This window comes from Polaribacter sp. IC066, assembly GCF_007997085.1.
In the GTDB taxonomy this organism is placed as follows: domain Bacteria; phylum Bacteroidota; class Bacteroidia; order Flavobacteriales; family Flavobacteriaceae; genus Polaribacter.
The window spans coordinates 1-115,343 of the sequence record NZ_VORR01000004.1 but is presented as its reverse complement, the minus strand read 5'-3'; the positions used below and the strand labels follow the sequence as shown (position 1 = coordinate 115,343).

Annotated in this window: 88 protein-coding genes and 2 tRNA genes (1 of these 90 running past the window's edge); 63 read left to right on the top strand and 27 right to left on the bottom strand. The window is 31.9% G+C overall.

What is annotated here, in order from left to right; all coding sequences use genetic code 11:
* The 16 genes from ES044_RS02280 to nqrF form a co-directional block, all read left to right on the top strand.
* On the top strand, positions 1-828 hold the 3' portion of the coding sequence (locus ES044_RS02280) for a sensor histidine kinase (RefSeq protein ID WP_147119940.1). 2,157 nt of this gene lie to the left of the window's left edge; the window shows 828 of its 2,985 coding nt (coding positions 2,158-2,985); the start codon falls outside the window, past its left edge; the stop codon is at positions 826-828.
* Entirely contained in the window at positions 828-1,472 is a 645-nt protein-coding gene (locus tag ES044_RS02275; protein WP_147119939.1) for a response regulator, read from the top strand. The genes ES044_RS02280 and ES044_RS02275 overlap by 1 nt, the downstream gene beginning before the upstream one ends.
* 168 nt (positions 1,473-1,640) lie before the next feature.
* Positions 1,641-2,528, top strand: a complete 888-nt coding sequence (locus tag ES044_RS02270; protein WP_147119938.1) for a phage tail protein — start codon at positions 1,641-1,643, stop codon at positions 2,526-2,528.
* Between the two features lie 21 nt (positions 2,529-2,549).
* On the top strand, positions 2,550-10,967 hold the full coding sequence (locus tag ES044_RS02265; RefSeq protein WP_147186873.1) for a LamG-like jellyroll fold domain-containing protein: 8,418 nt from the start codon (positions 2,550-2,552) through the stop codon (positions 10,965-10,967).
* Positions 10,968-10,975: 8 nt separating this feature from the next.
* Positions 10,976-12,265: a hypothetical protein gene (locus ES044_RS02260; protein WP_147119936.1), complete on the top strand. Its 1,290-nt coding sequence runs from the start codon at positions 10,976-10,978 to the stop codon at positions 12,263-12,265.
* A 3-nt stretch (positions 12,266-12,268) separates the two neighbouring features.
* On the top strand, positions 12,269-14,269 hold the full coding sequence (locus tag ES044_RS02255; RefSeq protein ID WP_147119935.1) for an Ig-like domain-containing protein: 2,001 nt from the start codon (positions 12,269-12,271) through the stop codon (positions 14,267-14,269).
* Between the two features lie 71 nt (positions 14,270-14,340).
* The gene (locus ES044_RS02250) at positions 14,341-15,192 is read left to right on the top strand and encodes a T9SS type A sorting domain-containing protein (RefSeq protein WP_189663301.1); all 852 of its coding nucleotides are present in this window, start codon (positions 14,341-14,343) and stop codon (positions 15,190-15,192) included.
* An 813-nt stretch (positions 15,193-16,005) separates the two neighbouring features.
* Entirely contained in the window at positions 16,006-16,323 is a 318-nt protein-coding gene (locus tag ES044_RS02245) for a T9SS type A sorting domain-containing protein (protein ID WP_147119933.1), read from the top strand.
* 746 nt (positions 16,324-17,069) lie between these two features.
* Positions 17,070-18,842, top strand: coding sequence for a sensor histidine kinase (locus tag ES044_RS02240; protein ID WP_147119932.1), 1,773 nt, complete (start codon positions 17,070-17,072; stop codon positions 18,840-18,842).
* A 346-nt stretch (positions 18,843-19,188) separates the two neighbouring features.
* Entirely contained in the window at positions 19,189-19,395 is a 207-nt protein-coding gene (locus ES044_RS18410; protein WP_147119931.1) for a hypothetical protein, read from the top strand.
* Between the two features lie 386 nt (positions 19,396-19,781).
* On the top strand, positions 19,782-21,131 hold the full coding sequence (locus tag ES044_RS02235) for a Na(+)-translocating NADH-quinone reductase subunit A (protein ID WP_147119930.1): 1,350 nt from the start codon (positions 19,782-19,784) through the stop codon (positions 21,129-21,131).
* Between the two features lie 4 nt (positions 21,132-21,135).
* Complete coding sequence (locus ES044_RS02230) at positions 21,136-22,350, top strand: NADH:ubiquinone reductase (Na(+)-transporting) subunit B (RefSeq protein WP_147119929.1); 1,215 nt, start codon at positions 21,136-21,138, stop codon at positions 22,348-22,350.
* A 4-nt stretch (positions 22,351-22,354) separates the two neighbouring features.
* Complete coding sequence (locus tag ES044_RS02225) at positions 22,355-23,164, top strand: Na(+)-translocating NADH-quinone reductase subunit C (protein WP_147119928.1); 810 nt, start codon at positions 22,355-22,357, stop codon at positions 23,162-23,164.
* Between the two features lies 1 nt (position 23,165).
* Complete coding sequence (locus ES044_RS02220) at positions 23,166-23,810, top strand: NADH:ubiquinone reductase (Na(+)-transporting) subunit D (RefSeq protein ID WP_147119927.1); 645 nt, start codon at positions 23,166-23,168, stop codon at positions 23,808-23,810.
* A gap of 82 nt (positions 23,811-23,892) precedes the next feature.
* A complete protein-coding gene (nqrE, locus tag ES044_RS02215) occupies positions 23,893-24,618 on the top strand; it encodes an NADH:ubiquinone reductase (Na(+)-transporting) subunit E (protein ID WP_147119926.1) in 726 nt (241 codons plus the stop codon).
* Between the two features lies 1 nt (position 24,619).
* Positions 24,620-25,930 (top strand): NADH:ubiquinone reductase (Na(+)-transporting) subunit F, encoded by a 1,311-nt coding sequence (gene nqrF, locus ES044_RS02210; protein WP_147119925.1) that lies wholly within the window; start codon positions 24,620-24,622, stop codon positions 25,928-25,930.
* A 93-nt stretch (positions 25,931-26,023) separates the two neighbouring features.
* On the opposite strand, the gene ES044_RS02205 is transcribed toward nqrF, so the two are convergent.
* Positions 26,024-26,485 carry a Na(+)-translocating NADH-quinone reductase subunit F gene (locus ES044_RS02205; RefSeq protein WP_147186871.1) on the bottom strand — a complete coding sequence of 154 codons (462 nt, stop codon included), beginning with the start codon at positions 26,483-26,485 and terminating at the stop codon, positions 26,024-26,026.
* A gap of 156 nt (positions 26,486-26,641) precedes the next feature.
* On the opposite strand from ES044_RS02205, the gene ES044_RS02200 reads away from it, so the two are divergent.
* The 4 genes from ES044_RS02200 to ES044_RS02185 all read left to right on the top strand — a co-directional run bounded on the left by ES044_RS02200 (position 26,642) and on the right by ES044_RS02185 (position 28,530).
* Positions 26,642-27,091, top strand: a complete 450-nt coding sequence (locus ES044_RS02200) for a retropepsin-like aspartic protease (RefSeq protein WP_147119923.1) — start codon at positions 26,642-26,644, stop codon at positions 27,089-27,091.
* A 19-nt stretch (positions 27,092-27,110) separates the two neighbouring features.
* On the top strand, positions 27,111-27,560 hold the full coding sequence (locus tag ES044_RS02195) for a GatB/YqeY domain-containing protein (protein ID WP_147119922.1): 450 nt from the start codon (positions 27,111-27,113) through the stop codon (positions 27,558-27,560).
* A gap of 346 nt (positions 27,561-27,906) precedes the next feature.
* Positions 27,907-27,980 (top strand) — tRNA-Arg (locus ES044_RS02190).
* A 133-nt stretch (positions 27,981-28,113) separates the two neighbouring features.
* Positions 28,114-28,530, top strand: a complete 417-nt coding sequence (locus ES044_RS02185; protein ID WP_147119921.1) for a CBS domain-containing protein — start codon at positions 28,114-28,116, stop codon at positions 28,528-28,530.
* Positions 28,531-28,590: 60 nt separating this feature from the next.
* Here ES044_RS02185 and ES044_RS02180 read toward each other — a convergent pair whose 3' ends face one another.
* The 4 genes from ES044_RS02180 to ES044_RS02165 form a co-directional block, all read right to left on the bottom strand.
* Positions 28,591-29,871: an FAD-dependent oxidoreductase gene (locus tag ES044_RS02180; protein ID WP_147119920.1), complete on the bottom strand. Its 1,281-nt coding sequence runs from the start codon at positions 29,869-29,871 to the stop codon at positions 28,591-28,593.
* Complete coding sequence (locus ES044_RS02175) at positions 29,852-31,240, bottom strand: exonuclease domain-containing protein (protein WP_147119919.1); 1,389 nt, start codon at positions 31,238-31,240, stop codon at positions 29,852-29,854. The genes ES044_RS02180 and ES044_RS02175 overlap by 20 nt, the downstream gene beginning before the upstream one ends.
* Positions 31,241-31,897 carry a ribulose-phosphate 3-epimerase gene (rpe, locus tag ES044_RS02170; protein ID WP_147119918.1) on the bottom strand — a complete coding sequence of 219 codons (657 nt, stop codon included), beginning with the start codon at positions 31,895-31,897 and terminating at the stop codon, positions 31,241-31,243.
* A 462-nt stretch (positions 31,898-32,359) separates the two neighbouring features.
* On the bottom strand, positions 32,360-33,223 hold the full coding sequence (locus tag ES044_RS02165; RefSeq protein WP_018942691.1) for an RNA polymerase sigma factor RpoD/SigA: 864 nt from the start codon (positions 33,221-33,223) through the stop codon (positions 32,360-32,362).
* A gap of 196 nt (positions 33,224-33,419) precedes the next feature.
* On the opposite strand from ES044_RS02165, the gene ES044_RS02160 reads away from it, so the two are divergent.
* Positions 33,420-33,923: an RNA polymerase sigma factor gene (locus ES044_RS02160; RefSeq protein WP_223269212.1), complete on the top strand. Its 504-nt coding sequence runs from the start codon at positions 33,420-33,422 to the stop codon at positions 33,921-33,923.
* Between the two features lie 1,120 nt (positions 33,924-35,043).
* Here the strand turns inward: ES044_RS02160 and ES044_RS02155 are convergent.
* The 3 genes from ES044_RS02155 to ES044_RS02145 all read right to left on the bottom strand — a co-directional run bounded on the left by ES044_RS02155 (position 35,044) and on the right by ES044_RS02145 (position 37,957).
* Positions 35,044-35,658, bottom strand: coding sequence for a deoxynucleoside kinase (locus ES044_RS02155; protein ID WP_147120681.1), 615 nt, complete (start codon positions 35,656-35,658; stop codon positions 35,044-35,046).
* Positions 35,659-35,721: 63 nt separating this feature from the next.
* Positions 35,722-36,399 carry a response regulator transcription factor gene (locus ES044_RS02150; RefSeq protein WP_147186869.1) on the bottom strand — a complete coding sequence of 226 codons (678 nt, stop codon included), beginning with the start codon at positions 36,397-36,399 and terminating at the stop codon, positions 35,722-35,724.
* Complete coding sequence (locus ES044_RS02145; RefSeq protein ID WP_147120679.1) at positions 36,392-37,957, bottom strand: sensor histidine kinase; 1,566 nt, start codon at positions 37,955-37,957, stop codon at positions 36,392-36,394. Before ES044_RS02145 ends, ES044_RS02150 begins: the two co-directional genes overlap by 8 nt.
* 120 nt (positions 37,958-38,077) lie before the next feature.
* Here ES044_RS02145 and ES044_RS02140 point away from each other — a divergent pair, with 120 nt between their 5' ends.
* The 6 genes from ES044_RS02140 (at position 38,078) to gldA (ending at position 44,847) form a co-directional block, all read left to right on the top strand.
* Complete coding sequence (locus ES044_RS02140) at positions 38,078-38,440, top strand: hypothetical protein (RefSeq protein ID WP_147120678.1); 363 nt, start codon at positions 38,078-38,080, stop codon at positions 38,438-38,440.
* A gap of 6 nt (positions 38,441-38,446) precedes the next feature.
* On the top strand, positions 38,447-39,295 hold the full coding sequence (locus ES044_RS02135; protein WP_147186867.1) for a GLPGLI family protein: 849 nt from the start codon (positions 38,447-38,449) through the stop codon (positions 39,293-39,295).
* A 108-nt stretch (positions 39,296-39,403) separates the two neighbouring features.
* Positions 39,404-40,216, top strand: a complete 813-nt coding sequence (locus ES044_RS02130; protein WP_147119629.1) for a GLPGLI family protein — start codon at positions 39,404-39,406, stop codon at positions 40,214-40,216.
* Between the two features lie 36 nt (positions 40,217-40,252).
* The gene (locus ES044_RS02125; protein ID WP_147186866.1) at positions 40,253-43,003 is read left to right on the top strand and encodes a TonB-dependent receptor; all 2,751 of its coding nucleotides are present in this window, start codon (positions 40,253-40,255) and stop codon (positions 43,001-43,003) included.
* A gap of 79 nt (positions 43,004-43,082) precedes the next feature.
* Positions 43,083-43,847, top strand: a complete 765-nt coding sequence (locus tag ES044_RS02120) for a hypothetical protein (RefSeq protein WP_147119631.1) — start codon at positions 43,083-43,085, stop codon at positions 43,845-43,847.
* A gap of 106 nt (positions 43,848-43,953) precedes the next feature.
* Positions 43,954-44,847 (top strand): gliding motility-associated ABC transporter ATP-binding subunit GldA, encoded by an 894-nt coding sequence (gene gldA, locus ES044_RS02115; protein WP_147119632.1) that lies wholly within the window; start codon positions 43,954-43,956, stop codon positions 44,845-44,847.
* Between the two features lie 190 nt (positions 44,848-45,037).
* Here the strand turns inward: gldA and ES044_RS02110 are convergent, their stop codons facing one another.
* From ES044_RS02110 to dnaE, 3 genes are all read right to left on the bottom strand, one after another.
* Complete coding sequence (locus tag ES044_RS02110; protein WP_189663279.1) at positions 45,038-45,703, bottom strand: HAD family hydrolase; 666 nt, start codon at positions 45,701-45,703, stop codon at positions 45,038-45,040.
* The gene (locus ES044_RS02105; RefSeq protein WP_147119633.1) at positions 45,696-46,997 is read right to left on the bottom strand and encodes a D-arabinono-1,4-lactone oxidase; all 1,302 of its coding nucleotides are present in this window, start codon (positions 46,995-46,997) and stop codon (positions 45,696-45,698) included. The genes ES044_RS02110 and ES044_RS02105 overlap by 8 nt, the downstream gene beginning before the upstream one ends.
* 188 nt (positions 46,998-47,185) lie before the next feature.
* Positions 47,186-51,523 (bottom strand): DNA polymerase III subunit alpha, encoded by a 4,338-nt coding sequence (dnaE, locus tag ES044_RS02100; RefSeq protein WP_147119634.1) that lies wholly within the window; start codon positions 51,521-51,523, stop codon positions 47,186-47,188.
* A 314-nt stretch (positions 51,524-51,837) separates the two neighbouring features.
* On the opposite strand from dnaE, the gene ES044_RS02095 reads away from it, so the two are divergent.
* Complete coding sequence (locus tag ES044_RS02095) at positions 51,838-55,011, top strand: TonB-dependent receptor (RefSeq protein WP_147119635.1); 3,174 nt, start codon at positions 51,838-51,840, stop codon at positions 55,009-55,011.
* 362 nt (positions 55,012-55,373) lie between these two features.
* Positions 55,374-56,723, top strand: a complete 1,350-nt coding sequence (locus tag ES044_RS02090) for an alkaline phosphatase family protein (protein WP_147119636.1) — start codon at positions 55,374-55,376, stop codon at positions 56,721-56,723.
* Here the strand turns inward: ES044_RS02090 and ES044_RS02085 are convergent.
* The 5 genes from ES044_RS02085 to ES044_RS02065 form a co-directional block, all read right to left on the bottom strand.
* Positions 56,720-57,340 carry a Crp/Fnr family transcriptional regulator gene (locus tag ES044_RS02085; RefSeq protein ID WP_147119637.1) on the bottom strand — a complete coding sequence of 207 codons (621 nt, stop codon included), beginning with the start codon at positions 57,338-57,340 and terminating at the stop codon, positions 56,720-56,722. The two genes, ES044_RS02090 and ES044_RS02085, sit on opposite strands and share 4 nt — an antisense overlap.
* A gap of 1,114 nt (positions 57,341-58,454) precedes the next feature.
* On the bottom strand, positions 58,455-59,765 hold the full coding sequence (locus tag ES044_RS02080; RefSeq protein WP_147119638.1) for a DUF418 domain-containing protein: 1,311 nt from the start codon (positions 59,763-59,765) through the stop codon (positions 58,455-58,457).
* Between the two features lie 357 nt (positions 59,766-60,122).
* Positions 60,123-62,195, bottom strand: a complete 2,073-nt coding sequence (locus ES044_RS02075; protein WP_147119639.1) for a prolyl oligopeptidase family serine peptidase — start codon at positions 62,193-62,195, stop codon at positions 60,123-60,125.
* A gap of 1,042 nt (positions 62,196-63,237) precedes the next feature.
* Complete coding sequence (locus ES044_RS02070; RefSeq protein ID WP_147119640.1) at positions 63,238-63,963, bottom strand: hypothetical protein; 726 nt, start codon at positions 63,961-63,963, stop codon at positions 63,238-63,240.
* A gap of 636 nt (positions 63,964-64,599) precedes the next feature.
* Positions 64,600-65,538, bottom strand: coding sequence for an NAD-dependent epimerase/dehydratase family protein (locus ES044_RS02065; protein WP_147119641.1), 939 nt, complete (start codon positions 65,536-65,538; stop codon positions 64,600-64,602).
* Between the two features lie 1,023 nt (positions 65,539-66,561).
* On the opposite strand from ES044_RS02065, the gene ES044_RS02060 reads away from it, so the two are divergent.
* The 6 genes from ES044_RS02060 (at position 66,562) to ES044_RS02035 (ending at position 73,227) form a co-directional block, all read left to right on the top strand.
* Entirely contained in the window at positions 66,562-69,600 is a 3,039-nt protein-coding gene (locus ES044_RS02060) for a two-component regulator propeller domain-containing protein (protein WP_223269201.1), read from the top strand.
* Between the two features lie 83 nt (positions 69,601-69,683).
* Positions 69,684-70,316, top strand: coding sequence for a response regulator (locus ES044_RS02055; RefSeq protein WP_147119642.1), 633 nt, complete (start codon positions 69,684-69,686; stop codon positions 70,314-70,316).
* Between the two features lie 887 nt (positions 70,317-71,203).
* Positions 71,204-71,419: a hypothetical protein gene (locus ES044_RS02050; RefSeq protein WP_147119643.1), complete on the top strand. Its 216-nt coding sequence runs from the start codon at positions 71,204-71,206 to the stop codon at positions 71,417-71,419.
* Between the two features lie 540 nt (positions 71,420-71,959).
* On the top strand, positions 71,960-72,502 hold the full coding sequence (locus ES044_RS02045) for a 30S ribosomal protein S16 (protein ID WP_147186864.1): 543 nt from the start codon (positions 71,960-71,962) through the stop codon (positions 72,500-72,502).
* A 19-nt stretch (positions 72,503-72,521) separates the two neighbouring features.
* Positions 72,522-73,049, top strand: coding sequence for a ribosome maturation factor RimM (gene rimM / locus ES044_RS02040; RefSeq protein WP_147119645.1), 528 nt, complete (start codon positions 72,522-72,524; stop codon positions 73,047-73,049).
* Positions 73,050-73,142: 93 nt separating this feature from the next.
* Positions 73,143-73,227: transfer RNA gene (locus tag ES044_RS02035), tRNA-Ser, on the top strand.
* 265 nt (positions 73,228-73,492) lie between these two features.
* On the opposite strand, the gene ES044_RS02030 is transcribed toward ES044_RS02035, so the two are convergent.
* Entirely contained in the window at positions 73,493-74,797 is a 1,305-nt protein-coding gene (locus tag ES044_RS02030; protein ID WP_147119646.1) for a hypothetical protein, read from the bottom strand.
* 143 nt (positions 74,798-74,940) lie between these two features.
* On the opposite strand from ES044_RS02030, the gene ES044_RS02025 reads away from it, so the two are divergent.
* The 7 genes from ES044_RS02025 to ES044_RS01995 all read left to right on the top strand — a co-directional run bounded on the left by ES044_RS02025 (position 74,941) and on the right by ES044_RS01995 (position 85,478).
* Positions 74,941-77,340, top strand: a complete 2,400-nt coding sequence (locus ES044_RS02025) for a TonB-dependent receptor (protein ID WP_147119647.1) — start codon at positions 74,941-74,943, stop codon at positions 77,338-77,340.
* Positions 77,341-77,458: 118 nt separating this feature from the next.
* Entirely contained in the window at positions 77,459-78,460 is a 1,002-nt protein-coding gene (locus tag ES044_RS02020) for a zinc-dependent alcohol dehydrogenase family protein (protein WP_147119648.1), read from the top strand.
* Between the two features lie 224 nt (positions 78,461-78,684).
* A complete protein-coding gene (locus tag ES044_RS02015) occupies positions 78,685-80,745 on the top strand; it encodes a hydantoinase/oxoprolinase family protein (protein WP_147119649.1) in 2,061 nt (686 codons plus the stop codon).
* A 2-nt stretch (positions 80,746-80,747) separates the two neighbouring features.
* Positions 80,748-82,427: a hydantoinase B/oxoprolinase family protein gene (locus ES044_RS02010; RefSeq protein ID WP_147119650.1), complete on the top strand. Its 1,680-nt coding sequence runs from the start codon at positions 80,748-80,750 to the stop codon at positions 82,425-82,427.
* 15 nt (positions 82,428-82,442) lie between these two features.
* Positions 82,443-82,754 (top strand): cupin domain-containing protein, encoded by a 312-nt coding sequence (locus ES044_RS02005; RefSeq protein ID WP_147119651.1) that lies wholly within the window; start codon positions 82,443-82,445, stop codon positions 82,752-82,754.
* 268 nt (positions 82,755-83,022) lie between these two features.
* Positions 83,023-84,309, top strand: coding sequence for a cytosine permease (locus ES044_RS02000; RefSeq protein WP_147120000.1), 1,287 nt, complete (start codon positions 83,023-83,025; stop codon positions 84,307-84,309).
* On the top strand, positions 84,306-85,478 hold the full coding sequence (locus tag ES044_RS01995) for a proline dehydrogenase family protein (RefSeq protein WP_147120001.1): 1,173 nt from the start codon (positions 84,306-84,308) through the stop codon (positions 85,476-85,478). The genes ES044_RS02000 and ES044_RS01995 overlap by 4 nt, the downstream gene beginning before the upstream one ends.
* 176 nt (positions 85,479-85,654) lie before the next feature.
* Here the strand turns inward: ES044_RS01995 and ES044_RS01990 are convergent, their stop codons facing one another.
* Together ES044_RS01990 and ES044_RS01985 are read right to left on the bottom strand one after the other, a co-directional pair.
* The gene (locus tag ES044_RS01990) at positions 85,655-86,062 is read right to left on the bottom strand and encodes a hypothetical protein (RefSeq protein ID WP_147120002.1); all 408 of its coding nucleotides are present in this window, start codon (positions 86,060-86,062) and stop codon (positions 85,655-85,657) included.
* Positions 86,063-86,173: 111 nt separating this feature from the next.
* A complete protein-coding gene (locus tag ES044_RS01985; protein WP_147120003.1) occupies positions 86,174-86,599 on the bottom strand; it encodes a hypothetical protein in 426 nt (141 codons plus the stop codon).
* A 94-nt stretch (positions 86,600-86,693) separates the two neighbouring features.
* On the opposite strand from ES044_RS01985, the gene ES044_RS01980 reads away from it, so the two are divergent.
* Positions 86,694-87,413: a tRNA1(Val) (adenine(37)-N6)-methyltransferase gene (locus ES044_RS01980; RefSeq protein WP_147120004.1), complete on the top strand. Its 720-nt coding sequence runs from the start codon at positions 86,694-86,696 to the stop codon at positions 87,411-87,413.
* Positions 87,414-87,494: 81 nt separating this feature from the next.
* Here the strand turns inward: ES044_RS01980 and ES044_RS01975 are convergent, their stop codons facing one another.
* Entirely contained in the window at positions 87,495-88,865 is a 1,371-nt protein-coding gene (locus ES044_RS01975) for a saccharopine dehydrogenase family protein (RefSeq protein WP_147186862.1), read from the bottom strand.
* 77 nt (positions 88,866-88,942) lie between these two features.
* On the opposite strand from ES044_RS01975, the gene ES044_RS01970 reads away from it, so the two are divergent.
* The 9 genes from ES044_RS01970 to ES044_RS01930 all read left to right on the top strand — a co-directional run bounded on the left by ES044_RS01970 (position 88,943) and on the right by ES044_RS01930 (position 95,685).
* Positions 88,943-89,335 (top strand): DUF423 domain-containing protein, encoded by a 393-nt coding sequence (locus ES044_RS01970; RefSeq protein ID WP_147120006.1) that lies wholly within the window; start codon positions 88,943-88,945, stop codon positions 89,333-89,335.
* Between the two features lie 74 nt (positions 89,336-89,409).
* Entirely contained in the window at positions 89,410-91,020 is a 1,611-nt protein-coding gene (pckA, locus tag ES044_RS01965) for a phosphoenolpyruvate carboxykinase (ATP) (protein WP_147186860.1), read from the top strand.
* 121 nt (positions 91,021-91,141) lie between these two features.
* A complete protein-coding gene (locus tag ES044_RS01960) occupies positions 91,142-92,368 on the top strand; it encodes an Nramp family divalent metal transporter (protein WP_147120008.1) in 1,227 nt (408 codons plus the stop codon).
* Positions 92,369-93,100 carry a 5-oxoprolinase subunit PxpA gene (gene pxpA / locus ES044_RS01955; protein ID WP_147120009.1) on the top strand — a complete coding sequence of 244 codons (732 nt, stop codon included), beginning with the start codon at positions 92,369-92,371 and terminating at the stop codon, positions 93,098-93,100. It abuts the gene before it with no gap.
* Positions 93,093-93,824, top strand: coding sequence for a 5-oxoprolinase subunit PxpB (gene pxpB / locus ES044_RS01950; protein ID WP_147120010.1), 732 nt, complete (start codon positions 93,093-93,095; stop codon positions 93,822-93,824). The genes pxpA and pxpB overlap by 8 nt, the downstream gene beginning before the upstream one ends.
* On the top strand, positions 93,817-94,659 hold the full coding sequence (locus ES044_RS01945; protein WP_147120011.1) for a biotin-dependent carboxyltransferase family protein: 843 nt from the start codon (positions 93,817-93,819) through the stop codon (positions 94,657-94,659). The genes pxpB and ES044_RS01945 overlap by 8 nt, the downstream gene beginning before the upstream one ends.
* Positions 94,660-94,776: 117 nt before the next feature.
* Complete coding sequence (locus ES044_RS01940) at positions 94,777-95,109, top strand: YtxH domain-containing protein (protein WP_147120012.1); 333 nt, start codon at positions 94,777-94,779, stop codon at positions 95,107-95,109.
* A gap of 3 nt (positions 95,110-95,112) precedes the next feature.
* Positions 95,113-95,460 (top strand): hypothetical protein, encoded by a 348-nt coding sequence (locus ES044_RS01935; protein ID WP_147120013.1) that lies wholly within the window; start codon positions 95,113-95,115, stop codon positions 95,458-95,460.
* Between the two features lie 21 nt (positions 95,461-95,481).
* Positions 95,482-95,685: a hypothetical protein gene (locus ES044_RS01930; RefSeq protein ID WP_147120014.1), complete on the top strand. Its 204-nt coding sequence runs from the start codon at positions 95,482-95,484 to the stop codon at positions 95,683-95,685.
* A gap of 621 nt (positions 95,686-96,306) precedes the next feature.
* Here ES044_RS01930 and ES044_RS01925 read toward each other — a convergent pair.
* From ES044_RS01925 to ES044_RS01910, 4 genes are all read right to left on the bottom strand, one after another.
* The gene (locus ES044_RS01925; protein WP_147120015.1) at positions 96,307-97,332 is read right to left on the bottom strand and encodes a helix-turn-helix transcriptional regulator; all 1,026 of its coding nucleotides are present in this window, start codon (positions 97,330-97,332) and stop codon (positions 96,307-96,309) included.
* A 348-nt stretch (positions 97,333-97,680) separates the two neighbouring features.
* Positions 97,681-100,104: a sodium-translocating pyrophosphatase gene (locus ES044_RS01920; RefSeq protein WP_147120016.1), complete on the bottom strand. Its 2,424-nt coding sequence runs from the start codon at positions 100,102-100,104 to the stop codon at positions 97,681-97,683.
* Between the two features lie 118 nt (positions 100,105-100,222).
* The gene (locus ES044_RS01915) at positions 100,223-100,750 is read right to left on the bottom strand and encodes an inorganic diphosphatase (RefSeq protein ID WP_147120017.1); all 528 of its coding nucleotides are present in this window, start codon (positions 100,748-100,750) and stop codon (positions 100,223-100,225) included.
* 169 nt (positions 100,751-100,919) lie between these two features.
* Positions 100,920-101,900, bottom strand: a complete 981-nt coding sequence (locus ES044_RS01910) for a pyruvate dehydrogenase complex E1 component subunit beta (RefSeq protein WP_147120018.1) — start codon at positions 101,898-101,900, stop codon at positions 100,920-100,922.
* Positions 101,901-102,113: 213 nt separating this feature from the next.
* Here ES044_RS01910 and ES044_RS01905 point away from each other — a divergent pair, with 213 nt between their 5' ends.
* The 5 genes from ES044_RS01905 to ES044_RS01885 all read left to right on the top strand — a co-directional run bounded on the left by ES044_RS01905 (position 102,114) and on the right by ES044_RS01885 (position 107,292).
* Positions 102,114-102,860: an electron transfer flavoprotein subunit beta/FixA family protein gene (locus tag ES044_RS01905; protein WP_147120019.1), complete on the top strand. Its 747-nt coding sequence runs from the start codon at positions 102,114-102,116 to the stop codon at positions 102,858-102,860.
* Positions 102,861-103,006: 146 nt separating this feature from the next.
* Positions 103,007-103,963 carry an electron transfer flavoprotein subunit alpha/FixB family protein gene (locus ES044_RS01900; protein WP_147120020.1) on the top strand — a complete coding sequence of 319 codons (957 nt, stop codon included), beginning with the start codon at positions 103,007-103,009 and terminating at the stop codon, positions 103,961-103,963.
* 280 nt (positions 103,964-104,243) lie between these two features.
* Positions 104,244-104,855, top strand: a complete 612-nt coding sequence (locus ES044_RS01895; RefSeq protein ID WP_147120021.1) for a bifunctional nuclease family protein — start codon at positions 104,244-104,246, stop codon at positions 104,853-104,855.
* A gap of 14 nt (positions 104,856-104,869) precedes the next feature.
* The gene (locus ES044_RS01890) at positions 104,870-106,273 is read left to right on the top strand and encodes a NupC/NupG family nucleoside CNT transporter (protein WP_147120022.1); all 1,404 of its coding nucleotides are present in this window, start codon (positions 104,870-104,872) and stop codon (positions 106,271-106,273) included.
* A 194-nt stretch (positions 106,274-106,467) separates the two neighbouring features.
* On the top strand, positions 106,468-107,292 hold the full coding sequence (locus ES044_RS01885; protein WP_147120023.1) for a thymidylate synthase: 825 nt from the start codon (positions 106,468-106,470) through the stop codon (positions 107,290-107,292).
* 74 nt (positions 107,293-107,366) lie between these two features.
* Here ES044_RS01885 and ES044_RS01880 read toward each other — a convergent pair whose 3' ends face one another.
* The gene (locus ES044_RS01880) at positions 107,367-107,663 is read right to left on the bottom strand and encodes an isoamylase early set domain-containing protein (protein ID WP_147120024.1); all 297 of its coding nucleotides are present in this window, start codon (positions 107,661-107,663) and stop codon (positions 107,367-107,369) included.
* A gap of 299 nt (positions 107,664-107,962) precedes the next feature.
* Here ES044_RS01880 and ES044_RS01875 point away from each other — a divergent pair, with 299 nt between their 5' ends.
* Complete coding sequence (locus tag ES044_RS01875) at positions 107,963-108,457, top strand: dihydrofolate reductase (protein WP_147120025.1); 495 nt, start codon at positions 107,963-107,965, stop codon at positions 108,455-108,457.
* Here the strand turns inward: ES044_RS01875 and ES044_RS01870 are convergent.
* Complete coding sequence (locus ES044_RS01870) at positions 108,450-108,884, bottom strand: DUF6146 family protein (protein ID WP_147120026.1); 435 nt, start codon at positions 108,882-108,884, stop codon at positions 108,450-108,452. The genes ES044_RS01875 and ES044_RS01870 overlap by 8 nt on opposite strands.
* Positions 108,885-109,111: 227 nt before the next feature.
* Between ES044_RS01870 and ES044_RS01865 the strand changes: the two genes are divergently transcribed.
* From ES044_RS01865 to ES044_RS01845, 5 genes are all read left to right on the top strand, one after another.
* Positions 109,112-110,458: a M24 family metallopeptidase gene (locus tag ES044_RS01865; RefSeq protein ID WP_147120027.1), complete on the top strand. Its 1,347-nt coding sequence runs from the start codon at positions 109,112-109,114 to the stop codon at positions 110,456-110,458.
* Positions 110,459-111,016, top strand: coding sequence for a DNA-3-methyladenine glycosylase I (locus ES044_RS01860; RefSeq protein ID WP_147120028.1), 558 nt, complete (start codon positions 110,459-110,461; stop codon positions 111,014-111,016). It begins immediately after the preceding gene.
* Positions 111,016-111,777 carry a hypothetical protein gene (locus tag ES044_RS01855; protein WP_147120029.1) on the top strand — a complete coding sequence of 254 codons (762 nt, stop codon included), beginning with the start codon at positions 111,016-111,018 and terminating at the stop codon, positions 111,775-111,777. Before ES044_RS01860 ends, ES044_RS01855 begins: the two co-directional genes overlap by 1 nt.
* Positions 111,778-111,821: 44 nt before the next feature.
* Positions 111,822-113,852, top strand: coding sequence for a dipeptidyl-peptidase 3 family protein (locus ES044_RS01850; RefSeq protein ID WP_147120030.1), 2,031 nt, complete (start codon positions 111,822-111,824; stop codon positions 113,850-113,852).
* 63 nt (positions 113,853-113,915) lie between these two features.
* Entirely contained in the window at positions 113,916-114,839 is a 924-nt protein-coding gene (locus tag ES044_RS01845; RefSeq protein ID WP_147120031.1) for an ion channel, read from the top strand.
* A 142-nt stretch (positions 114,840-114,981) separates the two neighbouring features.
* Here the strand turns inward: ES044_RS01845 and ES044_RS01840 are convergent, their stop codons facing one another.
* Positions 114,982-115,251 (bottom strand): hypothetical protein, encoded by a 270-nt coding sequence (locus ES044_RS01840; RefSeq protein ID WP_147120032.1) that lies wholly within the window; start codon positions 115,249-115,251, stop codon positions 114,982-114,984.
* Between the last annotated feature and the right edge of the window lie 92 nt (positions 115,252-115,343).

Sequence of the window (115,343 nt, the reverse complement as noted above, 5' to 3'; positions counted from 1 at the left end):
AGCGATCAACAAACAGTTAGATTTGCTAATTTATCTGCGGGTAAATATAGTTTAGAGATAGAGGCTTTAGATTTTTCAAATAAAAAAATAGCCCAATCTTTATTTTTAGAAATTAATTCTAAAAATTTTTTTTACAAAACATGGTGGTTTTATTTAATAATTTCTTTTTTTACTATTTCTTTTTTAATTTGGATTTTAAAACAAACAAGAGAGAAAAATAAAATGCAAGGAAAATTCTCGCAAGATTTACTACAATCTCAAGAAGAAGAAAGAACAAGAATTGCCAGAGAATTGCATGATAGTGTTGGGCAGCAATTAACCTTGATTAAAAAAAGAGCCCAAAATATAGCAGATGATCCTATTGCAAAAATGACGAATAATGCCTTGGAAGAAGTACGAAGTATTTCTCGAGACTTATATCCAGCATTGCTAAAACAGCTAGGTTTAAGAGATAGCATAGAACAGTTAATAAATGAGTATGATGAGCAAACTAATTTGTTCTTTTCTATGGATATTGATGAAATAGATGTTTATTTTACAGAAAATACAAGTCTAAATTTTTATAGAATAATACAAGAATGTTTAACAAATATTATAAAGCACTCCAAAGCAAAGACGGTTGCTATATCTATAAAAAAAGAAAACAAAAATGTGATCGTGTTAATTTCTGATAATGGAAAAGGGTTTAATGTAAATGATAGTAAAAAGAAAAATAGTCTTGGTTTAAAGACTATTTTTGAAAGAATTAAAATTATGAAAGGAAAGCTCTCTATCGATAGCAAATTAGATTTAGGAACTGACTTTGTCTTTTCAATACCCATAAAATAATGAATAGTGATATAACAATTCTAGTTGCAGACGATCATCCAATGTTGTTAAAAGGTCTAAGAGACGAATTATTAGGTTTAAAATACAACGTTTTAGAAGGTGCAACAAATGGTGCGCAAGCTTTAGAAATGATTGTTTCTAAAAAGCCAACAATTGCTATTTTAGATATTAATATGCCTTTTTTAACGGGTTTTGAAGTGATTAAAAAATGTAAAGAAGTATCCGTAAAAACCAAGTTTATACTACTTACTTCTTATAAAGAAAAAGGCTTTGTTTTAAAAGCGAAACAAATGAATATTTCTGGCTATTTATTAAAAGACGAGCCTTTTTCTGAAATTAATAAATGCATTAAAAGTGCTTTAAAAGATAAATTCTATACAAGTGCAATTTTTAATGAAGTATTTACCAAAGAATTTTCGAATCAAATAGAAAAAATAAAATTCTTATCACCTTCAGAAAGAACTATTGTTCGTTTAATTGCGAATGGAAATTCAACAAAGGCAATTGCAGAAATTTTATCAATATCTACAAGAACTGTAGACAAACATAGATCTAATATTATTTCTAAATTAGATTTACCTTCAGATGCAGATGCACTTACAGTTTGGGTAAAAGAAAATAAAGAATTGTTAGACAACGTTTAAAAATCCTTCTTTTTTTAGTTTACAGTAACTTCTTAAAAAACAACTTCTTTTCTTTACTTTAAGTACGTATGCATACGTAGTAATAGTCATGAGTACGTATTTCGTAAACACTTCTTTACATATAACTTTGTTAGCAATAAACACTACCAACCATTAAAAGCTAACATTATGAAAAAAGTTTACTCAATATTTTTATTTTTATTTATTTCTGCAACAACATTTGCACAAGGTATAGCCGTGCAAGGTATTGCTAGAGATAATACAAGTTCTGCAATAATAAATACAACGTTAACGTATACGTTTAGTATAACAAAAAATGATAATACTATTTTGTATAAAGAAACACAATCTATTAAAACAGATAATTTTGGTGTGTTTTCTCATATCGTAAGTACAGGTAATCCAGTTACCAACACATTTACGAGTGTAGATTTTTCTTTAGAAAATTTAAAAATAAAAGTTTCTGTAAATTATAACGGTAGTGCTATAGATGTTTATGACCAACCATTTCAATACGTGCCTTATGCTAAGTATGCAGAAAACGGAGTGCCAACAGGCACTGTAGTTTCGTTTTTAGGTGCTACAGCTCCAAGAGGTTGGTTGTTGTGTGATGGGAGCGCAATACCAACAATAAATACAGCTTTAAGAACTTTATTGGGTACTACAACAACTCCAAATTTAAAAGGGATGTTTTTAAGAGGTATTGGGCAAAGTGCTTATGGTACTAATTCAACAGGACCTTCGTTAAGAAATTATCAGAGTGATTCTAATGAAGCACATACTCATAATTCAGGTTCATATGTAACGGATACAGAAGGAAATCATAATCATAATAATGGTATTTATAATGTAATGCTAAGTAAGAATGTAGCTCCTTATTATAGCTCAACACCTACCGGTTTTGATAATACGGCGGACGAGTTAGATATATTTAATTTAAGTACTATAAAAGCTGCAGGAAGTCATAATCATGATGTACAAGGCAATAGTGGTTCTTCTGGAGGAACAGAAACGAGACCTGTAAACTACGGTGTAAATTATATTATAAAATTATAGTATTGAACTAAATCTAAAAAGATGAAAAAAATACTACATATTTTATGTGTGTGTTTGGTAACCTATTTTGCCCAAGCACAAGAACAGAGTCAGAATCAACTTTTTGTTGGTAATGCTGCAGTAGATTATAATAATGCAGATAATAATTTACAAATGCAAATGCAAATAGGTACCCCTATGTTATCTTCTTTAAATACAGGGGGTTTGCAAGCAAGAGTTGGTTTTCCTTATGGTGTTTTGTACATTTCGCCAACATTTGTAATAGATGGTTTTGAGGTTTCTAAAGGCTATTTTACAGATAAAGTAAATATTAAATGGACGCTTGGTAATAACCAAGACAAAATAGAGAAAATTAATATTTTTAGAAAACAATTAGGAAGTAACAATGCGTTACAACTAATAGGAAGTGTAGGTAAAGATATTTTTGAATATAATGATACACAGGTAGAAGGTGGTATTTTATATGAATATAGAGTAGAAGCAGTTGGTGTTTCTAACTTAAATGAATTGTATGTAAATTATATAGAGGGTGTTGGTTTTAGAAACCCTTCAGCTACCGTTTCTGGTAGTGTTACTTTTGAAGGTGGAAGCCCAGTAAAAGATGTTGTGTTATTTGCAGAAGCAAATGGTGTAGAAAATACTACTGCAGGCAGTAGTTTAAAAATTGATGATGGTTTTATTTCTATAGATAATATTGAATATGACATACCAGCAAAAGAGACAACATTACAATCTTGGGTAACAGGTTTTGGAGATGTTTTTAAATTTAATACAAGTGGTGGTTATAATGCCACACTAAAAGTTGGTAAGTTTGGTGAGAATTCTATTGTTTTTGAAATATATATATTTAATTTTTTAATTAGAAAAATAACGTTAAGTAATTCATATCCTACAGGTGAATTAGATGGTTTAGGTAATGATATTTTTAAGAATATTTCTGAATTAACTGACACTTCTTTTTTTCATATTACTGCTGTTTTAGAAAATCTAATAACGCCAAAATTTTATGTAAATGGTAGAGAAATTAATCAAACTTATATAGATGAAGCCACTATAGAAGATAGTGTTGTAGCTCCAAGTTTTGCTTTTGAAAATGGACAATATTCATATGGGTTTGCTTCTGCAGATACCCAAAAAATAAGCAAAATAGTTTTAGGAGATGATTATACAGGTTATATAGATGAAGTTAGAGTTTGGAGCAGATTACTTACAAACGAAGAAATAAGAAGAGATTATAGAAGGTACTTAAGCGGTGCAGAAACAGCTTTAAGTATGTATTTAAGGTTAGATGAAAATGCAGGAAACAACGTATATGATTTATCTAGAAAAGGCTTTCGTCAAAATAAAAACGATGGTATATTTAGTCAAAATACAGAAAACGCATTTTCATTTAGCAGTACAAAACCAACCAGAAAACAATTAGGTGTTTTTGGGGTTACAGATGCAAATGGTGCTTATACAATTGCAAGTATCCCATATTCTGGTACTGGAGAATCTTTTGTAATTACCCCTTCTTTAGGGTTACATGCCTTTGAGCCTGCAAGTCAAACCGTATTTTTAGGTTCGGCATCTAGTGTAGTAAACCAATTAAATTTTACAGATATTTCTTCTTTTCAATTTAATGGTAGAGCGGTGTATAATGTACAAGATGTTTTTAATACCATAGACTTAGAAACAGACGAATTAGCGTATACAGATATAGAAGATTTTAGTTATAATAAATATAGAGTTACGAGTAATGGTTCTAAAATCACCATAAATAAAGGAGAATATTATTATGAAGGTGGTGCTATAAATGAAGGTAATGGCTTTTATGAAGGCGGTGAATTAAAAAGATACCCAGTTATTGGTTTAGTAGACGCATTTATTTATATAGATGGCGATATTGTGATTGGTACTAACAACCAACCTGTAAAAACAGATGCGGATGGTAAATTTACTGTGACTGTACCTATTGGACAACATAATGTAGAAGTTAGAAAAGAGGGGCATGCATTTGCTCATAATGGTTTCTTTCCGGCTTTAGATACGTTTGAGTTTTTTGAAGATCAAATAGATCCAACTTGGTTTATAGATACTACAAGAATCTCTTTAGTGGGTAAAGTTGTGGGTGGTAAAATAGAATCAGATAAGCCAGTGGGTTTTGGTGTAGAGGGTGCGTTTTCTTATACAAATAATGCAGGAACCGAAAATGAAGAAAAACAAGTTATTTCTTCTAAAAATAATATTGGTGTCGCTACAATTATTTTAAAAGGAGATATAGAGACTACTACATTAGATGTTGTAGTAGCTACAAATGCAGTTACTGGAGAATATAAAGCATCTTTAATACCCTATATTTATAACATAAAAAAAGCAGATTTAAAAATTCCATCAAATGAAGATTTGAATAATGTTATTTTAACAAGTGTTGAAACACTTAATTTATTAGCAGCACCTGTTTTAGACTCTGTTAGTTACACAACAAAAGATGGTACAGAATTATTTTCAGAAGCATTCCATCATAAAAAAAGTTTTAGATATAATTCTGCAGTAACTTTAAAGTTATTAGAACAAGAATATGAAACAGCATTTAAAATTGGCGATAATACTTATGACATTAGTGGTTTAGCCGTGCCAATTTATATTCAGAAAAAGAAATATGATATTACTTTTGAAGTCTCTCAAGAGTATGTAAATAAAGATGAGGCACAAGAAGTGCTTACAAAAGAATTTTTTACAGAAGGTACTTTTAATATTACTAATAATTTAGAGATAGAAAATAAAAGCACTACAGTACTAAGTAGAAACCGCGCTTATTATACGTATTCATTTTATGCAGGAGAACCAAATATTGCTTTTGATGATGATTTTAAAAGTAGTATTACAGTTCAATATAGCATAACAGGTAGTAATGCACTGGCAATTTCTAATGATTCAGATTTTAAAAAGGACGGAATTATTAAAGGGGGTAAAAGTACAGGAGGCGTAGCTTTTGCTACGATTGCGCCAGAAGTACCAGATATTATTTTAAGAGATCCGCCAGGTTCTAACAGTTTTGCATCTATAGAAAAAGGAACAACGATAACGTATACCAAAGAAAGTGTAAATGGCTCAACAGATGAAGACGGTGTAGGCTTTTATGCTTCTATAGGACCAGATATTACTATTTCTACAGGCGGATTTGTATTATTTACAGATGTAGAAACAAGTATTGTAGCAGATGCAGAGGGTTTATTGTCTAAATCGATAACAAATACGAGTCAGAATTTAACTACAAATAGTTATACGTTTAATCAAACAATTTCTACAAGTGATGATATTGATTTTGTGGGTTCTGATGGAGATTTATACATTGGTAATGCTAAAAACATGTATTATGGTCTTTTTGATAATATGTTTATCACAGAAGTTCCTTTAAAGTTAACAAATGGAACAACAGTGCCAAATATAGAAGTTACCGTAAAAGATGAAGATGATAAAGATAAAACATTATATGTAAGTACAAGAAAAGATCGTTTTATTGGCGAACAACCTACAAAAACATTTTTCTCTTATTCTCAAAAATACATTGTAGAAACTTTAATACCAGAGTTAATTGCTTTTGCAGATAACTTTAATCCAGCGAATGAGCCAGCAGGTTCATTACGCACAGAGAGAACCTATAGAAATCAGGCAAACTTATGGAAACGAATTATTCAAGATAATGAAAAAACGAAGTTCGATGCAAAGAATAACAGAGAAACGTATAAGCAATCTGTTATAGCAAAAGTTAGAGATTTTGGAGAATATCAAAGTCAAATAACTAGTTTGGTAAATGAAAACTTCTTTTCTAATCAATCCTTTGATGCTGGTGTAGGTGAGTTTACAAGTTCTGTTAGTACAACCGTTATCGCTGGGCAATCAACAGAAGTAGAAATAGAAACATCAACAGAGTTCAAAGAACAACTTGGTGGTTTTGTAAATAATGTAGGTTATAATTCGGTATTCACACAAATAGATTCAGACTTCGATACAAAAGTATTTTCATCTGAAGAAGATGTTACAACTACAATTTCTTATACCTTAAAAGACAATGACCAATACAATGTTTTAAGTGTAGATGTTATAAATATGTTTGATGGTAATGGTCCCGTATTTATAACAAAAGCAGGTGCTACTTCTTGTCCTCACGAAGGTGAAACTACGTCTCTTTTTTATAAACAAGCAGGTTATAGATCAAATATAATTGGTCTTGGTGGTGAAGTTTTAGGTGATGCAACAAATGAAGTGTATAAACCAGATGTAAAATCAGATAAAACTATTTTAACGAATATTCCAGAAAGTGAAGGTGCTTTGTTCATCTTAAAATTGAAGAATAATAGTGAAACACGGTCCGATTTAGAATATATTATAGAAGTAGATGCGTTAACTTTAAATGGAGCTACCACAAATGTAAGTTCAAGTGGTGTAAATGTGTACATCCCTTTTAATGAAACCATAGATTTTCCTTTTGAAGTGTATAAATCTTCTGCCTCAAGTACTTTTAAATATGACAATATTAGAGTCTATTTAAAAAGCCCTTGTGATGATATTAATGATTCTGATGGTTTTATTGATGTTTCAGTTGAGTTTAAAAAATCGTGTTCTAAAGTAACTGTTTCTGTGCCAGAAAATAATTTCATTTTTAATAGAGCAGAAGGGTATTCTAAAGATGTAGATGGCAATACAACAACAAATACGTTGCCAATTACATTTACAGATTTTAATACAGATTTTGCCGGTTTTAGAAAAATAGAATTGCAATATAGAAACGCAAGTTCTGCAAATTGGGTAAAGTTTAATACCTATTATGGTTCGCAAACTTTATTAGATGAAGCAAGTGATACAGAAGGTTTGGTAATAGACCCATCAAACTCTGAATATACTTTTAATTGGGATATAATTGGAGATCAAATTGCAGATGGAAACTATGAATTTAGAGCAATTTCTTATTGTACAGATAATGTTACTAATATTTCTCCAGTTGTTTCAGGATCTATTAATTTAAACGCTCCGGTTTTATTTGGTACACCACAACCATCAGATGGTATTTTAGATGTTGGTGAAGATATTTCTATTCGATTTAATGAAGCAATTCAAGAACGAATTGCAACCAGTATTAAAGTATCTGGTTTAAGTAATCAGCAAGACATAGATCATAGTGTTTCTGTGTTTTTAGATGGTGGAGCAAATCAAATAGAGTTGCCAAACCAAATTTTACCAAAGGGTTCATTAACCATGCAATTTTGGTATAAAAATGCAACTACAGCATCTGGTAAGTTAATTTCGCAAGAAAACGGAATTAATGCAACTTTAATTGGTAATGAGCTTACGTTTAGTTTAGGTGGAGAATCTGTAAAAGCAGTAATTAATCCTGCGCAATATAATTTTTATTCTTTGGTGTATCAAAGTGGAAATGATGCGAAATTAGCAATTTTAGAAAATGGAACAGAATTAGCATTTGAAGTTTTAACAGATAATTTAGATCTAAATTCTAACAACTCCATTTTTATTGGAGGTAACAATGTTAGTGGTAATATACACGATGTTCGTTTTTGGTCTAAAACTTTTACACGAGCGCAAGCAACGGTGGCAAAAGACAAAACATTAACAGGTAGAGAATTAAATTTGTTAGGATATTGGTCTCTAGACGAAGGAAACGGAAACGTTGGTGTTGATAAAGCAAAAAGCAGAAATGCGATTGTAAATTTAGATTGGGATATTAAACCAAAAGGAACAGCATATTCTTTCGCTAACAATTCATTTTTATCATTAGAAAACGTTGGTTTTGTGCAACCAAGTACCGCAGAAGATATTACATTATCATTTTGGATTAAAACAGCAAACGGATCGGCAGCAACTATTGTATCCAATGGAAAAGGAAATAATGACGATTTAGTACAAACCAATGGTTTAAGAAATAAATGGTCTGTAAATATGAAATCTGATGGAAATCTAGAATTGCTATCAGAAAACATTCCTTACAATTTAACTACACAATCCTTGGCAGATGGCACTTGGCATCACATTGCATTGGTTGTAAAAAGAGGTGGTTCTATAAATGCGTATGTAGACGCTTTAGAAACAACATCTGTTTCTTCTGTTAATATTGGCGGAATTTCTGGAAATAAAATTTTAATAGGTGCAAGACTTTTTGAAGATGTTTCTTCAAATGAAACCATAGACAATCACTTTACAGGGAGTTTAGATGAAATTCGTTTGTGGAATACCGCAAGAAGTTTTGATCAAATTAAAAGAGATCGTTATTTTGAGATTGATGCAAATTCAGCAGGCTTAATGCTGTATGCAGATTTTAATAAAGAAGATGGTAATACAGTAAACGGACCTAATTACAATCATGTAGTTGCAAACAATTTGGTAAGTAGCACATTTTCAAAATTAAAAGGAACCACAACACAGCGTTATACGCAAGATTCGCCAGCTTTAAAACCTAAACTACAGTTTACAAACATTCCTTTTTCAACAGTAATTAATGGAGATCAAATGATTGTTCAACCAGAATTAACAACGGAAGAATGGTCGCTTTTTGAAGGTCAAATTTTAAACTTCTCTGTTTCTAGGCTGTATGACAAACATTTTAACGAACAATTATCGCCAATAAGTTGGTCTGCTTTTGTAAACAAACAAGAAATTGAATGGTTTACAGCAGCCCGAACCAAAGAGATTATTAAAGAAAAAAATGTAGACGAAGCGTATACGTTTACGATGGATATTGTAAATAAAGGAGGTAGCACCCAACCATATACCATTAGTGGTTTACCAACATGGATTGAAGTTGCTAATACATCAGGAACTATATCACCAAACTCAACAAAACAAGTTCTTTTTACAGTAGATAAAGAGTTGGCAATGGGAACCTACAATGCCAATATATTTTTAGAAACAACATCAGAATTTAATGACAGACTTACACTAGAATTAAGAGTGCTAACAGCAGCGCCAGATTGGTCTGTAAATGCACCAGATTATTCGAATAGTATGAATATTATTGGAAAAATTAAAATTAACGATGTTTTCTCTAGAGATCAATATACTAAAGTAGGTGCTTTTGTAGATGACAACCCGAGAGGTGAAGGGTATTTACAATATCATAAAGCTTTTGATAGCTATTTTCTTTACCTAACTGCTTATAGTAATGTTACAAGTGGAGAGGATGTAACCTTTAAAATTTGGGATGCTTTAAACGGAAAAGTTATAATTGCATCTATAAATGGAGCAACAGAGGTCTCTTTTTTACAAAATGAAGTGATCGGTTCTAAATCTTCACCAGCAATTTTCTCTGGAGATCAGTTTTCTGAACAATCAACTGCCTTAAACAAAGGTTGGACTTGGACTTCTTTCTTTGTGCAAGATGCTCGTTTTAATAATATAAAAGCAACTTTTGAAGGAATGCTGTTGCAGAATGATGATCAAATTAAATCTCAAAATACATTTACGCGTTTCGAAAACAATAATTGGTTTGGTTCTTTGACAACGATAGAGAACACCAAAATGTATAAGGTAAAGTTAGCAGATGCCAATTTATTGCGATTAAAAGGGAATGATGTAAATGAAACAAATATCAACCTAACGCTTAATCAAGGTTGGAACTGGTTGCCCTTTCCTATTCATAGAAACATAAGTTTAGCAGAAGCACTTACTTTTTACAATCCTTCGGATGGCGATGTCATTAAAGATCAATACAACTTTGCTATTTATGATGCTAGTTCTGGTTGGAGTGGAACTCTTAATTACATGCAATCTAATAGAGGGTATATGATGAAGTCTGGAGAGGCACAAACTCTTAATTATCCAAACTTTCAAAGGGCAGCAAAATCGGCTATTGTTCAAGGACAAGAACATACTGAAAACACCATTGCTTTGTTTGCGAATTACAACGCAAATATGAGCATTGTTGCAGAGATAGTTTCAGATGAAATATATGAATCCGTTTTGGTGTATAATTCCGAAGGAATTTTAAGAGGCCAGTCTCCGATAGTTTCTGTTGGTGATAAAAAAATGAGTTTTATTGCAGCTTTTAGTAATACGAACGAAATTCTTAAGTTTTATCTATCTAACGGAAAGAAAGAATTGGATGCAAATTTAAATTTCCTTTTTGAGAATAATAAGGTATTTGGTAATATGAAAGCACCAGTGGTCATTAATCTAAAAAGTTTATCAACCGACCACTTGTTTTTAAATAAGGTGGTTTTATACCCGAATCCTTTTTCAGAAAGTATTACAATAAACGCATCACAACAAGTTGATAAAGTCACTAAAATTCAACTTTTTAATACGATTGGTGCGCTTATCAATACAGTTTCTACGAGTAAAGATATTACAACAATAGATACCTCAAATTTAGCAAATGGTGTGTACTTAATTAAGTTAAGTGCGTCTAATGGGAAGTTTACAATTAAGAAACTGGTTAAAAAATAAAATAAACTATGAAAAAATATTTTATTTTTTTAATCCTATTTTTAATAGGGTTAATTGCAAAAGCACAAGACCCTAATTGGTCTGTGAATACTTCAGGCTATCAGTATAGTATGACGTTTACTACGTTTTTAAGTGTAAATGGCACAACTTTATCTTCTACAGAAGATAAAGTTGGCGCCTTTGTAAACGGAGAAACTAGAGGTGTTGCAAATGTGGTTTATGTGGCAAGTGCAGCTAAATATGTAGCGTATTTATCTGTCTTTTCAAATACAAGTGGAGAAACTATTTCTTTTAAAATATTTGATAGTACAAACGATACTGTAGTCGATGTTGCAGAAAATCAAGACTTTGCTATTGATGGAAATGTTGGTGGAATTCTAAAGTCTTATAGTATTGCAAGTCCGGTTTTAAGTAATGAAGTAATTTTAAATTCGTTTACTTTTTCTGGAATAACCAATGTTTCGCAAAGTATAGCAAACAGTAAAATTGACATTGTTTTGCCTTCAAGTGCAAACCTTACGAATTTAATTGCAGAGTTTTCCATAAGTAATAATGCTAGTTTTTTTGTTGAAAATACAAAGCAGGTTTCAGGAACTACAGCGCAAAACTTTACAAGCTCAATAAAGTACCATTTATTATCGGAAAATGAAGCTGTTTTTTTAGAATATGACGTAACTGTTACCTTAGAAAAAGCAAATGTTGCTCCGCCAGAAATTGTTTTAAAAACTGAAGCAAATATTAATATAAAACAAGCACCGCTTTTAATACAACTAGAAACAAATGTTCCAGTTCTAAATTTTACAGATAAAGCTATTTTATTAGTAAATGCGGTAGTTTCATCGATAAAAAAAGGAAATGATTTACTTTATACGCTAGAAATTGTACCAATTCAACAAGGAGGTTTTTCTGTTGAAATTCCAGAAAACGCACTTTTAAATGCAGATAATGAAGGGAATTCTATCTCTAATAAATTAACTTTTAAGTACGATTTAATTCAACCTTACTTGTTGTCTATTAAAAAAGGAAATCCATCTGAAGAAATTACACAGAGCGACACTTTAGAATTTACAGTAGTTTTTAGTGAAGCTGTAGATAATGTATTTTCAACTAGTTTTGAAAGTGTTTCTAATGCAACGTTTGTTGTTGTAAAAGAAAGTGATGCAACCTATTTAGTAACGGTTCGTAATATTGAAAACTATATTGGTGCTGCAGCTCTAAATTTAAAAGCAACCAATACAATACAAGATAAAGCAGGTAATTTATTACTGAACTCGGTAATTAATGTGCATCAAAATTAACTTATGAAAACAGTTTTAAACAAATTATTTTTTATTGTTTTTGTAGGGTTATTTATACAAACAATAAAGGCGCAAGATCCTAATTGGTCCGTAAATTCAGCCAGTTATCAATATAGTATGACGTTTACTGCGTTTTTAAATGTAAACGGTACAACATTAAATGGGGTTAATGATAAAGTTGCAGCTTTTGTAAATGGTGAAATTAGAGGGGTTTCGGCTGTTGTGTTCGAGGCAAGTGCTAATAAATATGTTACCTATTTATCCGTATTTGCAAATACTGATAAAGAAACAATCAATTTTAAAATATACAATAGTGCTACAGATTTGGTTGTAAATATTAACAAGTCAACCGATTTTAGGATTGATGGCAATGTTGGAGGAATCTTTCAGTCTTTTAGTATTGCAAGTCCTCAATTAAATGAGAATGCTGTTTTTAATTCCTTTAATTTCGCAGGAATAAGTTCAGTTAATGAAGAAATAACTTCAGATAAAATAAATATAGTGTTACCTGAAAACACAAGCGTTACGAGTTTAACGGCTGTTTTTGAGACTAGTGTAAAATCAAAAGTTTTTATTGATGGAGTTCTACAAACTTCAGGAAATACTGCGCAGAATTTTACAAACGCTCTTATTTATAAAGTTTTGTCAGAAAATGAAGCAACTTTAACCATCTATGAAGTTTCTGTATCAGTAGCCTTAAATAACAACCCTACAACTGTAATTATTTCTAGTTTGGTAAATTTGAATACAAATTCAAGTCCTGTCTCTTTAGATATTGCTTTTTCTAAAGTGGTTTCAGGTTTCGAAAAATCTGATTTTATAGTAGAGAATGGAGTACTATCAACTTTTACTACTTCAGATTTTCAAAATTACAAAGTAGCTATTATACCGTTTTCACAAGGAAATTTCTCGGTGCAAGTTCCTGCAAATATTTCTTTAGATGAAAACGGTAATCCGAATGAATTTTCAAACAAAGTTAATTTCATTTATGATATTTCAAAACCATTAATTAGTGCTATTTCGATTGAAGAAGATACAGATTCTTGGTGGTTTTTAGTCACTTTTAATGAAGCTGTTTTGAATGTAGATGTAACAGATTTTCAGTTAAAGGGAGCAGCTTCTAACGCATTGACAATTTCTGAGGTGTTATTAATTTCTAGTAATGTATATAAAGTAAGCATCGCTTCTTCTAATTTGGAAATTGGTATTATTTCTTTGCAATTAAATGGAAATAGTGACATTAAAGATCTTGCCGGAAACACTAATGTTTTGTCAGAATTTGAGGCGTATTTTATGAGTAATACAAGTTCGGTATCAAATTCAGTAGTGGCAAAAATGTTTTTAGAAGGAGCTTATAATGTTAGCTCCGGAATGATGAATGATGATTTAAGAGTTAAAGGTTTTATTCCTTTAGATACGCCTTATTCAGACGCTCTTACTGTTAGTCAAGACGTTTTAAATGTTTCGGGAGAAGATGCTATAGTTGATTGGGTTTGGTTAGAAATTAGAGACAGTTCTAATGAAACAACTATAGAAGAGGCCGTTTCGGCACTCATTCAAAGAGATGGCGATATTGTTGATGTTGATGGTATATCTCCTGTAAAAATAGTGCTTCCAGTAGGAAGTTATTATATAGTAATAAGTCATCGCAATCATTTAGGTGTTCGAACCAATGAAGCAGTTCCTTTTTCTGGTGCTTCTATAGCGCTAGATTTATCAACGAACAGTGCTTTGGTATTAGGTAACGTAAATGCTATTAAAGTAATGACTGATGGTAAATTCACCTTGTTTTCTGGTGATTTTAATGGGGATGGACAAATACAAAATACAGATAAAAATGCGGTTGAACCTTTGCGAGGTATAAGTGGTTATAGAAACGCGGATATGGATTTAAATGGTGAAGTGCAAAACAGCGATTTAAATAGTGTGTTAAACCCAAATATAGGGAAAGGAAAGCAATACGCAGGGAAAAATTTTAGTGCAAAACGAAAAAAAATAAATTAAAAATAAACAACTAAATCCAAAAAAAAATGCAAAACAATTACTCAAGAAAATTTAAAAGTATACTCTTATTTATGTCTTTATTAGTAGGGCTAACTTCTTACGCACAAGACATTCACTTTACATTTGCAAATGCACAAAACACCAATAGTGATGGTAACGCCTATTATGAAGTAGATGTCATGATGCAAACCATTAATACAACAGGAAGCTTTAAATTAGGTTCTGGTCAACTATACTTTACTTACAATACAGCTGCCTTTGGTACCAATGTAAATGCAAGTTCTAGTTTTGAAGTAACACAGGAAGATGGTTATACATGTGGTCAAGGAATTGATTTAGCGGCATCTATAAATATTTATGGCGGTTTTACAACGAATGATAATACCACATCAAGAGTATCGTGGGCCTTTTCACAAACCTTTAGCTCTTCCACCTTTGCAGCAGATAATATTAATGAAGATGCTACAAAATTATGTCGAATAAAAATAAAATATACAGACGCAAGTGAAGATGCTACGTTTATGTTCGAATCTGGAGCAAACTATACAGATCAGTTTTTTACAGCTTGTGGTCTTGCAGACGGAGGGTCAACGGCAACGGCTAACTGTACCACAGAACCAGGGATACAATTAGTAAACGATTCTTTTGATAGTGTGGGGGCGACTTTGTCAAATACAGATTTTGAATTCGTAACAAGTTTGTCTCTATTTCCAAATCCAGCAACAACTTTTTTTAAAGTTCGTTCAGAAAATGAAGTATTAGAGCAAATTTCATTATATGATGTAAATGGGAAAAAAGTATTTGAAAAAAGTAGTAATCAAAAAGAGATAACGATAGATATTCAGAAACTAAAAGCAGGTATTTATTTCGCTAAAATTATTTCTAATAAAGGAAGTCAAGTAAAAAAAATCATTAAAAAGTAAAAAATTGAAATAGAAAATAGTTGATATGTTTAAAATATTGGTCGCCACGTATTTTTTCACATATTTATCTATTTTTTAATTAGTTGCATTTATTATGATACTTATAATAAAACTTAAAAAATATTAGAAGAGAATATTGCAAAGGTAGAAAGTGATTAAAAAGAAATAAAATTTAGTTGGTAATCCTTTTCTATCCTACTTTTTAGGAAATGATGTACCCTCATTAAATATCCTTAATTCAACAGAAAGGCACAAAGTAATATATGTTTGGTCCAATTTTAAGAACGGTTTAGACACCGGTTGTAAACCATTTTCTATTGAAGATTAAATTCATTTGGGTCAAGGGTTTTTTGTGAATGAAAGTAATTCAGACATCGATAATTTTATGATTTCAAAAAGGCTACCGTGTCATCAAACTACGAGAGTATTTTACAAATCTAACCTTGATTCAGCCATTAAATTACATATTTCTGATGGTTAAAATAATAAAACTACAAAAATAAAGTACGCAGTAGGCAAAACAACAAAGCTAGACCCCACTTTTGATGTTGGTACTTTTACAGGAGCGCCATCCTCATTAAGTATTTACACCCATTTAGTTAGTTATAGTGATGGAGTAGATTATATAAGGCAAGTTTCACCAAAAGATTTTGAAAACTTAATTGTTTCAGTTGGTACCAATGCAGAAGCTGTCAAAGAAATCTCATTTTCTGCACAAAGATTGAATTTGCAATCAGATATAAAAGTGTATGTCCAGGATAGAGAGGCAAATATATTTTCTGATTTAGGGAAAATAATAAGGTGTATAAAGTAATGTTGTCAGAAAAGTTATTTGGTATTGGCAGATGCTATCAACATACTTCTAGAAGTTGTTTAAGTATTAAGGATGTAGTTTTACAAAATATAAGCTTTTATAAAACAAATAATGTTACGATAAGGATTGCTGGTTTGCCAGAAGAATGTACCAGTGTAAAATTATATAGACTTTTAGGAAAACAAATCATACAGTCTTCTTCTTCTAATTCAAAAAGAGTTCTAGATATTTCTTTGCTAAAATTAGTGCAAGGTATTTACATTGTTGAAGTTGAAACTACGAAAGGAAAAATTAGTAAGAAGATTGTTTTGGAGTAAAAGATGTTGAAATGAAAAATAATAAACAAAAAATAACGAGAACAGAAGCTTTAAAATTTTAACGAAGGTTTTACAACTCGAGTTCAGAATGTCACAACTTCTATCAACATTTAAAACTTTTAGAATAAGTTTTTATTTTTTTACCCAATAATCCTAAGTGTTAGCTTACTTCGGTTTTTTTTATGCTTTAGATTTCACCCATTTTATCCAAATAATGATGTAAGAAATCATTTCTTTTTTACTTACTTTCATCAAAAAAAAATAAAGTAAAGAAGGCTATACTAATTTTTTAAATTTTAGTGAATCAAAAAATAATTAAATTTATCTACAAGACATCGTAGAGTTAAATTAGTGAAACAAGTTTTTCGATGCTATACAAATGTCAGCGTTTTAGGGCCATTGCAGGTAATAAATAGTTTCCACTTTTAGTGATCATGGTATTTATATTGGATATTTTCACATTGCATATAAATAGGGTGTCTTTGTAAAATAATAAATTTAATGGTTAAACAATGAACCAAATACGGTTCCTTTTCTGTTTTTTTGTTAAAATTCAGTACACTTTTAAGTTTTATAGTGTATGTTTAGACTCCTCAATAATTAATTGTAATTTCTTCTTAAACGCTATGATGAGAAAATATATGTTGTATGTATTGTGTTTGTTTTTCTTAAATTTATCTTAATCACAAGAAGAAAATCAACCTCCTAAAATAGTAAAAAACGATGTAATAAGTGCCTATTACAAATTGGGTGCAGAGTTCCGTGCAGAAGGAATTTTTGAAAACGCCTTTAAAAATATTTCTTTCGGATTAGAAGCTTCAAAAAAAGCTGGAAACAAAAATTTAATTGCGGTTGGACAAGTCTATTTTAGCGATTATTACAATCAAAAAAAAGAATATTACAAGTCGATAGAGTACATAAACATGGCGCTGTTTTATTTTTTAGAAGCAAATGATGTGGCACAAATTTATAGTTGCAATTTTAAATTAGGTCAGTTATACTATACTATTTTCGAGTTTGATAAATCTTTAGAATGTTATTTTACATCATTAAAAATTGCTGATAAAAACAAGAATGAACTACAAATAGCTGCTCACCTAGAAAAAATTGGAGAAGTTTATCTACTAACTCCAGATTTAAAAAAAGCACGCATAAATTTTTACAAAGCAATTGATATTTATAAAAGGTTAAACAACGAAAAAGGCATTATCGGGAATTTAACAAATTTAGGAGCTAGCTATCAAAAAGAGGGCTCAAGAACCAATAATAGAGCTTTGGTTATAAAAGCAATAAGCCTTTTTGAAAAGGGGTTAGAAAAAACTAAAAAAGGAGGATTTGAAATTAATAGGTCTATTTTTTTGGGCAATATAGGTTCCTCTTTTCGGTTTTTAGAAAAATATGAAGAATCACTAGCATACCTTTTTAGGGCGTTAGCATTAAAAGTTACATTAGAAAGATTTTCTAGTGCCGCGCATACTTGTAATGATATTTCAGAAACTTATTTAGAGATGAATAATCTTTCTAAAGCGAGAGAATATGCCTTAAAAGCGATTGACTTTTCGAAAGACTTAAACATACATAAAGAGAGGTTTGCTTGTTATTTGTTATCAAAAATTGAATATAAATCTGGCAATTTTAAAAAATCTCATAACTATCTAAAAAATTACCATCAAATTCAAGATAGTTTATTCTCGATTCAGAAAATCACGAAAATTAATGACCTTCAGATTCAGTATGAAACAGAAAAAAAGAACTTAAAAATTGCAGCACAAGAGAGTAACATTGCTTTGTTAGCCTCTGAAAATGCTCTAAAAAATCAGTTGCTTTTGTTTGGGGGTCTAGGGCTTATAGCTGTTTTTATTTTTATTCTTTTATTTAAAGCTAAAAACACCGTTAAAAAAGAAAAATTGCAGCAAGAAAAATTCTCACAAGGTTTGTTGCAATCGCAAGAAGAAGAAAGAGTTAGAATTGCGAGAGAATTACATGATAGTGTTGGGCAACAACTTACTTTGATAAAAATAAAAGCACAAAATTCACAACAAAAAGAAATTACACTTTTAACCAAGAATGCGTTAGAAGAGGTAAGAAGTATTTCTAGAAACTTGTATCCTGCATTGCTAAAAGAATATGGTTTAACTAAAAGTATAGCACAGTTAATTACTGAATACGAACAACAAACACATTTAATTTTTTCTAGAGATATTGATCCTATAGATCTTTATTTTAAGGAAAATGAAAGACTTAACTTTTACAGACTAATTCAAGAATGTTTAACGAACATTGTAAAACACGCTAAAGCAAAGTCGGTAACGGTAAACATTAAAAAAGAAGAAGATAAAGTAGTTACTTTAATCTCGGATAATGGAAAAGGGTTTGTTGTAGATGACAATAAAAAGAAAAATAGTTTGGGTTTAAAAACTATTTTAGAAAGAATTAAAATTATGGACGGTAAGCTTTCTATTGATAGCAAAATAAATAACGGCACAACTTTTTTGTTTTCAATACCCATAAAAAAATGAATTGGTTAAAAAGTGCAACTTATTTATTTTTTATTTTATTTGCTATTTAGGTGTTGCTCAAAATGAATCTGCAGTTCATAACGTTTTTGGGTAAAATGATGTTTTTTCTAAAGATATTGCCTCTGAAATCAATTTTGATACAGATGGTTTTTGTAGATTGAAGGTAAGAATATTGTACATAGTTAGATTATTTTTAGTAATTAAAACATTGTAATTTAGTGCTTTAATGGAAATACGTTTTATAATATTCAATTACTAAAATAGGTTAAAAGGATTAGTGAAATTAACCAAGTGTATAAGTGTATAAACGACAAGATGGTTTATTTTATTAAGACTAGATGTGGGTATGTATAATCAACGATTAATTCTTTTTGATCGGGTATCAATGGAGTTTCAAAAAATGACTTCTCTTGAATTAATTGTGAATGCAATTTCGAAAGTTTTTAAGATAAAGGATGTAGATTATATTTTAGTTCAACAAGAAAAAGAAATACTACTCTATAAATTGCATAAGAACTTAAGAATCTATTTGAATCTAAAAAGTTTTTGGTAATGTCTAAATTTTAGAGCTATAATTCTATGGTTGTTTAAAAACTCAATTAAAAGTAGTGCTTAATTTTTGTGCTTGGTCACTATTTTTTATTGCCTATTGCATCCTTTGTGGCTAAATTTAACCAATCTCAAAGATGTAATGACTAAACTTTTTGTGCAACTATTTTCAATTATCGCAATTATTATGCTATTTATTGGTTATTTTTTTGTTAAAAAGGTTCCTTAATTTCTGATATCATGAACTTTAATTTTTCTTAAATAGTCATTATTTAGAATAGATATAAATAATATATTTTAACAAATATATGCCTAAATTTATATCTAAAATAATACTCAAAATCCGTAAATTTGCTTGATTTTTCTAGATAACTAAAATTACTAATTACTATGTCAAAAGACATTCGTATTAAAAAAGGCTTGGATATAAAGCTGGTTGGTGAAGCCGAAAAAAACACTACAAACAGTCCTTTAAGTAGTGTTTATGCCGTGAAGCCAGAAGATTTTCATGGAATTACACCCAAACTTGTTGCCAAAGAAGGAGCAGAAGTAAAAGCAGGAGATACACTTTTTTATTCTAAAAGTGATGAGCGCATTTTATTTTTGAGTCCTGTTTCTGGCAAAGTAATGGAGGTAGTTCGTGGAGCAAGAAGAAAGGTGTTAGCCGTTAAAATTGCCGCAGATACAAAACAGGTTCATAAAGATTTCGGAACTAAAGATGCAGATGTAATGTCTGCAGAAGAGGTGAAGAATTACTTATTTACTTCGGGTTGTTGGCCTTTTATAAAACAACGTCCTTATGATGTTGTCGCAAATCCTAATCAAGCACCAAAAGCAATCTTTATTTCTGGGCACGTAAGTGCACCTCTCGCTGCTGATTTAGAGTACACTTTAGCAGGTAAAGAAGCAGAATTACAAGCTGGTGTTACTGCAGTTTCGAAATTAACAGAAGGTAAAGTACATCTTTCTGTGGGGCAAGAAGCATCTTCTTTATTTACAAATTTAAAGAACGTTGAACACCACAAGGTTTCTGGACCTCATCCTTCCGGAAATGTGGGGACTCAAATTTCGAAAATAAATCCTATTAACAAAGGAGAAGTTGTGTGGGTAATTACACCACAAGATTTAATAATTATTGGGGAGTTGTTTTTAACAGGGAAGTTAAATATGACAAGAACAATTGCATTAACGGGTTCTCAGTTTAGCACGCCACAGTATGTAACTGCAATTGTAGGTGCAAATATTGCGGATGTTACCGCAAATAACTTGCAAAATAATAACACAAGAATTATTAGCGGAAACGTACTTTCTGGAAAAGAAGTAAAAGAAGATGGTTTTTTGGGGTATTATGATAATCAAATTACAGCAATTCCAGAAGGAGATGATTATGAGTTTTTTGGATGGAATAAGCCAGTTTTCAATAAAATATCAACTTCAAGAGCACTTACTTTTTCGTGGTTAACACCAAAGAAAAAATACGATTTAAATACCAATACAAACGGCGAACACAGAGCTTTTGTAGTAACAGGCTCTTACGAGGAGGTTTTTCCTCTAGATATTTATCCAATGCAATTGTTAAAAGCATTTATGTATAAAGATTTAGATGAAATGGAAGCTTTAGGTGGTTACGAAGTAGCACCTGAAGATTTTGCACTAACAGAATTTATTTGTGTATCTAAACAGCCTCACCAAAAGATAATTCGTGAAGGTTTAGATTTAATGAGAGAAGAATTAGGATAAGATTATGAGCTTTAAAGGAAACTTACACAATTTAAAAGAAAAATATAGAGGTACTAAAATGGCGCCTGCATTTAACGCAATCCATACCTTTTTATATTTACCGAATGAAGTTACTCACGCAGGAGGAACTCACATCAAGGCAGCAGACGACTTAAAGCGTACAATGAATATTGTCATTGTGGCTTTGCTTCCTTGTTTGTTGTTTGGGATGTTTAATGCTGGTTATCAGTATTATGCCGCTATAGATGCAGCGAATGGAATCACATCAGAATTTACTATTTTAGGCTCTTTTCTAACATTAGATAATTTGTGGATTGGAATTATTAAAGTTTTACCATTAGTAATTGTTTCTTACGGTGTTGGTCTTTTAGTCGAATTTATATTCGCAGTTATAAAAGGCCATGAAGTAGAAGAAGGGTATTTGGTAACAGGAATGTTAGTACCATTAATTGTACCTGTAGATACACCTCTTTGGATGCTTTCAGTAGCTGTTGTTTTTGGTGTTGTAATTGGTAAAGAAGTATTTGGTGGTACAGGAATGAATATCTTAAATCCTGCATTAACCATTAGAGCTTTTTTGTTTTTTGCATATCCAACATGGATGTCTGGGGATAAAGTTTGGGTCTACGATGCCGTAGAAAGAACAGGAACTGCAGATGCAATTTCTGGAGAAACTATTTTAGGTAGTTACGCTCAAAATCAAGAAGTAGCGTATTCTACATTTGATAAGTTTATGGGTTTTATACCGGGTTCTGTAGGAGAAACATCTACCTTTTTAATTTTAATTGGAGCATCAATTTTAATCTTCACAAAAATAGGAAGTTGGAGAATTATTCTTTCAGTATTTGTGGGAGCTGCCGCAATGGGGTTAATTTTTAATCAAATTGTTGCCTTCGACATTATCACAGAAACTAGTAAGTTTTACGGTTTAATGAACACCGTTTGGTGGGAACATTTAACAATAGGTGGTTTGGCATTTGGTGCAGTCTTTATGGCTACAGATCCCGTAACAGGATCGCAAACGAATAAAGGAAAATGGATTTATGGTTTCTTAATTGGTTTCCTTTCCATAATGATTCGGGTATTTAACCCGGCATATCCTGAAGGCGTGTTTTTAGCAATTTTATTGATGAATGTATTTGCGCCAACAATAGATCACTACGTTGTGAAAGGAAATGTAACCAAAAGAATGAAACGTTTAAAAGTAAAAACAGCATAATATTATGGCAGTTAACACAGACAAAAATTCATACACAATACTATTCGCCATTATCATGGTGGTTGTAGTAGGTTCGCTTTTAGCGTTCACAGCTTCTTCTTTGAAGCCTCAAATCAAAGAGAATATGCGGATGGAAAAGCAACAGAATATTCTATATGCTTTGGGTGTAAATGATAATGAAGGTTCTGGGGATATTACATTTGTTTCAACAGATAAAGTTGCGAACAAGTTTAAAACAAATGTTTCAGAACAATTAGTTTTAGAATCTAAAGATGGTAAAATCATCGGGCAAATGACACGCCAAGAGTTTATGGATTCTAAAGATGAAGGAAAAGGAAAAGAGCCTTATTTAATAGATGTTAAAAAACAGCAAACTAGGGCAAAAAATGGGAAATCTCGTTTTTTACCACTATTTGTTGGACAGCAAAACGGTGAGACGGTTTATATTGCACCAATTAGAGGAAAAGGTTTATGGGATGCCATTTGGGGTTTTATAGCCCTAGACAAGGATATGGTGGTTAAAGGGGCATTTTTTGATCATGCCGCAGAAACTCCAGGTTTGGGTTCTAATATTAAGCAACGTTACTTTATGGACGATTTTTATGGTGAAAAATTATTATCTGATTCAGGTGTGTTTAAAGGAATTGACGTAGCTAAAGGGAATAATGATCCTAAAAATGAAATTAAAGATGACTACGAAGTTGATGCTTTAGCGGGTGCAACGATAACAGGTGATGGAGTATCTGCAATGATAAAGAATGATTTAAAATTGTATATGCCATTTTTTCAGGAATTAAATACAACAATAAACTAGTATGGCAATACTTTCAAAAAAAGACACAAAATTAATTACAGATCCTTTAGCAGATAATAATCCTATTACAATTCAGGTTTTAGGAATCTGTTCAGCACTAGCAATTACCGCAGATTTAAAAGCATCGCTTGTAATGGGTATAGCGGTATTATTTGTAATGGGCGTGGGTAATGTTGTAATATCTTTATTGCGTAACTTAATCCCTTCAAAAATTAGAATTATTGTACAACTTATTGTTGTTGCATCTCTCGTAATTGTCGTAGATCAATTTTTAAAGGCTTATGCTTTTGAGTTGAGTAAAACACTTTCGGTATTTATCGGGTTAATCATTACCAACTGTATTATCATGGGACGTTTTGAGGCTTTTGCTCTAGCAAATGGTCCTTACCGATCTTTTTTAGATGGAATAGGAAATGCATTAGGGTATGCCGTTATTTTAATTTTAGTTGGTTTTTTTAGAGAACTTTTAGGAGCAGGAACTTTATTCGGAATTCCTGTTTTAGGTGATCCAATCGAAAAAACTGGTTTATTTTCTACAGGTTATGAAAATAATGGCTTTATGCTTATGCCACCAATGGCCTTGATTATTGTAGGCCTAATTATTTGGGTGCAACGTAGTAGAAACAAAGAGTTAATAGAAGATTAAAAATTAGTTAACAGTGGGTAGTTTTATTTGCAATTAAATGCGAATTAAATACTAAAAACTGAAAACTGAAAATTATAATAAAATGATAGAACATTTAGAATTATTTTTTAAGGCCGTATTTATTGATAACATGGTTTTTGCTGTCTTTTTAGGGATGTGTTCATATTTGGCAGTATCTAAAAAAGTAACCACAGCAGTAGGTTTAGGCGCGGCGGTAATCTTTGTACTTGCAATTACAGTTCCTTTAAACTGGTTGTTAGATCAGTATTTATTGCAGCCAGGGGCTTTAGTTTGGTTGGGTCCAGAATTTGCAGATTACGATTTAGGCTTCCTTTCCTTTATTATGTTTATTGCAACGATTGCAACAATGGTTCAGTTAGTAGAAATAATAGTAGAGAAGTTTTCTCCGTCTTTATATAATTCTCTAGGTATTTTTTTACCGCTAATCGCAGTAAATTGTGCTATTTTAGGAGGAAGTTTATTTATGCAATCTCGTGAAATAGAGTCTTTAGGGTTAGCCTTAAATTACGGAATATCTTCAGGAATTGGTTGGTTTTTAGCAATTTTAGCAATTGCGGCGATTCGTGAAAAGATTAGATATTCAAGTGTGCCACCAGCCTTAAGAGGTTTAGGTATTACATTTATTATTACAGGTTTAATGGGAATAGGTTTTTTAAGTTTTGGAGGAATGTTAACAGGAGGAGATGAAGAAGCAGCGCCGGTAAAAGAAACAGAAGCTACCATTGAAAAAGTTGAGAAAAAAGGAGTTAAAGATGAATTAGCAAACAATACTAAAACTTTAAATTAATATGATTTTAGCAGCAGGAACAACAGGAACTGTTATAGCAACAGTATCCGCATTTTTAATAGTAGCTTTATTATTAATAACAGTATTACTTTTTGTAAAACAAAAATTATCGCCATCAGGTCCCGTAAAGATTATGATTAATGGTGAACGAGAGATTGAAGTAGCTTCAGGTGATTCTTTATTAACGACTTTAAGTAGTAATAAAATATTTTTACCATCTGCTTGTGGAGGTGGTGGGACATGTATACAATGCGAATGCCACGTAAACGATGGTGGAGGTGAAGCTTTGCCTACAGAAGTACCTCACTTTTCTAGAAAAGAATTAAAAAGCGGTGCTCGTTTAGCATGTCAGGTTAAAGTAAAACAAGACATGAACATTTCGATTCCTGAAGAGGTATTCGGAATTAAGAAATGGGATGCAGTGGTTGTAAGAAATTACAATGTGGCTTCATTTATTAAGGAATTTGTTGTTGAAATTCCTAAAGATATGGGGTATAAAGCAGGGGGGTATATTCAAATAGAGATTCCTCCTTGTGAAGTAAAGTTTGCTGATATGGATATTACAGCACATCCAGAGGAGCATGACAGACCCGATAAATTCAAAGCTGAATGGGATAAATTTAAGTTGAGACCATTAGTAATGAAGAATAATGAAACTGTAGAAAGAGCATATTCTATGGCGTCTTTTCCTGCAGAAGGAAGAGAAATTATGTTGAATGTTCGTATTGCGACGCCGCCGTTTGATAGAGCAAAAGGTGATTGGATGGATGTAAATCCAGGTGTTGCATCTTCTTATATTTTTGGTTTAAAGAAAGGCGATAAATGTATTATTTCAGGTCCTTACGGAGAATTCTTTATTAATGAGTCTGATTCAGAGATGTTGTATGTTGGTGGTGGTGCAGGTATGGCGCCAATGCGTTCTCACTTATACCACTTATTCAGAACATTAAAGACTGGTAGAATTGTTACTTACTGGTACGGAGGACGTTCTAAAGCAGAATTATTTTATATTGAGCACTTTAGAGCTTTAGAAAAAGATTTTCCAAACTTTAAATTCTATATCGCATTGTCCGATCCTTTAGAAGAGGACAATTGGAAAGTGAAAAAAGATTTAGACGATGAAACGGGAGATGGTTTTGTAGGCTTTATACATAATTGTGTTATAGATAACTACTTAAATCATCATGAGTCACCAGAAGATATGGAATTATATTTCTGTGGACCACCATTAATGAACAAAGCGGTTCAAAAAATGGGCGAAGATTTTGGTATGCCAGATGAAAGCATCCGTTTTGATGACTTTGGAGGATAGCCGAATCATACTGTTTAATAGGATTCAGAGATAAATTAATAAATAATAAAAAAAGCCGATTCATTTCTGAATCGGCTTTTTTATGGACAAAAATTAAGCTAATAAAGTTTGTAGGTGATATACAGGCTCTCCGTCTTCTTGCTCAAATAGTTTAGAGTAGTCTAATACATAAGGAATATCATCTAATTTACAGAGTAGTTCAACAACATTGCAAAGCCCATCAAACAAAACTTCTTGAGAAGTAGGGTTTTGAGGTTTAGGGTTGTAATGACATAACGGAGTTTTAAATCCACAAGCAACTAAAAATGCCTTTTCAATTTGTAGGAGTTCTTGCGGAGTATATCCGTTAAATTTTCTTCCTAAATTTTGGTGCACCAATCCTAAATAGCTTAATTTAAGCGAACCATGTGCATCTGATAAATGTTTCCAACTATCAAAATTATCTAGAATATTGCCCACCGCACAAGCGGTACAATCTTCTGGGTTTAATCTATTGTTGTGGTATGCGTTGTATAATTTAATTAATGCCTGTTCTAATCTTTTCGTTGTTTTCATATTCAATACATTTACAATTCTAAGATAAGAAATTATTGTAAACTAATCAAATGGATTGTAGGTAATGATTATATTTAGAATAATCCTAAATTATTAAGATAAGTTTTTTTTTCTATAATGATAAAATCGTATTTTTGATGGGCATAAATTTTGAGCATGAAAGGCATCCAAAAAATCTTAAAAAAAAATAAATATATTAAAGTAAAATTAAAGAAAACATCAACCAATCATTTAGAATTAAAAGCAAAGATTAATGGTGTTAAAGGTAGTTTTATACTAGACACAGGTGCTTCTAATTCTTGTGTTGGTTTAGATTTGATTGATTTTTTTAAGTTAGACGCTCAAGAGAGTGATACCAAAGCCGCAGGCGCAGGTGCAACAGATATGGAAACACAGCAGTCTGAAAATAATTCGTTAAAAATAGACGCTTGGAAAACAAATAAATGCCATTTGGTCTTGTTTGATCTATCGCACGTAAATACAGCGCTTACCCAACACAACGCTAAAAAAGTTCAGGGTATTATTGGGGCAGACATTTTGCAACAAGGAAAAGCTTTTATAGATTATAACAAGAAAGTATTATATTTAAAAAGAGTAAAAAAATAGTTACATAAATAATAAAAAGATGAGTTTGCAAAAACAGGTAATGGATAAAATGAAAGAAGCAATGAAGGCAAAAGATACCATTGCTTTACAAGCTTTAAGAGCAGTCAAATCTGCCTTTTTGTTAGCAAAGACAGAAACAGGTGTTCAGGAAGAGTTAACTGAAGAGCAAGAGTTAAAGATTATTATTAAGCAGGTAAAACAAAGAAAAGATAGCGCGGCTATTTTTATCAAACAAAATAGACAAGATTTAGCAGATCCTGAATTGGCAGAAATTACTGTTTTAGAACAATTTTTACCAGAAGCATTGTCAGAAGAAAAAATTGAAGAAGTTGTAGTAGCAATTATAAAAAAAACAGGAGCGTCTGGAATGAAAGACATGGGAAAGGTCATGGGCATTGTTTCTCAAGAGCTTTCTGGCCAAGCAGATGGTAAAATAATTTCTACTTTGGTGAAAAAGAATTTAATGTAAATGATTAGCAAGTAGCTTTTTTTAAAGACAGCTTTTTTTTTTAATGGAGATAAAATAATAATATAGTAAAGTACACAAATTCTACACAATATGTTTTTTAAAGAGCCAATAGTTGCAGCTTGTAGGACGTGAACTTTTTGAGAAATTATAAACGATATAGCATTCCTTATTTTTTATTGGTTCATTTAAATTAGTATGTTAATCATTAAAAAGGCTTTGAGTTCAAAATAAAGCTATATTTTTGCTTACTAATAAAAAGGAGGCTCTAGTTATAAATTAGATATTCTTTTGTCCTAAATATAGCGTATTAGATTACTGAATATTAGGTAAGAAAAATAGTAAGAACGGCTGCGTAGTTCAACTGGATAGAATATCAGATTTCGGCTCTGACGGTTGGGGGTTCGAATCCCTTCGCAGTCACAATTATTATATAAATCTTCTAGAATTAAATTTCTAGAAGATTTTTTTTATAAATATGGTTTATATGACAAGTATCATATTTTGTAATAGCTATTATTTTGACCTTTGATAAAGTAATTTTAAACAAAATATTATGAAAAAAAGAATTCATATATCAGAAATAATGAGTCAGAATTTAATTACGCTGAATATTACAAATACAATAGAAGATGCAAAAAAAATATTCGAAGAAAATGCAATTAGACATATTCCTATTGTTGATCATAAAGAAATTGTAGGCATGTTAAGTTATTCTGATCTTCTAAAAGTAGGGTATGCAGATGCCTCTGACGATAATGAAAATATAGATTTTAGTATTTATGATTGGTTTACAATTAAACAAGTAATGGCTAAAAATTTGTATTTGGTGCCTTCTAACTCCACTGTAAAAGAAGTGGGCGCATTGCTTGCCGATAAGGAGTTCCATGCATTACCTGTTGTAGATGACGGAGAATTAGTGGGTATTGTTACCACTACAGATTTTATCCGGTTTTTGGTAGATCAGTTTTAGAATCTGAAGGCTTTAGTTAAGGAATGCGGTAAAAAGAAGATTTGGCAAGAAATCTTCTTTTTATTTATATTCAGAAGTCAATTCATCTACAATTAAGCCGTCTTCTAGGGTTTGTATAACGCCAAATGCAGCTCTTTCTCCAGAAATCATAGCAGCATTTAAAGAACCATTTAAGAGCTGGTCTCCAGCTAAAAATATGGTAGCTTTCAATTTGGTTTCTGTACTTGAAAGTTCATATTGTAAGTCTAATAATTTAGGCAATGCTTTTTTAATATGATATCTTTTTAAGAAAGTAGTCGCTGTTATATTACAAAATTGAAGCAACTCGTCTTGTACCCGTTTAATGAAGTCTTCTTTATTTAAATGATGATTTTTTACAACGGTTACAGATAATAAATTGTTTTTACCTGTAGATGAATTTTTGATGCTTGAATGGTAAAAAATATTATTAATTAAAGCTTCTTTATCTGAAATTAAACCAATTAAAGGTTTTTTGATGACACAGTCTTTTGTTTCAAAATATAACGTATCGCAACTTTTCCATTCAGTTTCTTGATTTTTAAGGTTCGAAACTAAAGAGCTTGCTTCTGTTGCAATAATGGTAATATGGCTCTTAATTTTTGAATTATCTTCTAAAATTATCTCATTATTTTTTACTTCTTTTACAGGCGAATTGAATATAATATTTGTGTTTTTTAAGTTTTTCTTTAATTGATTAGAAATTGCTTGAATTCCGTCTTTTGGTAAAACTGCTAAACCATCACCAAACATCTTATATACAAATTCAAACATTCTGCTAGAGGTCTCTAGATTTGGTTCTAAAAAAATACCACTAAAAAATGGCTTAAAAAAGTTTTGAATAATATCTTCTGAAAAACCTATGTTTTTTAAATACTGAAGTGTTGTTTTTTCATCTTCTTTAAAAATGTCGAGTAGCTTCTTTTTCTTTAAAAGGGCATTTAGTTTCAGTATTTTTATTTTATCAGATAATAAACCTATTGATGAAAGTAGTGTTGGTATTAATAAAGACAAGCTTCTTAACGGATCGCCAATAGTTTGTTGTTTGCCATTTCTAAAAATAGTGGCGCCAGGCAATAATTCTTGCAATTTTAAATCTTTATAATTTAAATACTGTTTGGCGGCCGGATAGGAAGTTAACAGAACCTGAAAGCCGTGATCTAAAACGTACCCTTGCACAACATCAGATTTTACACGACCGCCAACCGAGGCAGATGCTTCTATAATTGTTGGATGATATCCATGATTTTCTAAAATTTGAGCTGCAATTAAACCACTAATTCCTGCGCCAATAATATGAATTTTATATGCTGACTTCTCCATTTTCTAAAGCTTTTAAATTTTCTTGTTTTTTGAGGTAAGCGCTTATAATTCTCTGAATATCTTTATTATCTTTTTTTGGTTGTACAAAAAACTGATATTCTTCCGGATTTTCTAATTCATTTGCTTGTGCCGCATCTAAATAACCAAAACCTTTATAAATGCCATCTAAAATTAACGCAAAACCAATCTCTTTTTTAGTTCTTCCTTTTTCTTTGATGACTAAATTTTCTGCTCCGATGCCTACAGATTCTATTGCTTTTCTTACTCGTTTGTTATACTCTTCAACAGGTTCTTTATCACAACAAACACCTTTACATTCTTTTAATTGAAAATGAAAACAGCTCGATACATTGGTTTGTAAATGACAATATTTGGGGCATAATTCAAATTCTTTGCATAAATATTCTAAATGATTTCTACATTCTGCTACAGAATAATATTTCATCATAGAGTTTGGTGCTAGTTTTAGTCGATTATACGCTAAATGAATAATTCCCTTTTGATCTTCATAAGAAAACAATCCAACAGCTTCTCCTGCTCTTCTTTGCGCCCTATTATATTTGGGGTAAATGTGTTTAATTTCAGCAGATTCATGTAAGAGCGCCAATAATTCGCTACCAGTTTTTGTAAAAGAAATATCGGCAGTTTCTAAACACATGTTCTGCTCTTTTTTCTTTTTATCGTAAAAATGACTAATTACACGTTGTTTTATATTGTTGGCTTTGCCAACATAAATAACTTCTTTTGCTAAATTTTTAAAATAATAGACACCGTGTTTTTCGGGTAAATTATCTACTACGATTTTGTCTAAAAGTGGTGGTAAAGTAGCCTGTCTAGAACGCGGATTTAAAAATGAGTTGATGATAAAATTATCATCTCTCTCTATTAATCTTCTAAATAATTCTGTGGTGGCCTCTGCGTCTCCTTTGGCTCTGTGTCTGCCGTTAATAGGTATGTTTTCATCAACACATATATTGCCTAAACTATACGATTTTAAGCCAGGAACTATTTTTCTTGTTAACCGAACGGTGCACAACTTTTTTCGTTTAAAATCGAAGCCTAAACTTTTAAATTCGGCATGAATAATATTATAATCGAAGTTTACATTATGGGCAACAAAAATAGTGTCCTTGGTGATTTCTTCTACTTTTTTTGCAACTTCATAAAATTTAGGAGCATTTCTTACCATAGCATTGGTAATGCCAGTAAGGTTGGTTATAAAAGCCGGTATGTTTTGCTCTGGATTTATAAGTGTGGTGTATTCATCGAGCACTTTTTTTCCATCAAAAACAAAAATAGATATTTCAGTTATTTTCTGGCCTTTGTAGCCATTTCCTGTGGTTTCTATGTCTACAACAGTATAATTCAATTAACCGATACTATTTTTTAAATCGGCAATAGTTTCTGTTGGGTTTTCTGAGCCAAACACATAACTACCTGCTACTAAAACATTCGCACCCGCTTCAATTAATGCATTTGCATTTTTATCGGTTACGCCACCATCAATTTCTATTTGACAAGCAGCTTCAGAAAATTCAATTAAGTGTTTTAACTGGCTCACTTTTTTGTACGTATTTTCGATAAAAGATTGTCCGCCAAAACCAGGATTAACACTCATAATACACACCAAGTCTAAATCTGCAATAATATCTTCTAAAACTGCAATGGGCGTATGCGGATTTAAGGCAACACCAGCTTTCATTCCGGCAGCTTTTATTCCTTGTATTGTTCTGTGTAAATGTGGGCAAGCTTCATAATGCACCGTTAAAATATTAGCACCTAAATCTGCAAAAGTTTGTATGTATTGATCAGGATTTACAATCATTAAATGCACATCAATTGTTTTTGTAGCGTGTTTGGCAATTGCTTTTAAAACAGGCATGCCAAAAGAAATGTTGGGTACAAAAACACCGTCCATAATATCAATATGAAACCAGTCTGCTTGGCTATTGTTTACCATTTCTATGTCTCTTTGTAAATTTGCAAAATCTGCGGCTAAAATTGAAGGGGCAATTAAATTACTCATTATAGGGTGCTTTGTTTTATTGGTTTTACAAAGATACTTAATTCGTTAATTAGAAATAGATGGAAGAAGTAATATATTTCATAAACAGGTTTAGTCCTGATTAAAGGGGCATCCTCTTTATGCGAAAATCGTTATCTGTGTCTTTAAAATTCTTGAGTTTATTTTAATCGATAGAATTCCCCGACGCTCTGCGTCGGTGGTCAAGAGGAAAGTTTGAAAACCTGGGTTTTCATCAAACTAAAAATAAGGTTTTTTTCAGCTTGATACCTCGATGGCTCTGCCTCGAGGTTGTTCATTGTAAAGAGCAGCTGTTGAAAATAAATTCAGCATAAAAAGATATAGCGATAAGCAGGCAGCTTTTAATAAAAAAAAACTCCCAAAAATAAATTTGAGAGTTTTATATAAAATATTCTTGCTTCTTTTATGCAGCAAGATTGAGATACCAAAAGAGGTCTGTAACTTTTAGCCTAGGTAAGTCATTAAAATTTTACTTCTAGAAGTATGTTTTAATCTTCTAATTGCTTTTTCTTTAATTTGACGAACGCGCTCGCGAGTTAAATCGAACGTTTCACCAATTTCTTCTAAAGTCATTGGCTGGTGCTCACCTAAACCAAAGTATAATTTTACAACATCTGCCTCACGAGGGGTTAATGTTTCTAAAGCTCTGTTGATTTCAATACGCAAGGATTCGTGTAATAACACTCTGTCTGGGTTTGGAGATTCTCCAGAATTTAAGACATCATATAAGTTAGAATCTTCACCTTCAATTAAGGGTGCATCCATGGATACATGACGACCAGAATTTTTCATAGATTCTTTTACGTCATTCACCGTCATGTCTAGTTTTTTAGCAATTTCTTCAGCACTTGGTGGGCGCTCATTTTCTTGCTCTAAAAACGCATACATCTTGTTAATTTTATTGATAGAACCAATTTTATTTAACGGTAAACGTACAATTCTAGATTGTTCTGCTAAAGCTTGTAAGATTGATTGACGAATCCACCAAACAGCATACGATATAAATTTGAAACCTCTTGTTTCATCAAAACGTTTTGCCGCTTTAATTAAACCTAAATTTCCTTCATTAATTAAATCGGGTAACGTTAATCCTTGATTTTGATATTGTTTTGCAACAGAAACCACGAATCTTAAATTGGCTTTGGTTAATTTTTCTAAAGCTCTTTGATCACCAGCTTTAATAAGTTGTGCCAATTCTACTTCTTCATCTGCCGTAATTAAATCTACTTTACCTATTTCTTGTAAATATTTGTCTAAGGAAGCAGTTTCTCTATTGGTAACCTGCTTGGTAATTTTAAGTTGTCTCATCTAAATTATATAACTTTTTAAAAGATTCATGTATTGCTACAAACTATTATACGTATGCTTCTAAATAAATGTTACAAAAAAATGATATTTTTTTTTAAAGAGATAAAATACGTTTTCAACGATTTAAAACAACCTGCTAACTCTTCTAAAAAAAGAATGTGACGAATTACTTTCTTTTGTGTTTTAAAAAAAGATATTGAAAGCGAATGTTTTACAAAAATTAACAAATGAAGAGGTAGTCTTTAAAATAGTAGCAACTAACAACTCACAAATGTTTGCTGTATTATATGATAGGTTTTCTAAAGTTGTTTACAATAAATGCTTCGGCTTTGCTAAAAACAAAGAAGAGGCAGAAGATTTAACAAACGATATTTTTATAAGACTGTGTGTAATGTTAAATACGTTTAAAGGAAATTTAAAGTTTTCTACAGGATTCTTTTCTTTTACGTATAATTACTGCATAAATTATGTGCAAAGAAATGCCCATAAAAAGAAAGAAAAAGTAACCGTAGTTACAGTTCAAATAAAAGAAAAAGATGCCTCTGAAGAAATGGAAAATGCACAACTATTCGAGTTAAAGTCAGAGAAATTAGTAAGGGCAATGTCTTTAATAGGTGCAAAAGATAAAATGGTTCTTTTCATGAAATACCAAGATGATATGAGTATTGTAGAAGTAAAAAAAAGCCTTAAATGTTGGTGAGAGTGCTGTTAAAATGTGCATTAAAAGAGCAAAACATAAGGTTGTTGGTATTTATGAAACCTAATAAATATATGTAATCCTTTTAAAAAAATAAAATACCATCATGAAGTGCCAAGAGCTTTAAAACAGCAAGTTCTAAACGATATTAATTTGATGAACTTTACCATAGATATTACTGATTTATTTTGGTTGAAAAAGCCAAACACTGTAAGTTATTTTTTTAAAGGAGATTGTAAGAATCTTATTAATTAAACAAAGAGTGTTATAAGTTTGAATGCACTATATGTTAATTTTGATAGTGATATTAGTGATACTCAATTTTGAAAAATAGCGAGGCTCTGAATTTAAAATTGTAACTTGAGTCTGACTGTCTGGCAGGCAGGCTTGTTTCAGTATTTAGTGAGATCTTGGGTTTAATACCCAAACGTTTTGCGTAAAAATATTAAACGGATATTACTTTTTGATAGCTCGATAGCGCTGCTTCGAGATTGTTCAGTATTAAATGATTTAAATACGATGTACTTATTGAGTTCTTTATGAATAGATGTGGTAAGCTAATTATGGTGTTTGTTGCTTATGTTTTTAGTAAATAAGCAATAACGGGGCTGTATAAGTTGTTTTTTTAAGAGTTTTTAACTCTTAAAATTAACTTGAATTACTTTTTTTAATTTAAAAATTCAGGAACGAATGGCTAAGAAGGCAAGGAAAATTGAATTAAATAGAACAAGAAGCAAGATAGATTTGATTACTACTAATTTATCAGTTATATTTGCGTGGAAAAATAATGGAATTTAACATTTTTCAGTTTAATTTCAGAAAAAATTGAAACACAGCGATTTAGTTTTCTATAAATTATTTTTTTAACTTAATTAAAAAATTCGTTTTATTAATTTAGAAATGCGTTTAAGATTAAAAATATAGCTGGCTTTAGTGTAAAGAATAGAAAGTAGTGCAAGTAAGATTCTAAAAATCTTACATTAAAATATTGAAGTGTTAAATGGAGTTTAATACTTAAAATCTGATAGAAAGTTGGGGGACTATCTATCATGAGTGATTTTTAATCACAAAAAAAAGAGACCGCATCTAGCGGTCTCTTTACTTTTATAAGAGTTTTTAAATTTTAAAAGAGGCCATTAATTTGTGCATCTATTCTGTCAATTACGTGTCCTAAATCTTCTTGATTGGTCACAAAATCTAAATTATCAACATCAATTACTAATAATTTTCCTTTTGAATAGGTAGAAATCCAAGCTTCATAACGTTCATTTAATCGGCTTAAATAATCGATACTTATAGAGTTTTCAAATTCTCTGCCTCTTTTGTGTATTTGACCAACTAAAGTTGTGATGTCTGCTCTTAAATAAATTAACAAATCTGGCGGTGTTACTAAATTTTCCATCAAATCGAAAAGAGACGTGTAGTTGCCAAAATCTCTATTGGTCATTAAACCCATAGCATGCAAGTTTGGCGCAAAAATATGAGCATCCTCATAAATTGTTCTATCTTGAATTATATTTTTACCAGACTCTCTTAACTCTAGTATCTGACGAAAACGACTGTTTAAAAAATAAACCTGTAAATTAAAAGACCAACGTTCCATTTCTGCATAAAAATCATCTAAATAAGGATTTTTATCAACAGATTCGTAATGCGGTTTCCATTTGTAATGTTTGGCTAAAAGTTTTGTTAGTGTGGTTTTACCAGCACCAATATTACCTGCAATTGCTACGTGCATATATTTAAAATCTTTAAATTAAAAAGAGATGCTAAAGTACTAAAAATTATAATGTATCAATTACTAACAGATTAATTTATATCCGAAACCTCTCACATTTAAAATTTGAATGTTGTGATCCTTTTTTAATTTTTTTCTTAATTTGCTTATAAATACGTCCATACTTCTTGTGGTAAAGAAATCGTCATTGCCCCATAACTTGTTTAAAATAAAGGTTCTATCGAGTACTTCATTTTTGTTCTCAAAGAGATAAAAAAGTAGCTGCGCTTCTCGGTGTGTTAGGGTTTCTAGAACATCAAAATAGCGCAATGTTTGTTTGGTGTAATTAAAGGCGTAGTCTCCAATTTTTATGAAATCTACCGTTGTTTTAAGCTCAATTCTTTGCAGTAAAGCTTGTATTCTAATAATTAATTCTTCCATAGAAAAAGGTTTTTTTAAATAGTCGTTTCCACCATGTTTAAAACCCTGTAAAACATCAGAAGTTTGTGATTTTGCTGTGAGAAAAATAATCGGAATGCTTTTGTTTTCTAATCGTATTTCTTTGGCTACAGTAAAACCATCTTTTAGGGGCATCATTACATCTAATACCAAAATATCGGGTTTTTCTGTTTGATACACCTGTAAAGCTTCTTCACCATTTTGGGCATGAAAAACAATAAAATCTCTAGATTCTAAACTCTCTTTTACAATCATCCCTAAACTAGCCTCATCTTCTGCTAACAATACTTTTATTTTATTCATTAGGCATCGTTATTTTAAAGAGAGTTTGTTTTTTATCCGAAGAAAGTGAAAGGCTTCCTGCATGTTTTTCTATGATTTTTTTACTGTAATACAAACCAATTCCGAATCCTTTTACATCATGGGTGTTTCCTTTAGGAATGCGGTAAAATTGATCGAAAATCTTTTCTTGCTCATTTTTTTCAATGCCAGAACCATTATCTGCAATTATAATTTCTGTTGATTTTAAAATGGAGTTGATATTAATTTGTATTTGATCTCCGCCATATTTCACGGCATTATCAATTAAATTAGAAATCACGTTTTCAAAATGAAAAACATCAACCTTACAATAAATAGGTTTTAAGTTTGATGAAAATAAAAGCTCTTTTGTACTAGCTAATAATTGATGTTTTATAACCAGTCTTTCTGCTATTTCGACAACGTCAACGGTTTCTTTTTTTAATAATAATTGCTCGCTATCTAAGGTGGCAGTCTCTAATAATTTTTCTACCATTTGATGCAATTTCTTGATTTGAAAGGAAGACATTGCTAAATATTTTTTGGTTTTTTCCTTATCGTCTAAAATATTAAAATTTTCGATGGCTTCAATAGCTGCAGAAACGGTGGCTATTGGTGTTTTAAACTCGTGGGTAATATTGCTAATTAAATCGTTTTTTATAGCGGCTAATGCTTTTTGTTGATTGATGATTTTTAGTAAATAAAACAAACTAGAAATTACTGCTAATGATAATAAAAGAGATAAAAAAATACCAAAAGAACTTCTTTTTATTGCTTCAGTATTTGAAATGTTATACAATAGTTTAAATTTTTCATCTTTTTTTAAATAGGTAGATTTCGAGGTAATACATTTAGATAAGTTTTTAGAAATTAACGAATCATTAGACGTATAGAAAATAGTGTCTTTCTTTAAATGATTGAATACAAATTGTAATGGAATGTTTTTTTTATTTAATTGATTTTTTAGCAAAGAGTCTAGTTGGTGATACTCGATAGAATTAGAGGCCACCGATAGAAAAATAGGGTTTAAGTATTTTATCAATTTTAAACTATCAGCAGATTTTTTTCCACTAAAATATTTAAAATTATTAGATAGGTTGTCGGTACTTTTTTGCTTTGACTTTTTTTGTTCTGATGACATCCCTTTTGCCATACTTCTTATAATAGAATCTGTTTTTTTTGCGTCTAATGAATCATCCGAAGTGAAAGAAATATTGGTAATTTGAAATTCAGGTTCTTTATTTAAAGTATCTTTTTTAATGAAAGACTTTATTTTCTTGAAGTTTGGAGAATTCTTAAAAATTGAATCGAATTTTATTTTGTTATTTGATAAAGTTTTTACTTTACCTTCATTAAGGTTAATGATTGTTGTAAATTCTTCCTTTGCTAATTTGGCAAAGTATTCTTCTATAGCATTGTCTAAACTTAACTGAATCTCATTAGTTACTTGTCTTTTATTTTCCTCGTAATTCTTATAATTCCAATAAAGTTGAATTCCAATTGTAGCGACAATTGTTAAAGAGATTAAATAGAAAATCCATGTATATTTTTTGGTATTCATGCCACAAATATAGTTTGTAAAAACCACAAAACGATTCGGTTAACATTCGTTAACACTCGTTAACTATAAAGCTAGGTGCACTTGGGCATCTTTGTAATGAAAAAATGAATAGCCAAACTTATGAAAAAATTGCTAACCTTACTATTACTTACTACTTCTATAATTATTTGTGGCCAAGAAGAAAAAACAGCTGTAGCATCTTCAAAGAATATAGAAGCAAAAGTTACTTCGATAAAATATAGTGTAAATTCTATAAAAGATTTAGAAAATATTCAATGGGATGATGTACAAAGTATTTTTGAAACGAATAAGCCACAAGAAAAAATAGCCATCAGTTTTGAAGTAGATTTAGAAGCATCTAAATATAAATTTAAAGGATCGATTACGGTTTCTGATCAGAAAATAAATATCGATTCTTTAATTGAAAGTGCAAAGAAAAAAGTGAAATCATTAATTAAAATTTCTAAAAAATATAAAAATTAATAAGGCATGAAAACGATTATAACAATTATTACAACGGTGGTATTTTTATTTGTAAGCGCAGTAAATGCGCAAGAATTTACAGGGAAAGCGATTTATAAGACAAGTTCAAAATCTACGATTAAATTTGGTAAAGATCAAAAAGGTATTGACGATAAAATGCAAGAAGAGTTGAAAAAGCGTTTGCAAAAAATGAATCAAAAAACGTTTATTTTAGAGTTTGATAAAAATTCATCTACCTATAAAGAAGACGAACAACTGCAGGCGCCAAACCCACAAGCGGGCAATAAAATTGGTGTATTTTCTTTTGGAGGATCGGGTAGTGGTAGTATTTATTATAAAAATATAAGAGAAAATAGATTTTCTAATCAAACAGAAATTCAAGGAAAACGTTTTTTAGTAAAAGATACTTTAAAAGATTTTGAATGGGAATTATCGTCTGAAACCAAGAATATTGGGAACTATACGTGCTACAAAGCCACTTTTACTAAAGAAGTAGAAAATACGAACACCACAATGAAAGATGGTGTGTTGCTAAAAGAAATAAAAAAAGAGACAATTGTTACTACCGCTTGGTATACACTTCAGGTTGCGATGAACAATGGTCCGGCAAATTATCAAGGATTACCGGGTTTGATATTAGAAATTAACGACGGTAAAAAATTAATTGTGTGTACAGAAATTACTTTAAATCCTTCAGTAAAAATTACAATCCAAGAACCTAAAAAAGGAAAAGTGGTTTCTCAAAAAAAGTATTTAAAAATTCAAAAAGAAAAATCAGATGAAATGATGGAAAAATTTAAAGGAAGAAACGGTTTGGACCTAGGAAATGGCGTTAACATTAAAATAGGAGGTTAAATTGGGAGGTTTTGCGTTAAAGTTAGTTCAAGTCATTAAACTTTTAAGTTTTTTTTAAGTCTTAAAGAATATTTAAAAGATAATTTTGTCCCAACTAAAATAAAACTTATGAAACCAATTTTTACACTATTTCTCGCATTTGTTACAATTAGTACTTTTGCGCAGAAAGATTTTCAAGGAAAAGCCACGTATATGTCTAAAAGAACCATGGACATGAGTAGGTTTGATAAAATGCCAGAACAGCAAAAGAAGCAGATGATGGCTCGTTTTAAAAACGTTTTAGAAAAAACGTACACCTTAACGTTTAATAAAACAGAAAGTACGTTTAAAGAAAACGTGAAATTAGAAGCTCCGGGTTCTTCTGGACCAAGTTGGGCAATAAGCAACGGGCAAGGTTCTACTTATAAAAATGTAGGCGATAAAGAAATGATTGAAGATGTAGAAATGTTTAGCAAACGTTTTTTAGTTACCGAAGAAATGGAGATGCCACAATGGGAAATGGGCACAGAAACTAAAAAAATAGGAAACTATACTTGCTACAAAGCTACAATGGTAAAAGAAGACACGAGCATCGATTGGGGAAGTATGTTTGGTAGAGGAGCAAACAAAGCCAAAGATTCAACAAAAGTAAAAGAAGAAGATGTAAAAACCTTACTAATTACGGCATGGTATTCTCCGCAAATTCCTGTAAGTGCTGGACCAGCTGAACATTGGGGTTTGCCAGGTTTAATTTTAGAAATAAACGCAGGTAGAACAACGATGTTGTGCACAGAATTAGTGATTAATCCAGAAAATGAAATCGAAATAAAGAAACCAACAAAAGGAAAGGAAGTTTCTAGAGAAGAATACAATAAAATTATTAAAGTAAAAACCGAAGAAATGAAAGAACGTTTTCAGAGTAGAGGTAGAGGTAGAAGTTAAGAAGACTTAGTCAACTAAAACAATAAGAAAACATTCATGAAAAAAATAATATTCATCGCCATTTTTATGGTGTCTTGGGCGGCAACTGCTCAAATTAGTTTAAGAGGAGTTGTCAAAGACTCTATCGGTGAGCCTTTAGAAATGGCAAACGTAATTGCTTTAGATACGGTTGCAAAAAGAATTAGTTCTTTTGGCTTTACAGACGCTAATGGCAATTTTAAATTAGATTTAGATCAAAATAAAGTCTATAATATTAAAATTAGTTATGTTGGTTTTAAAGAAATAAGCGAGTTTATAAAAACGAAAAGCGCAGATATTTCTAAAAATTATACCATGTTTGAAGACAATATGTTAGAGGGTATAAATATTGTTTCTAAAATGCCAGTGACCATAAAAGGAGATACCATAATTTACAATGCAGATTCTTTTAAAAACGGAACAGAACGTAAACTAGAAGACGTGCTTAAAAAATTACCCGGCGTAGAAATAAATGCGGCTGGTGAAATTGAAGTGGAAGGAAAAGTTGTTGAAAAAATAATGATTGATGGTAAAGAGTTTTTTAGTGGTGATACTAAATTAGCTTCAAAAAATATTCCGTCTAATGCGGTTGATAAAATTCAAGTTTTAAGAAACTACTCTAATGTAAGTCAATTAAGTGGTGTTCAAAATAATCAAAACAGAGTTGCCATTAATATCAAACTGAAAGAAGGTAAAAAGAACTTTTGGTTTGGCGATATTACTGCGGGCGCAGGAGATTCTCCAGATACTGGTTTGTACTTATTTCAACCAAAATTATTTTATTATTCTCCCAAATACACGATAAATGTTATTGGTGATGTAAATAATATTGGTGATGTTGTAATAAGCAGAAGAGATGCAAGAAGTTTTGGCGGTAACTTTCAGAGTCAGAGTCCGTCTAATGGAACAAATATTAACATTGCAGATGCCGGCATCGGTTTTTTAAACGCAGGTGCAAGAAATGCCAATAGAATTGAAACGAAGCTATCTGCTGTAAACTTTAGCTATTCGCCCAATCCTAAATTAGATATAAGTGGTTTTTTAATTTGGTCTGGTAATAGCAACGGACAAAGAAATATTAATAATATTGATTATGTAGACCCAGAAACACCAGATGATCTGGTCGATAATCAAACAAGCCAAACAAGTAATACAGGCTTGTTTCGATTTAGTACAGCCTATAAAAAAGATTTTAACAATCAATTAAACTATAATGTTGCTGGTCGTTTTTCTAACGAATTTAGAACCGATAATGTAAACTCTAGAGTTTTAAGTGATATTACAGAATCAGAAAGTTCAACGCCGTTTACGATAAATCAAGATTTTAGTTATTTTTATACGGCAAGTGAAAAAAGTATTTTTGCTTTAGAAGTAAAACATTTGCTGCAAGATGAAGATCCTTTTTATATTGCTTCGCTAGAAAATGACCCGAATAACAACGAGGAAGCAAACCGAGAAGATCGAGATGGTTTTGATGATGCCGCAGAAACTTTAGGTTTAGATAGAAGTTTAACCTTTTATGATTTAGAACAAGACAGACGTGTAAAAACGAATCAGTTAGATGCAAAATTAGATTACTACTACATTTTAAACACAAAAAGCAATTTAAACTTTGTTGCAGGTACAATTTTAAGTACACAAACTTTTGATTCTCGTTTCTTTCAATTAGGCACCTCAAATGTGCCAAATCCTACCATAGACGGTATAGATGATGCTCAAATAACAAACGATACCGAGTATAATTTTTCAGATATTTATGCAGGGTTAAGATACCGTTTAAAAGCGGGTATTTTTACAATTACCCCAGGTTTTACTGCGCATTCTTATAATTCTAATAATACCCAATATGGTACGGAAACCTTTAAGGATACGTTTATTAAGTTTTTACCAGAATTTGAAGTTGTTGCACAATTTAAAAGAAGCGAAAGTTTAACGTTTACCTATAAAGAAGAAGTGAATTTTACAGATGTAAACCAAATTGCTAGAGGTATTGTAGCTAATAGTTATAACTCTTTCTTTGCAGGAAATTCAGAATTAATAAATGCTAATTTTCATAATGTAGCATTAAGATATTCTAGTTTTAATTTGTTTAATGCAAGCAATGTTTTTGCTAGAATAAGTTATAGAAAAACTGCAAATCAAGTAAACCGAAATACTATTTTTCAGCCCGGCTCTGTGGTTTCTAGCAATACATCTATCAACTCTCCGCTTGATAATGAAAATTTTAATGCTTTTGGGCGTGTTGGTAAAACAATCAAAAAGATTAGAATGAGTGTAGGAGGTAATTTTACGTACAATAAAAGCTATCAATTTATCAATTCTTTAGAGAATACAAATGAAAGTTTGGTAAGGGGCGTAAACACCAGTATTGGTACTAATTTTACCAAAGCACCCAATGTTAGTTTGCGTTATAATTTGAATTTTGTAGACCAAAGTAACACGGCAAGACCAGTAGATATAAAAACAGTCAGTCATGTTCCGTCTATTAATTTTGATGCGTATATCTGGAACTCATTAACCGTGAAATCAGATTTTTCTTATAATGAAACGAGGCAAGAAGGCAGTGTTATTAATTCTTTCCAAATCTGGAATGCTACTTTAGCGTATAGAAAAGATAGAGACGCCAAATTTGAATATGAATTAGTCGGTAGCAACTTATTAGCAACAGGCTCTGAAGTTTCTGTAAATCAAAACATTGTTTCATTTAATATTAATGAAAGATTTATTTTACCAAGATTTGTAAGTCTTCGAGTACGTTATCAATTGTAATAGAAACCTTTCTATATTTTATTAAAAATGGCTCAATCTTTTTGAGTCATTTTTTATTTACTTTATTTATTTTAGCCAAATGAGTTTGTTAGCATCAAAATCTCCAGTATATGCCACTCTTAAAAGTTTAGGAGCATTGTATTTGTTTATATTATTCGGGCTTTTTTTAGATAGTTTCTATATGTTAGAGATTACTAAAGATGCGCAATTTTATGCAAATAGTAGCATGTTTATTGGGTTTGCGATCACCTTTTTTTACGTAAACAAACGCATAAAGGAACAAATGATTTATGCCGTGCTTATCGGTGTTATAGGAGAATATTTGTTTTCAGTGGCTATGGGTATGTACACTTATAGATTAGAAAATGTGCCACATTACGTGCCTCCTGGTCATGCTTTGGTATATGTTGCCGTTTTATATTTTTCAAGAGCAAAATCAATTATAAAACATCGCATAAAATTAGAGAAAGTGCTCGCAATTTTTATTTTTATTTATGCAGCTGTTTTTTTAATTCTTAAAAATGATGTTTTTGGTTTTGTGATGACCATTGCCACCTTATTTATTTTAAGAAACAAACCAAGAGAGCGTCTTTTTTATTTAACGATGTATATTTCTGTTGCTTATTTAGAAATTATTGGCACCAATTATTTATGTTGGAAATGGCCCGCAACAGCTTGGGGAGTTTTCGGTTTTTTACCAAGCCATAATCCGCCAAGCGGTATTAGTTTTTTTTACTTTTTATTAGATTTAGGTACATTATGGTTTTATAAAAAGCGTCATAAAATAGCCTGGTCACGAATGAAAAATATTCGGAAGATTAGATTACTAACAACAAAAGCCTAAACTAAATAAGATTAAATTACGTTATCATCGTATTAGATACCTATCGAAGTCTTTCGTGTTTGATTAAGAAAAGCGTTTTAAAACCTAAAAAATATCAACATATAATATGTCCATAAAAGTGTCAGCTGTTAGTAAAATTTATAATACTCAAAAAGTATTGTCAAATATTTCTTTTTCTGCGGATAAAGGACAAATAATCGGTTTTTTAGGGCCCAATGGCGCAGGGAAATCTACCATGATGAAAATCTTAACAGGGTTTATAAAACCAAATGAAGGTGAAGTTTTTGTTGATGAAATAGATGTATTGCAAAATACGATAGAAGCTAAAAGAATTATTGGGTATTTGCCAGAACATAATCCGTTGTATAAAGACATGTATGTGCGCGAATATTTGCAGTTTCAGGCTTCGATTTATAAGGTTGATAAAAGTCAAATTGAGAATTGTATTAAAAAAGTAGGGTTAAAGGCAGAAGCTCACAAAAAAATACACCAACTATCTAAAGGGTATCAGCAAAGAGTTGGTTTAGCTGCGGCTATATTGCATAATCCAACCGTTTTAATTTTAGATGAACCCACAACGGGTTTAGATCCGAATCAATTAGTAGAAATTAGGGAATTAATCAAAGAATTAGGAAAAGAAAAAACAGTTTTATTTTCTACACATATTATGCAAGAAGTAGAAGCGGTTTGCGATCGCGTAATCATCATAAAAAAAGGTGAGATTTTGGTTGATAAAAAACTTTCTGAACTCCAAAATAAGCAACAACAAATTATAGAAGTTACTTTTAACGTTTCTGTTGATAAAAAAATATTCAGTCAATTTCAATATTTGTTATCAACGATCAATATCACAGAAAATACTTGGCAATTGACTTTTAATTCAGAGGAAGATATGCGTTCTAAAATATTCGACTTTGCACAAGAAAACAATTTAAAAATTTTAGGATTAACGGCGCAAACTAAAAATTTAGAGACGCTTTTTAGGGAGGTAACTTCTTGATTTTTTTCTACAAGGTTTTAAAAAACTTGTTGGTATAATTATGTTTTAAAAAATTGTTAATTGCAATATGTTAATTTTACAATACCTACAAGGTTGAAAAAAAAACTTGCAGGATAGCATGCATGATCTATTAAAAAAGCCTCTACAATTTTAAATTGTAGAGGCTTTTAACTTTAATACTTTATAAATATTATTCAGACAAATACTGATACGCTTCTAAAAGTGTTTTAAAAACTAGTTCACTGCCAGCATCTTTCAATTCTTGTTCAGAATAGTGCGTTAGAATTCCGATAGGAACCATTCCTGCTAATTTAGCTGCTGTTGTGCCAGTTAGGCTATCTTCAAAAACCCAAATAGTTTTAAAATCATCTTCTTTAAAACCTAAAGCACTTGCTAAAGTAATATATGCTTCTGGAGAGGGTTTTGGTTTCTCATAATCTTGAAGACCAAAAACGGTTGTAAAGTCTAAATTTAAATGATGAATACTATTCTTTAAAAATTGCTTTGTAGCATTACTTGCTACTCCGTTAGGAATATTTTTACCATTTAAAAAAGCAACAATTTCATGCACTCCTGGCAATAATTTTGGTGTCTTAAAATATAGATCTAAATGTTTATCTTTTAGAAAAAATAATTCTTCTGTTTGATCTTCTTTTTCAATAACACCACAAAAATAGTTCGCAATCACCATTGGCGATTTTCCTGAAAGACTTCTAGGAAATGCGGCAATCGGTTCTCCAAATAATTCTTGGAAAGCCGACGACCATGCACTATTATGACTTTCAGCGCTATCTACAACTACGCCGTCAAAATCAAATAATACTCCTTTAGGAATCACTTTTGTTGTTTTATGCATTAAATAATTTTGTTAAATACGGATTTAAAAATTTATCAGTAGGATCCATTTTTTGTCTTAACACTTTAAAATCTTCCCATTTCGCATAAATTTTAGTCAATTGGTTATTTTTGGCAGCAAAACGTTTCCCCCAGTGAGGTTTCCCACCGTATTTTAAAAATATTTTTTCAATACTTTTAAACGCTTCATAGCTATCTGCGGTAGCTGCGTTTCTAGAAACACAACCCATCGTAACCATATCTTCTTTATAAGCGTAACTTAACCAAGAGTTATCTTTTTGAATAAAACGAACATCCATCGGTATATGAATAAACGATTTATTAGACCATTTATTAATTTCCGTTTTTAACTCTTCAAAAACCTGTGGAAATTTATTCAAGCCAATAGTCCATTCTGCTAATTCTATCACAGAACCTCTAGATTTGGTAACGGTTGCTTGGTATAAAGACCCTTTATGTTCTTTGGTAGAACTAAAAAATGCTTTGTGTATAATTTTGTTTGCAATCGCCGTAATCCAAGGATATACGTGTGAATATTTATATAAAATTTTAGATGCTGTTCTTCTGTGTTTTAAATATGCAGGACCTAAATCTTCCTTTATTTCTGTATCAGGATCAATTTTATCACCCGTAATTACATACCCATGATCTGTGTGAGGCATCCAAAGAATTCTTAAAAAATCGTGTTTTTTTAATCTGTCATTAATTTTTGGCAACCATTCAGAATCATTTTCCGGAAATTCCTTCACATGCAACGTGTATATAGGCTCACATTTAAAAGTAACGGTAGACATGATTCCTAAAGCTCCCAAAGAAACTCTTATTGCATCCATCATTTCTTCGCCTTCTGTAATGGTTTTCAAAGATCCGTCTGCTAATACTATTGTACAGCTTGTCATGTATTCACACAATAACTTTCCACTAGTTCCATGTGTTCCAGTAGCTAATGCGCCACCAATAGTAATTGTATTAATATCTGGCAAACAAGGAATACACCAACCTTTTGCTTCAATTGCTTCTAATAAATCGCCTAAAATTAGTCCTGATTGTACGGTAACCGTGTGTTCAGAATCGTTGTAAGATATTATTTTGTTGTACGTCGTAATATCAATTAATGTTTCTATACCTGCAGCGATATCTGCTGAAGATTGCTTGGTGCCAAAAAAGCGGATTTTATCAGCTTTCGAAACAACATCTTGCAGTTCTTGTTCGTTCTCAATGCGGTAAAGATTTTTGTAATCGTAGATAAGGTTCTCATTCCAACTTACCCACGTTCCATTTTTTTCTTGTATCATTCTATGTTTTCAACTGTTTTAAACTAAGGTACAAAAATAAGAATAATTCTTTTTTTCTGTATTTGCTTTTTGGCAATCTTAATTATTAAGAATGAGTTTAATTTAAGTTATAAGTGTAAGGTTTCTAAAATTATGGTTTAACTTATATTTTTTTGTCAACGCTAGTTTTCTTAAAAACTTATTTTAATTTAATTCAGCTTAAAATTAATTTGCTGTTTCTCTAAAGTAGCCAAGAATTCATTAGACACCTTAATTTTTGTATTTCTACTTGGCAAACTTACTTCAATTTTTTCTTTCGCATCCCAAACTGTAAAGTTTAGAGATTGATTTCCAGGATTGTTTTTTAAAATTGTTTCTAAATTTAGTATTGTATTTTCTTTAATTTCTTGTAGTTGTATCTTAATAGTGATTTTTTTACAGAGTTCATCCATAATATCATGCAATAGTTTCATTTCTGTAAACTTCAATCTTGGTTCCCCAACAACACCTTCTTTGCTGGTCCAGCCAGCTTGTATGGTTGCGCGCACAAACAAGAAAGAATTCGGAACTAAAAAGTGTTTCAACCTTAAATATTCTTCGCCAAAAATTCTAAATTCGTTGCTATCACTATAATCTTCAATGGTAAACATTGCCCAACCCTTACCTGCTTTAGAAACCCTGTGTTGCACATCAGAAATAATGCCTGCAAAAGACAAATTCATATTGATGTATTTTGATAAATCGTCTTTAAAATGTCTTAAAGAAGCGTTACAAAAAATCATTTCATTTTTAAAATCATCTAGCGGGTGCGCAGAAATATAAATTCCGATAACTTCTTTTTCTTGGGATAAAAGCTCCATAGTTCCCCAAGTTTCACATTCAGGAATGTCTGGTTCTGGAAACTGCACGGTTGAAGCTTCGCCAAACATAGAAACCTGTGCAGAGTTTTCGTTTTCTTGGTATTTACTACCAAATTTCATGGCACGTTCTAAAAAAGTCAACCCTTTTTCGTCTGTATGAAAATATTGCGCTCTGTGCGTATCTGCAAAAGAATCGAAAGCACCTGCTTTTATCAAACTATCAAAAGATTTTTTGTTAGCAGCACGCAAATCTACACGTTTTGCTAAATCAAAAATTGAGGCATAATTTCCGTTTTCTTCACGTTCTTTAATAATAGCTCTTACTGCGCCGGCACCAACTCCTTTTACAGCAGCCATTCCAAAACGCACAGCGCCATCACCGTTTACAGAGAATTTTAAAAAAGATTCATTTAAATCTGGACCAAAAACGGGTAATCCCATTCGTTTACATTCTTCCATAAAGAAAGATACCGATTTAATATCATTCATATTGTTAGAAAGCACAGAAGCCATGTATTCTGCTGGATAATGTGCTTTTAAGTAGGCTGTTTGATACGCAATCCAAGCATAACACGTAGAGTGAGATTTGTTAAACGCATAACTAGCAAAGGCTTCCCAGTCTTTCCATATTTTCTCTAATTTTTCTGCATCATGACCATTTGTAGCGGCTTGCTCTATAAATTTTGGTTTCATTTTATCAAGAACCGAAATTTGTTTTTTACCCATTGCTTTTCTTAAAACATCGGCCTCACCTTTGGTAAAATTTGCCAGTTTTTGAGAGAGTAACATTACTTGCTCTTGGTAAACTGTAATTCCGTAGGTTTCTGCCAAATATTCTTCCATGGCAGGTAAATCGTACTCAATATCTTCCGTTCCGTGTTTTCTGTTGATAAAACTCGGAATATATTCCATAGGTCCCGGTCTGTACAAGGCATTCATGGCAATTAAATCGGCAAAAACAGTCGGTTTTAAAGAACGCATATGCTTCTGCATTCCGGGAGATTCATACTGAAAAATACCAACAGTTTCTCCTTTTTGGAACAACTCGTATGTCTTTTCATCATCTAACGGGAAACTATCTGGATCTAGATCAACATTATGCCTAGCCTTTACAATTTTAACAGTGTCTTTAATTAAAGTCAGTGTTTTTAATCCCAAGAAATCCATTTTTAACAAACCTGCAGATTCTACCACAGAGTTATCAAATTGGGTTACATACATGTCAGAATCTTTTGCCAAAGCAACCGGAACATAATTGGTAATATCGCCCGGTGTAATAATAACCCCACAGGCATGGATACCTGTGTTTCTTACAGAACCTTCTAAAATGGTAGCCTTATTAATCGTTTCAGAAACCAAATCGTTTCCAAAAGACATGTGTCTTAATTCTTCAATTAATTGTTTTTCTTCAGCTCTTAAGCCCGCAACTTTTCCTTTGCTTTTTGCATCATCACTAAAAATATTTTTTAGTTTGATGTTGGGTATTAATTTTGCAATTCTATCTGCCTCAAACAGTGGTAAATCTAAAACTCTGGCAGTATCTCTAATAGATGATTTTGCCGCCATGGTTCCGTAGGTAATAATTTGCGCAACCTGATTGGCACCATATTTATTAATTACATACTCCATCACTCGACCTCGACCTTCATCATCAAAATCAATATCGATATCGGGCATTGAAACACGTTCTGGATTTAAAAAACGCTCAAAAAGTAAATCGTATAGAATAGGATCAATATTTGTAATCCACAAACAATAAGCAACTACAGAACCTGCAGCAGAGCCACGACCGGGACCTACAGCAACATCCATATTTCTGGCTTCGCGAATAAAATCCTCTACAATTAAGAAATAACCAGGATAGCCTGTTTTTTCAATAACCGATAATTCAAAATCTAAACGTTCTTTAATAGATTCCGTAATCTCGCCATATCGTTTTTTTGCCCCTACAAAAGTTAAGTGTTTTAAGAAATTATTTTCTCCACGTTTTCCTTTATCGGCTTCATCAGCGATATCTTTAAATTCGTCGGGAATATCAAAAGCAGGCAATAATACATCTCTTGCTAGTGTAAAAATTTCAATTTTATCAACAATTTCTTGAATGTTGGTAATCGCCTCTGGCAAATCTGCAAAGAGCGTTTTCATTTCATCCGAAGACTTAAAATAATACTCGTCATTTGGCAAGCCATAACGATAACCACGGCCTTTCCCAATTGGGGTTGCTTGCTTTTCGCCATCCTTTACACATAGCAAAATATCGTGTGCATTGGCATCTTTTTTCTCTAAATAGAAGGTGTTGTTGGTGGCAATAATCTTAACATCATGATTTTTAGAAAACTTTAATAAAGTTTCATTTACAATGTTTTCGTCTTGTTGATCATGACGCATTAGCTCAATATAAAAATCATCTTTAAATTGTTCTTTCCACCAAATTAGAGCCTCTTCTGCTTGTTTTTCTCCAAGATTTAGAATTTTACTGGGTACTTCACCATATAAATTTCCTGTTAAAACAATAATATCTTCTTTGTATTGTTTGATGATTTCTCTATCGATTCTAGGCACATAGTAAAAACCATCTACAAAAGCAATCGAAGACATTTTTGCTAAATTGTGATATCCTTTTTTATTTTTTGCCAACAAAACAACTTGATAACCGTTGTCTTTTACAGACTTGTTTTTATGATCGCCACAGACATTAAACTCACAACCAACAATAGGTTTCATCGGTGTTGCAGCTGTTTTATTATGATTTAAAATAGCGCTTACAAAATGGAACGAAGCCATCATGTTGGCAGTATCTGTCATCGCAACTGCGGGCATATTATCTTTTGCTGCCGCGGCTACAATATGACCAATTTGCATGGTAGATTGTAAAACAGAATATTGCGTATGATTGTGTAAATGTGAAAATTGTACGTCTTTTAATTCTGCTAAACCATCAGAGGTAGATTTGGTAGAAACGGTATCTTTTAATTTGTCAAGACGCTTTCTAATTTTATCACTTTCTTTTTTTAGGTTGATGTGTTTTAGACCAATAACCTGAATTGGTTTGGGATTTGTTTCCGAGAAATTCTTGAAATAATCTGCATCAACATCTAATTGCTCCTTGGTAAACTCTCTAATACGAATTAACTCTAAAAAACAACGCGTTGTTGCCTCAACATCGGCAGTTGCATTATGCGCATCGCCAAAACCAGCGCCAAATAAATGATTGTGTAATTCTGTTAAGGTTGGTAATTTAAATTTGCCACCACGACCTCCAGGAATCTGGCACATTAATGCCGTTTTCTCGGTACAGGTATCTAAAATTGGCAAAGAAGTCATCTTATTTTCAACGCCTAACCGATGAAATTCACAACCCATAATATTGAGGTCGAAATTTAAATTCTGACCCACAATAAACTTGGTTTTACCTAAAACTTCATTAAATAAGCGTAAACATTCGTTTAGAGAAATTCCGTCTTTTTCTGCTAGTTCTGTAGAAATTCCGTGGATTCTTTCGGCGTCATACGGAATATTATAACCCTCTGGTTTGATAAGGAAATCGTTGTGCTCTAAAACATTTCCCATATCATCATGCAATTGCCAAGCAATTTGCACACATCTTGGCCAGTTATCTGTATTTGTTATAGGGGCGTTCCAGCTTTTAGGTAAACCTGTGGTTTCTGTATCAAAAATTAAGTACATTCTTGGCGTTTTTTGGATGTGTTTAAATCGAATGTAAATTTAAAGATTTGCTATCGAAACAGAACGGAATATTGGCATCTTTTATCAACATAAAAGAATTTTTTTAATGGAAATAATAAGATTACTAGTTGTTTTTTTTCTTCGTTCTTCTTGGTTCTATTTAGATTTTTGCTTTTAATTTTGGAGATGTTAATCAGTTTTTTAATATTAATAAACTTTTAAATTAAGATTAAATCTGTATCAATGTTAATATTTAACATAGGCAAAGGAGCCTCTAGGTCTAGTTTTGGTGCTTATATAAACGAACGTATCTTATGAAATTATCAGTAGTAAAAATTCGTGTAACCTTTAGTATGATGATAACCTTTGGTTTCTTATTTTTAAGTACTCATCAATCTTTTGGGCAAGCAACAAATGCTTCTATAAAAGGAACCATAACAGATAGTAGTGGGGTTCCTTTAATGGGGGCAACGATTATTGTTAAAAATACTTCGACAGGATTTACTTCGGGATCTATAACCAATGAAACGGGCAGTTACAAAATTCAGCAATTACCTCTAGGAGGTCCTTACATTGTAACTGCTAAATATTTAGGATTTAAAGAGGTGGTTCAAAAAGGATTTTCGTTAAATTTAAGTGATATTATAACGGTTGATTATATTTTACGAGAATCCGCAACTTCTTTAAGTGAAGTTATTATTTCGACGAATAGTATTTCAAAACGTATTCAGCAATTAGGAGCTTCTACAAAAATTGGAGAAGGTCAAATTAAAAACTTACCAACAGAGGGAAGAAACTTTACAAGACTTACAAGTTTATCTCCATTACAAGGAGCGGGAAGTCTTAATTTAGGAGGCCAAAGAAGAACTTCTACAAATGTAACTATTGATGGTGTTAACTTTAGAAATACACTTACAGCAGGAGAAATTGGAAGAGGACCTTATACGATTTCTCAAGAAGCTATTCGAGAGTTTGAGGTTTCTACAAATGATTACGATGTAACACAAGGACGCCAAGGAGGTGGGTCTATTACTTCCGTGACAAAATCTGGAACGAATGAATTTGAAGGAAGTACCTTTTTTTACCATAGAGCAGATGATCTTCAAAGTCAATTTACAATTCAAGGAGAAGATAGAGAAGCAGATTTCTATAATTCGCAATATGGTTTAAGTTTAGGAGGTCCCATAATTAAAGATAAATTACATTTTTTCTTAGTGTATGAAAGGCAAGATGCAGGAGATCCTCAATTCATTGCAAATATTCAGAATGATAATGATGCGAATCGCTTACGGATTTCGGAAGAAAGTTTAAGTCGTTTTTTACAAATAGGGAGAGATAAATATGGTGTAAGTAATTCGCAACAAATCGGTCAGTTTGATAGAGTTACCGAAGCTAATAATCTTTTTTTAAGAGTAGACTGGCAAATTAACGATAAACACAGATTAACATTTAGAAACTTGTATAATAAATGGGAAAACCCTTTTAGTGTTAGTGATAATTCTAACATTGAAATAGCAGAATCGTATTCAGATTTTGAATCTTATGAAAATAGTATGTTTCTTTCTTTGCGTTCTGTCTTTTCATCTAATATTACGAATGAATTTAAACTACAGTATCAGCGAGCCGATCGTCTTTTTAGTCCTAACTCAGAATTGCCGTCACAAAACATTTCAAGGGCAATTGTGCAAGTAGAATCTATTTTGCCTAATGGTAACAATAGCAATAGAAGTGTGCAATTAGGAGGACAGCGTTATACGCCAGAAACTAATTTAGAAAATCAAATACAGATTTCAAATACATTATATCTTACTTCTGGTAAATTCAATTTTACTTTCGGAACAGATAATTTAATAACGACTTTAGAAACACAATTATCTAATGAACAAAATGGCCGTTTTTTCTTTGATTCTTTGGATGATTTTGACAATTTGAATGCTGCTAGATATGCTCGTGAAGTGCCGTTACAGGGTTCTACTTTGGTGAAACAAACTGTTTTAGATCTATCGCTTTTTGGTCAAGTAGAGTTTGATATACATCCAAATTTAAATTTTGTAGCAGGCATACGCTATGACGCAACAGCGTTTTTGGATGCAGCAGAATTTAATCCTTTAGTGTATCAAGAATTAGGAATTCGTACAGATGAAAAACCAGAAGATTTTGATAATATTCAACCTAGGTTTCAATTAACATGGAATATTAAAGGTAACGATACTGATATTTTGAAAATTGGTGGAGGTGTGTTTAGTTCACAGCCACATTATTATGCACAAGTAAATAATATTCAGAATAGTGGAACCCTGTTAGGTGCTATTGATGTTACAGGAGCCGATGTTCCTACACCAGATTTTATAGGATATAGAAACGACCCAAGCACGGTGCCTGGAGTACCAGCGGGTGTTACGCCTTTTTCTACAATAAATGCTGTGAGTCCAGATTTTGAAGTACCTACAATTTATAAAGCAAATATTAATTATACACATTTTTTTGGAAATAGATATAGTTTAGGCTTGAATGCTGTTTTTAGTCACACTAAAAATAACTACGTGTACCAAGAAACTAATTTAGTTGCAGAACCCTATTTTGTTACACCACAAGGCAGAGAAGTTTTTGTGCCTGCGAATACTATTGCAGCAAATGGTCGCACAGATTGGAGGGCGTCTAGAGTTTCAAATTTAGTGGGTAGAACTTTGGTTTTAAATTCTGACGGTATTTTAGACAACCTAGCTTTGGTTTTAGAGGGTTCTGCCAAAATAGGAGAAGATGGTTATGTAAATGCTAGTTTTACGGTAAACCAATCAAAAGATAATTCGTCTTATAATTGTTGTGTTGCTAATACGTCTACATTTCTGCCGGTTAGCGGAGATCCTAGAGATTTAAATTATGGGTATTCAGATAATCATTTTGATACTAAAATTGTAGTGAACGGAGCAAGTCCAACTTGGAGAGGATTTACTTTAGGAGCAACAATTATAGGCACAGGTGGTACAAGGTATTCTCTAAAATCTGGCGGGAATAAAAGTGCAAACGGAGATTATAACTTGAGCAATGAAATTGCTTATATTTTTGATCCAAGTGAGGCAAACACACCAGAATATATTAAAGATGGTTATCAAGAAGTCTTAAATGATCCAGAAACTTCACAGGGTTTTAAAGAGTATTTAAAAGAAAGTTATGGAGGATTTGCAGAGAGAAATGGAGGTAAAAATCCTTTTAATGCAATAGTAGATCTTCGTATTCAGAAGAGTTTTAATGTATCTAAAGATGCACATGCTTTAGCGCTTTCTGTAGATGTTTTTAATTTTATGAATTTATTAAATAAAGAATGGGGACGCAGCTACAACTTTGGAAATAGAGATTTTATGAATATTGATGGTTTCGACCAAGCTACAAATAGTTATCAATATAATGTGCAAAAAGGGGCAGGTACAGAACCTATAAACGGCACTCCTTGGAGATTGCAAGTTGGAGTAAGGTATTCGTTTAATTAATTTTATTTATTCTTGTTTGATAAAAGACGCAAGATTGCTTTCCTTTTAGAAGCAAGAACCAAGATTTGATCCTAACTATTGGAAAAATGCACATAACTTGAAATAAAACTGTCTACTTTATCTCTATGAAATTATTTTCAAAAAAGTAAGGTGTAACTTTAAAAAAAAACAAGTGTAATCCTTTTATTTTAAGGTGTTTTATGAACCTATACTATTTTTAATCGGACACTAATGAATTTTTTTAATTGTTTGAGGTTTGATATTCCTTTATCAAGTATCAAGTCCTTCGGATAAAAGTTTTCTTTCAAAAAAAAAGTAATCATTTACAAATATTAATATCAAAAATTAAAAAAGGAATACAAATGAAAAAAACATATTTATGGGTAGTATTTATATTTATTGGTTTTCAAAAGATGAAAGCTCAAGAAAAATCAGTCTCAAAACATGTTATCTTAATTTCTGTGGATGGTTTTCGTCCTGATTTTTATCAAGAAGCAAAATGGCCAGTACCAAATCTGAAAAATATGACAAAAGAGGGTGTAAGTGCAAATGGTGTAAGAGGAGTTTTTCCTTCTGTAACGTATCCTTCACATACCACGCTTATTACTGGAGCTTTTCCTGCAACTCACGGAATTTATTATAATAGTCCATTTGAAACAAAAGGGCAAACAGGAAAATGGTATTGGGAAAGTAATTTAATACAGACCGAAACTCTTTGGGGTGCAGTTAGAAAAGCGGGTAAAAAAAGTGCGAGTCTTATTTGGCCTGTTTCTGTTGGAGCGCCGGTAGATTATAATATTCCAGAAGTTTGGACTTTAGATAAAAGTTATGGTAGAATAGCTCCGATGCGAGAGCATCAAACACCAAAAGGACTTTTAGAAGAAATGGAAACTGAAGTTTTAGGTAAGATGAATATCGCTACTTTTAATGGAGATAATTTAAGTAGAGAAGATCGTACAGGAGAAATGGCAGGGTATATTTTAGGAAAGTATAAACCGAATTTAATGACAATACACTTAATAGCTACAGATCATTTTCAACATGAACAAGGTAGAAACGGTAAAAAAGTACATACGGCAATTGCAGCAGTAGATCGGGCAATCGGAAAAATTATGGAAGCTGCAGAACAATCTAATATATTAGATAAAACTACTTTTATAATTACAGGAGATCATGGTTTTGTAGACATACATTCTGCTTTAAACCCAAATATTTGGTTAGTAGAAGAAGGTTTAATGGAAGCAAAAGAGAATAGAGGAAATTGGAAAGCAACATTTCATACCCAAGGAGCATCCGCTTTTTTACATTTAAAAGATCAAAATGATTTAAAAACACTTACCAAAATTAGAGAAAAACTAAAGAATCTTCCAAATTCTGTTAAAAAACTTTTTCGTGTAGTAGAAAAAAACGAGTTAGATAGCATTGGTGCAGATCCTACTGTTGTATTGGCTTTAAATCCGATACCGGGAGTTGCAATGTCTGGGGCTGTTTCAGGAGCAGTTGTAACAAAAAGAACAGGCGGTACACATGGTTATTTTCCAGATTTTCATCAAATAGAAACCGGTTTTGTTGCTTGGGGAGCCGGAATTTCTGAAGGTAAGATAATTTCAAAAATGGGCATAGAAGATATAGCACCAATTATAAGTGCACTTCTTCATCTTAATTTTAAGACTAAAGATGGTATTTTATATCCCGGAATTTTAAAAGACTAACTATTTCTTTTTTGTAATACAGAAGACACAGTTTGACGGGTGACCCCAATAAGGTCACCCATATCTTTTTTTGATAATACATCAAAAAGAATATAAGAACACCCTTTTGTGTCTGTAATGGGAATATCATAGTATTTTTGAAGAGCGGCTATTCGCTCTTCTATTTGTTTTTCTTTACTATTTTTGAGTTTTAGTTCAGCAGAGCACCATCTTTTTACAAGATAAGAAATAAACCAATTTGTAATAATTGGATTTGTCACGATGGTTGTTTTAAAAAAATCTAAATCGTACAACCTAATTTTACTATTGACCAATGCTTTCGCATATTCTTGAAATTGACCATTTAGGTATTTAAAGTTGCCAAAGAATTCAGTAGCTGGTAAAACTTCGTAAACAAAACTTTCTCCATCATCTGCATAACCGCCGAGCTTTACAGCGCCACAGATAACTTCATAAATGTAGTTTTTTTTATTTAGAGGTAAATAAATATACTCATTTTTTTTAACCTCGATTTCTAGAATCTGTTGTTTTTCATAAGGTGTTTCTGAAGTTTTTAGTGATAAAAAAAGATCGAACTTCTCAAAACCTTTATTAACAGGTCGAATAGTGTTATTCATGATAACTAGTTTAGCTCATAAAAATAGATGATTCGGTAAAAGTTTATGTTAAGCAATCATTATTTAACAAGTTAAGTTCTTGTAAACACTTTATGATAATTATTACTTTGTTTTCTCTGTTTTCCTCTGAAATTAAATAGTTATCTAATATAAGTTTCTTTTACTTATGAACAAAAAAAAGCTAAAAAATTAAGGATTGACTTTAAAAACGAACGTATGATTACTATTTATGATACCCATTAATTTAACATAGCTGTATATATTTTTTTTATCATTAGTGCAGTGATGGTCGTTTGAATATTTTGCTGCTGTTTTTCTGTTGTTTTTTGTGTTAAAAGAGCAATATGATTAAAGACACCGATTGTCCAAAGTTTGTCTCTACTAGCATCTATTTTACAGTATTGATACTTACAAGCATTTTATTCGCTACCATTTGGTACACATTATGGATACTGACAAGCAGTTCATGTACTAGCTGAATTATGTATATTGAAATCACTGTAATAGCGATAAGGCTTATTAAAATTAGAAAGAACCGTTTTAGAAATATTTTCATTTTATTAATTTCATTATGTACGTTAATAGGCTAATTTCGTAATAGTAATAGATTGCCCTTACCTTTATTTAAAACTACAGGTTAAATTTGTTGCATTTTATGCACTGTTTTAGTTAGTTATTTAAGTTGGTTCAATTTCAAATCTTAAAAGTTAAAACTGACATTCGTATGTAGCGAAATACCTTTCATTTTTATGCGATGTACTTTACTTTTTTAATCAAAATTGAACATCATAAAAGCAGTAGAATTCATATCTGAATATTCCTGTTTACTTTTTGTTAACCACACTATATTTCATCTCATAATGAATATTTTTCAACACGCTTATATGGTTTCATGGATCATAATCAATAGCAATAAAATCTGCAAATTTTCTATTTTTAATAGAAGTGATTTGATTCAGTTTTAACTGACAGCCACGCTTTGGTCTTTAGTTTAGGGAAACCAACAGTCGTAAAAACGTTATAATAAAAAGCGATAAAGCGTTTAAAGTGTTTTTAAAATTTGATGTGTTGCTTTTGGTTTTCATTTCTTTAGTGTAACATGAATTAATTATTTTTATGGTTTCGAACTTTTCTTTCTCAAAGCATGTCTTTTTTGATAGCTCAAATTTCTCCAAAGCCATTCTAATGGGCCGAAATAATAATGCTTAAGCCAAATAGGACTTGCAATTAACTGAAAAATCCAAATTGCAAATACAATGTACAAGAGTTCATGTCTTTGGAAAGTTCCAAATAGCCCAAAACCAGCACCAGTAAAAACAAACATCGCAATTACCGAATGCATTACATAATTAGTTAAAGCCATTTTACCAACTGCTCCGAGTGCTTTTTTTAGTTGTGATAAAATAGGTGATTTACAGAATAGCATTATCGCACCTATATGACCCATGGCAACGAATACACGACCTAAATCATAAGTGAGGTTAGATTTTGAAAAACTCAAAAACGAAAAGTTGTTGTCCATTATCATTAGAACTTCATAATAATTAACAATCAATCCTATGCCATAACCCACTCCCAGCATAATCCCATAAAAGCGATAGGATTTTACCGCCGACAATATTTTCAGTTTAAAAAAGGCAATACCTAAGAGCATCATGCTTAAAATATCCCAAACATCATACCGATATAAATAATACGTTTCAAAATGCATATTAATAGGTGCCAAAAAAGCAACCACCCCAAAATAATTTTTTTGCATATTTGAATTGTATTCAGCAATGGCTTCTGGTGAACGTTTTTTTTGTAATTCTTCCCATTTCACTTGAGCTGTTTTGAGGTCTTCGGTAAGTTCTTTTCCATCCGTTTTAAATTGTTCCGCCATAGCGACGTTTTCCATCAATTTGACATTAGCTTTATAATCGGCATAATTCCAAACAGTACCTGTAGAAAATAAAACTAGAGCAATAATAATTAACTTTTTAGGTGTCATATTTCTAAAGGAATACACCAAAAAACCCATAAGCGCATAATTGAATAAAATCTCTCCAGTCCAAACTAAAAGATAACCATGTATGATACCAAAAACTAAAAGCCAAGTTAGCCTTCTAAAATAAATATCTGCGGCCTTGATGCCAGCACCTTTCTTTTCCATACGGTCTAAAAGAATAAACATACCTGCTCCAAATAACAGTGAAAATAAAGCTCTCATCGTCCCTTCAAAAAGCATATTTGTGGTAATCCATGTGTATAGATCCCATCCTGTGGAGCCGCCTGATACAGTTGGGTCAGCATAGGCATCTGCCAAAGCCATTCCATTGATATTCATCAATAAAATACCGAAAAGAACGATGCCTCGCATCACGTCGATAGATTGAATACGATCGAGTGCTTTTAATGGGGTCAATGATGTTTGGGTTATTAGCATTTTTTTGTTGGTTGGGTTAATGATTAAAATTGATACTAACTAAATTTTAATGTGATTTAGAAATTAAAAAAACTTGAACCCAAACGTATCACAAAAAATTATACACTTTAGTTTTATTGAGTTGTATGGGCTTCTAATTTAATATCTAGTCAAAATTCTGTTAAGGCTAATTCTTTAACTTTAAGACAAGAGACTGTTGGGAATTGTTTTTTATAAATTTATGTTCTATAACCAGCAAATTCTAAAAATTAATCTTGAGAAGAATACGAGTAAGATTGCCTTATTAAATAAACCTATGCATTTTTTCATAACCATATATTTATTTTTTAAATGATACATTTATAATTGGCCTATAAATTACTTCAACTTCATTAGTAAATAAGAAAACATCAAAGCATTTGATTTTGCTCTTTGTTCATTGGTTGATGAACCTGCATGACCGCCTTCTGTATTTTCATAATAATAGGTTTTGTAACCCATAGCATTCATTTTAGCAACCATTTTACGCGCATGACCAGGATGCACTCTATCATCACGAGTAGAAGTTCCGAAGTAGACTTCTGGGTACTTCATTCCTTCTTTAAGGTTTTGATAAGGAGAATATTTTTTGATGTACTCCCATTCTTCAGGAATATCAGGATTCCCAAACTCGCCCATCCAACTTGCGCCTGCTAACAATTTATGATAGCGTTTCATGTCTAGTAAAGGCACTTCACAAACAATAGCATTGTATAAATCTGGTCGTTGTGTAAAAGCAACACCAACCAGCAAACCGCCATTGCTGCCGCCTAAAAGGCCTAAATGTTTCGGTGAGGTTACTTTTTTAGCGATTAAATCTTCAGAGACCGCATATAAATCGTCGTACACATTTTGTCGCTTTTCTTTGATACCATCTTGATGCCATTTAGGGCCAAATTCGCCACCGCCACGAAGATTTGCCATTACAAAAACACCGCCTTTCTCTAACCATGATACGCCAAAAGTTGGCGCATAAAAAGGGGTTAAAGAAACTTCAAAACCACCGTATGCATAGACTAAAGTCGGGTTAGAACCATCTTTTTTAATGCCTTTAGCAGAGACCATAAAATAAGGAATCATGGTACCGTCTTTTGAGGTTGCTTTGTATTGGTGCACTTCATATTTACTAGCATCAAAGTAAGCAGGTAAAGATTTGTATGCATTAAACGTATTATTACTTGCATCTGCAGTGTATAAGGTGCTTGGCGTAATAAAATTTTCGAAACTAAAGAAAAATTGATCTGTAAATGAGTTTGTATCTTTAATATAAATAGCGCCTAAATTGAGTGTATCTACTTTTTGATTTGACCATTTTCCGTTGCTAAATGAATAGATGTATAATTGACCAACTACATTTTTTAAAACGTTGACAAGAAGTTTGTTTTTGGTTTTTCGAATACCTAAAATACTTGAAAACTCATCTGGCACTAAAACTACTTCGATTTCTTTATTCCCTTTTAATAATTCGGTGAAATTGATGCTTAAAAGCGTTCCTGTTTTATAGGTTTTAGAATTTACTGTCCAATCAGATTTTAATTGAACAAGCATTTGATTCTTTAAAATACCATTTGTTTCAGCATCTTCAGGAATATCTAGTTGTATTAGTTTGTCATTTTTCCAAATAAAGGTGTTGCGTGCATAAAATGTTACACCTTTTCTAACAAGAGTATATTGTTTTGAACCATCGCGTGTAACGTAGCCTTGTACACTTACATCTGTAGAATCGCCTTCAAAAATAAGTTGTGCATCTTTTAGAAGCGTACCTCGTTTCCATACTTTTACTTGTCTTGGATACCCAGATGTTGTCATAGTACCTTCGCCAAAATCGGAAGTAACAATTAAAGTTTTATCATCAATATAGTTGGCACTACCTTTTGACTCCGCTATAAAAAACCCGTTTTCTACAAACTGTTTTTTGTTAATATCAAACTCTTTGGTAACAACCGCATCGCCGCCACCTTTAGAAAGTTTAACTAAAAAACGATTGAAATCAGGGTACAAACCACTAGCTCCTTTATACACCCATTTAATGTCATCTTTTTTTGAAAGTTCATCAATATCTAATAAGGTTTCCCACTTCGGATTTCCGTTCGTATAGCTTTCTAATGAGCATCTTCTCCAAATACCTCTTATATGGTCTTTATCTTTCCAAAAATTAAATACGTAGTTTCCATAAACATTTGGATACGCTATTTTTTCCTTAGAATTAAAAATTTCTAAACTTTGATCATAAATTTCTTGATAGTCTTTTTCAGAACTTAATTTATCTACCGTAGCTTTATTTTGAGTTTTTACAAATTCTAAAGCTTTTTTGCCATCAACTTCTTCTAGCCATATATATTTATCATCTTGGGCCTGCAAAATTTGATTTGTTCCAATAAGTGCTAAGAGTAATAAAATGTACTTTTTCATATTGCAGTTGGTTTTAGTTTTATAAAATGAGGTGTTGTGTTTTTTATGTTGATGTACTTAAATTGAAATTTTATCAGAAATTAAGTGCCATATTCTTTTTCTGATCCTTTTAACTGATTTTTAATTACTTTAATAAATAGGCATACACTTCCTGCTTAAAAGTTAAAGACGGTCTATAATATTAAACTTCAGTGCTCTTTAAAAGAGGTTGTAAATCAATTTGCATGCTGTCATATGAAATCCTTTCAAATGATTTTTTACATCTAATCAAAATATAATTTAAAATGCGTTAAATTTTACCGTGCGCTTTCAGAAGTTATTTTATCTCTTAAAGTGTTTTGACTTGTATCTGATTTTAGGGTTTCGGCTTTCATTTTCAAATCTTGTTCAATAAGGTTTCGACTAAAGTTATAGCGCCTAGTGGGCAATATTTTCAATAAGCAAAACCTCTAAAAGAACCTGTTTTGTCATTTCTCTTTAATTTCATACCATTTACCCGTCATATTTTCACTTACTAATGAGCAAGTGAATAATTGAAAACTTGCTAAACATATTATTTTTCTTTTCATATTGTTTTTATTAGTGAAACTCAATTTTGAAAAATAGCGAAGCTATAAATTCAAAATTGTAAGTTGAATCTGCTTGCTGTTAGGCGGGTCTAACTGTCCGGTAGGCAGGATAATCCCGCTTTATGTGCTGAACTTGTTTCAGTATTTAGCGGAATCTTGAGTTAAATATCCTGGCGCTCTGCGTCGAAATATTAAAAGGATATTCCTTTTTGATACCTCGATAGCTCCGCTTCGAGGTTGTTCATTCATATTTGGTTAGATTTTTTGGTTAAAAAACCCAAATACTATTTATAATTGAACACAACTTACTAGTAGTGCCTTGATAAAAGGCATAAAAACGTTTTGCCAAAAGACTTCACAAAAACACTTTTTACAACTAAATTTATTTTAGTTATTTATAACCATAAAATAAACCGAACAACGTAAAAATTATTGTTCGATCTATTGCAATCGCATTAAAAGGGTATATTATATTAGTTAGATAACGCTGCATTAAGCTCATAGAGATAAGACCAAGAACCATCAACAGCGCTCATCCATCGATCCATCATCTGATTCGCTTTTTTGTCGCCATTCACTTTTTTATAAATTTCAAATGGGCCATTTCTTTTCTCATCTTCATCTATGCCTGCATAACTTTTAAAGAAATCAGATACCATATAATCAGGGGCATCTTCACTGCCACCCATAAAACGATACCAATTCCCTCTTGGTTCACCTTCTTCAGAAATAATAGCTTCCGTTATTTCTTTAATAATTTCAGCAAATAAAACATTATTTTTAACTCTAAAAGAAGTAACCCAAGCGAGCTTTGTATCGGTATTTTCGCTCTTTTTACTCCATTCTGGCAGCGTTTTGGTAATATTATAATTAATTTTTTCAACATGTGGCGTAATAAAATTCATTGCGATGATGCTACATGACTTACTAGCCATATCTTCTTTGTCCATTTCAGCCCAATTTGGCATATTACCAGAAATGACATATACGTTTCCTTCACCCTGAAGCCTTGACCAAAAAGCCCAAGAATTTGTGCCTTCTTCCTTATTATAACATTCTTTCCATTTTTTAACACCTTCCATAAATTGAGCATTATGTCCTTGCTTTACTGTAATTTCTGATAAGGTAAGAAGTCCCTCGGTCATTTGTGCCATTGTCAAGAGCGGGAACATCAATAAAATAATAAATACTTTTTTCATACGTGTGTTTTTAAATTAATAATGTGTTTGTTATTTTTACACTTGCAAAGTATTTAAGATTTCTTTAACAATCAATCACATATTGATGTGGTTTTGTTGTTGCAAAAAATCTTCTAAAATATTTAATGGGATTGTAGCGTGAGAAATAACTACTTCGTGAAATTCTCGAATATTATATTCTTCTCCTAAATTCGTCTTTTGAAAGCGTAAATACGATTAAAGAAGATCTGAACCTAGCCAGATCTTCTTTGTTAAATTTTTACAGATTTTTTTTCGATAGTAGGTGAATTATCATCAGCTTTTCGCAGTCTTTTTTTATTGCGATCCTTGTTTGAAACTCTGGAGAATTAGGAATATTCTGATCAAAAGTTTCTTGGAAATAGTCATTGATTTTATTTTTTAATAATTGCAGCTTCCGAATCCTCTTTTGTCTACTCGTTATTGCATAAAATAAATGAAGTTAGCGTGCACAATACGAATCTTAATTTTAATATTTTTTTTTCGTAATTCTTATTTTATACTCATTTATGATATAGATTCTTACTTTTTGAGAAATGTTAATTTCAATAAAAATCCCGAAGTTTTACTTCGGGATTTTGATAAGCTAAAATTGATAAGTACTATTTTAAAAAAATATTAACTAGCATACTCATTTAACGTTTGTTGTGCAGAAACGAACGGTAAATCTAATTCTTTTTCTGCTAAACCATTTTGATAAATTACTTTAGCGGCATGTTTTGGTTCTTTTTTATTCAGCATCAAAGAAATATCTGATATTGGATATGACTCACTAGTCAATAAATAGTTTTTACCATGTAACCCTTTTTTTGTTGCAGCATTGTAAATACCTTTTGCAACATCCTTTACATTTACCATTGCCATTTCTGCATCCGTATCAAACAACATTTGTACAAATGGATTAGGCGCAATATTATTTTGTATTAAATATTGTAAACCAGTAGAGGTAGAGTCTTGTCTTTGCGACATCGATTTTCCAAAAACACCAACGGGTGATACAGTGGTTATTTCTACATCTAAAGTAGGATGTTTTTTTATAAAGTCATTCACGGTTGTATTGGCAATAAATTTTGCTTGTGCATACGGATGACTTTCTTCGCTCATAAAAGGCGTATCTTTTTCGCTAAATGTATCATTTGATGATTTATTGCCAGCAGGCAATGGGAAGTTCGTGTTATAAGCAGCAACCGAAGCAATTAAAACCGCCTTTTTTACTTTAGCTGCGTTGTTAATTGCCGCTAAAAAATTTTCTGTGCCTTTTAAGGTTGGATCAAATAATTCGGTTTTTGCATCTTTAAAATCTAACTGAAAAGGTGTACCTCCATGCACTACAATATCACAGTCCGATACAAAATTTTCTAATTGTTCTTTATTTTCTACATTTAGCGGAACAATACTTAAATTTTTAGCATTGCCTAATTCTTTTAAATGCGCATATTTTTCACTTTTTGTAATGTCTGTCGAAGAAACTTTAACTTTAAAGCCTTGCTCTAAAAAGTTTTTGGTAACATAACTTCCTATAAAGCCAGAACCTCCAATAATACCTACTGTTTTCATAATTAATTGATTTTTAGTTATTAATATATTTATTTTATCACTAGTTCCCTATTAAACGTATTATTTAGTTTCATAAACCCATTTAAAATATAGGGTTCAACGAATTTTTTAAATGCACCTTGCTTTATTAAAAATGGTTTTATCAATATAAAGTAGACAATTTTATTTTAAGTTATATCGGTTTGTCAGATAGCTAGAATCAAGTCTTGGTTCTAAAAGCCAAGCAATCTTGAGTCTTTTATGATACAATAATGTTATTTCATGAAGTTACACTTAATAGACACCATTAAGAATCTTTAGCAATTTTTTAGCGATGCCTTTCAGGTTTTTGACTATTACTTCTAATTCTTCTTTCTCTAATTCTTTGTTAGCGCATAACCCATAGCTAGAGAAATAGCTAACACGTCATAATAGGTGGTAAGGCTAGCAATTTTACCGTCTGTTACCATTGCCGTTGATTGGTAAGGCATATTCACTTCAATACCATCTTGTGTAAAAATGTAGTTTCCCCAAACAGCAACCCAATCACCTATTAAGTCGCCATCAATAACTCTAAATGTCTGACTAACAAAGTTGTTTTTTTGTTCTGTACGTACTTTATGCGATTCTTTCTAATTGGCAATGAACTCAACTTTTGTTTCTGTTTTACCGAAGTTTGGCCCATTGTGTACAAGGTTTTCAGCGAGTAAGCTAGCAGCTTTATCCATTTTATTATTTAAAAGTGCATCAAAATAGTCTGCAACTACTTTTAAATCTTCTTCTGCAGTATGATTTTCTGTGACTGTTTCTTTATAACTTTTGTTTTGCGCAAAACTGATTTGCCCAATAAGTAGAAATAATACAATTGCACTTGTTTTTATGTTTTCATAAATTTGGTTTTAAATAAATAGTTTTAAGGTTCGTTGTTAACAAAAACTAAATTAAAGGATGTTTAGGATCTTGTCAACCACATCTTAATGTGATATTTAGCTTCTTTATTTCGTATATTTGAAAATCAGCTAATTACTTATTTAATTATTACTTTTGAAAATCATTAAAAAAATTGCTCGAATAATTACGTGTTTTATATTGGCACTTGTTTGCAGTTTTGTGAATGCACAAAATCCATCTCAAATAGATGTGCTTACTACAGAACAAGGTCTACCCTTTAGAGATATTACATCGATAACACAAGATGCTACAGGTGCGATGTGGTTTGGTACAGATATTGGTTTGATACGTTACAATGGTTACAATTTTAAGGTTTATAATTCTGATCAAAGTAATCCTTATTATATTGAAGAGGAATTAATTACAGGAGAGTTGGTCTTTGATAATAAGACCAACGAACTTTGGTATTTAGCAAATGAAAAGCTCTTTAAACTACAATTATCTACAGATAAAGTAATTGCTTACAATCATACACACAATATTAAAGGCAACGTTTTACGAATATTGAAAGCTATAGATGGCAGCATTTGGATTATGTCTGACGATTTTTTATCAGTAGAAAACGGAAAAGCAAAACAGTACCTGCAAAAACTAACAAATGAAAAATTTGAAGTTAGAGCTTTTATAAAAAGACCTAAATATGCTTATAGTAGATTAATTAATGATACACATGGTAATATTTTGTGGAGTGCATCTCATGGAAATTTAAAATTTGATTCTGAAGGAAATTTATTAAACACGTTTCAGTTATCCAATTATACGTGGCATTCTGCCGATTTAAATTTTACGGTGTCTTTTTATAATAGTGATAATATCCACTATTTTTTTCCAAGAAAAGAACTTGGTATTTTTACTTTTGATGAAAAAAAAATAATAAAAAAACACGTATTTAATGATAAAAACCAATTTTACTATGCGATAGAAGATCATCAAAAACAACTATGGTTTGCGAGTAGTAAAAAGTTATATCGCATGAATCTTAAAGGAGAATTTGTTGATTATACAGCGCAATTAATAGCGCGATTTGAATACTCTAAAATTAATTATCTTTTTATAGATGCAAATAAATTACTTTGGGTCGCAACCGACAACGGTTTGTTTAAAATTCAAATAATTGAAGAGCTTTTTAAAACTCTTTTTACATCTAAAAATAAAGGTTGGGCTAACACAATGCGTGGTCTTTTTGAAGATGAAAATGGAACTGTTTTTGCAAAATGTGAGAGTGAAAACAAACTTCTCTACAAAACAAAAAATGGCACTATTGCTACTTTACAAATTAAATTAGATAGTGTATCAAAAGATGCATCAAAATACAGAAGCAATTTTTATGTTTTAGATGACAAAAAGCAGCACGTATTTACAATAGGAGATAATTTACTGAAAATAAATTTGAAGGACGGAACTACTAAAAGTTACCCTCAATTTAATTATAATATTTCACTTAAAGGAGAAAATACATTGATTAAACTTAAGAGTGGTAAAATACTTTTAGGACAAAGTTTAAACAGGTTACTACTTTTTGATCCTGAAACAGAAACTAGTGAATTTATTTTTAAAAATCCAAAAACTGAAACCGATATTGCTGATTTTAGATATTTTAAAGAAAGCAAAACAGATAGTATTGTATGGATAGGAACGCAAAACGATGGTGTATTAAAAATACATCTTAACGGACGTTTAGAAAAACAATATAAAACAGATTCTAAACCAAGTATCTCAAGAAATTTTATTCTTGTTATGGAAGAAGATGCAGATGGGGGTCTCTGGGTGGGCACTTATGCTGGTGGACTTAACCATATTTCTGCAGATGGAAATACCGTAACAAACTATACCAAAAATCAAGGTTTGCCTGATGACACCATTGTAGGAATCTTAACAGACGAAGAACAAAATCTTTGGATTAGTACCTATAATGGAATTTCTAAATTCAATAAAAATACTGAAATTTTTCAAAATTTTTATGATGAAGATGGTTTGTCAAATAACGAATTCAACTACTCATCATTTTATAAATCTATTGCTGGTGATTTTTATTTCGGTGGTATGAACGGTTTAACCGTTTTTAAACCTAGTGAAATCTTAAAAAAATCTAATTCCCCAAAACTACGTTTTTTAGCCGTTTCTGGTTATAATAGCAAGGAGAAAAAGAATTTTAATACAGATTATAGTCAAACTAAACCTATAACTTTAAAAATTTCACCTTATGATCAATATTTTGAAGTTAGCTGGATGATGACAAGCTATTTTCAGAATACAAAAAATACCTATAGCACAAAATTAGAAGGCTTTGAAGATCGTTGGTTCAATCAAGGTAATAAGGCATCCATTCGTTACAACCAATTGCCAGCTGGCCACTATACGTTAAAGGTAAAAGGTACAGATTCTAGCGGAAACGCAAGTGTTATTTCATTATCAATTCCTATTATTGTACAGCAAGTATTTTATAAAAAATGGGGGTTTATTAGCTTGATAATTTTGGCTGTATTCTTGGTGCTCTATGCTATTTTTAAATATAGATTGCATCAGATTTTAGCAATGGAAAGGTTGCGAACCAAAATTGCAAGCGATTTACATGATGATGTAGGTTCTATGTTATCTGGTTTGGCGATGCAAACCGAACTTTTAGAAACGAATGCAAATGATGCAGATAAATGGAAATTACAAAAAATTGCAGTAATTAGTAGAAATGCTATTTCTCAAATGCGAGATTTAGTTTGGAGTATTGATAGCAGAAGACAGACTACAAATGATTTAGTAGAGCGAATGCAAGAACTTGCAGAAGATACTTTATTACCTTTAGATATTACATTTCAACTGGAAACAAGCTCCATAAAACATCCAAATCGAAAATTATCTCCACAGATAAAACAAAATTTATTTTTAATATGTAAAGAGGCTATTACCAATATAATTCGTCATTCAGATGCAAATCAAGTAACGATTAGTATTGTGAATCAAAAAAAAGGAAGTCACTTTACAATAAAAGATAATGGAAAGAATATCGGAAATTGTACTTCTACAGGATTAGGGTTATTAAATATGGAAATGCGGGCGAAGCAGATAAAAGGCAAACTTAAAATTACAAAAGATGCTGGTTTTTGTATTCAAGTATACCTACCATTTAATTTATAATACCACATGAATATGTGATTTTTTTTACATAGTTATTTTTATAACTTTACTTAATAAGTATTTGTGCTACAAATTATTAAAAAATGAATGATTTAAGACTTGCAATTATAGAAGATGATATTTTAGTGCAAGAAAGCTTACAGGCATTTTTTAATACACAGCCGCATATAGATTGTGTGCTAATTACTTCTTGTGTAGAAGATTTTCTTAAAAATGTAGATTTACAAATACTACAGCCAGCTATTTTGCTGTTAGACATTAATTTATTAGGAATGTCTGGGATTAAAGGAATTCCTTTAATCACAAAAAAGTTACCAGATATTGATATTATAATGCTCACAACTTTTGAAGACAGTGATAGCATTTTTAAGGCATTATGTGCAGGAGCTTGTTCTTATTTATCTAAAAGAACACCTTTAAAAAAAATACTTGAAGCGGTAGAGGTTGTTTATAAAGGTGGTTCTTATATGTCACCTTCAATAGCTAGAAAAATTGCAAATCATTTTGCACCAAATGCCTCAAAAAAAGGATTGCTTACTACAAGGCAAAAAGAAATTGTAACGGAAATAGTTGACGGGAAAAGCTACAAAATGATTGCTGACAATTTGTTTATATCTCTAGATACTGTTCGTAGTCATATAAAAAATATTTATAAAGTTTTAGAAATTAATAGTAAAGCAGAACTTATCAAAAAGTCTTATAATAATGAGATTTGATTTTAGTAAAAAATAATCCTGAAAAAAGTTAGACAGTTTTGTTCTTAATTTAAACGTAAGTAATTTTAGGAGGAGATGGCACACTTGCTGTTCACTTTTAATAACATAACATTGTTGTCGGATAAAAGAAACAAGATCGCTTTGCTTTTAGAGCCAACCTGCCTGTCCGGTAGCTAAAGTGTACCCACAAATATACTAACTTTACATTATGATAACAGACATTAACCCTTCCTTCTTTTTTCCTGATTATATTGGATTGATTGGGGATGTACGACTTGAAAGAAGAGCAAAAGAACTATAGAGTAAACTTTCTTTTCATCCAAGTTCTACTATTCGACAGCTTGCTACAACAAAAGCAGAACAAAAAAGTTATTATCGTTTATTAAATAATGATAAGGTAAAAGAAGAAATACTGATTAAAGAGTCTTTCAATCGAATGAGTAGCCTTGCTAAAGGAAGGAATTTATTATGCATACAAGATACCTGCGAAGTAAATTTATCAAAACATAAAGGACGGTTCAATACTGATAGTGGTTTGGGACGTTCAGATAAATCCGACACAGCTCACTGTTTTAAACTTCACCCCATTCTTTTTTAAGTTATTAACAAAGTTACACTTATCAACAAAGAAAAAAAGTAGCACAAAAAGAAATCTCATCATCATAATCATCTCTTCTATTATTTTCTTAAAAGTAACTTTACAAATCTAAAGGCAGGCAGGTTGAAGAGACAGAATTAGAAAATGGATGGGCTATTAGAAAGTTAGTAGCACTTCAAATGACAGCTCTTTTAAAATATTACAAATAAACATTGCCTATGCAGATCCAGAAGGAGGTCGGCCAATAATAGAGGTTTTTAACGCTGATCAAATAGAAATCCTTGAGCTTATGAACAAAAAATTACAAGGAAAAACCATCAAACTTCAAAACCATAACAATCCTAAAACAACAAAATGGGCTGCTTGGATTATAGGACGAATTGGAGGTTGGAAAGGCTATGATTCTCAAGGACCACCTGGAGTAATCATACTAAAAAAAGGATTGGACAGGTTGTCATACATAATAGAAGGAGCTAAACTTGTAAAAGATGAGGGTACACTGTAGCTTCCGGTAGGGAAACAAGATTAGATTATAACTAACTTAAAATTTGATAAAAAAAAAGGATACATTTTTAATTTCAGAATTAATTCTAAAAACAAGGTGTAATTGTAAAAAGCAAGTGCAATCTTTTTATTTTAAAGTACTTTATTAACGAATACTATTTTTAATCGGACACTAATGAATTTGAGTATAAGTGTTTAAATTGTTGATTGCCAATTTTAATATTAATTTTTGCTGGTACTTTGGGTCTGAGTCATAAGAGAGATCTTATTGTATGTTGTTAATTTTTTTTATTGAAAGTTTACTAGCTTTTGAGTGAAATGCTTTAGGGGCTGAATCTTTCGAATCTGCTGAAGACAGTATTTTGTTTTAGTTCTGGTGTTTTTTGCGAGAAGCGAGGAATGAAAGCCCGCTCAAAAGACCTAAAAATTATTAATAAATCTAGTTTTATGTTCAAAAGGTTTTGTATTTTTGCGCCCACTTACCACGCGATGGTAGGATTTTTAATAATCAAGGTCGAGAACCTTAAAAAATTAACAAATTATGTCTGTAAAAATTAGATTACAAAGACACGGTAAAAAAGGGAAACCATTCTATTGGATCGTTGCCGCTGATGCCCGTGCAAAAAGAGATGGTAAATACTTAGAGAAAATAGGTACTTACAATCCTAATTTGAACCCTGCAATTATCGATTTAGATATCGATAAAGCTGTAGAATGGTTACAAAATGGTGCACAACCAACAGATACCGCTAAAAACATTTTATCTTATAAAGGTGCAATGTTAAAAAATCATCTAGTTGGTGGTATTAGAAAAGGTGCTTTAACACAAGAGCAAGCAGATGTTAAATTTGCAGCTTGGTTAGAAGTAAAAGCTACTAAAGTTGCTGATAAAGAAGCAGGCTTATCTAAAGCTGAATCTGAAGCAAAAGCGAAAGCATTTGCAGCAGAAAAAGCAGTAAACGAAGCAAGAATTGAAGCAGCTAAACCAGTTGTTGAAGAGGTTGTTGCTGAAGTTACAGTTGAAGAAGCGGCAGAAGCAGCTCCTGAAACAATTGATGAAGCAGCAGCAAAAGCAGCAGAATAAATTATAAATTTATACGAAGATGCGTAAAGAAGATTGTTTTTATTTGGGCAAAATCGTTACAAAATATAGTTTTAAGGGCGAAGTTGTGATCAAATTAGATACCGACGAGCCCGAGTTGTACACAGAAATGGAATCAGTTTACGTCGAATTTGGCAGTAATCTGGTTCCATTTTTTATTGAAAAAAGTTCACTTCACAAAGGGAATCAATTGCGTGTTCAGTTTGAAGATGTATATTCTGATGAAGAAGCAGATGCTATTTTAAAATGCGGAATCTATTTACCATCAACCATGTTGCCTAAATTATCTGGTGATAAATTTTATTATCATGAGGTTCTTGGTTTTACGGTTGTTGATGTGAATTTTGGTGAAGTAGGGCAAATTGTTCATATCAACGATAAAGCTGCGCAGCCACTTTTTGAGATTGATAGAGAAGGTACAGAGATTTTTATTCCTATGGTTGATGATTTTATCAAAAAAGTAGATAGAGCAAATAAAACAATACAAGTAGAAACGCCTGCCGGGTTAATTGAATTGTATTTATCCTAAATTTAGTTCAGGATTTTAGTTTCATTATTTTGAGTTTAAATAGTAAAGTGTTGAAATCATTTCAGAAATACTGAAGAGAGTTCTTCAAAAATTAGAGAGGTGGCCGAGTGGTCGAAGGCGCACGCCTGGAAAGTGTGTATACGGCAACGTATCGAGGGTTCGAATCCCTTCCTCTCTGCGAAAACAACAAGACGAGTAAAAACCTGTAAATCAATATTTTACAGGTTTTTTATGTTTTTAGGAATATCAATAAAAGTATCAAATTATAACGGGTAGCAGACAGTTTTATGTCTGTTTTATAGGGTGAAAATGATGTTAGATTAATTTTAAATTTAGCTGTTATTGGTTTTTTTAAGAATACTTTTTAGGGTTTGTATTTAAGTATATTTAAACCGCTTTAATGGTTGATAAATGGTGATAAAAACGATTCAATTCTAATAAAATCAAGGCTTAAGGTATCTTTTAATTTTTTCTTCAGTCAATGTATCTACATCGCTAATATTTAAATAAAACCCTTTATTATCTTTTAATAAAGCCTCTAAAGTAAGATTATTTTTCCATAATAATACTTTTCCGCTTAATACATCTGCTCCAGAATAGACTAAAATATAACTTTTAAATAAATCTTTTTCTAGAGGTTTTACTTGAATAGAAAATTGAGAGTAAGAATTACTTTTTTCTTTAAATTCAGAAATTAAATAATTTTCTGTTTTATTAATTCGGCCAATTCCTTCAAAACTTTTGTTATTAATTTTTAAGGTTAATTCCCCAAGGTCATTGTGTACTGTAAATTTGATTGGGATTAAGTAATTATTTTCATCAAGATAAAAGCCAAAATATTCTCCGATTAAAAAGTTTACAATCTCTAAACGGTTAATAGAAACAGAAAGATCAGAGTCTTTATGTGGTAATATACTTTCTACCTCCATCCGCTGTGAATATAAGTGATGGTGAAAAATAGGATTTATATCGGGAGATCTTACTTTTATATCTTGTGTCTCTTTGTCATTAACTTGCTCTAAAATTAATTTACCTATAACAGGGCTGTTGTTTCTATTAAAACCGCAATAAGCGCCTAATAAAATTGGTTTAGATTGCATATTATTGCCATAAAATAAATTCACAAAACACTCTTTGTTTAAACTCGAATTTTCTTTGTTAAAGTAAAAAGACAGTGCACTTTCACCTGTTGGTACACATTTTCCGAAATAAGTATAGAAAATAGGTTTCGAATTCCGTTCCCAATACAATAGTTCCCAAGAAACTGTTTTCATTTTATGAATGGTAAACTTACTCTTTATAAAATATTGCTCGTTTTCAACATAATATCCAACATAGTAAAGCGTATTTTCATTGGTCGAATTATCCTCAATATTTTCTCCTTCTATTTCTCTAGTGGCATCACTAATATATAAGGATTCCTTTAAATATTGTTTGTAGTTATCATATCCTACAGCTATTATTAGCAGCGATAAGTAATCCCTTCTCATTTTTACGTTCTTTCTATTCCCTTTTTCTACTTCTCTAACTTTATTATAAATATATTTACCGTTAATCCATTTAGTAGTTTTTTCGATTATAAATCCTTTTAGGTTGGGTTGTTGATCATTATAATTCCCAAAGCCATACAGCTGAAATACCGTCAACGTTTTTAATTCGATCTCATAATGTTTTGAAAAAGTCATTAATAACTCATTATGAAGGCTTTCTATAAAACCATTTGATAGTTGAATTCCTCTTACATTCATTGATATCTGTTTTTAATATTCTCAAAAATAAAGATATTCCAGTGAAATTCCTATTTGGAATGAATAATATTAAATTAACAGGAATGATGGAATTAATAATAATATATTTTTAGATTTGTTTAACCAATTTTAAATACTTGATAATGAAACATTTATTTCTTTGCATTTTATGCAGTACATCCCTGTTCATTTTTGGACAAACAAATAAAGATATTGGGGGTAAAATTATAGACAAAACAGGAAACCCATTACCCGGGGCCACTATCATCGAAAAAAATAACTCAAATAATGGGGTTACTTCTGATTTTAATGGGGATTTTATTATTTCGGTACGTAAAGAGACGAAAGAGTTAGTCGTTTCTTATTTAGGTTTTGAGAGCAAAACAGTACAGATAACAAGCAATAATTTGTTTATCACATTAATAGAACAACCAAATCAATTAGGCGCTATTACTATTAAAGGTTTTTCTTCAGTAGCAAGTAAAGCACGGGTAAGGGCGCAAGCTATTCAAAGTCTCCCAGAGACCACAGTAGCGGTGAATGCCGAAACAATTGAGTTAAGTGGTATTAATAATATTCAATCATTTACTTCTCAAATATCAAATGTAACTTTTAACGAAGCGCAACAACCTGGGGTTAATTTTTTAACGGTAAGAGGTATTTCGCAAATTAGAAATGCAGAATCACCTGTGGCCGTTGTAATAGACGGAATGACCTTGCCAGATGCAAGTGCTATGAATATGTCTTTATATGATATCGAATTATTAGAGTTTGTAAAAGGACCGCAAGGAACGCTTTATGGCAAAAATGCTATTGCAGGCGCTATTAATATTACGACAAAAGAGCCTACAAATAAGAATAAAACTAAAGTAATGCTTTCTTCAGGGAATGGCGGAATGTTTGGAGCAGGGGTATCTTCTTCTGGTGCTTTGGTAAAAAGTAAATTTTTCTACAGTGTTACCGGTCATTATAATTCTTTTGATGGATTGATTAACAATACTTTTTTAAATCAAAAGGTCGATTTTTCAAAGGAATACAATGTAAGGGCAAAATTGAAATACAAATTTAACCCAAGATGGTCTGCAACGTATGTTCAAGATAATTTTAATATAGATGCAGGTGGTAATTATTATGTAACTAAAACAGATATTTTTGTTGAAGGACCTCCACTGGCAGATGATGATTACTCTAGCGAACCATTTGGTGATGTATTAGGAGATTCAGATCTCTCGAATTCATTGAGTAGTTTTAAATTGGAAGGTTCTTTAGATAAAATGAAAATACAGTCGGTTACTTCTTATAATGCGACCAAAAGATATTACATAGGTGAAAATGATTATTCACAGTATGCTTTTAGCAAAGTATCACAACAAGTAAATTCTGATACTTTTAGTCAAGAAATTAGAGTAACATCAAAAAGCGATGAAAATTCTAAAATTAACTATACTTTTGGTACACTGTATCAAAATAGTAAACGCTACTTAAATACTTCTACTTTTTTAAATAAAACGTATTATGAGGGTGGTTTTGTAGATGCTTCTGCTGAAAACGCGAATTATAGTAATGATCCATTGGTAGGGAATGATGACGATAATACCATAGAGACTTTGGCAGGTTTTGGTTTTTTAGATTTTAAAGTAACTTCCAAATTTACAGTATCTGCAGGTGTTCGGGTAGATTATGACAAACTAACAAATGAATCTCGTATCTTCAATACTTCTCAAGAAAACGATATCACCGTTTGGCAACCTAAATTTTCAGTATCTTATCAATTTTCAGAAAACACCATGGGGTATGCAAATTACGGACGTGGGTATAGAAGTGGAGGATTTAATGCAGATACTACCGTAAAATTTGATAAAACATATAAAGCAGAGTTTACAAATAATTACGAAGTAGGTTTAAAAACAAGCTTCTTAAATAATAGAATTATTTTTAATAACTCTTACTATTATATAGATTTTGAAAATCAGCAACAGTACACGTTTATCCCTGTAACACCCGCAGTACTAGGTATTTATAACTTTGATGAATCTAAAATTTCAGGATTTGAATCAGAATTAAAGTTTAGAGCAACCAACAACCTAGATTTCTTTGCAAGTGTAGGCTTTAATGACGGTGAGATAAAAAAAGGGACGTACAACAGATTAACGAATGCGGCAGCATTTGATTATGAAACTCATGAAGATGTTGATGTTAGCGGAAATACATCGCCGTTTACCATAAAAAGTACCATTCAGTTGGGTGCAAATGCTAATTTTGAATTAGGAGAAAAATCAAAATTAGGATTTCATTTAAATGTTGATAGTAGAGGAACACAATATTGGGATCCTTTAGAGGAATACAAACAAGATCCGTACACGCTGGTAAATGCAAGAATAAATCTAAAATTTGATAAAATAGGAATCAACCTTTGGGCAAATAATATTTTAAACACGAAATTTAATACCGAGTTTTTCCCAACAGCAGAATTTGGTTTTAATAACTTAAGGTTTCCGAATACACCAACAACAGTAGGAATAGACCTCGCTTATACTTTCTAAATTTAGAAAATAAACTATAAACTTTAATAATAAATTTTTCTTCCTATCAATAATTAGATAGGAAGGGTAGATTATTGATGCAAAATTTTAAAAAAATAAATACTTAAAATAACAAATTATGAAAATCAATTGCAACATTTTACAGTTTCATCAAACAGGACAATTAGACGTTTTAAAAATGGACAATGTAACGCTGGAAGATCCAGTAAACGACGAAGTACTATTTAAAGTAGATGCATTTGCGATAAATAGAGCAGATGTGCTTCATTACCAAGGTGCTCATACTACGTTGCCAACTTTTCCTGCACGTATTGGTTCAGAAGCAACAGGTGAAGTTGTTAAAATAGGGGCTAAAGTAACTGATTTCAAGGTTGGTGATAGGGTTACTTCCATACCTTTAAACACAGATAAATATGGAGTGCAAGGCGAATATGCCACGGTACCGCAAGATTATTTATCAAAAGCGCCAGAAAATTTAACAACAGAAGAAGCTTGTTCTATTTGGATGCAATATTCTACCGCTTATTTTGCTTTATTCCATGTAGGTAGCGTAAAAAAAGATGATTTTGTTTTTATTCCTGCTATTTCTAGTTCAGCTGGCTATGGTTGTTTTGAATTGGCAAGAGATGCTGGAGCCAATGCCATTGGGTCTACAAGATCAAGTGCTAAAAAAGAGGAGTTAAAAAAATTAGGGATCCATAATCTTGTCATCACAAACGAGGAGTCTGTTGAGAGTAGGTTATCAGAAATAACGGGTGGAAAAGGCGTTAGCTTTGTCTATGACCCGGTAGCAGGAAACTTTTGTAACGAGTATTTAGACTCTTTATCTATGGGAGCGGTGATTATTATTTACGGATTATTAGATCCGAATCCAACACTATATCCTTTGGTTCCTTTAATTCGTAAAAAAGCAATTATGGATGCATATTCTCAATTCAATCATGTAGAAGACATCAATAAATTGAATGAGTGTAAAGCTTATATTTTAGAAAGAATTAAAACAGGAGCAATTAAGCCTGTTGTGAACAAAGTTTTTGATTTCAAAGATTACAAAAAAGCGTATGAATATATGCTTTCTAATCAGCAGATAGGAAAAATTGTAGTTCGCGTAAGTAAATAAATACCGCGAGGTGTACTCATTGTAGTATCAAATAAGAATACTTTTTTAATATTTTGACGAAGAGTGTTAGAGGTGTTAAATCAAAAATCCCGCTTATAATACTGAACTTGTTTCAGCATCTAGCGGGATTAATTTGCCTTAAACAGACAGGTTTAGATAAATTTTTAAATTTACAGCTTCACTATTTTTCAAAATGGAGTTTCAAAAAAAAACAATAAAAAGATATGAGAGTAGCAACAGATATTGGAGGAACTTTTACAGATCTTGTGTTTTTCGATTACGATCAAAAAAACAAAGAGGTTAAAAATGTAGAGGTATCAAAGGCAAGTACCACTCCAGGCGAATTTGAGAAAGGAATTCTCAACGCCATCGATAAAATAAAACTAGATCTTAGTACTATTGATTTTTTTGCACACGGTACTACCGTTGTAATCAACGCAATAACAGAAAGAAAAGGAGCAAAAACAGCGTTAATTACAACAGAAGGTTTTCGAGATGTTTTAGAAATTGCAAGAGGAACAAGACCCGATTTATATAACTTTAACTTTAAAAAGGAAGCACCCTTTGTAGAGCGATATTTGAGACAAGAAGTTAAAGAACGTATCAATTATTTAGGGGAAATTATTACACCAATTGATGAAACTACCGTAGATAAACATATTGTAGAATTTTTAAAAGAAGGGGTAGAAGCAATTGCAATCTGTTTCTTGCACGGCTATAAAAACCCTATTCATGAAGAAAAATTAGCGAACTATATTCGTGCTAAATATCCACAATTCGAAGTTATTTCGTCATACGAAGTTACTAGAGAATGGAGAGAATATGAGCGTACGAGTTCTACAGTGCTTTCTGCTTATGTAAAACCATTAGCCACAAAATACTTAAACAATCTAACACATCATTTGCAAAAGTTAGGGTATAAAAATGATCTTTATATTATGCAATCTAATGGCGGCATTACCACGGTAGACGATGTAAAGGCAAATCCGATTACGCTTATTGAATCTGGACCCGCAAGTGGTATGCTCGGTGCAGTAGTGTTAGGAAAAACAATTGGTAAAGAAAATTTATTAGTTTTAGATATTGGAGGTACCACCGCAAAATGTTCTTTGATTGAAAACGGAATACCGAAAATTGTAACAACTTACAATATTGAAAAAACAAAAACCCAAGCCGGATTCCCGATACTTACCCCAGTTATTGATATTGTAGAAATAGGAAATGGCGGTGGCAGTATTGCTTGGTTAGATGATGGAGGTAAAATGCGTGTTGGACCAAAAAGTGCAGCTGCAAATCCAGGGCCGTCGTCTTATGGTCAAGGAGGTACTCATTTTACAACAACAGATGCAAATGTTGTTTGCAACCGCATACACAAAGACTACTTTTTAGGAGGTGAATTAAAACCAGATTTCAACAGTATAGAAAAAGCAGTAAAACCACTTTGTGAAACATTAAACATGACGATGCAAGAGGTTGCACGTGGTGTAATTCGCGTTGCGAATTCTAATATGGTTAATGCCTTAAAAAGTGTTTCTGTAAATAAAGGCTACGATCCAAGAGATTTCACATTAGTTGTTATTGGAGGTGGCGGACCCATGCATGGCGCTTATTTAGCGCAAGAACTACAAATGCCAGAAGTAATTATACCTTTAAATGCAGGTGTATTTTCTGCTTTCGGAATGTTAATGTCAGATTTAAGAAGAGATTACATTCGTACCGATGTGATGGATTTGAATGAGGATAAATTTTCTACGTTGAAAGCTGTTTTTCAAGAAATGAAGGATGAGGCTGTGAAAGCCTACGAAAGAGATTCTTATTTAAAAGAAGATATCAAATTTGAATATTATTTAGACCTGCGTTATAATGGTCAAGAACACTCGGTAAAATTGGGTATTCCTAATTTAGACCATTTAAAAATGGATGAAATCGAAAATAATTTTCATCAACTACATACAAAGCGATACGCCTTTAATTTAAAAGATACAACAATTGAAATTGTGAATTATCACTTGGTTGCAGAGGTTATCGTAAACAAACCAATTATTGCCAAAGTTATAGCAAAAGGCAACACAATAGCAAATGCTTTAATTGTTACAGAAGCCGTAGATTTTGATGAGGCAGGCATTCATCAGGCTAATTTTTATGATCGGACTAAATTAGATCCTGAAATGACCATTGAAGGTCCGGCAATCATTGTAGAACAATCTACTTCAACAGTTGTGCCGCCCAAACATCAATTTTCAATTGATGAGTATGCAAACATTATCATTAGCAAAATACAATAACTATGAGCTTAAATAAATTCACATCAGATATCATTCAAGATTCATTAATATCCATTGGTGAAGCTATGTTTGAAACCATTCAGAGAACGAGCATGAGTCCTATAATATACGAGGCATTAGATTATGCAGTGGGTATTACAGACGGCGAAGGACGATTGTTAGCGCAAGGTAACGGAGTAATTACCTTTTTAGCAGCAATGAGTCTTGTGGTAGAAGAAACATTAGAACGGTTTGACAAAGACAACCCGATAAAAGAAGGAGATGTTATTATTGCAAACACGCCGTATGCCGGTGGTGGAACACATTTATCAGACATTGCTTTAATTACACCTGTTTTTTATAAAGGGGAGCGTGTTGCTTTTACAGTAAATAAAGCACATTGGACAGATATTGGCGGAACAAATCCAGGTTCTGTATCAACAGTGTCCACTGAAATTTATCAAGAAGGTTTGCATTTTCCTTTTATTAAAATTAAAGAGGAAGACAAATTAAATTCAGCCCTTATTAAAATGATTGAAGTCAATGTAAGATTGCCAAAAAGTACACTAGGTGATTTATTTTCGGGCATTGCTGCTAATGATGTAGGAGCCGAAAGAATTGTAAAATTGATTGATAAATACGGTTTAGAAGCTTATAAACAAGCTGCTGAAGAATTTATGGATTATGGCGAGCGTATTAGTTTGCAAGAGTTGAAAAAAATTCCGAATGGTGAGTATGAAAACACAGGTTGGATAGAGAATGACGGTTTTGGAAACGGTCCTTTTCCTCTGAAATTAAAAATAACAATTTCAGATGAAAACATGATTTGCGATTTTACAGGATCTCATCAACAATTAAAAGGTCCTTTAAATTTATCAAGAACAGGATTAGAGACCGCCGTTAGAGCGGCTTTTAAATCGATAACTACACCAACATTACCCGCAAATAACGGCTCTTTTAAGCACGTAAAATTAATTTGTCCAGAAAAGACAATTGTGAGTGCAGAAGCACCCGCGCCAATATCTGTTTATTATGAAGTTTTTTTAGCAGCAATAGATTTGTTACTAAAAACATTAGGCCCTGTAGTTCCAGATAAATTACCAGCAGGTCATTTTAGATCGGTATGTGTCACGTATATTTCTGGAATTCATCCAGTAACTAATGAATTTTACGTTCAGGCAGAACCACTTTCTGGAGGTTGGGGAGGTTGTGCTACGCACGATGGAAATCGTGGACAATTTTCGTATGCACATGGAGAATCTTATAATATTCCTGCAGAAACTCGAGAAAGAAAATATGGAGTTGTTGTAGAAGAATACGCTTTTCATAATGAAGGTGGTGGTTACGGAGAATTTCAAGGTGGAAATGGGCAATATTTAACCTTTAAAATTTTATCTGATGAAGCCTTTTTAACGGGTGCTTTTTTAGGATATTCAATTCCTACTTGGGGACTTTTTGATGGAAAAGAAGGAAGTTATAATTACTTTACCGTAATACGCACAGATGGTACTGAAGAAACCTATAATGTTGTTACAAATGTAAAGCTCAATAAAGGTGACAGAGTAAAGCTAGTAACCGCAACAGGTGGAGGCTATGGAGACCCTAAAAACCGTCCGATTGAGAAAATAGAAAAAGATATTAAAAATGGCTTTATTACAACAGCGCAAGCTTTAGAGCATTATCCTAAAATTGGTAAAGCATAACAAAACTCAAAAGATATGGAAGTTATAAAATTAAGTTACCCAGAAGAGGATGCCTATTTAAAATACATTATTCAAAAGCAAGAAAAAGGAATGGCTATTGATTGTGGTTCCGTAGTTTTGCAAAAAGGACAAATACTTCCTTTTAAGGCACTTGATTCGCATGAGATAAGTTATCTGATTTCTGGTAAACTGAAAGTGTTTACAAAAGATGGAAATGAGAAAGTTATGAATGCGGGAGATCTTATCTATTTAAATAAAGATGAAATCCGCAAAACAGAAACGTTAGAGATGAGTAAAATTCTATTCTTTTTGTTTAAGGAAGACTAAAGTATAATTCAGTATTTATGAAATTCATTAATGTCCGATAAAAGTGTATTGATTTGCTCTAACAGTGATGTTATCATCACATTTGAAGTTATAAGCTAAAGAGTCAATTTACTTTTATCAATGTGCTTTTGCATATTATAATTGAAAATATAAAATTGAAAAATTACGATGTATCAAGTAGTTACAATTAAGTCTTTGCTTTTATTTCTATCAGCTAGGCGATTTTCTGTCTTTATTCGGACATTAATGCATTAAACTATAAAAAAAAATGGAAAACATTTCTAAAAATTCACAAAAAAATAAAGATTCAGCTTTTGCAGCGGTACCACTAAGCGAACGTCAACCTTGGTATGTTCCTGCTATTATTTTTGGCGGCCTCGAGTTTTGTATTCCCGTGCTTTTAATAGGAGGCATTTTAATTGCAAACTTTAGTTTACTAGAAATCATTGGAATTTTAATAATAGGTCTTGTGTTTTTTCAATGGATTGGGAATGCAATACAAGGGTATATCGGAGCAAAAACGGGCTTAACTTCATCAGCTTTGGCTGCTTTGAGTTTTGGAAAAGAACAGGCCAGGATCTTTGTAGGTCTTGTAATTTTGATGTTAACTTTAGGTTGGTGGGCTATTCAGACCTCTGTTGCAGCAGATGCTTTTATTGCTTTATTAGGAATCAACAAACAGGAAGATTTGTTTTTATGTATTTTAAGTACTGCGCTCATTGGTTTCCTTTTTGCGATTCCTTCCATATTGGGTTACGGCTCTATAAAATGGGTAGATTATATAGCGATTCCTGCCGGCTTACTATTGGTTACTGTAGCGCTTTATTTATCTATTAACAATTTAGGATGGGAAAAAATAGCGACATGGAATCCAAAAGGAGGCATGTCTTTTACAGAAGCTATCAACCTAGTTATTGGTATTAACGTTGCCCAATGGCTCATCGCTCCAGATTACACTCGATTTGCAAAGCCAAAATGGAAAGATAATATTTTGATTCCGTTAGGCATCATAATCGTTGGTTTTCCGCTGTTTTTAGTGGGTGGTATTATGTCTATGGGATCAGGGAATGCCGATATTGTACAAGTAATGCAAGAATTAGGTTTTCCAGCTTGGGGATTCGTGGTTTTATGGGTGGCAACTTGGACAAGTCAATTGGTGAGCAATTACACAGGAGGTCTGGTACTTTGTAATATGTTTAACCTAAAAGATGATAAAAGTAGAAAAATAATGACCTTGCTATTTGCTGTGTTGGGAATTATATTGGCACTGATAGGCATCATGGACCAATTTATTAATTTTCTGTACGCACTAGCGCTTGTGATTCCGGTAATTGCAGGAGTAATTATGAGTCACTACTTTTTTGTGAACAAAACTGATGTTACAACGGAACAATCATGGAATTGGTTGGCAACAATAAGTGTACTCGTTGGTCTTTTAGTGGGGTATTTAACTCAATATCAGTATCCCTTCGGGATTCCTGCGGTCCAATCATTAATAATTTCAGGAACTGTTTATGTTCTTTTAAATAATTGGCTAAAAAGTGAAAAAAAATGAAGCAAATATTTGATAATACAGAAATTGCACTCGCTTTAAAATCGAACTATGAAATTGATAGAGCTCAGCTTCTATTTAAGATGATCACTAGAGATAGACTCGTTAAAATTGGTTCAACCGTTGCAAAATTTGTCTTAAAGGCAAATCTTCCCGTAGAAAAATTAATAAGAATTACTGTTTTTAATCATTTTTGTGGAGGTATCAGCGAAGAAGATTGTACCAACACGGTGAATAAATTGTTTAGCAAAAAAGTGTATGCCGTTTTAGATTATTCGGCAGAGGGTAAAGAAGAGGAGGTACAATTTGGTGCTGTTCAAAACAAAATATTAAACACGCTTGAATACGCTAAAAGCAATAGCTGTGTGCCCTTTGTAGTTTTTAAACCAACAGGTTTAGGCAGGTTTAAAATTTTCCAAAAACAAACCGAAAATATTTTATTAACAACGTTAGAAAAACAAGAATGGGAAACCATTGTAAAAAGATTTGACACCATTTGTGCAAGAGCAAGTGCATATAATATACCTGTTTTAATAGATGCGGAAGAGAGTTGGATGCAAGATGCAGCAGACAATCTTATTGAAAAAATGATGGAAAAATACAATAAACAAAGAGCTATCGTTTTTAATACGCTACAAGTTTATAGATGGGACCGATTAATATACTTAAAGGAGCTTCATGAAAGAGCAAAACAGTGTGGGTTTAAAATAGGAATGAAACTAGTGAGAGGTGCGTATATGGAAAAGGAACGAAAACGTGCACAAGAAAACGGTTACAAAGATCCAATTTGTATAAACAAAATAGCTACCGATAATTTATACAACGATACACTAAAATATATGGTAGAAAATGTAAATGATATAGAAATATTTGCTGGCACACATAACGAAGAAAGTTCTTATCTACTAATGAGTTTACTTGAAAAAAATAATATTGCTACAAACGATCATAGAATTTGGTTTGGGCAATTATTTGGCATGAGCGATCATATTAGTTTTAATTTATCTAATGACAATTATAATGTTGCCAAATATCTGCCTTATGGTCCTGTAAAAGATGTGATGCCTTACCTCATTAGAAGAGCAGAAGAAAACTCATCGGTAGCCGGACAAACAACGAGGGAACTGTATATTTTGAAGAAAGAGAAGGAAAGAAGAAAACTTAAAAGCTAATTCATTTAAATCAGATCCTTATACTTGTATTCAAACTAAAGGGTTAAAGTAAATTACTACTGATGAATAATCTCAAATAAATAGTACAATTTTATCAAGTAAAAAGAATTTGTTCTCTTTTACTATAATTTGTAAAAAAGTATATAGTTGTTTGTAAGATTATTACTTGTAAAATATTAATTAGAGATGGTATGGTTAAAGTACACCGTTGCAATTGTTTCAGCGGTGCCTTTGCTAGAATCTTCTATGATTAATTGACCATTTACGTATAGTTTTACAGATAATTCTGCAGGGCTGTGATTTTCTCTAAAAGCTTCACCGCTGATAAATGTAGAGTCGTAATTTTCTAAAGTAATTTTAAGAGGTAACGGATTTCCATCTAAATCGTATGAGAATGTATACGAATTTAAAAAAGTGGTTTTCAATTTATCTTTAGAATAACTAACCATAATTTCATCAAAATTAGGTTCGGTAGTAATAAACTCTAATTCAACAAGATTATTAGTTAATTTATTATTTTCTTGCACATCATTTGAGCAAGCATAGATACATAATAGACTAAAAAAGAAAGTTATTTTTTTCAAAACAATAAAATTATGTTGCGAAATTAAAGTTGGAGGTGTACTAGTGTTTATCTTTGTATACCGTCTTTGTAAGTTAAACCACGATTATTGGTTTTAATAGACAATTGAAGACTAATTTGATATTTCATAATCGAAATTTATAGTAGCATAAATACCAGGGGAACCGATACTTTCATCCTCTAAAACGAGCGAGTCATTAATGAAAATTTGCGCTTTTAAGCTAGAAGGAATATCATTATTTCTATAAGCATTGCCAATTATAGAAGAATACTGATAGTCTTTAAATGAGATTACAATGGGTATTGCGTTTCCATTGCTATCATAGTCAAATTGTCTTGGTCCATAATTCCATTCTTCTTCTGTATCAAAATCTTTGTAAGAAAGTACAATTTCGTCGAATATTGGCTCGCCTGTTGTAATAATAATATCGATGTCTTTAGGCACAAGATCAATTATTATGGGCTCTACTGCAATACCGTCGCTGTTAGCGCAAGAAAAAGAAAGAAATAGAAGTAATACTGGTATTATTTTTTTCATAAGCTTACATTTGTTTTAGAAAATTCAAAACAAAGTTACTTAAAAAAGATGGGTTTATTTTTTTTGAAAAAAAATTAATTGAAACACAATTTTTATGAAACCATTCAAATTTAAAGAATTCACAGTACATCAAGATAAAACTGCCATGAAAATTGGAACTGATGGCGTTTTGTTAGGCGCTTGGTGTTCTGTAGCTAATTATCCAGATACTATTTTAGATATTGGAGCAGGAGCAGGGGTTGTTTCTTTAATGATAGCGCAGCGCTCAGATGCCATGACTATTGATGCTGTAGAAGTTGATGAAGATGCATACGAACAAACCGTAGAAAATTTTGAAAAATCGGATTGGGGAGATCGCTTGTATTGTTACAATGCAACTTTTCAGGAGTTTGCAGATGAAATTGCTGAAGAAGAAGAAACCTATGATTTGATTCTTTCCAATCCGCCTTTTTATACAGATGATTTTGAAACGGATGATACAGCAAGAAATAAAGCACGCTTTACGAGTTCGCTTTCATTTGAAAACTTATTGCTTGGAGTTTCAAAAATTTTATCAGAAAACGGAACGTTTTCAGTAATCATTCCGTTTAAAGAAGAAGAAAATTTTATCAGTTTGGCAAAAAATAATAATTTATTTTTAAATAGGGTTTGTCATGTTCAAGGCAATCCGTCATCAGAAATAAAAAGGAGTTTACTGCAGTTTTCTTTTGATACATCAGAAATAAAAAAAGAACACTTAATTATTGAAATAGCGCGTCATCAATACACAGAAGACTATATCAACTTAACGAAAGATTTTTATTTGAAAATGTAATTTTAAACAGTCATTGTTGGGGCGTAGCAAACTGTAATTTTAATCTTACAGATTGCTTCGTCCCTCGCAACAACAAAAGCTTTATCCCATTACATTATTAGGATTGTACCCTAAATAAGGAACTTCTTTTTCATCAAATGTAATTCCGTAGTTTTCTAATTCTTTTAAAATAGGTTCGTACACTTCTTTTGAAATTGGTATTTGTACCCCAGGCGTTTTTATTTCACCTTTTAAAATTTTTAAAGTAGCAATTCCAACCGGTAAACCAACCGTTTTTGCCATAGCCGTATAGGTTTGATTTTCTCCGATAACAGTCAAACTACTTTCTATTTGTTTCTTTTCTCCATCAATTTCATAGCCAAAAAGGTGTTGCATTACAATCATATCTTTATCATCTTCCTGTAAAGTCCAATGGTCTTCCAATATTTTTTGAAGCATTTGAGCCGGAGTTGCATTTTTTAATCCAATTTTTTTATTCGGATTAAAAATATCTAATTCCAATAATTTATCCCACATAATATCATCTTGATCTATTTTTAGATAAGAACGTAATTTTAATTCCACAGAATCTGACGGAGAATAGGCTAAAAATAAATTCACAAAACCACGGTAACTCATGTTTTCAGAATCTTCAATCGTATACGAATCGTCTGTCATGCCTAATTGCACAAAAATGTTCCAAGCTCTAGAAAAACCTACTTTTCTAATGGTACCTCGGTACATGGTAGGAATGTTTTCTAAACTATAAATACTTCTATATTTTAGAGAATCTCTATTGGCATACGCTTCAAATTTACCAGCACCACTAATATTTAAAAATTCTGTTCTTCTAAATAATTTTTGATACGGTATGTATTTGTACGTATTTTCTTGAATAAACATGGCAGCACCACCTTGACCCGCTAAAACAACATTTCTAGGATTCCAGGTAAACTTATAATTCCATAAATTAGTATCGCTCTCTGGGGCCACTAAACCACCACAAAAAGATTCAAAAAGCAGCATTTTCGCGCCCTTTTCTTTAACCCTATCCAATATTTTCATCGCACTCATATGATCTAAACCGGGGTCTAAACCAATTTCATTCATCAACACCAAACCTTTTTCTTTAGCGGCTTGGTCTAGCGCTTTCATTTCTTCGGATATGTAAGAGGCTGTAACCATATGTTTGCCAAAAGTGATACAATCTTTGGCTACTTCGGTATGAAAACGAGCCGGCAACATAGAAATTACGATATCAGAATTTTCTATTAAGTTTTCACGCTGATTTTTATCAAAAACATCGAGAATAATCGCTCTGCCATTTGGATGGTTATTGATTAGTTTTTCTGCGTTATTTGTGGAGATGTCAGCAATTAGTATCTGTAAATTTTCTTCATCAGATTTATCTAATAAATATTTAATTAAAGAAGAACTCGATTTTCCTGCACCAATGATCAATATGTTTTTCATAAAAGAAAGCTGTATTTTTGTGTTGTGTTCATACGAAGGTACGGCAATTGTTTAAAATTTAACAAAAACTAGCAAAAATGTTTAAAAATTTAGTTATTACATGTTTTTTTGGAGTTCTTGCCATCACGCTTGGCGCTTTTGGAGCCCATGCTTTAAAAGAAATTTTAACGATTGATCAATTACAAAGTTTTGAAACTGCAGTGCGCTATCAAATGTATCATGTGGTAGTGTTGCTTTTTTTAAATACGTATGCTGGCTTTTCTATCAAACAGAAAAAAGTAATAAGCTATCTTTTCTTTGCAGGAATTATCTTTTTTTCAGGATCTATTTATTTGATACAGTTAACATTTGTTACCGCTAAATCTATTTGGTTTATAACGCCATTAGGAGGATTGTTTTTTATAATAGGTTGGGTTTTAATGATGGCAATTTTCTTAAAAAAAATAAATAAAAAGGAAAAAATAGGATAATTATTGCTCAAAAATTATCCTGTTTTAAAATATTGCTTAATTTTGCAACTCATAAAAACAAAAAAAATATTGATATGGTAGATACAAATACGAAATCGATTTCGTTAAATAGTCTAGGAATCAAAAATGCAACAGTGCGTTATCAGTTAACCTCTAGTGAGTTACATGAAGAAACGTTGAAAAAAGAGCAAGGAGTAGCATCTTCTTTAGGAGCAATTGCAGTAAATACTGGAGAATTTACAGGACGCTCTCCAATGGATCGTTTTATAGTAAAAGACAGTATTACTGAAGACAAAGTGTGGTGGAGCAATATTAACATCCCTTTTAACGCAGATAAATTTGACAAGTTATACGATAAAGTAGTTGACTATTTATCTGAAAAAGAAATTTTTGTTAGAGATTGTTATGCTTGTGCAGATGAGAATTACAAATTAAATATTAGAATTGTAAACGAGTATCCTTGGAGTAACATGTTTGCCTATAACATGTTTTTAAGACCAACAGAAGAAGCATTAAAAGATTTTTCTCCTGAATGGACGGTAATTAATGCACCAGGTTTTATGGCAGATGCCGAAGCAGACGGAACGCGTCAGCACAATTTTGCTATTTTAAATTTTACAAAAAAAATTGCCTTAATTGGTGGCACTGGGTATACTGGTGAAATTAAAAAAGGAATTTTTTCTGCTTTAAATTTTATCTTGCCGGTTTATAAAAATACATTGCCAATGCATTGTTCTGCAAACGTTGGTAAAGATGGCGATACGGCTATTTTCTTCGGATTATCGGGTACTGGTAAGACAACATTATCTACAGATCCAAATAGAAGTTTAATTGGTGATGACGAACATGGTTGGACGGCAGAAAACACCGTTTTTAACTTCGAAGGTGGTTGTTATGCAAAAGTCATTAATTTATCACAAGAACAAGAACCAGAAATTTTTGCAGCAATTAAAAAAGGAGCAATTCTAGAAAATGTTGTCATGGATGATAAAGGGGTTGTCGATTTTGCAGATACTAGCATCACTCAAAACACACGGGTTAGTTATCCTATTTATCATATCGATAATATTCAGCAACCATCAATTGGTAAAAATCCAAAAAATATTTTCTTTTTAACTGCGGATGCTTTTGGAGTTTTACCTCCAATATCAAAATTAACACCAGCGCAGGCAGCTTACCATTTTATCTCTGGGTATACAGCAAAAGTGGCCGGAACCGAAACAGGTGTTACAGAACCTGTACCAAGTTTTTCAGCATGTTTTGGTGCGCCATTTATGCCATTACATCCTACAAAATATGCAGAAATGTTAAGCACTAAAATGCAAGAATCGGGTGTAAATGTTTGGTTGGTAAATACAGGTTGGTCTGGCGGTAAATACGGAGTTGGCAGAAGAATGCCTTTAAAATATACACGCGCTATGATTACCGCTGTGTTAAATGGCGATTTAAGTGATTATACCTACGAGAATTATCATATTCATTCTGTTTTCGGTGTAGCACAGCCTAGAAAGTGTCCTGGAGTGCCAGCAGAGTTATTGAGTCCGAGATCTACTTGGAATAATGATAAAGCGTATTACGATACAGCTTTTAAGTTATCGAATGCTTTTAGAAATAACTTTAAGCAATTTGAAGAAAATGCAACCGAAGAAATCCGCAGAGGAGGTCCTCAACGCTATGCTCATTAATTAAATTTGATATCATATTTTAGAAAACACCTCAATTTTGAGGTGTTTTTCTTTTTTAAAAGTATCTTTATTCAATAAGGTTTTAAAAACCTTATTGGTATTTTAACGTTAGAGGGTTTTTATGATAAAAAAATGGCTTCAAAATATTGGTCCAGGAACTTTAATAGCCGCTGCTTTTATTGGTCCGGGTACGGTAACACTTTGCACACTTGCTGGTGTAAACTTTGGCTTCAATTTGTTGTGGGCAATGTTACTCTCAATTATTGCCACCATTGTTTTACAAGAAATGGCGGCAAGGTTGGGTATTATTTCTCAAAAAGGGTTATCCGAGGTTATTAGAGAAGAAATTAAAATTCCGTTTTTAAAACAGTTTGTTACTATTTTAATTTTAGCAGCCATCGTTGTGGGTAATGCGGCCTACGAAGCGGGTAATATTAGTGGAGGTATTTTAGGATTAGAAACAGTATTTGGTACCTTTACCTTCAATATTGGTGCATATTCCATTAATTTTATGAGTCTTGTTATTGGGGTTATTGCTTTCATTTTATTATATATAGGGAATTATAAGTTTTTAGAAAAGGCGTTAATTTCTTTGGTTTTATTGATGAGTTTCTCTTTTGTAGTTACTGCCATTTTAACGAAACCAGCTATTTTTGATATTTTTAAAGGACTATTTATTCCTAAATTTCCAGAGAAAAGCTTGCTCACAGTAATCGGATTGATTGGTACAACCGTAGTTCCGTATAATTTATTTTTACATGCTTCTTTGGTAAAAGAAAGGTGGAAAACAAAAGAAGATTTGGCGTTTGCTAAAAAAGATACCATTATTTCGATAATTTTAGGCGGATTGGTTTCTATGGCGATTATTATTTCTGCTGCTGCGATTCCGTTTAAAGACATTACAAATGCGGCAGATTTGGCAAGAGGATTGGCGCCTTTGTATGGCGAATTTGCTAAATATTTTTTAGCGTTAGGTTTGTTTGCAGCTGGAATAACATCTGCCATTACCGCGCCTTTAGCTGCCGCTTATGTTGCTAAAGGATGTTTGGGTTGGCAAGGGAATATGCAATCTAAATCGTTTAGAGTTATTTGGATGCTTGTGCTATGTTTAGGTGTTTTCTTTTCATCCATCGGTATAAAACCCATCGAAATTATAAAATTTGCACAAGTTGCAAACGGCATGTTATTGCCCATAGTTGCAGGAGTTTTATTATGGATTATGAACAAAAAGAAAGTTTTAGGTAGTTTTGTAAATACAAAAACACAAAATATTTTAGGGTTTGTTATTTTAGCAATCACTATTTTTTTAGGCGCAAAAGGTATTTTAAAAGTATGTAACTTTGTATAAATGAAAATCGATATAAATTGTGATGTTGGCGAAGGTATAGAAAATGAGCATTTGTTAATGCCACATATTTCTTCTTGCAGCATAGCCTGTGGAGGTCATTTTGGAACAGCAATAACCATTGACAAAACGATTCAACTAGCGAAAGAACATCAACTAAAAATTGGTGCGCATCCATCTTTTCCAGACAAAGAGAACTTTGGTCGAAAATTGATGGATATTTCAGATGATGATTTAAGCAATAGCATTCAAAATCAGTTAGATTTATTTCTAAAACGTTTGTTTTTTTTTGATGAAAAATTGCATCATATAAAACCACACGGAGCTTTGTATAATGCCATTGCTGTAGATGAGAAATTAGCAAATTTATTTATTCAGATCATCAAAAAATATATGAAAGATGTTTATTTATATGTTCCTTATAACTCGGTTATTGAGTTAGTAGCGCTTAAAAATAAGATCAATATAAAATATGAAGCTTTTGCAGATAGAAACTATCATGACGATTTAACATTGGTGTCAAGAAAAAATGAAAATGCTTTAATAACGGATAAAAAACAGGTGTTTTATCACGTTTTAAATATGATTAAAACCGGAAAAGTAACAACAGTTTCAACATCAAAAAAAGTACTAAAAGCAGATACTTTTTGTTTTCATGGCGATACAGAAAACGCTATTGAGATTGTAAAATACGTATCAGAAAATTTAAAAAAAGAAGGATTTATATTTGAATAAGCAGATAACATACAAACCATTCGGAACTAAAGCCATTTTAATAGAATGGAAAGCTATTATTGATCAAGAGATTTTGAATGATATTATTCAGTTCAAAGAAAATATCAGTGCTCAACAAAAAGAGGATTACACAGATTTTATGATCGCCTATAATTCGTTAACAATTATTTACAAGGAAGAAGTTCTCGATTTTAAAAAAGAGGTAGAAAAACTACAATCGATTTATAAATCAAATGTTATTAGTGAACAGCAGGAGGCTCATATCTGGGAAATTCCTGTTTGTTATGATGTAAAATTCGGAATCGATTTACAAGAAATATCGGAAGTATTAAAGGTGTCAATTGAAGAAATAATACAACTGCATTCAGAAAAAATATACACTGTTTTTTTTATAGGATTTTTACCGGGTTTCCTTTATTTAGGAGGATTAGATGAAAAAATAATTTTTGACAGAAAAGAAAATCCGAGGTTACAGGTCGATAAAGGAGCTGTGGCGATTGGCGGAAAACAAACAGGAATTTATCCATCAAATTCTGCGGGTGGTTGGAATATTATTGGCAAAACACCGCTCAATTTTTTTGATGTTCAAAAAGAAAACCCATGTTTTGCAAAAGCGGGAGATCAAATACAATTTAAGCCTATTTCTGTGGATGCTTTTTATCAACTAGAAAAAGAAGTAACAGCAAATACATTTATAATTTCTAAAACTTTACAACATGATTAAAGTTTTAAATTCGGGTTTTTACGCGACTATTCAAGATAGGGGTAGAGTCGGTTTTGCAGCTAAAGGGATTCCTGTTTCTGGTGCTATGGATCAGTATTCATCTGCCATGGCCAATAGTATTTTAAATAATTCAGATAATGCTGCTGTTTTAGAAATTACCTTTGGCGGATGTAAATTACAATTTTTAGCGGCAACAATTATTTGCATTTCTGGTGCAGATTTTTCAGCAAAAATAAATAACGAAGCAATTATTTTAAATTCAAGAATTCAGGTTCAAGAAAATGATGTGTTATCTTTTGGTAAGATTAACTTTGGTGTAAGAACCTATTTAGCGGTAAAAGACGGATTTAAATCAGATAAAATATGGAGGAGTAGGAGTTTTTATCCACAGATTACGAATGATTTTATAATCAGAAAAAATGATTTGTTACCCATAACTACTTTTAAATCGGATTTAGAAAGTTCAAATACTTCGGTGAAAACTGTAAAATCTCATTTCGATTCAAATGAAATAAACTGTTTTAAAGGCCCTGAATTTGAGCTGCTAAATAAGCATCAACATAAAAGACTGTTACAGGAATCTTTTACAATTTCAAATGACAATAATAGAATGGGGTATCGACTTACAGAAATTATTAAAAATAGTTTGCCCTCTATTTTAACATCTGCAGTTTTGCCCGGCACTGTGCAATTAACCCCTTCTGGCAAATTAATTATTTTAATGAAAGATTGCCAAGTTACTGGCGGATACCCAAGAATTCTGCAGCTAACAGAAAATGCCATCTACAAATTGGCACAAAAAACTACAAATCAATTTATACGTTTTAGGCTCTAATTCTATTTGAGTTAAGAATTATTTTTATAGAGTTAACGAGAAGACGACTATCCGTCTATCTTTGTAGTGTACAAACCAAGTACAAAGAATTTAAGTAGAACCATTAAAACATAACAGATGAGTAATAGTAGTAACACAGTAGTAGGATTATTAGCAGGTACAGTAATAGGAGCAACTTTAGGGATTTTATTTGCCCCAGAAAAAGGAGTGATTACAAGACAAAGAATTTCTGATGAAACCTTGTCTGCAAGAGATCAGTTTGTAGAAAAAGCTTCAGAATTTAGAGAGCAGGTATCAACATCCGTATCTGGTAGCAAAGAGAGTTTAGATACACAAATAGAAAATGTAGTAGCTAATGTAAGTCATAAAGCAGACGATGTGATTACAACATTAGAAAGAAAATTAAAAGAATTAAAAGAGAAAAATAAGCACTTACAAACAAAAGCTTAATACATGAGCATATTTGAAAATTTAAGTAATTCTGCAGATAAAGGTACAGAAGCAAGTAAAGAGCTTGTTTCTAAATCTTATGAGTATTCAAAGTTAAAAGCGTTTCAAATAACTACCCTATCTATTAGCATGCTTGCTAAATTATTGATAATAGGCACTGTCCTATCTCTAGGATTTATTTTTATTGCTTTTTCTGGTGCAATTGCACTAGGTACACATCTTCAAAATATGGCTCTAGGATATTTAGCAGTAGGTTCAGGTACGCTCATCTTTGCATTTTTACTATATCTTTTTAGAAAATCTTTTGATAAGAAAATTATTGCTAAAATATCAGAAATATTCTTTAAATAACCAGCCTAAAGAACAATAGAAATGACAAAAGTATATCGCAGTTTTGATGAGATAGATAGAGATTTAAAAAAATTATCATTAGAAAGACAAATAGCTCTAGAAGAATTAAAAAGTGTTAAGAGCGATTTCGAACAAACCTTACGACCTATCAATATGTTAACGAGTGCTTTTCAGTTTGTGAGCAAGTACGGTATTTTACTATTGATAAAAAAATTATTTAGATAAGCGTATTATATCTAAATGAACTTGATAATGGTTGGTTTTAAGCCCTGATATTCATCATGAATGTTAGGGCTTTTATTTGTAAAATTTAATTTTGAAAAATAGTGAAGTCATAAGTTCAAAATTGTAAGTTGAAGCTGCTGTCTAGTAGGTAGGCTTGTTTTAGTATCTAGCGAAATTTTGGACTGAATACCTCTATGCTCTACGTCGAAATGTTAAAAGGACATTCCTTTTTGATATCTCGATAGCGCTGCTTTGAAATTGTTCATTCGTAAAATCCGTTTTAAAAATAGTGAATGGGTAAAACTAAAAGTATTGAATCAATTTGATTCTTAAATAGGGTCTCATAAATATACTTTTCGATCTCATTTTTTTTAATAACAATGGTCTTAACGTTTAGCAGTTATAGCGTGTAGAATATTTTATAATAGTATACGATTGTTTTTCGATGAGTTCAGAAATACATTTTGATGTTTACGACTTTATAAAGTGAAATTGGTGGTAGTTACTCTATTCTAAATTACAGAATAAAATAGTACTTTTAATGCAGCAGATATTTGCGCATATATTATTAATACACCTTATTTTAGTATTTAAAATTGTACTGTTTTAGCGTTGTATATTTTAAGAATATACCAACGTTTTTTTCTTAAACTGATTTGGAGTAATTCCATATTTTTCTCTAAAAATCTTTGAAAAATAACTTCTACTACTAAAGCCGATACTATATACAACTTGAGATACATTTAAATCTGTAGTTTTTAATAGATCTCTTGCAGATTCTAAACGAACATGACGTATGTATTCTGTAACCGTTCTTTTGTATAAAAACTTAAAACCATCTTGTAGTTTTGCCTGCGTTAAGCCAGACTTTAAAGAAAGTTTATGCAGTGTATAGTCTTTTGCTGGGTTTTTTAAGATTTGATTACCAAATTTACGAACAATTTTTAGTTCACTTTTTACAAGTGATGTTGGCAGGGCAATACCTTTTAAAAGCCGGTTATGTTGTTGAATATGTAATGATAACATTTCGTACACACGTGCTTCTATCTTTAGAATACGCAACATTCCTTTACTTTTAATCGCTTTTAATCCTATAATTAGATCTGCCATTTTTAGATTTAGAGTACCGTAATTAGCAAATCTATGATCGTGATCTGTATCTACAAAAACCTCATATAATTTTTCATTTAAGGTAGATACATTTGTGGTTCTTTTTTTTAGAAACTTTTTTCTAACTATTTGAATGATATTTATTTCTAAAGGTTCACCTTTAAAGAAGTGAATATGATTATGACCGCCAGTTTTATTCGTAAAAATTAAAGATTGAAATTGCTCTACTAATTTTTCTTTATTATCAACGCCAAATCGATGTGTTAAAGAGCCAAGTGAAGGATAAATAAACCGAATCGGGTTAAATACATCGTGTGCTTTAATTTTTATAATAGTTTCTTTGTGAAAGGTAATCTCTAAATCTAATAAGTTTACACCCCAATCAAAAGGGATAAATCTAATCTTTCCAGCGGCATTTTCATTATCAATAACTAATGTGCATTCGCCCCAATGTTCTTCTATAGAGCCACCTATAGCATCTTTAATTTGTTCTAAAGTGTCGTTTGGGCTATCAGCAATTATTTCAAATTCTATCATGAGAAAACACTATTTCAACAAAAAAAATTATATATGTGAGTATAAAAAAGTATAAAGATAAATTAATTTTCTAATTTTTTGTTTGATGCCTTGAAACTATTTCAAGATTTCAAAAGAATTTATGACTTTTAAAAAAGGAAAGTACCAAAAGAATACAACGAATTTTTAAGAGTACAGGATTTGGAGGAGAGTGTTTCGGTATGTGAGAGATTATTTAGAAGTTCTGTAGAAGTTTCTAAAAAAAAAGAAGAGAGAGAGACTTCTAAAAAGAAATTGCGAATTATTATTTTGTGAAAAAGAAAAAGCATCCAAATGTTGGATGCTTTTTTAATATATTTTGAAAAGTAGTTATTCTTGTGTTTCTAGAATTTCTTTAACGTTTTTATCGTTTTCAATATGTACAGAAACAATTTTCCCAGCTTTTTCGGCTTTAGCTTCAATCTCTTTTATAGATCCTTTAAATTTTTCAACATTTGTGCTAACTTCATAGCCGTTTAATTTCTCTGAAGTTACAATTGTTGCCATTGCTAAAGCACCCGTTGTTTTTTGAATCGTTACGGTTACTTCTTTTTGAGTGTTATTATGAGAAGAAATCTCATCTGCATGCCCCCCCAAAATAGGTGCAATAACCAAACCAATTAAACACGTAAGTTTAATTAAAATATTCATAGATGGACCAGAAGTATCTTTAAAAGGATCTCCAACAGTATCGCCAGTTACAGCAGCTTTATGTGCTTCAGAACCTTTGTAGGTCATAACGCCGTTAATTTCTACACCTGCTTCAAAAGATTTTTTAGCATTGTCCCAAGCGCCACCTGCGTTGTTTTGAAAAATTGCCCAAAGTACACCAGAAACAGTAACACCGGCCATATAACCACCTAACATTTCTGCAACTAACATATTATTTTCTTGATACGCTAATTTACCCACTAATACAACGAGTATCGGGAAACCTATGGTTAAAAGTCCTGGTAACATCATTTCTTTTAAAGATGCTTTTGTAGAAATAGCAACACATTTATCATATTCAGGTTTGCCAGTTCCTTCCATAATACCCGGAATTTCTTTAAACTGTCTTACGACTTCATTCACCATTTCCATGGCAGCTTTACCAACAGCATTCATTGCTAATGCAGAAAATACAACCGGTACCATACCGCCCACAAATAACATGGCTAAAACTGGTGCTTTAAAAATATTAATTCCGTCAATTCCCGTAAAAGTTACATACGCAGCAAATAAAGCTAAAGAAGTTAAGGCTGCAGATGCAATCGCAAAACCTTTACCTGTTGCAGCTGTTGTGTTACCAACAGCATCTAAAATATCTGTTCTTTCTCTAACAATTGGGTCTTGTTCACTCATTTCAGCAATACCACCGGCATTATCAGCAATAGGTCCAAAAGCATCAATTGCTAACTGCATTGCAGTTGTTGCCATCATTGCAGAAGCCGCTAAAGCAACTCCGTAAAATCCTGCTAAAGCATAAGAAGACCAGATTGCAGCAGCAAATAATAAAACAGAAGAAAATGTAGAAATCATCCCTGTTGCTAAACCAGCAATAATGTTGGTTCCTGCTCCGGTACTAGATTGTTGTACAATTTTTAAAATTGGTTTCGAACCTAATCCTGTATAGTATTCAGTAAATGCTGAAATTCCTGCACCCACAACCAAACCAACCAAACAAGCATAAAATACTCTGATTGATGAAATATCTTGAAGACCTTCACCAAAGAAATCCATTTGCATGGTTTCTGGCAACATCCAAATAACTAAACCATAACATGCAGCAGCCACCATTGCGATAGATGCCCAGTTACCGATATTTAATGCTTTTTGAACGTCTGCTTCTTTTGCGTCGTTCGATGAAATTTTCACTAATAATGTTCCGATTAAAGATATAATAATTCCTACACCTGCAATAGACATTGGTAGTAAAATTGGGCCAATACCGCCAAAAGCATCTTGAATTGATCCTCCCATATCTTTAATAACATAGTTTCCTAAAACCATGGCAGCTAAAACGGTTGCTACATAAGAACCAAATAAATCGGCTCCCATACCTGCAACATCACCCACATTATCACCTACATTATCAGCAATTGTTGCTGGGTTTCTTGGGTCATCTTCCGGAATATCTGCTTGTACTTTACCCGCTAAATCAGCACCAACATCAGCGGCTTTGGTATAAATACCACCACCAACTCTGGCAAATAATGCAATAGATTCTGCTCCTAAAGAGAAACCGGCTAATGCTTCTAAAACAATCGTCATATCTGTAGTGTTCGTCCATTCACTTCCCATAAAAAGATGAAAGAATATAATAAAGAAAAGGGTTAAACCTAAAACTGCCAAACCAGCAACACCAAGCCCCATAACAGTACCACCACCAAAAGAAACTTTTAAAGCATTTGGTAAACTTGTTTTTGCAGCTTGTGTAGTTCTAACATTTGTTTTTGTAGCAATTTTCATTCCCATGTTTCCTGCATAAGCAGAAAAGATAGCCCCTATAATAAAGGCAACTACTATTAAATACGTACTATCCATATAAAAAGCAATTGAGGCTAAAACAATACTTGCTCCTACTACAAAAAATGCGAGTAATCTATATTCAGCTTTTAAGAAAGCTAAAGCCCCTTCATAAATGTGGTCAGAAATTTCTTTCATTTTTCCGTCACCTGCATCTTGTTTCATTACCCAGCCCTTTTTAATTACCATATAGATAAGGCCTAAAATTGCCATCACTATTGGCATATAAATCATCATTGATTCCATAAATATTATTGATTTGATTAGTTTAAAACGGTGGTAAATGTAATAAAATCAAATAGAAATAAAAAACCCCTTAAAAAGTTAATTTTAAGAGGTTGATAGTATAAGAGTGTGAATTTTGCTAAATCTTGAATTTATTCGTCTTTTTATAGTCACTTTCGTGATATCTCTTCACTGATTTTTGATAAATATCTAAAGCTTCTGTCGCATCTCCCCAGCCGCCAACATCAACTTTTTTCTTTTCTAAATCTTTGTAAACTTTAAAAAAGTGCTCAATTTCTTTTAGCCTGTGAGGATTTAAATCAAAAATATCTTTATGACCATTCCAGATAGGATCTGAAACAGGCACACAAATAATTTTTTCGTCAGGTCCTTTTTCATCGGTCATATGAAAAACGCCAATTGGTTTTACTTCCATAACACACATAGGAAACGTTGGTTCATGACCTAAAACTAAAACATCTAAAGGATCATCGTCTAGTGCTAACGTTTCTGGAACAAAGCCATAATCGGCAGGATACATCATTGAAGAAAATAGCATTCTATCAAAACGAATTTTATGCAGGTCAAAATCGTATTCGTATTTATTTCTACTGCCTTTGGGTATTTCTATTAAAACATCAAATGTAGTTTCGTCTTTTGTTATCATATGTCTATTTTTTTAAATCAATATTGTAGCGCGAAAATAATAAATTAATGAGTGTTCCAGATACTAATTTTCGCAAACCTTTTATCTAACTGGCTATAAAACTTTTTTTAATTATAAAATCCTTTTTGAAGTTCATCAAAAAGGATTTTGTAATAAAAGTATGTTATTTTTATTTGATGTATAAAACTTCTTTTACAGCTTTTACAACATCTTTATAATTCGGAATCCATTTTTCTAATAATACTGGAGAATATGGAGCAGGTGTATCTGCGGTTGTAATTCTCTTTATAGGCGCATCTAAATAATCAAATGCCTGATCTTGTATTCTATAGGTAATTTCTGAAGCAACACTTGCAAAAGGCCAAGCCTCTTCTAAAACTACTAATCTATTTGTTTTTTTAACAGATTTTAAAATGGCATCATGATCCATAGGGCGTACTGTTCTTAAGTCGATAATTTCAATAGAAATTCCTTCTTTTTCTAATTCTTCAGCCGCTTTGTACGCTTCTTTTATAATCTTACCAAAAGAGACCACAGTAACATCTGTACCTTCTCTTTTAATTTCTGCAACACCAATTGGTATGATATATTCCCCTTCAGGAATTTCCATTTTATCACCATACATCTGTTCAGATTCCATAAAAATTACGGGATCATCATCTCTAATAGCAGCCTTTAGAAGACCTTTTGCATCATAAGGATTTGATGGTACAATTACTTTTAAACCAGGAGTGTTTGCAAACCAGTTTTCAAAAGCTTGTGAGTGGGTTGCGCCTAATTGACCTGCAGAAGCCGTTGGGCCTCTAAACACAATAGGACAGTTAAACTGACCTCCAGACATTTGTCTTATTTTTGCTGCGTTGTTTATGATTTGATCAATACCAACCAAAGAAAAGTTAAACGTCATATATTCTACAATTGGTCTGTTACCATTCATGGCAGAACCAATTGCAATACCAGCAAAACCTAATTCGGCAATAGGAGTGTCAATCACTCTTTTAGCGCCAAATTCTTCTAGCATTCCTTTACTAGCTTTGTAAGCACCATTATATTCGGCAACTTCTTCACCCATTAAATACACGCTTTCATCCCTGCGCATTTCTTCACTCATTGCTTCGCAAATTGCTTCTCTGAATTGAACTGTTTTCATCTAGATTTTCGTTGTAAAATTGTTGACCACAAAAGTAAGGAAATATTTGCCAATTTTTTTAGTTCCAATTTAGAATCTAACACTTTTATGATACAATTAGTACGCAATCGTTTTCGAAATTGTTAAATAAAATAAAAAATACTATGCATGCATAGTATTTTTTAAAAAAAAGACGTAATTTTGTATTCAATAATAGATTAAAAAACTAGAATTATGAAAATATTGGTATGTATTAGTAATGTGCCTGATACCACTTCAAAAATAAATTTTACAGAGAACGATACAAAGTTTGATACAAACGGCGTACAGTTCGTTATAAATCCTTACGACGAATTTAGCCTTACCAGAGCAATGTGGTTTAAGGAAAAGCAAGGAGCTAGTGTAACTGTTGTGAATGTTGGTACGGCTAGTTCTGAACCAACATTGCGAAAAGCTTTAGCAATTGGCGCAGATGACGCAATTCGCATAAATATGGAAGCTGTTGATGGTTTATCAGTAGCAAAGCAATTAGCAGAAGTTGTAAAAAGCGGAGGATACGATTTAGTTTTAGCAGGGAGAGAGTCTATTGATTATAACGGAGGTATGGTGCCTGGAATGTTAGCTTCTTTGGTAGATTTTAACTTTGTAAATGGTTGTGTGGCTATGGAGGTTGATGGAACAGCTGTTTCATTATCAAGAGAAATTGATGGTGGAAATGAAGTTTTAACGACTTCTTTACCTTTAGTAGTTGCGGGTCAAAAAGGAATTGTAGAAGAAAAAGATTTACGCATACCTAATATGCGTGGAATTATGATGGCGCGTAAAAAACCATTAAAGGTTGTTGAGCCTGTTGCTTTAGAAAACGCAACATCAACACAATCATTTGAAAAGCCTGCGCCAAAAGGAGCCGTAAAGTTAGTAGACGCAGATAATATAGATGAGTTAATTAACTTGTTGCACAACGAAGCGAAGGTCATTTAATTTTTGATAAAAAATTAAAGCATGCAGAACTTGGTTCAGTGTTTTTTTAAAGAGAAAAAGAAATAATAATAAGATCCTGAATCAAGTTTAGGACAAAAAATAATTTTGTTAGTATAGTATTGCTAACAATTAAAAACTTAAGATATATGTCAGTTTTAGTTTTTGCCAATTCAACAAACGGAAAATTTAAGAAAAATGCTTTTGAAGTAGTTTCTTACGGAAAAAAAGTAGCAGAGCAACTCGATAGTAACCTAGTTGTTTTAACAATAAATGCAGATAGTACAGAAGCTTTGTATACATACGGAGCGGACAGAGTATTGGCAGTAAAGAATGATGCATTTACTACTTTTAATGCAAAAGCAATGGCTTCTGTTCTTAAGCAAGTAGCAGATGCTCAAGCTTCAAAGGTAGTAATTTTAGATTCTAGTATCGATACCTTGCACCTTGCACCCATATTAGCAGTTGCATTAGATGCTGGTTATGCTTCAAATGTTGTAGCGTTGCCAACATCTGTAAGTCCTTTTACAGTAAAAAGAAAGGCGTTTTCTAACAAAGCATTTAGCCACACAGTAATTTCTACGGAAAACAAAATAATTGGTGTTGCTCAAAACTCTTACGGAGTTTTTGAGAATCCGGTAACAGGAACCACAGAAAATTTTGATGCAACAGTTGCAGAATCTGGCGTAAAATCAGAAAAGTTAGAAAGAATTACGGGTAAAGTAACTATTGCAGATGCAGAGGTAGTTGTTTCTGCAGGTAGAGGATTAAAAGGACCAGAAAACTGGGGAATGATTGAAGAGTTAGCAGGTGTTTTAGGCGCTGCAACGGCATGTTCTAAACCAGTATCCGATTTAGGATGGCGTCCTCACGGAGAACATGTTGGGCAAACAGGAAAGCCTGTTGCGACGAACTTGTATATCGCTATCGGAATTTCTGGAGCAATCCAACATTTAGCAGGTATTAATGCATCAAAAGTAAAAGTAGTCATCAATACAGATCCAGAAGCACCTTTCTTTAAAGCAGCAGATTATGGTATTGTGGGTGATGCTTTTGAGGTGGTACCAAAATTAATAGAGAAGCTAAAAGCTTTTAAGCAAGCTTAATTCAAATATTCAAACATGATTTTTACATGAAAACCTATTGGTATAATTGCTAATAGGTTTTTTCTTTTTGTAAAAACTGATGAAATAAAAGTTATCAATCTATTATTTTTATTAAATTGTGCCTTTAAAAAGAAGTACAAAAATAGATGAGTTTATCAGAGCAATAATGTTTGCTGAACTAGATTCAGTATTGAAATAATTTTTCAATTACAGGTTATTTTACATTGTTCATAAGAATCTTATTCAATTATAAATATTTACGTTTTTTGTAGCATAATATATGAGTTTAATAAAATTAACGATTAAAGGTATTTCTTACAGTCAAACTCAAAGCGGTGCTTATGCATTGGTTTTAAGTGAGATAGAAGGATCAAGAACCTTGCCTATTATTATCGGAGCTTTTGAAGCACAATCTATCGCCATCGCTTTAGAAGCAGAAATAAGACCTCCAAGACCACTAACACACGATTTATTTAAGACTTTTTCTGATGCTTTTGATATCAATGTTAAAGAGGTAATCATTCATAAATTAGTAGATGGTGTTTTCTTTTCTAGCTTAATTTGTGAAAGAGAAGGCAAAGAAGAAGTTTTAGATACAAGAACTTCTGACGCTATTGCGATAGCAGTTCGTTTTGATGCGCCTATTTATACCTATGAAAATATTTTAGATAAAGCAGGTATTTACCTAAAGGTTGATGAAGAAATGGCATTAGAAACTAATTTTGAGTCTAAAGAAGTTTCTGTAGATGTTAAAAATACTGCGGTAAAAGACAGCAGTAATTTTTCTAGTCTTTCTTTAAAAGAACTGCACAATCAACTAAATAATGCTGTGGATAATGAAAATTATGAACTTGCAGCCAAAATAAGAGACGAAATAAGTAAGCGTTCTTAAAATTACATTTTATCATGAAAAAAACACTTGTTCTCGTTTTCTGTTTTTTATCCATTTCAATTTTCTCTCAAAGCCCAGAAGTAGTTTCCACTTTAACAAAAATTACACCAAGTCAAGGATTTTCTCTCACTAGTTTATGGAGAGGGGTTTTAGGAATGTTCGCATTGCTATTAATTGCTTTTTTATTTAGCAGCAACCGAAAAGCTATTGATTGGAAAAAAGTAGGAATTGGTTTAGCGTTGCAATTATTAATAGCAATTGGTGTTTTAAAAGTAAAATTTATTCAAAAGATTTTTGAATTTATTGGCAAGATTTTTATCGAAATACTAGAATATACAAAGGCAGGTAGTGAGTTTTTATTTGCCGGTATGGTTGGCGATATGAATAAATTTGGATACATTTTTGCGTTTCAAGTATTGCCTACAATCATTTTCTTTTCTGCGTTAACATCTTTGTTATTTTACTTAGGCATTATTCAAAGAATTGTAAAAATATTAGCCATTGGTTTGTCTAAATTTTTAGGTATATCTGGAATGGAAAGTTTATCTGTTGCAGGAAATATTTTCTTGGGGCAAACTGAAGCGCCTTTGCTAATCAAAGCGTATTTAGAGAAAATGAATAAGTCAGAAATGTTATTGGTGATGATTGGCGGAATGGCCACTGTAGCCGGTGCAGTTTTGGCAGCGTATATAGGTTTTTTAGGTGGTGGAGATAAGGAGTTAGAACTCGTTTTTGCAAAACATTTATTAGCAGCTTCTGTAATGGCAGCTCCTGGTGCAATTGTAATTTCTAAAATGTTGTATCCGCAAACAGAAGAGGTAAATACAGATGTTAAGGTCTCTCAAGAAAAAATAGGCTCTAATATTTTAGACGCTATTGCCAACGGAACAACAGAAGGTTTGCGTTTGGCGGTAAATGTAGGCGCAATGCTATTAGTTTTTGTGGCGGTAATTGCCATGATCAACGGTATTTTAGGTTGGGTTGGTGATGTAACAACATTAAACTCTTGGATGGCAGCAAATACTGCCTATGAAGCATTTTCTTTAGAAGCAATTTTAGGATATATTTTTGCGCCTTTAATGTGGTTAATTGGTGTTGCATCTGAAGATATGGCTTTAATGGGGCAGCTATTAGGCATAAAGTTAGCTGCAAGTGAATTTGTTGGTTACATACAATTAGCAGAACTAAAAGACGTAGAGAGTGCTCTACATTTATCCTATAATAAATCGATTATTATGGCAACTTATATGTTATGCGGATTTGCAAATTTTGCATCTATAGGAATTCAAATTGGTGGCATTGGTTCTTTAGCGCCAGGACAAAGAAAAGTTTTATCAGAATTCGGAATGAAAGCATTATTAGGAGGAACATTGGCTTCTTTAATGTCGGCAACAATTGCAGGAATGATTATAGGATAGAAGAAGTTTTTGCCGTTTAATTCCCCCCAAAAGGGGGAAATTAAACGGCTTTATTCAGTATTTAAAAGCAATAGTTAACAACCTATGGACAACATTTATATTTTAATAATAAAAAAGAATTTATCATTCTTTAATTTTACAAACAATTATTAACACAAGAGTTTCTTCCCTTTAGGAAGCGTAAGTTTGGTTATATGAAACAATACCACGATTTAGTAAAACACGTTTTAGAAAACGGAAATGAAAAAGGAGACCGAACCGGCACCGGAACAAAAAGTGTTTTTGGCTATCAAATGCGTTTTGATTTAACTGACGGATTTCCGATGGTTACCACTAAAAAATTGCATTTAAAGTCTATTGTGCATGAACTACTTTGGTTTATAAAAGGTGACACAAATATTAACTATTTGCAAGAGAACGGGGTAAAAATATGGAATTCTTGGGCTGATGAAAATGGCGACCTCGGGCCTGTTTATGGGCATCAATGGCGAAATTGGAACAGCGATGAAGTAGATCAATTAAAAGAAGTTATTGATACTTTAAAGAAAAATCCTAATTCGAGAAGAATGTTGGTTTCTGCTTGGAATCCTTCTGTATTGCCAGATACTAGTATTTCTTTTTCTGATAATGTTGCAAACGGAAAAGCAGCGTTACCTCCTTGTCATGCATTTTTTCAGTTTTACGTTTCAGAAGGCAAATTATCGTGTCAATTATACCAAAGAAGTGCAGATATATTTTTGGGCGTTCCTTTTAATATTGCGTCTTATGCATTATTTACCATGATGATTGCACAAGTTTGTGGTTATGAAGCAGGCGAGTTTATTCATACTTTTGGAGATGCTCACATTTATAACAATCATGTAGAACAATTAGAATTACAATTATCTAGAGACTTTAGACCCTTACCAAAAATGAAAATAAATTCGGCTATAAAAGACATCGAAGCGTTTACTTTTAATGATTTTGAGTTATTAGATTACAATCCACATCCTCATATAAAAGGGGCAGTTGCCGTTTAACGAATTTTAAAATAACATGAAAAGAGCTTTCAAATTCATTTGAAAGCTCTTTTCATATCCTGTAACTATTTTTATTATAAACTTAAAACGCTGTTTTCAGCGCCAGCATAATCGCTCCATTTAAAAGCGTCTGCTTCTTTTTCGTTTATATATGCGCCATCAACCAAATATCTGAATTCATGAGAAACACCAGATTCTAAATCAATAGTGCCTTTAAAAGATCCGTTTTTTAATTTTTTAAGCGGTGTCGCTGCATCATCCCATTCATTAAAAGTCCCAATAACGGAAACACTACTTGCCTCTTCAGCTGGTAAAATAAAAGTTACTTTACACACTGGTTTACTTTTTAAAAATTGTTTTTTAATCGCCATAAGTATCAAATTAAATGATGTAGTAAAAGTATACAAGAAGATTGTTTCTACAAACAATAATTTATAAAGAGATAAAAAATTATGAGTTCTGCAATTTGAACTTATCAAATTTTAATAATTCAAAATAAAAGCAGACCTAAATTGTTATATTTTTAAAAAAAGCACCTTTTCTTTTTGTCTGATTTTCAGTAATTTTAGGTCGAAAACGGTTTCGTTAGCAATCAAATTTTTATCAAAATTGGCAAAAAACGTTAAATCTCAAAACATTTATAGTAATTTTACATAAAATTGAAGGCACGATGATTACAATTATAGCAGCAATTGCACAAAATAATGCATTAGGGAAAGACAATGATTTAATTTGGCATATACCTGCAGATTTAAAACGTTTTAAAAAGCTAACAACAGGCCATTATATTTTAATGGGTAGAAATACTTTCGAATCTATCGGCAGGCCACTGCCAAACAGAACCACAGTAATTATTACTAGAAATGAAAACTATGTTAAAGACGGGTGTTTAATTGCCAATAGTTTAGAGCAAGCGCTAGAAATAGCAAAAGAAGAAGCACACGTTTTTATCATTGGTGGTGCCCAGGTGTATAAAAACGCTATAGAAATTGATGCGGCAGATGTGTTAGATCTTACTTTAGTGCATCAAGAGTTTGATGCGGATGTTTTTTTTCCTGAAATAAATTTAAAGGTATGGAAAGAAGTTGCTAGAGAAGATTTTGAAGCCGATGAAAAAAATAAATTGGCGTACAGTTTTGTTCGCTATGAAAAAATTGCTAATTAATTCTATTTCTCTGAAATCCGCCGCCTAAATTCATTTCATATTTATTTTGTGCGAACAAAAAATAATTAAATAGTTTGTAGTTTACTTCATATCCGTAGTCTACATTTTGCTGGTAATCGATGATATTTTCATAGATTATAGGGCTGTATTGCCCAAGGTTTAGGGCTCTCATATTCCAGGTGGTTACCCAAACCCTATTTCTAGTTTCTAGATAGTTTTGCGAATAAAACCCTTCTGGTTGCGCTATACTGTTTAAAAAAGCAGTAAAGCCAATATCAATAATTGTAATTTCATAGGCTAGACTATCATTGGCAATTACAACAGGTTCTTCTTTGTCGCCATTTTTTTTAATGAGAGACGTAGATCCACATGCCCAAAAAAAGATGCCAAAAGTTAAAAGTACAAGTATTTGTTTTAAAAGTTTCATAGTATATAAAGGTATAAAATTTATATAAGTTTTTTCCTGTTTAGGAATAAATATTTTATTTTCATTTAAGATTCTACAAAAATAAGGCCGTAATTAAGAGTATAAAACTTAAAATGAGGGTACACATAGCCCGAGTGAATAAACGAATGTTTAAAATCTTAAATTATTTTGAAATACAGCGCTTTTTAATTCTTTTAATATTAATTTTAAACCTTAAAATATTTTAGATGAAGTATAAAATAGTTGCATTACTGGTTTTGTGTATCTCTTTTTCTTGCACCGAAAAAAGAATAGAAAAGAATAGCTATTCAATTTTAAAAGAGCAAGATAGAGCTTCTTTAAAAGACGAAATTTTAGAAGATAGGTTTAAAAATTTGTTACCAAAATTAATGGATCAATCAAATATTGATATGTGGCTGTTAATATCTAGAGAATACAACGAAGACCCCGTTTTAAAAACGATGTTGCCGGCAACTTGGTTAAATGCAAGAAGAAGAACCATCATTGTTTTTTATAGAAATAAAGAAAAAAACACAGTAGAAAGATTGGCGGTTGCTAGATATGATATTGGTAAAAATATACAATCTGCTTGGGATAAAGAAAAAGAACCAGAGCAATGGAAAGCGTTAGTAGACATTATCAAAGAAAGAAATCCTGATAAAATAGGCATCAATTTTTCTAAATATTTTGCTTTGGCAGATGGTTTGGTAAAAACTGATTATGACGAATTAACAGAAAATTTGCCAGAAGCACTGAGCTCTAAATTAGTTTCTGCAGAAAAATTAGCGATTGCTTGGATTGAAACAAGAACCGAAAAAGAGCTTGCTTTGTTTAAAGATTTAGTAAAAATTACACATGATATCATTGATGATACGTTTTCTGAAAATAGCATTATTCCGGGTAAAACAACGACAGAAGATCTGGTTTGGTCTTTAAGACAAAAAGTAACCGATTTGGGATTAGAAACTTGGTTTCATCCAACGGTAGATGTACAAAGAAATAAGGAAGCCTTAAAATCTCATATTGAATCTTTTTCGAAAGGTAAAGATGAAAAAACAATTTTAAAAGGAGATTTATTGCATTGCGATTTCGGAATTACATATATCGGTTTAAATACAGACTGCCAGCAGCATGCCTATGTTTTAAAGGAGGATGAAAATGAAGTTCCTGTTTTTTTAAAAGATGCTTTTCAAAAGGGAAATAGAGTACAAGATATTTTAACAAGCAATATGAAAGCGGGCAAAACCGGAAATGAAATTCTAGCAAAATCTTTATCCGAAGGAAAAAACGAAGGATTATTGCCTTCTATCTATACACATCCTTTAGGAAAATACGGTCATAGCGCAGGTACCACTATCGGAATGTGGGATTCTCAAGAGGGTGTTCCTTTTAATGGCGATTATCCGTTGCAAAAAAATACGGCGTACGCAATTGAGTTAAATACCACTGTTTTTATCAAAGAATGGAACAAGGATATTAGAATTATGTTAGAAGAAGCTGGTTTTTTTGGTGATGGCACTTTTGAATACGTTAATGAAAGACAAACTGCCATTAAACCTATAAAAATAAGGTAGATGAAACAGCGATGCTTTTGGGTAACTGACAGTAAATTATATCAAGAATATCACGATACCGAATGGGGAATTCCTGTTTATGATGATGCTACTTTATTTGAGTTTTTAGTGTTAGAAACTTTTCAAGCAGGGGTTAGTTGGAGTACAATTCTGAATAAAAGAGAAAATTTTAGAAAAGCATTCGATGCGTTCGATTATCAGAAAATAGCAACCTATCCAGAAAGTAAGTTTACTGAATTGATGCAAGATGCGGGTATTATCAGAAATAAATTAAAGATTAGAAGTGCCATTTCTAACGCACAATTATTTATTGAGATTCAGAAAGAGTTTGGCTCCTTTTCTAATTTTGTTTGGGGTTATGTAAATAAGAAGCCTATTGTAAATGAATTTCAAACAAAAGCAGTAGTGCCAGCAACTACAGAAATTTCTGATAAACTGTCTAAAGATTTAAAAAAACGCGGTTTTAAGTTTACGGGCTCTACAGTGATGTATGCGTATATGCAGGCAGTTGGTATGGTAAATGATCATACAATAGATTGCTTTAAACATAAAAATTAATGAAAATTTTAAGTGTACCTAAAGAAGATTTAAAGCAGATTATATCTATATTTAATAGAGAAGTTGGGCGATTTGTATTCTTCGTTTTTGTGTTATTTTTTGATAGCATCTATTTTTCTAAACACGTTTCTGATTCGCAAATATGGATTAATATTTTAATGCTAGCGGGCTTCTTTAAAATGTATTTTAGGTCGATACCAAGAGTAAAAGAACTTATGATTTACGCGGTTATTTTAGGTTTTGTCGGAGAGTATTTGTTTTCTAGAGGATTAAGCATGTACACGTATCGATTAGAAAACGTGCCGTTGTACGTGCCTATTGGTCATGCAGCTCTATATGGCAGAATTTTTATGTTTAGCAAAGCGTCTATTGTTAGAAAATACAATAAGGCAATAGAACAGTTATTTGCCATTGCGATAGCAGTTTTTGCTATTATTTATTTGGTTTTTTTTACTGATGTCTTTGGTTTTGTAATGACTTTTTGTGTATTTCTATTACTATTAAAAAGACCAAAAGACAGATTGTTTTTTTATTCGATGTACATTTTAGTGGCTATTTTAGAAATAGGAGGAACAGCCTTTGGTTGCTGGAAATGGCCAAGTATAGGTTTTGAGGTTTTTGAATTTTTGCCAAGTAATAATCCGCCAAGTGGTATCAGTTTGTTTTACTTTTTATTAGATCTTGGTTGCTTTTTTATCTACACACAAAGACATAAACTAGCTTGGTTTCGCCTAAAAAATATTCGTAAAAATCAATCGTAAAATTGTATATTTATACATCTATCATAATTAAAAATAAAAATAAAATGAAAATTAAACAGATACTTTACATGTTTTCGGTAGCTATATTATTAGCTTCTTGTGCTGCTGAAAACAAGAAAGAAACAACCAAAGAAGTAAGTGAATTTAATTATTTTGTAGAGCAATTTGCAGATATTAAAGTGCTGCGCTACCAAATACCCGGTTTTGAAGAACTTACTTTAAAAGAAAAAAAGCTTGTTTATTATTTAACACAAGCGGGTTTGTCTGGCAGAGATATTATGTGGGATCAAAATTACCGTTATAATTTAAGTGTTAGAAAGGGGTTAGAAAATATCAACCAAAATTATAAGGGAGATAAAGAAAGCGCCGATTTTAAACTATTTAAAACCTATTTAAAAAGAGTTTGGTTTTCTAACGGAATTCATCATCATTATTCAAATGATAAGATGAAACCAGCATTCTCTAAAGAGTATTTTATAAATGATTTATTAAAAAACTCTAATACGCAAATACCTTCAGAAGTTATCGAGGTTATTTTTAATGACGCAGATGCTAAAAAAGTAAATAAAAAATCTGGAGTTGATACTATTCTGTCATCAGCAATTAATTTTTATGCACCAGATATTACAGATAAAGAGGTGGTTGACTTTTATGAAACAGCGTATAAAGGTCCGGAAGGTATGCCAATAGAAGCAGGTTTAAACTCTAAATTGGTGAGAGAAAATGGGCAGCTTGTAGAAAAAGTATGGAAATCTGGCGGAATGTATGGTACCGCAATCGATGCGATTATCGGTTGGTTAGAAAAAGCAAAAGGAGTTGCAGAAAACGAAAAACAGGCAAATGCTTTAGGTCTGTTAATTGAGTATTATAAAACAGGAAGCCTTGATACTTGGGACACTTATTGTATTGCTTGGGCAACTTCTATTGAAGGGAATATAGATTGGATCAACGGTTTTATAGAGGTGTATAACGACCCTAAAGGCTATAGAGGTTCTTATGAAACGATTGTGCAAATTAAAGATTTTGATATGTCTCGTAAAATGAAAGTTTTAGCAGAGAATGCACAATGGTTTGAAGACAATGCTCCTTTAGACCCAACACATAAAAAGGAGAATGTTGTAGGGGTTTCTTACAAAACGGTAAATGTTGCTGGTGAGGCAGGAGATGCATCGCCAAGCACACCTATCGGCGTAAATTTACCCAATAATAATTGGATTCGTCAACAACATGGTTCTAAATCGGTTTCTTTAGGCAACATCATTGGCGCTTATAATAATGCAGGTGGCACGGGTCGTTTAAAAGAATTTGCACACGATGAAGAGGAAATTAGATTAGAACAGAAACATGGTCAAATTGCCGATAAATTACACACCGCTTTGCATGAGGTTGTTGGGCATGCATCTGGTAGAATAAATAAAGGTATTGGGCAACCTAAAGAAACCTTGCAAAATTATGCTTCTACCATGGAAGAGGGACGTGCAGATTTAGTAGGATTGTATTATTTAATGGATTCAAAATTGCAAGAATTAGGCTTAACCGATAATGTTATAGAATTGGGCATGGCGGCTTATGATGGCTATATTAGAAATGGATTGATGACGCAATTAAATCGAATTAATTTGGGTGATGATATTGAAGAAGACCATATGGTAAACCGTCAATGGGTTTCTGCTTGGGCATTTGAGCAAGGTGAAAAAGAAAATGTGATCGAAAAAATCGTAAAAGAAAATGGCAATACTTACTTTAATATTACAGATTACACCAAATTAAGAGAGATCTTTGGTAGGCTGCTGCGTGAAACACAACGCATAAAATCTGAAGGAGATTTTGAAGCTGCTAAAAATCTAGTAGAAGGATATGGCGTAAAAGTAAATCAGCAGATTCATAAAGAGGTTTTAAAGCGAAATGAACAATTTACAGAAGCTGCGTATAGTGGTTTTGTAAATCCGGTTTTAACACCAACTTTAGACGAAAATGAAACTATTTTAGAGATTGTTGTGCAACAGCCTAAAAGTTTTGAAGAGCAGATGGTGTTTTACGCAAAAAATTATAATTTTTTAGGAACAGAGAATTAAAAACTAAAAATTACATGCTTAAAAACCGATTCTGAAAAGAACCGGTTTTTTTATTTTTATCAAATGGCAAAAAAATCAAAAGATCCGGGTATTGGGCATAATTCTAGAGAAAATGCAAAAAGTGTAATTAATGCTGATGGCTCAAGCAATGTGCAGCACATCAACAGAAAAAGAAATTTAAATGACTTATATGGTTATTTTATGGGTATTTCTTGGTCACAGTTTTTTGTGCTTATTGTGCTGGTGTATACCTTTTTAAATATGATGTTTGGCTTGTTATATGTGCTGATTGGTATTGAACAAATTACAAACACCAAAGGTACTTTTTTAGAGGATTTTTTAAACGGATTTTTCTTTAGTGCACAAACATTAACAACCGTTGGTTATGGCGGAATTGTCCCAAAAGGAATTGCGGCAAACTTTATTGCTGTATTTGAGGCGATGCTAGGTTTGTTGTGTTTTTCATTTATTACCGGAATGTTGTATGGTCGTTTTTCAAAGCCTAAAGCCTATATAGCATTTAGTAAAAATCTTATTTTAAGAGACTTTAAAGATCAGAAAACAATTATGTTTCGTTTAATGAATAGCCGAAAAACAGTCATGATTGAGCCAGCGATTAAGGTAACTTTATCGATTACAGAAAAGGATGAAGAAGGCGAGTTTAAAAGGAACTTTTATGAACTAAAATTAGAAAGAAGTAATATTATGTATTTGCCTACTGTTTGGACCATTGTGCACAACATTGATACAGAAAGTCCTTTATTTGAGTATTCAAAAGAGGCTATAAAAAAGTTAAACGCACATTTATATATTGTGCTTCACTATCACGAAAAATCTTTTTCACAAGTAGTGTATCAGATTTATTCTTATAATTTCGCAGATTTAATTACCGATGTAAAATACAAACAAACAGCTAGTTTTGATGCCGAAGGTTATACTGTTTTAGATCACGAAACGTTAAGTGCAGTAGAAAAAAATGAGGTTTAATTTCTGAATAAACCTCATTTATAATTCATACAAACTAGTAAAATATTTAATCAGTTAAGAGAACGGTTGTGCAACTAGAGGACTCATTAATTGTGAATTTTCCATTGTTCCAGACTAAATTACCGTCTCTCGCAGTATATGTTTAGCTACCAGGGCTTAACGTTCTAGTGAAACTTCCAGAGCTCCCGCAGTCTGGAGAACTATCTGATATTGCAGTAATCGTTCCGCTTCCATTACTGTCTTTTATTGTAATAGATATCGGTGGTCCTTGAAAATCTGACCAAAATATTACCTGATTTGTAATGTTTGTATTAAAATCAGCATCTTCCTCTCCGCATGAGGTAAAAAATAAACTAATAAATAGTACGGTTAAAATTTTTAAAATCTTAAATTCAAGTAATAAGCGCAACATTTAGATTTGAGGTTTTGATATTAATTTTTCAAAACAGAAAAGTAGGGAATCCTACCTTTCTTGTTTTGATGGATGTTATCTTGCGGTCTCAA

Bases quoted from the DNA above. Each gene is read 5' to 3' on its own strand.
- ES044_RS02275 (WP_147119939.1), top strand. From the start codon at position 828: ATGAATAGTGATATAACAATTCTAGTTGCAGACGATCATCCAATGTTG.
- ES044_RS02270 (WP_147119938.1), top strand. From the start codon at position 1,641: ATGAAAAAAGTTTACTCAATATTTTTATTTTTATTTATTTCTGCAACA.
- ES044_RS02265 (WP_147186873.1), top strand. From the start codon at position 2,550: ATGAAAAAAATACTACATATTTTATGTGTGTGTTTGGTAACCTATTTT.
- ES044_RS02260 (WP_147119936.1), top strand. From the start codon at position 10,976: ATGAAAAAATATTTTATTTTTTTAATCCTATTTTTAATAGGGTTAATT.
- ES044_RS02255 (WP_147119935.1), top strand. From the start codon at position 12,269: ATGAAAACAGTTTTAAACAAATTATTTTTTATTGTTTTTGTAGGGTTA.
- ES044_RS02250 (WP_189663301.1), top strand. From the start codon at position 14,341: ATGTCTTTATTAGTAGGGCTAACTTCTTACGCACAAGACATTCACTTT.
- ES044_RS02245 (WP_147119933.1), top strand. From the start codon at position 16,006: ATGTTGTCAGAAAAGTTATTTGGTATTGGCAGATGCTATCAACATACT.
- ES044_RS18410 (WP_147119931.1), top strand. From the start codon at position 19,189: ATGTATAATCAACGATTAATTCTTTTTGATCGGGTATCAATGGAGTTT.
- ES044_RS02235 (WP_147119930.1), top strand. From the start codon at position 19,782: ATGTCAAAAGACATTCGTATTAAAAAAGGCTTGGATATAAAGCTGGTT.
- ES044_RS02230 (WP_147119929.1), top strand. From the start codon at position 21,136: ATGAGCTTTAAAGGAAACTTACACAATTTAAAAGAAAAATATAGAGGT.
- ES044_RS02225 (WP_147119928.1), top strand. From the start codon at position 22,355: ATGGCAGTTAACACAGACAAAAATTCATACACAATACTATTCGCCATT.
- ES044_RS02220 (WP_147119927.1), top strand. From the start codon at position 23,166: ATGGCAATACTTTCAAAAAAAGACACAAAATTAATTACAGATCCTTTA.
- nqrE (WP_147119926.1), top strand. From the start codon at position 23,893: ATGATAGAACATTTAGAATTATTTTTTAAGGCCGTATTTATTGATAAC.
- nqrF (WP_147119925.1), top strand. From the start codon at position 24,620: ATGATTTTAGCAGCAGGAACAACAGGAACTGTTATAGCAACAGTATCC.
- ES044_RS02205 (WP_147186871.1), bottom strand. From the start codon at position 26,485: ATGAAAACAACGAAAAGATTAGAACAGGCATTAATTAAATTATACAAC.
- ES044_RS02200 (WP_147119923.1), top strand. From the start codon at position 26,642: ATGAAAGGCATCCAAAAAATCTTAAAAAAAAATAAATATATTAAAGTA.
- ES044_RS02195 (WP_147119922.1), top strand. From the start codon at position 27,111: ATGAGTTTGCAAAAACAGGTAATGGATAAAATGAAAGAAGCAATGAAG.
- ES044_RS02185 (WP_147119921.1), top strand. From the start codon at position 28,114: ATGAAAAAAAGAATTCATATATCAGAAATAATGAGTCAGAATTTAATT.
- ES044_RS02180 (WP_147119920.1), bottom strand. From the start codon at position 29,871: ATGGAGAAGTCAGCATATAAAATTCATATTATTGGCGCAGGAATTAGT.
- rpe (WP_147119918.1), bottom strand. From the start codon at position 31,897: ATGAGTAATTTAATTGCCCCTTCAATTTTAGCCGCAGATTTTGCAAAT.
- ES044_RS02165 (WP_018942691.1), bottom strand. From the start codon at position 33,223: ATGAGACAACTTAAAATTACCAAGCAGGTTACCAATAGAGAAACTGCT.
- ES044_RS02155 (WP_147120681.1), bottom strand. From the start codon at position 35,658: ATGCACGTAGCAATTGCAGGTAATATTGGTGCTGGTAAAACCACACTA.
- ES044_RS02150 (WP_147186869.1), bottom strand. From the start codon at position 36,399: ATGAATAAAATAAAAGTATTGTTAGCAGAAGATGAGGCTAGTTTAGGG.
- ES044_RS02145 (WP_147120679.1), bottom strand. From the start codon at position 37,957: ATGAATACCAAAAAATATACATGGATTTTCTATTTAATCTCTTTAACA.
- ES044_RS02140 (WP_147120678.1), top strand. From the start codon at position 38,078: ATGAAAAAATTGCTAACCTTACTATTACTTACTACTTCTATAATTATT.
- ES044_RS02135 (WP_147186867.1), top strand. From the start codon at position 38,447: ATGAAAACGATTATAACAATTATTACAACGGTGGTATTTTTATTTGTA.
- ES044_RS02130 (WP_147119629.1), top strand. From the start codon at position 39,404: ATGAAACCAATTTTTACACTATTTCTCGCATTTGTTACAATTAGTACT.
- ES044_RS02125 (WP_147186866.1), top strand. From the start codon at position 40,253: ATGAAAAAAATAATATTCATCGCCATTTTTATGGTGTCTTGGGCGGCA.
- ES044_RS02120 (WP_147119631.1), top strand. From the start codon at position 43,083: ATGAGTTTGTTAGCATCAAAATCTCCAGTATATGCCACTCTTAAAAGT.
- gldA (WP_147119632.1), top strand. From the start codon at position 43,954: ATGTCCATAAAAGTGTCAGCTGTTAGTAAAATTTATAATACTCAAAAA.
- ES044_RS02110 (WP_189663279.1), bottom strand. From the start codon at position 45,703: ATGCATAAAACAACAAAAGTGATTCCTAAAGGAGTATTATTTGATTTT.
- ES044_RS02105 (WP_147119633.1), bottom strand. From the start codon at position 46,997: ATGATACAAGAAAAAAATGGAACGTGGGTAAGTTGGAATGAGAACCTT.
- dnaE (WP_147119634.1), bottom strand. From the start codon at position 51,523: ATGTACTTAATTTTTGATACAGAAACCACAGGTTTACCTAAAAGCTGG.
- ES044_RS02095 (WP_147119635.1), top strand. From the start codon at position 51,838: ATGAAATTATCAGTAGTAAAAATTCGTGTAACCTTTAGTATGATGATA.
- ES044_RS02090 (WP_147119636.1), top strand. From the start codon at position 55,374: ATGAAAAAAACATATTTATGGGTAGTATTTATATTTATTGGTTTTCAA.
- ES044_RS02085 (WP_147119637.1), bottom strand. From the start codon at position 57,340: ATGAATAACACTATTCGACCTGTTAATAAAGGTTTTGAGAAGTTCGAT.
- ES044_RS02080 (WP_147119638.1), bottom strand. From the start codon at position 59,765: ATGCTAATAACCCAAACATCATTGACCCCATTAAAAGCACTCGATCGT.
- ES044_RS02075 (WP_147119639.1), bottom strand. From the start codon at position 62,195: ATGAAAAAGTACATTTTATTACTCTTAGCACTTATTGGAACAAATCAA.
- ES044_RS02070 (WP_147119640.1), bottom strand. From the start codon at position 63,963: ATGAAAAAAGTATTTATTATTTTATTGATGTTCCCGCTCTTGACAATG.
- ES044_RS02065 (WP_147119641.1), bottom strand. From the start codon at position 65,538: ATGAAAACAGTAGGTATTATTGGAGGTTCTGGCTTTATAGGAAGTTAT.
- ES044_RS02055 (WP_147119642.1), top strand. From the start codon at position 69,684: ATGAATGATTTAAGACTTGCAATTATAGAAGATGATATTTTAGTGCAA.
- ES044_RS02050 (WP_147119643.1), top strand. From the start codon at position 71,204: ATGAACAAAAAATTACAAGGAAAAACCATCAAACTTCAAAACCATAAC.
- ES044_RS02045 (WP_147186864.1), top strand. From the start codon at position 71,960: ATGTCTGTAAAAATTAGATTACAAAGACACGGTAAAAAAGGGAAACCA.
- rimM (WP_147119645.1), top strand. From the start codon at position 72,522: ATGCGTAAAGAAGATTGTTTTTATTTGGGCAAAATCGTTACAAAATAT.
- ES044_RS02030 (WP_147119646.1), bottom strand. From the start codon at position 74,797: ATGAATGTAAGAGGAATTCAACTATCAAATGGTTTTATAGAAAGCCTT.
- ES044_RS02025 (WP_147119647.1), top strand. From the start codon at position 74,941: ATGAAACATTTATTTCTTTGCATTTTATGCAGTACATCCCTGTTCATT.
- ES044_RS02020 (WP_147119648.1), top strand. From the start codon at position 77,459: ATGAAAATCAATTGCAACATTTTACAGTTTCATCAAACAGGACAATTA.
- ES044_RS02015 (WP_147119649.1), top strand. From the start codon at position 78,685: ATGAGAGTAGCAACAGATATTGGAGGAACTTTTACAGATCTTGTGTTT.
- ES044_RS02010 (WP_147119650.1), top strand. From the start codon at position 80,748: ATGAGCTTAAATAAATTCACATCAGATATCATTCAAGATTCATTAATA.
- ES044_RS02005 (WP_147119651.1), top strand. From the start codon at position 82,443: ATGGAAGTTATAAAATTAAGTTACCCAGAAGAGGATGCCTATTTAAAA.
- ES044_RS02000 (WP_147120000.1), top strand. From the start codon at position 83,023: ATGGAAAACATTTCTAAAAATTCACAAAAAAATAAAGATTCAGCTTTT.
- ES044_RS01995 (WP_147120001.1), top strand. From the start codon at position 84,306: ATGAAGCAAATATTTGATAATACAGAAATTGCACTCGCTTTAAAATCG.
- ES044_RS01985 (WP_147120003.1), bottom strand. From the start codon at position 86,599: ATGAAAAAAATAATACCAGTATTACTTCTATTTCTTTCTTTTTCTTGC.
- ES044_RS01980 (WP_147120004.1), top strand. From the start codon at position 86,694: ATGAAACCATTCAAATTTAAAGAATTCACAGTACATCAAGATAAAACT.
- ES044_RS01975 (WP_147186862.1), bottom strand. From the start codon at position 88,865: ATGAAAAACATATTGATCATTGGTGCAGGAAAATCGAGTTCTTCTTTA.
- ES044_RS01970 (WP_147120006.1), top strand. From the start codon at position 88,943: ATGTTTAAAAATTTAGTTATTACATGTTTTTTTGGAGTTCTTGCCATC.
- pckA (WP_147186860.1), top strand. From the start codon at position 89,410: ATGGTAGATACAAATACGAAATCGATTTCGTTAAATAGTCTAGGAATC.
- ES044_RS01960 (WP_147120008.1), top strand. From the start codon at position 91,142: ATGATAAAAAAATGGCTTCAAAATATTGGTCCAGGAACTTTAATAGCC.
- pxpA (WP_147120009.1), top strand. From the start codon at position 92,369: ATGAAAATCGATATAAATTGTGATGTTGGCGAAGGTATAGAAAATGAG.
- ES044_RS01945 (WP_147120011.1), top strand. From the start codon at position 93,817: ATGATTAAAGTTTTAAATTCGGGTTTTTACGCGACTATTCAAGATAGG.
- ES044_RS01940 (WP_147120012.1), top strand. From the start codon at position 94,777: ATGAGTAATAGTAGTAACACAGTAGTAGGATTATTAGCAGGTACAGTA.
- ES044_RS01935 (WP_147120013.1), top strand. From the start codon at position 95,113: ATGAGCATATTTGAAAATTTAAGTAATTCTGCAGATAAAGGTACAGAA.
- ES044_RS01930 (WP_147120014.1), top strand. From the start codon at position 95,482: ATGACAAAAGTATATCGCAGTTTTGATGAGATAGATAGAGATTTAAAA.
- ES044_RS01925 (WP_147120015.1), bottom strand. From the start codon at position 97,332: ATGATAGAATTTGAAATAATTGCTGATAGCCCAAACGACACTTTAGAA.
- ES044_RS01920 (WP_147120016.1), bottom strand. From the start codon at position 100,104: ATGGAATCAATGATGATTTATATGCCAATAGTGATGGCAATTTTAGGC.
- ES044_RS01915 (WP_147120017.1), bottom strand. From the start codon at position 100,750: ATGATAACAAAAGACGAAACTACATTTGATGTTTTAATAGAAATACCC.
- ES044_RS01910 (WP_147120018.1), bottom strand. From the start codon at position 101,900: ATGAAAACAGTTCAATTCAGAGAAGCAATTTGCGAAGCAATGAGTGAA.
- ES044_RS01905 (WP_147120019.1), top strand. From the start codon at position 102,114: ATGAAAATATTGGTATGTATTAGTAATGTGCCTGATACCACTTCAAAA.
- ES044_RS01900 (WP_147120020.1), top strand. From the start codon at position 103,007: ATGTCAGTTTTAGTTTTTGCCAATTCAACAAACGGAAAATTTAAGAAA.
- ES044_RS01895 (WP_147120021.1), top strand. From the start codon at position 104,244: ATGAGTTTAATAAAATTAACGATTAAAGGTATTTCTTACAGTCAAACT.
- ES044_RS01890 (WP_147120022.1), top strand. From the start codon at position 104,870: ATGAAAAAAACACTTGTTCTCGTTTTCTGTTTTTTATCCATTTCAATT.
- ES044_RS01885 (WP_147120023.1), top strand. From the start codon at position 106,468: ATGAAACAATACCACGATTTAGTAAAACACGTTTTAGAAAACGGAAAT.
- ES044_RS01880 (WP_147120024.1), bottom strand. From the start codon at position 107,663: ATGGCGATTAAAAAACAATTTTTAAAAAGTAAACCAGTGTGTAAAGTA.
- ES044_RS01875 (WP_147120025.1), top strand. From the start codon at position 107,963: ATGATTACAATTATAGCAGCAATTGCACAAAATAATGCATTAGGGAAA.
- ES044_RS01870 (WP_147120026.1), bottom strand. From the start codon at position 108,884: ATGAAACTTTTAAAACAAATACTTGTACTTTTAACTTTTGGCATCTTT.
- ES044_RS01865 (WP_147120027.1), top strand. From the start codon at position 109,112: ATGAAGTATAAAATAGTTGCATTACTGGTTTTGTGTATCTCTTTTTCT.
- ES044_RS01860 (WP_147120028.1), top strand. From the start codon at position 110,459: ATGAAACAGCGATGCTTTTGGGTAACTGACAGTAAATTATATCAAGAA.
- ES044_RS01855 (WP_147120029.1), top strand. From the start codon at position 111,016: ATGAAAATTTTAAGTGTACCTAAAGAAGATTTAAAGCAGATTATATCT.
- ES044_RS01850 (WP_147120030.1), top strand. From the start codon at position 111,822: ATGAAAATTAAACAGATACTTTACATGTTTTCGGTAGCTATATTATTA.
- ES044_RS01845 (WP_147120031.1), top strand. From the start codon at position 113,916: ATGGCAAAAAAATCAAAAGATCCGGGTATTGGGCATAATTCTAGAGAA.
- ES044_RS01840 (WP_147120032.1), bottom strand. From the start codon at position 115,251: ATGTTGCGCTTATTACTTGAATTTAAGATTTTAAAAATTTTAACCGTA.